The following is a 115343-nucleotide window of genomic DNA, read 5'->3' as shown; positions in this document are numbered from 1 at the left end:
GCCACCGGCCAGGAGATCCAGGCGAAGTTCGAAGGAATGGCGGGTGACCTGGTGAAGCTGCGCCGCAGCGACGGAAAAGTGTTCGAGCTGCCGAAGGACAAGTTGAGCGCGGCGGACCAAGCGTTCGTCACGGAAGCGGCCGCCACCGCCGGCAATGCGGCCGGATCACTCAACACCGCCGCCGGGCATGAGATCGTCACCTCGGAGTCTTTCGCCGCGCGCAAGGCGGAGGACATGGCGAATGGTTTGAAGCTCAAGCCGGAATCCCAGTCGAAATACGGCCGGAGCTGGCGGCTCTACTCCGCCTTCGTGAAGGACTACCAGTTGTTCGGCACGATGCCTTACTCCGTCGCGCTGTATTCCAACGAAGAGGGGAACGTCACCAGCGTTTCCGTCGTCTATGCGAACAAAGGCGACTTCGGCAGCACCGCCGGATTCGGCAAGGATCACTTCAAGGGAGGCACGTCCGCCACCGCTTCCAGCCTCGGGGAAGCGATGAAGATGGATGAGGAGAGCGTCTCGAAGGCGCTCACCTCCGTTCTCGGCGCACCGAAGGAACAGCGCTTCGGCGAAGGAAAGACCCGCCGCACCATCCGCCGCTGGGACTGGAACGGCCACTCGTTCCTGCTTTCCAACGAAGAGGGCGAGTATGTCGGGCTTTCCATCGTCTCCACGGAAACGGCGGACGCGGGCGGAAAGTCCCTCCGCATGAAGGATGAGGATCTCAAGAAACGGCTGGTGGACAGCGTGAAGAAGGACCCGAACGGGGATGTCTATATCACCGAGATCCCGATGGTGGACCAAGGACCGAAAGGCTACTGCGTGCCCGCCACCTTTGAACGGGCGATGCGCACCATGGGCATGGACGCGGACATGTATCTGCTGGCCATGGTGGGCCAGAGCAATGCGGGGGGAGGCACGGTGGTGCAGTACCTCCTGGATGGCATCCGCTCCCAGGTCTATACGAAGGGCCGCCGCCCGAAGGATGAGGATGTGAAATCCATCAAGATCCGCGATGTGAAGCGCTACATCGACCTGGGGATCCCGGTGATGTGGACAATGCACTCGATGGACGCCTACAACGAAGTGGCGGACAAGAACACCGCGAAACGCGGCTCCGTCACGGACTGGACCGCATACACCACGGAGATCACAACCGATGCCGCCCCGTTCACGGGCAAGGGCAAGCCGGAAGATAACCGCCACATCTGCATGATCATCGGCTACAACGAGAAGACCAACGAGCTGGCGGTGAGCGACTCGTGGGGGCAGCGGTTCGAGCTGCGCTGGGTGCCGCTGCAGGTGGCGGACTGGGCGAACGCCGGCCACTTTTTCATGATCCTGCCCTGATTCAGGCAAGGATGCCCTTCACCACGGAGGCGGGTTTCACGCCTGTCAGCTTGTAGTCCAGCCCCTGGAACTTCGTGCTGAACCGGGCGTGGTCGATGCCGAACTGGTGGAGCATGGTGGCATGGAGGTCCCGCACCTGGACGATGTCCTTTTCCGAGTTGTAGCCCAACTCGTCCGTCGCGCCGTGGACGATGCCCGGCTTGATGCCCGCCCCGGCCATCCAGATGCTGAAGGCGCGGATGTGGTGGTCCCGCCCGCTCCCCTGCCCCATCGGCGTGCGGCCGAACTCGCCGCCCCAGATGACCAGGGTGTCCTCCAGCATCCCTCGTTGTTTCAGGTCCTTCACCAACGCCGCGGAAGCCTGGTCGGTCAGCAGGGCGGTGGCGGGCATCTTTTTCTCAATGCCGCCGTGGTGGTCCCAGCCGCGATGGTAGAGCTGCACGAAGCGCACGCCCCGCTCCAGCATGCGCCGGGCGAGCAGGCAGTTGCTGGCGAATGATCCGTCGCCCGGTTCCGTCACGCCATACATGTCCAGAACGTGCTTCGGCTCGTTCTTCATGTCGGTCAGCTCCGGCACGGAGGCCTGCATCCGGAAGGCCATCTCGTATTGCGAGATCCGCGTGTCGATCTCCGGATCAATGCGCTGCTCCCCCAGCAGGCCGTTCATCCTCCGCACCTCATCGATGACCTGGCGCTGGGTTGACTGGCAGATGCCGTCCGGATTCCCCACGTAGTGGACGGCGCTGCCCTTGCTCTGGAACTGCACGCCCTGGAACTTGCTGGGCAGGAAACCCGCGCTCCATTGCCTCGCGGAGATCGGCTGGTCCGCCTCCGCCCCGCGTGAGACCATGACGACGTAGCCCGGCAGGTCCTGCGACTCCGCCCCCAGTCCGTAGAGCAGCCATGAACCCATGCTCGGCCGTCCTTTGAGGATGGAGCCGCTGTTCATGAAGGCGTGGGCGGGATCATGGTTGATCTGCTCCGTCACCATCGAACGCACCACGCAGATGTCATCCGCGATGGAACCGATATGCGGGAACAACTCCGAAATTTCCGTGCCGCAGGCACCCCATTTCCTGAACTTCGTGAAGGAGCCGCGGGCGATCAGCTTCGCGCCCTGGAGCTGGGCGAGCTGCTGGCCCGCCGTGAAAGACTCCGGAAATGGCTGGCCGTTCAGCTTGTCCAGCATGGGCTTCGGGTCGAACGACTCCAGATGCGACGGACCACCGGCCATGCAGAGGTGCACCACGCGCTTCGCCTTGGCAGGCAGATGCAGGCCACCCTGCGACTGCATGAAAGGCAGCGACTCCGCTCCCATGAGCTTCGACATCGCGAGGCTACCCAGCCCGGCGAAGCTCTGCTTCAGGAAGGTCCTCCTGCTCCAGTCCTGCTGGTATCGTTCGAACGGGTGCATGGCTCAGTAACGGGTCAGGGTTTCATGGAGGTTCAGCAACACGCGGCAGGTCTGCGTCCATGCGGCCAGTTCCAGCGGATCCAGTTTCGGATCGGCCTGCCACTGGCCGACTTTCAGGAACTCCTCCGGGTTGTCGTCACCGGTTTTCAGCTTGGCGCGCTGGCCATTGAGAAATTTCTCCAGCCCCTCCACCTCCCCCGCGCGTGGCTCGCGGCCGAGTGTGCGGAGGATGGCGGACTTGATCCGGTCAGTGTCAGTGGCGGTCGGACCCTCCTCCAGGAGGCTGGCCGCGAAGGCACGGGCCGCTTCCACGAAGGAAGGGTCATTCAGAAGGATCAACGCCTGCTGGGGACTGTTCGACTGCAGGCGGTCCGCGGAGCATTCTTCACGACTGGGCGCGTCGAATCCGGCCATCATCGGGTGCATGAACGTCCGCTGCCAGTGGGTGTAGAGGCCGCGGCGGTATTGGTCGCTGCTGGAGCTGGCCGCGTAATCCCGCTGGGGGAAGTTGAGGTTCGCGTAGTAGCCTGCGGGTTGGTAGGGCTTCACACTCGGCCCACCGACGAAATCACCCGGAAGCAGCCCGGAAATGGAGAGGATGTTGTCACGGACAAATTCAGCATCCAGCCGCCGCGGGGATTGTGCCGCCAGCAACCGGTTCGCGGGATCCAGTTCCGCGAGATCCGCCCGCTTTCCTGACTCCTGCCGGTAGGTGCCACTCATGACCATGAGTTTCACGAGGTGCTTCACGTCCCAGCCGGATTCGCGGAACTCCACGGCCAGCCAATCGAGCAACGCCGGGTTCGCGGGCCACTCGCCCTGGTTGCCGATGTCATCCAGCACGTTGGAAAGGCCCTTGCCGAAAAACTGCTTCCACAGCCGGTTCACGAAGTGGCGGGCTGGCAGCGGGTTTTCGTCGGCGACCATCCACTTCGCCAGGTCCAGCCGGTTCAGGCGGCCACCGTCTTTCCGCACGGAGGCATGGGGAAGGAACTCAGGCACTGCCGGCTGCACCTCCTCACCCTGGGTCATCCAGTCACCCCGTGGCAGGAGGTGGACCGCCGGGGTCTTGTCCGCAGGCAAAGTCTGCGCGACAACGGAGTGCGCGTAGCCCGCGCGGCAGGCGATGATCTCGTCGCGCAACTTCCGGAAATCCTCCGGCAATGCGGCGTCCTTCGCCGTTGCCCGCGCCCATGCGGCGACCAGAAGCTTTTGATCCTCCGATCCGGGAGCGGCGGCCTTCAACGCCTTGCCAAGTTCCGGCGACATGGCCTGCGCCTCACCGGGAATGGGATCGCCGAAGGGCGTGATGCTGATCCTGAATCTCCCGAGATCCGCGGTCGCCAGGGTGACGGTCAGGAAATCATCCGCTCCCGCGGTGAGTGGTTCCGCGAGCTGGTAGATCGCCGTCTGCGGATGGGACGCGGCATCCTGCGGCTCCTCCCACAGTGCGGGGGCGGAGCGCCACTCCGGCTCCAGCTTCGGGTCATGGCTGCCGTTGGAATACTTGTGCGGCGTTCTGCGGTCCGCCTGGGCATAGGCGACTTTCAGGGATTTCTCCCCGATGGCGAAAGTGGGAGTGACGGAGAATTTTCCATCCGCTCCGCGCCCGACCTTTCCGGAGTTCTTTTCATCGGGTAGTGCTTCAAGGCGGATGGCGGAAAATGCCTGCCCTCCCAGCGGGAAGCGCACCATGACCACTTCATCCTTCTTCGCCTCACCAGTCAGCAGGACCGAATGATCCGGCAGCACCTCCACCGGAGTCGCCAGCTTCGATGAAACCGTGGCACCCGCCAGCGACTTCCAGCCATCGGGAAATTCACCGATGAACGTCTCCGCTCCGGCAAGCCACGGTCCGAAAGATTCATTCTTCGGAGTCGCCGCGAGCGTCATCGCCCCCTGTGTTCTCAGCGATCCCATCCGCTTCACCAGCGCCGTATTCCGCGCCTGGATTTCCGGAGGGAAAGGCCAGTCGTTGTTCACCTTCGGCAGATCCGGGTTCGGCGTGTAGCCGTAGTCCGCATATACGCCCCACTGCCGCACATCCGCGAAGAAAGCACCCAGCGAATAGAAGTCCTTCGCGGTGACGGGATCGAACTTGTGGTCATGGCACTCCGCGCAGCCGGTCGTCAGCCCCAGCCACGCGGCACCCACCGCCCGCACCCGGTCGCCCAGGGACTTGGCCATGTATTCCTTCGGCTGCGCGCCGCCCTCGCGGGTCATCAGGTTCAGCCGCAGGAAACCGGTGGCGATCCTCTGTTCATCCGTCGCATCCGGCAGCAGGTCGCCCGCCAGTTGCTCGATGGTGAACGCATCGAACCGCTTGTTCGTGTTGAACGCGTCGATCACATAGTCGCGGTAGGGAAAGACGCGCGCGTTCTGGTCGCCGTGGTATCCCACCGTGTCCGCGAACCGCACGACATCCAGCCACGGCACCGCCATCCGCTCACCATAGTGCGGGGACGCCAGCAGTCGGTCCACCTGGGTGGCGTAGGCTTCCGGCCGGGCGTCCGCCAGAAAGGCGGCGACCTCCTCCGGCGACGGAGGCAGGCCGGTCAGGTCCAGTGACAGCCGCCGCAGCAGCGTGGCCTTGTCAGCCTCCGGTGACGGCTCGACTTTCAGGCTGTCCAGATTCGCCAGCACGAATGAATCGACCGGGTTGGCGACCTTGTCCGCATGCCGGGTTGCAGGGACCTGGGGTTTCACCAGTGGCGCGAATGACCAATGCTCCTGGTACTTCGCCCCCTGTTCGATCCAGCGAGTGATCAGCCCGATTTCATCCTGCGAGAGCGGCTTGTGGAAATCCGTCGGCGGCATCACGTCGTCCTCATCCTTGGTGGTGATCCGCCGCCAGACTTCGCTCGCCTTCGGGTCACCCGGCACGATCGCGCGCAGCGAAGAATCATCCTCCAGCGGCGCATAGCCCCCCTCCGCGGTATCCAGCCGCAGTCCGGCCTCACGCGTCGTTTTGTCAAATCCGTGGCAGGAAAAGCACTTGTCGGAAAGGATCGGCCGGATGTGGGAATTGAAGGTCACCTCCCCCGCCGGAGGTCCGCCCGGCTTCGGCTCCGCCGCATCCGCAAGGCCACAGGCCGCGAGTACAAGCGCCCAGACGACGGGCGGCAGCACGCGGGCAAGCTGGGTTTCCGATGCCCCGGGGTTTGCGGGATCTCTCATTGGGTTCGCTACTTCTCCTAAAACGTGGGACGCCCTGTCGAGTTTTCGCTTCCCGCCCTTTTCACTCCTGGCGGCGGCCGATTTCCCGGCTCCCGCGGTGTTCCGTTGCGGAAGGCATCGTATGACTCCGGGGAGGCGATCGTATGACGATCCGAGCCATCTCCGGAGCCGGTGGCATGCCCAATGCTTAATCGGGCCGGTATCGCTCCCCCTTCCGGGAGTCCGCGAACTCCACGCCCCATACTCCATGAAACTGAGCAAAACGATCCTCGCCACGGCGCTCGCCGCGCTGACTTCCCTCGCCAACCTCGCCGCGGAACCCCTGAAAATCGGCTACTCGGACTGGCCGGGCTGGGTCGCCTGGGAGATCGGCATCAAGAAAGGCTGGTTCAAGGAAGAAGGCGTGGAGGTGGACTTTGTCTGGATGGACTACGTGAAATCCATGGAAGCCTATGCCGCCGGGAAACTGGATGCGGTGTGCGTGACCAATGGTGACGCGCTCGTCACGGGAGCCACCGGCAAGCCTTCCGTCTGCGTCCTCATCAACGACTACTCCAACGGCAACGACATGATCGTCGCCAAGAAGGAATACAAGAGCCTGAAGGACCTGAAGGGCAAGACCATCGCGCTTGAGGAAGGCTTCGTGGAGCACCTGCTGCTGCTGAAAGGCCTGGAGCTGAACGGCATGGCGGAGGGTGACATCACCATCAAGAACACACCCACCAACAACACCCCGCAGGTCTTCGCCTCCGGCGAGGTGGACGCCATCGCCGCGTGGCAGCCGAACTCCGGCCAGGCCCTCAAGCTGGTCCCCGGATCGAAACCGGTCTTCACCTCGAAGGACGTTCCCGGTCTCATCTACGACGGACTTTTCTGCGACCGTGACAGCGTGAAGTCCCGCCGCGCCGACTGGCTCAAGGTGGTGAAGGTCTGGGGCCGCATCACCGAATACCTCTCCAAGGAGGACAACCTGGACGACGCGCTCGCCATCCTCGCGGAGCGGGTGGGCGTCAAACCGGCCGAATACGAGCCGCTGCTGGACGGAACGAAGATCCTCAGCCCGGCGGAAGTCCTCAAGGTCTGGGAAAAGGCGGACGGACTCGGGTCCATCTACGGTTCCTCGAAGATCGTGGACGACTTCAATGTGACCTTCAAAGTCTACGAGAAGCCGAGCGACATCGACTCCTACTTCGACCCATCGCTTTCAAAGGAAGTCTTCGGGAAGTGATTCCCCATCCCGGCCCCACATGAAATTCCCTTCTTCCGGAAACTGGTGGGCGGTGAGGAAAGATCTGGGGCACACCCGGGCCACGGTCCTGATGGTGTGCTCCTTCATCCTGCCGCTGCTCATCTGGTGCGTTGCCGCCTACGGTCCGTGGTGGAAGGTCGCCTACCAGATCACCATTCCGGCGGAGACCACCCGGCTGCAGAGCGTCTATACCACGGGCAACCGCCTCACCCCGGAGACGTGGAAGGAGTTCCAGGACGCCGTGTCAAAGGACAACCAGGAGATCCTCGCGGCGCGGGAGTCCGGCGGGACCGCCACGGCCACTGCCAGACAGGGTAAGAAGATCGTCCGCCAGATCCATCCCGTCGCGGTCACCAACGGCTGGCTCACCCGCGAACAGGACATGGATGACGAGGCGCTGCGGAAAACCTGGATCGACCTCGCCGCCGGAAAGCTGGAGGCGGAGAAGGAACCCATCACGGATGGGAACCTGGCCATCGTGAAGGCGAACGCAGAGATGCTCGCCGCTGCCGGAACCGGCTGGCCGACGGAGCCGATGCTGAAGCTGCTGCCACAGGCGGCGGAGGAAGTTTCGCGACCTGTCTTCCTCGTCCCTCCGGATGTCGTCGCCCGCTCTTTCTGGAAAGGCATCACGGCGAAGAAGGCCGATGGCGCCGAGGCCGGAGCCGAACGGAAGACGCTGCTGCAGCGCTACGGTGAATCATGGCGGACCATCATCTGCGGCTTCCTGCTCGCCATCGCCGTCGCCATTCCCATCGGCATCCTCGCCGGAACATTTGATTTCATCTCGAAGCTCACGGAGCCGTTCGTGAACTTCTTCAGCTACATGCCGGCCCCCGCGTTCGGCGTGGTGCTGATGGCCATCTTCGGCCTCGATATGGGACCGAAGGTGATGCTTGTGTTTCTCGGCACCCTGCCCTGCGCGATCCTGACCATCGCCAAGACCACCCGCGGACTGGACCCGTCCCTGCTGGAGGCCGCGCAGACCCTCGGTGCCAGCCGCGCCCAGCTCATCCGCACGGTGATCGTCCCGGGCATCCTGCCGAACCTCTACAAGGATCTGCGCCTGTTGCTAAGCACCGCCTGGACCTGGCTGGTCATCGCGGAACTCCTCGGCTTCAAGAGCGGACTGGCGGAGATCATCGACACCCACGGCCGCCGCTTCCAGTTCGACATCGTCTATCCCGCCATCCTGATGATCGGGCTGTCCGGCTTCCTCATGGACCAGATCCTCGCCCACCTCGCCCGTTACTTCTTTCCGTGGGCGGAACAGCCGAAGAAAGGCATCGTGGACAGGATCCTTTCCGGCATCCCGGCGATGATCCGGATGATCAAGCCTTCCAAGCCCACGCCGGTCGCCGGTGAACCCGCTCCCGGAAACCTGCCCCAATGAGCACGATGGAAACCCTGTCCCATCTCGACCAGTCCCCTGCGGTGAAAGCCCGGTTCGGGAAAATCTACCAGCGTCCGCCCATCCTGGAGATCAACGGACTTTACAAGAAGTTCGACTCGAAGGCCGGTGAAGTGACCGCGCTGCAGGACATCAACCTGACGGTCCACCGGCGGGAACTCATGTGCGTGCTCGGCCAGTCGGGCTGCGGGAAATCCACGCTCATCCGCATCCTCGCGGGACTCGAAACACCGACTTCCGGAGAGGTGCTTGTCGATGGCAGCCCCATCACCGGCCCCGGCCGTGACCGTGGCATGGTCTTCCAGAGCTACACCCTCTTCCCCTGGCTGACGGTGAAGCAGAACGTGATGTACGGCCCCCGCATGGCGGGAAAGAGTGACTTCACCAACGAGGCGGAGGCCCGCCAGTGGCTGGCCCTCGTCGGCCTCGACAAGTTCGAGAACTCCTACCCGCACCAGCTCAGCGGCGGCATGAAGCAGCGCGCCGCGATCGCCCGCGCGCTTGCGAACGAGCCGCGCATCCTGCTGATGGACGAGCCGTTCGGCGCGCTGGACCCGCAGACCCGCCAGCAGATGCAGGCCTACCTCCTGCAGATCTGGAAGAACGTGGACATCACCATCTTCTTCATCACGCATGATCTGGATGAGGCCATCTTCCTTTCCGACCGCATCCTCGTCCTCGATCCCCGCCCGGGCCGTGTCCGGGAGGTGCTGGAGGTTCCCGTGCCCCGTCCGCGGGACCACTCGCAGCTCCGCTCGCCGGAATTCCTCGCCACCAAGAGCCATCTCGAAACCATCATCCACCCGGAGGATGACCATGCGGAGCCGGTGTTCGACAAGCTGCCCTTCGGCCGGATGACCAACGTGGACGACAACGTGGAATGAGGCCCCCGCAATCGTATGATGATCATTTCACATTCATCATACGATTTCTCCGGAAATCCTGAATCCGGCAGGGTTCGTGCTTTGCGGAGATGCGCATGCCGATCACCCGCCGACCAAAGGAAAAACTCGCCCACAGGGTCACCATCTCGATCTCGGACGAGCTGCACACCCAGTTCGGGGACCTGATGGAGGAACGCGGTTTCGTCAACCGCTCCCATGCCATCGCGGAGGTCCTCAACCAGCACATCTCCGACTACTACAGCCTGAAGGGCAACTCGCTGATGGCCGGAACCATCACCCTTTTCTACGACCACAAGCGGGCCGGCATCAAACAGCAGATCACCGACATCCAGCACGAGCACATCCGCGAGGTCATCAGCTCGCTCCAGGTGTTCCTGGACCGGCCAAGCGGCTGCGGATGATCGCGAACAAGCTGCTCGGCAAAGGGCATGATCGCCGGCCGCCTCAATCTCACCCGCACCCTGCTGCCGCCCATCCAGACGGAGCCTGACGAAAAGGACACGTGAAACCCTATCCCATCCCATGACATCCACCATGACTCCCATCCTCACGCGCACGCTCACCGGCGCCGGCATGTGGTCCGGCATCATCTCGCGCGGCAAGCGCCTCCGCCTGACCGACCTCTCCGGCGGCGCGAACGTAGGCATGCTCCTCTACCACGCCACCGAGCGGCAGGAGCGCTACCACATGTCCGACACGCTGAAGGGGCAGCACATCTTCTACCTCCGCGCGCCCTACTGCATCCACTCGGATATGGGCCGCCTGTTGGCCTCCATCACCTCGGACAGCGTGGGCTGGCATGACACCGTTTGCGGGCATTCCAACTCCGCACTGGTGCTGGAGAAGTATGGGGAGAACAACTACCAGCAGGCCCGCAACGACTGGAACCGCAACGCACACGACGGCTTTCTCATCGAGCTTTGCAAGTGGGGACTCGGCAAGAAGGACCTCGTCCCGAACCTGAACCTGTTCAGCAAGGTGGTGGCGGATGAGGAAGGAAAACTCGATTTCGTGCCCGGCAACTCGAAGCCCGGCGACCATGTCGAGCTGCGCTTCGAGCTGGACACCCTCGTTGTCCTCAACACCTGCCAGCACCCGTTCGATCCGCATCCGGCCTACCGGCCCACGGAGGTGAAGCTGGAGGTATTCGCCGGGTCGCCACCATCCGTGGATGATCCATCGCTCACCATCCGCCCGGAGAATCTCCGCGCCCACGAAAACAACGAAACCTTCCTCACCCTTTCCCAACCATGAGCCACAAGCACGTCATTCCCGCCGGCGACTGGTGGGTCCACGAAATCAAGAAAGGCCAGACGCTCCGCATCACAGATCTGGAGGGCAACCAGGCCGCAGACACCCTGTTCTTCAGCGCGGCGGATCCCACGGAGCGCTACAGCGCTGACCAGACCATCCAGACCCAGAAGTCCCTCTACCTCACCACCGGCACCCGGATCATGAGCACGGAGGGCAACGTCCTGCTGGAGATCACCGGGGATACCTGCGGCCGCCACGATACCCTCGGCGGGGCATGCTCCCGCGAAGCGAACACGATGCGCTACGCCCATGACAAGGAGTGCATGCATGCCTGCCGGGACAGCTTCATCCGCGGCGCGCAGGAGTGGAAGGTGGAGCTCACCAAGCGGGACATCACCAGCAACATCAACTTCTTCATGAACGTCCCCGTCACCCGGGACGGGCAGCTCACCTTTGCCGACGGCATCTCCGCCCCCGGCTGCTACGTCGAAATGGTCGCCCGCATGGACGTGGTCTGCCTGATCTCGAACTGCCCACAGCTCAACAACCCTTGCAACGGTTGGAACCCCACTCCGGTCGAAGTTTCCATTTCCTGACATGACCCCGAAAATCCTCATCGCCAACCGGGGGGAGATCGCCGCGCGCGCGATCCGCACCTTCAAAAAACTCGGCTACCAGAGCATCGCCGTCTATTCGGACCCCGACGCCGCCTCCCCGCATGTCGATCTGGCGGACGAGGCCCACCGGCTCGGACCCGGCCCGGTTTCGGAAAGCTACCTGCTGAAGGACAGGCTGCTGGAAATAGCCAAGGAGGCAGGGGCCTCCGCGGTCTTTCCCGGCTACGGCCTGCTCAGTGAGAACACGGACTTCGCGAAGCTCTGTGAGGACAACGGCATCCGCTGGCTGGGACCGACGCCGGAGCAGATCATCGCCTTCGGCCTGAAACATGAGGCGCGCCGTCTCGCCGGAGACGCGGGCGTGCCGCTCGTCCCGGGCACCGACCTGCTGGAGGACGTGGATGCGGCCATCGCCGCCGCGGAGAAGCTGGGCTTCCCGCTGATGCTGAAATCCACCGCTGGCGGTGGCGGCATCGGCATGAAGATCTGCCATTCGGAGGAGGAACTCCGCCGTGAGTTCGAGTCCGTGGTCCGCCTCAGCCAGCGCAGCTTCGGCTCCGGAGCTGTATTCCTGGAACGCTACGTCCAGCGCGGACGCCATGTGGAGGTCCAGATCTTCGGCGATGGGAACGGCCATGTGCTGGCCCTGGGAGAGCGCGACTGCTCCGTCCAGCGGCGCAACCAGAAGGTCTTCGAGGAAACGCCCGCCCCGCTCCTTTCGGAGGAAACACGGGCCGCGCTGCACCATGCCGCCGTGGAGCTGGGGAAAAGCCTGAGCTACCGCTCCGCCGGAACGGTGGAATTCATCTACGATGCGGACCGTACCGAATTCTATTTCCTGGAGGTGAACACCCGCCTCCAGGTGGAGCACGGCGTCACCGAGCTGGTCACCGGCATCGACCTGGTGGAATGGATGGCGCGGCTCGCGCTCGATCCGTCCTTCACCCTGCCATCCACGGCACCGGAGCCGAAGGGCCACGCCATCCAGGCCCGCCTCTACGCGGAAGACCCCAACCAGAACTTCCGCCCCAGCGCCGGGCTGCTCACGGAGGTGGAGTTTCCCGTCAACACCCGCACCGACCACTGGATCTCCGCCGGAACGGAGGTCAGCCCGTTCTACGACCCGCTGCTCGGAAAGATCATGGTCCATTCCGCGGACCGCGCCACGGCCATCCGCGACCTCGCGACCGCCCTCGATGATTCCCGCGTTTCGGGCATCGAGACGAACCTGCGCTACCTCCGCCAGGTGGCACGCTGGCAGCCGTTCACCGATGGCGGCGTCGCCATGCGGGACATGGCCTCCTTCGGCTACCATCCCACCACCTTCGACGTCCTTTCCGGTGGCACCATGACCACGATCCAGGACTGGCCGGGCCGGACCGGACTGTGGGAGGTGGGCGTGCCGCCATCCGGGCCGATGGATTCCCTCACCTTCCGCCGCGCGAACCGCATGGTCGGAAATGCGGTCGGCACCGCCGCCCTGGAGATCACCATGGCGGGGCCGTCGCTCCGCTTCAACACCGCCGCTACCATCGCCATCGCGGGACCACCCGTCCTGATCCTGAAGAACGGCGAATCCGTCGCTCCGAATACGGCATTCACCGTAGCTCCGGGCGACACCCTCAAGATCGGCAAGATCGAGGAAAGCGGCCTGCGCGCCTACCTGGCCATCGCCGGAGGCATCGAGGCACCGGATTATCTCGGGAGCAAATCCACCTTCACACTGGGGAGGTTCGGAGGACATGGCGGAAGGGCGTTGCTGCCCGGGGATGTGATCGGGATCGGATCCGCCGATCCCGAGATGGAAGGACAGGAGTGCCCTTCCCGCTTACCCTATACCCGCGAATGGAAAATCGGCGTGCTCTACGGGCCGCACGGCGCACCGGAGTTCTTCCTTCCGGAAGACATCTCCACCTTCTTCGCCACCCCATGGGAGGTCCACTACAACTCCGCCCGGACCGGGGTCCGGCTCATCGGACCGAAGCCGAAGTGGGCGCGCACGGATGGCGGCGAGGCGGGGCTTCATCCGTCCAACCTCCACGACAATGCCTACGCCATCGGCGCGGTGGACTTCACCGGGGACATGCCGGTGATCCTCGGTCCGGACGGTCCCAGCCTCGGCGGCTTCGTCTGTCCGGTGGTGGTGGTGGACGCGGAGCTGTGGAAGCTCGGCCAGATCCGGCCGGGTGACAAGATCACCTTCATCCCGGTGGACGAGGCGTGGGCGGACCGCCAGGCGGAGGCTCTTTCCGGCTTTCTCGACGGAGACATCGACACCCTGCCTGACCCGGAACCCGCGCCGTTGGATCTTCACTCCGCGATCCTGGACTCCTTCGGCGAAGGGGATGACAAGGTGGTGATCCGCCGCGCCGGGGACCGCTACCTGCTCATCGAGTTCGGTCCGCACCTGCTCGACCTGAAGCTCCGCTTCAAGGCCCACGTCGTCTACCAATGGCTGCAGAAGCAGAAGCTGAAGGGCATCATTGACCTCACGCCCGGCATCCGCTCGCTGCAGATCCATTTCGACGGCACGGTGATCTCCCGCGACACGCTCCGGGAAACCATCCGCCACGGCATCGCCGCACTGCCACCGCTGGAACAGATCGAGGTGCCCGCCCGCATCGTCCACCTGCCGATCAGTTGGGATGACCCCAGCACGAAGGAGGCGATCCGCCGCTACATGGTGGGCGTGAACCCGAAGGCCCCGTGGTGCCCCAGCAACCTGGAGTTCATCCGCCGCATCAACGGTCTGGATTCCATCGACGATGTGAAGCGGATCTTCTTCGATGCCAGCTATCTGGTCATGGGTCTGGGCGATGTCTATCTCGGCGCGCCCGTCGCCACCCCGCTGGATCCCCGGCACCGTCTGGTCACGACGAAATACAACCCCGCCCGGACGTGGACGCCGGAGAACGCCGTCGGCATCGGTGGTGCCTACCTCTGCGTCTATGGCATGGAGGGGCCGGGAGGCTACCAGTTCACCGGCCGCACCATCCAGATGTGGAACCGTTGGCGGCAGACCCCGGATTTCGAAAAGCCGTGGCTGCTCCGGTTCTTCGATCAGCTCCGGTTTTACGAGGTTTCACCGGAAGAGTTGCTCCAGCTCCGTGAGGAAGTCCCGCTCGGCCGCCACCGCATCCGCATCGAGCCGACGGTCTTCCGCTACGCCGACTACGAGACGTTCCTGGAGATCCACTCCGGGGAGATCGATGCCTTCCGCGCCACCCAGCGCCAGGCCTTCGCCGACGAACGCCAACGATGGGAGGACGCCGGACTGCACCTTGACTCTCCTGCGGAAACGGAGACATCCGCCGAGCAGGAAATCACGATCCCGGAAGGTGCCATCGTCCTCGAAAGCCCGGTGACGGGAAATGTCTGGAAGATCGAGGTGAAGCCCGGGGACAAACTGGCCGCGGGCGATCCGGCGATTGTCCTGGAGGCGATGAAAATGGAGATTCCGGTGGAGTCCGACGAGACGCTGGAGATCATCGAAATCCTCACCGCCGAAGGTAATCCCGTGAAAGCGGGCCAGCCGCTCCTCATCGCCAAAATCCTCTGACCGCCCATGCTGACCATTCCTTCCCTGAAACAGAGCTATGCCGACGGGACCCTGACACCCACCGGCATGGTCTCCCTGCTGCGGAAGCGGATCGAGGCCCACAATGACCCGGCCATCTTCATCCACCTGCCACCGGAGGAGGAATGGCTCGATCTGGCGGCGGCGGTGGAGTCGATGCCGGCCGATCTCCCGCTGTGGGGCGTCCCTTTCGTGGTGAAGGACAACATCGACGTCGCCGGTTGGCCGACCACCGCCGGTTGCGCGGAGTTTTCCTACACCCCGGCGGAGGATGCCGAGGTGGTGAGGCTGCTGCGCGCCGCGGGTGCGATCCCGCTGGGAAAGGCGAACCTCGACCAGTTCGCCACCGGCCTTGTAGGGGTCCGCTCACCCTACGGCATTCCGCGCAATGTCTTCGACGCGGCCTATTTGCCGGGAGGCTCCAGCTCCGGCAGTGCCGCGGCGCTCGCCGCCGGACTCTGCGCCTTCTCACTCGGTACGGACACCGCCGGATCCGGCCGGGTACCCGCCGCATTCCAGAACCTCATCGGCTGGAAGCCGACACGCGGCCTTGTCAGCAACCGCGGCATGGTTCCCGCCTGCCGCTCGCTCGACTGCGTCTCCGTCTTTGCGAACACACCGGAGGATGCGGCGATCATTTCAGAAATCATCGGCGTGTTCGATCCGGCCGATCCGTTCTCACGGGACGTCGAGCCGGTCTCCCTGGAGACGGAGGGCTTTCTTTTCGGTGTTCCCGCGTCGCTCGATTTCGCGGGTGATCCGGACACCCCCGCGCTCTATGCGGAGGCCGTCGCCAAGCTGGAGGAAATGGGCGGCACCGCCGTGGAGGTTGATCTCACCCCATTCGTGGACGCCGCGAAGCTGCTCTACGAAGGCCCGTGGGTGGCGGAACGCTGGGCAGCAGTCGGTGATTTCGTGGAAGCCCATCCGGATGCCATCCATCCGGTGACGAAGCAGATCCTGGAGAACTCCCGCGGCTGGGATGCCGCCGCCACCTTCAAGGCACAATACCAGCTCCGCGAATTCGCCCGCGATGCGGAGGGCATCTGGCAGGGCGTGGATTTCCTGCTGCTGCCCACCACCCCCTGCCTCTACACGGTGGAGGAAGTGCTGGCCGATCCCATCCGGACGAACTCCGTGCTCGGTCGTTACACGAATTTCATGAACCTGCTGGATCTGGCCGCAGTCGCGGTCCCCACCGGGTTCGCCCGGGATGGCAGGCTGCCTTGGGGCGTGACCCTCGCCGCACCGGCCGGGACGGACGAGGACCTACTGCGTCTCGCCGGAAAGTTCACCAACCAGCCGCTTCCGGAAACTCTCACGGAAGAGGAAATCCGGATCCCCGTCGTGGTCTGCGGCGCGCATCTGGAAGGACTGGCCCTCCATCACCAACTGGCGGACCGTGGTGCGGTTTTCGTCCAACGGACCGAGACATCCCCACACTACCGGTTGTTCGCCATGCCTGCCGGAGGAAGCATCCCGGCACGACCCGCGATGGTCCATGACGCCGAAAATGGGGCGGCCATCAAAGTGGAGGTCTGGTCGCTGGATCCCGCCGCATTCGGTGATTTCGTCTCGAAAATCCCCGCCCCGCTGGGCATCGGAAAAGTGACGCTGGCATCAGGCGAGTCGCTGCCCGGATTCATCGCGGAACCCCGGGCACTGGATGGGGCGGAGGAAATCACCCACCTCCGTGGTTGGCGCGCATATCTCGCCCGCTGACCCATCCGCTCACTCGACCTTCAGATCGTCGATCCACAGTTTTCCTTCTCCACGGTTGCTTTCGAGCATCAGGGAAGTGACGCCCCCTTCCGGACGTGGGATGGTCTTCGTCACGATGATCCATCCGCCGCTCTCCGTGATCTTTCCCCCCGCCATGATCCCGGAGTTACCCTCAGCATCGTAAAGCCGCAGCCTCCACTGGACCGGAGAATCCTTCGAAGCGGTGCTGGCTTTCACCCGGAAGGAAAGTGCAAGCGACTTTTTTCCGGCCGGCCATTTGAAGTCCTGGGTGAGTCCAAAGACTCCACCATCCAGTTCCACCTCCAACAACGAGTTACCCTTTTCATCGGGATCGGCGACGATCTTTCCTTCATCGCATTCCCAGGCCCCCAGCTCCTTGTCGAAGCCACTGTTTTTGACAAGCGGCTCCGCGCTTGCAGGAGACGACAGGATGACGGCCAAACCGGTCGCCTGAAAAAGGCGGATGAAACGGACTGAGTGCATGATGCGGACCATTGGAGCCAAAACGTCCCGATCCTGCGATTTCTTTGTGTCAGTTCCCTCACCCGCAGGTGGGAGCCCGCCGGAGGAAATTCCTGGTTTCATGAAAGCAACCCGCCGCGATCCATTTATTATAGTAAATCCCAAAATGCGGTCCCGTAAAACCCAACCTGCCTTACGAGCCCTCGCCGCGTTCGCCGTCGCTGCCTCCGCCCATGCTGCGGAAAAGCCCGACTTCGCGCGTGACGTCCGGCCGATCCTGTCCAACCGCTGCTTCAAGTGCCACGGTCCGGACGAGGGCACCCGCAAGGGGAAACTGCGGCTGGACGAGCGGAACGCCGCGCTGGGCGAAGGGAAGTCCGGTGAAATCGCCATCGTTCCCGGCAAGCCTGCGGAAAGTGAATTCATCAAACGGCTGCACGCCGCGGACCCGGATGACCGCATGCCGCCCGCCAGCGCGAAGATGGAACTGACGGACGCGGAAAAGAAAATCCTGGAGCAATGGATCGCTTCCGGGGCGGAGTACCGGCCCCATTGGTCTTTCGTCGCCCCCGAGTCGGACGGCAAGCCGCACGGCATCGACGAATTCATCCGCAGGAAACTCGCGGCGATGAACCTGAAGCCCTCTGCGGAGGCCGGGAAATACCAGTTGATCCGGCGGGTGACGCTTGATCTCACCGGCCTGCCGCCCTCCCCGGAGGAAGCGGAGGCATTCGCCAAGGACGCCTCTCCGGACGCCTATGAAAAGGTGGTGGACCGCCTGTTGGCATCCCCCGCCTACGGTGAACGCTGGGCGCGCCGCTGGCTCGACCTCGCCCGGTACGCCGACACCAATGGTTACGAGAAGGACCGCGAACGCCAGATCTGGCCCTACCGGGACTGGGTGATCCGCGCGCTCAACGGCGACATGCCCTTCGACCAGTTCACCGTGAAGCAGCTCGCCGGTGACATGCTGCCGGGAGCCACGACAGAGGACGTCACCGCCACCGGCTTCCACCGCAACAGCATGCTCAACGAAGAGGGCGGAAACGATCCGCTGGAGTTCCGCTACCATGCGATGGCGGACCGTGTGGCCACCACCGGCACCACCTGGCTGGGCCTCACCCTGGGTTGCGCCCAGTGCCACACGCACAAATACGATCCCATCCTGCACACGGAATACTTCGGCATCATGGCATTCCTGAACAATGCCGATGACATCAACCATGATCTGCCGGACGCCACACTGCCGGAGCGCGAGGCGAAGCGGGCGAAACGGGCGGAGGAAATGATCACCGCGCTGCCGTCCAAGTGGCCGCTGGAAAAACCGGCGGATGCGGACTGGTCCACTCCCCGCCTCTCTTCCGTCACCTCCGCGTCCGGAGAACTGCCAAAGATCCAGGCCGACCACTCCGCGCTGTTCACCGCCCAAGGTCCGGAAAAGGAAACCTACGAGCTGCTCCTCACGGCGGATCCGGCAAATGCGGACCGCCTGCGGATCGAAACACTGGCGGACAAGAAGATCGTGTCCGGCGGCCCCGGCCGGACCGGCCATGGGAACTTCGTACTGAGTGAGCTGGAGCTTTTCACCCGCCCGAAAGGCGCCACCGGAGAATGGGAACGGATCACCTTCTCCAAAGCGTCCGCCGATGCGGAGCAGTCCGGTTACCCGGTGGCCGCCGCCATCGATGGCAAGGAGGACACCGGTTGGGCGGTGCAGGTGGAGGGCGGCTCGCACAAGAAGGACCGCGCCGCCGTGTTCCACCTGGAGAAGCCGTCCGGCACCGGCGAGCGGGAGTTCAAGGTGCGCCTCGTCCAGAACTTCGGAGGCCATCACACCATCGGCCGTGTCCGTGTCTCGTTCGGCAAGGAACTCATCGCGCCACCGCAGCAGCTCACGGACGACGAGCGCCGCAAGCAGGCGATCGATCACGCGTTCAACCAATGGCTGGAGAAAGGCCGCGCCGAAACCGTGCCGTGGGCCACCCTCACTGCCACGACGCTCGATTCCAACGAACCCATCCTCAGCAACGAGCCGGACGGCTCTGTGTTCGTTTCCGGCGACACCTCAAAGGATGACCGCTTCACCCTCACCTATAAAAACGCTCCGGCGGGAATCACCGCCCTGCGGTTGGAAACGCTGACAGACAAGCGCCTGCCCGGCTTCGGCCCTGGAAAGGTGTACTACGAGGGCACCCCGGGGGATTTCTTCCTCTACAGTTTCACCGTGAAAGCGGACGGCAAGGACATCAAGCTGGCCGATGCCAGCTCGACCACCGGGGATGCCAGGCTCGCGATCAATGGCAACGACCTCACCGGTTGGACGATCAAGGAAAGGGTGGGTGAAAACCAAACCGCCGTCATCCTGCTCGCGGAACCACTGCCTGCTGCGGGCGATCTCGTCATCGAGCTGAAGATGGGCCGCTACTACGCCTCCACCCTCGGCAAGTTCCGCATCTCCGCCACCAGCGCATCACAAAAAACGACCGCCCGCGTCCTGTCTCCGGAACTGGAGGAGGCACTCGCGAAACCCGAACTGACCGCGGACGACCGGGCGAAGCTTTTCCGCCAGTTCCTGCTGGATGCCCCGCAGCTCGCGGAAGCGGGCAAGCCGATCCGCGATCTGTTCAAGCCAATCACCCCGCAGCGCACGCTTGTCATGCGCGAACGAACCGAACATTTCCGCAAGACACGCCTGCACAACCGCGGCGAATTCACCCAGCCGGCCCAGGAAATCCAGCCTCACGTGCCCGCCTTCCTCCCTCCGCTGGCACCGGGCCAACCGGCGAACCGGCTGGGATTCGCGAAGTGGCTGGTATCACCCGAGAATCCGCTCACCGCACGGGTGACCGTCAACCGCCAGTGGCAGGCGTTCTTCGGCACCGGACTGGTGAAGACGCTGGATGACTTCGGCTTCCAGGGTGAAGTTCCCAGCCATCCCGAATTGCTCGACTGGCTGGCCGTGAACTTCGTGGAGAACGGCTGGTCGATGAAAAAGCTGCACCGTCTCATCGTCACCAGTTCCACCTACCGGCAGGACTCCCGCATCACGCCGGAGCTGCTGGAGAAGGATCCGCAGAACCGCCTGCTCGCCCGTGGCCCGCGCCTCAGGATCGAGGCGGAGATGATCCGGGATCTGGCCCTCAGCGCGTCCGGCCTCCTCTCCGGAAAACTTTACGGCCCGTCCGTGCGCCCCCCCCAACCGTCGAGCGTCACGGAGGGTGCCTACGGCGGCATGAGCTGGAAGGTCAGCGAGGGAGAGGACCGCTACCGCCGCGGCCTCTACACCTTCGCCAAGCGCTCCGCACCCTTCGCCTCGTTCATGACCTTCGACGCACCGACCGGAGAAGCCTGTGTCGCCCGCCGCGAAGTCTCGAACACGCCCCTCCAATCGCTCGTCCTCCTCAATGACGAGGTCTTTGTCGAGACCGCGCGTGCACTTGGGAAGAAGGTCGCCGCACATCCGGGGACACCGGAGGAGAAGTCCGCCTACGCCTTCCAACGCTGCCTCACCCGCCCGCCGACAGCGGATGAGACCAGGAAACTCGCAACCTTTTACTCGGACCAGCTCGACCGCATCCGGAAGGGCGAACTGATGCCCGGCGAACTGATGCCGGACAAGGCCACGCCGGAAGAGACCGCCTGGATGACCGTCGCACGCGTGCTCCTCAATCTGGACGAAACCATCACCAAGAACTGACCCCATGAACTGCCAGAGCCGATATTTCGATCCGCACGGGTCCGTCAGCCGCCGCTGGTTTCTCCGCGAGTGCGGGATGGGACTTGGCAAGATCGGACTCGCCTCCCTGATGGCGAATCCGCTGGTCCGCGCCGCCTCCGCCATGGCCCCGCAGCCGCTCCAACCCCACTTCCAGGGAAAGGCAAAGTCGGTGATCCACCTGTTCATGGCGGGCGCCCCTTCGCAGCTCGACCTCTTCGACCCGAAGCCGGAGCTGGAGAAGCTCGACGGCAAGCCCCTGCCACCATCTGTCATCGGCGGCCAGCGGCTGGCCTTCATCCGCCCGGACGCGGGGGTGATGGCGTCGAAATTCAAATTCTCCCAACATGGCCAATCCGGCGCGGTGGTGAGCGAGCTGTTGCCGCACACCGCGAAGATCGCGGACGACCTCTGTTTCATCCGCTCCGTCAAAACGGACCAGTTCAACCACGCACCCGCGCAGATTTTCTTCAACACGGGCTTCCTCCAGCCCGGCCGCCCCAGCATCGGCTCATGGGTGACCTACGGCCTCGGCTCGATGAACAAGGATCTGCCGTCCTTCGTCGTGCTCAGCACCGGCGCGGGCATCAGCGGCGGCGCAGCGAACTGGTCCAGCGGCTTCCTCCCCACCGTCCACTCCGGCGTCCGCTTCCGGAACTCCGGCGATCCCATCCTCAACACCGCCAGCCCGAAGGGGGTGGACCGCCAGCTCCAGCGCGCCACCCTGGACCTCATCGGCGACTTCAACCGCGCCCAGCTCGACGCGGTCGGGGATCCGGAGATCGCCACCCGCATCGCCTCCCATGAAATGGCGTTCCGCCTCCAGCAGAGCGCGCCGGAACTCACCGACTTGTCCGGAGAGCCGAAGCATATCCTCGAGCTCTATGGCATCGAGGACATCAACAAGCCGACCTACGCCCGCGCCTGCCTGCTGGCGCGCCGCATGATCGAGCGCGGCGTGCGCTTCATCAACATCTACCACGAGGGCTGGGACGCACATTCCGACCTCGCCGGAAACCACGGCAAGCTCTGCAAGGAGACCGACCAGGCGAGCTCCGCGCTGGTCACCGACCTGAAGCAACGCGGTCTTCTCGATGAAACGCTGGTCGTCTGGGGCGGCGAGTTCGGTCGCACGCCGATGGTCGAGAGCAACCCCTCCCTTGGCCGCTCGCTCGGCCGGGACCACCATCCGTCCGCCTTCACCATCTGGATGGCGGGCGGCGGCATCAAGGGCGGACAGACCTACGGCCAGACCGACGAACTCGGCTACCACATCGTGGAAAACCCCGTCCACGTCCACGATGTCCAGGCCACCATCCTCCACTGCCTGGGTCTGGACCACGAACGCCTCACCTATCTCTACTCCGGCCGCCACTTCCGCCTGACGGACGTGCATGGCCATGTGGTGAAGGACCTGCTGGCGTGAAGGGACTGCCGGACGCTTCCCCGGAGATTCGCGTTGAAATCGCAACCTTTCCCGCAACCATGGAAGTCCGATGACGTGGCCGGATTTCACTTTGAAAAACCTGTCTCGGGTGCTAGCCTTTCCGCATGGCACCGAAGAATCAGCCGTGGGTTTCGGCGGAGGGAATGCTGGAGCAAACCCGCCGCAACCGCCAGCGCTCGGCGACGCTCGAATCACGGAGTGGGCCCGTGCTGCCGGAAGATGCATTGACCAAAGCGCCTTCGCCGAAAAGCTTGCGGGTCGCCAGGTCGAAGACGAACTGAGCGCCATTTTCCGCGAGACGCCGGAGTTCGGCAGATCCCTGGCGATGCGGCTGGCGGACTTCCACGAGCTGGAGTCAGACGGGCCGCTCTCATTGATCGGTGGTGGTGGCGAAGCGGTCGTGTTTGGCGACCCGGAAAACCAGCGGGTGATCAAGCTGCTCAGCTCTGCGGGGAAAGCCGGATTCGGCTGGAAAATTGATCGCGATGCCGACCGTCGCTGGATGCTGCGGCCCGGCAGACTGGCCGAATCTCTGTTCCGCTTCTGGCTGGCGGAGCGTCATTTCCCGACCGGCCTCGAATTGGAATTCATCGGTGGGAACGGCGACTTCCTGGTGCTTTCGCAGCCCTTCTTCCTTGGTGAAAACCCGGACAACGGAGCCTTGTCCGAATGGATGGCCGCTGAAGGCTGGGAGCGCTTTTCCCCACCATCGCAACTGGTGATGCTACAGACCCAAACCTGGAGGAAAGACTCCGCCATCGCCACGGATGTCCGGCCCGAAAATGCCATACTGGCTTCGTCCGATGGCCGGACCTACCCGTTCGATTTCATTCTCCACGACGGGGATTTTTCCTGAACGCGGTCTCACCGGGCGGCCTGGCCGCTGTATCAGCCTTTCCGCGGATCCCGATTCCTCCTCATACGGGATTCATTCGAACCACAGCATCAGGAAGTCGTTGTTTCCGAGGGGCATCTTCACCTCCACCCTTTCACCCTGGTGGAAGGACAGCTTGCCGTGGACGGCGGATTCCACCGCCTTGACCTTCTCCGGGGAAACAATGCCCAGGGTGAGTTCCGGGATGGGTTCCAGCGTGTAGTTTGACAGCGGGACCACCACACCCCGCTCCCCCGGCATGAAGACGGCATCGACCAGCGCATGCGAACACTCGACGGGGCACCGCACCGATGCCGCCGGACGCACGATCAGCTCACGCAGGGCGGGCGGAAATTCCCACGGGTTGTAGCTGCGCTCCGTGAGCGGATGCCCGGCTTTCTCCGCTTCCTTGCGGCAATCCAGTGCGGTCTTGATGTAGCTGAGCGCGGGCAGGAATCCGCAGACGGTGACACGGCCTCCGCTGACCATCGCCGGAGTGCCGTCCTGGAACGTGGCGGAAATTTCCGCTCCCGCCTTCGCCGAAAGCGATTGCTTCACGCAAAGCACTTCAGCCTGCCCGCCGCCCCAGCGGACGGTATCGGTCGGGCGGAGAGTATCAAGATAGCGGCCCGAGCTCCGGAACACCTGCGTCTCTGACGGTTCACCGCGTACTGCGGGCAGCACTTCCTCCAGAATGTCCATGGGCCGGTTGAATTCGTCCCGGGAGGCCGCTCCCGCGGAAAGGAAAAGGGCGCCGCCCGCGCGGACCCATTCTTTCAACCGGATGGCGGCGGCACGGGTGAGATTCGGCCCGGCCAGATAGCACACCTTGTAGCCATCCAACATCCCGCGTTCGATCTGGCGTTCCTCCAGGACATCGACGGGCACCTGCGCGTGGGTCAGGGCCATCCAGGTGTGCATCCGCTCGAAACCATGCGCGGAGCTTTCCCCGGCGGACCATACATCGCTGGAACTGCCGTAAAGCAGGGCCACCTCGGCGGGGGCGGGCATCGCCGGCAGCAGCAGATCCTCCACCGCCCCGATCTCCCGCGAAAGGGCCGCGTAGGCAGTCCAGGTATCCGGCTGGGCTTGCCACAGATGGCTCCGGAACCACGGCCCGCCTTCGTGGGATCCCCACAGCGGACCATAACAGAAGTTATTGAGGATCTTCACCCCTCTCGCGACACCGCCCGTGCCCTTCAACTTCACATCCCATGGCTTCCGGCGCGAGTGCGCGATGAGGTGATGCGCTATCTTCTGCCCCCGCTCGCGCGCCGCCGCCCGCATGAGATCCACGTTGAACATCGCGCATTGGTAGGATGACGCGCCGTTCGCCCAGTCCTCGCCCCAGATGGCGTTCTGGTCGTCGGAGTCCAGCATTTCAAAATAGTTCACTCCTTGCAGGCAGAAGTTCGCGCCATAGATCGCGCCGTCGCTGAGATTCGCCAGAACGGGAAAATCCGCACCATACGCCTCCTTCGCGATCTTTCCCTGGACGGCCATGAAGTCCGCCAGCGCCCGGGTGCGGAAGAGCTGCGAATAATAATAGAGCGCGGGAAATTCATCCCGCCGCTCCGGGAGTATGATGTTCACCTTCTCCCAGTCCGTGACGAGCAGATCCGCCGGTGACAGGCCTTTCCCCCGCAGCCATGCGCGGAAGGCCTCCGTGTAGGACGGCAGGGTGGCGGCGAGTTCCAGAGGCTGCCCGGTGGGTTCATCCATCAGTTCGCAGAACAGGATGTCCGCGGCATTCTTTCCTTTCTCCTTGAACGTGGCGGCGGCCTTCCGGAACTCGGTCCGTATTTTGTCGAGATCCGGAGAGCAATAGGAGCGGTCCTTGTAGAACCAAGCCCCCCGGATGTGGGTGTGCGGGCCGTTGAAGCCGAAGTAGTCCAGAGTCTTCAACTCCCGCTCCCGCACCCGCCGGTCCGGCCCGCCGATGCCATACGGCTCCATGGGAGCGGTGACCAAGAGGGGGAATTTCACAGCCTTCCGCCCGTGTTGCGGCCAAGGATGGCGGTCGGCTTTTTCTCCGATCCCGATCGCCAGGTCGATGTCCCGTTTCAGCAGAGTGCGATTTTCCTCCGTCTCCAGGTTGGGCGGCACGTAGATGCCCATGGAGCCGGGAGCGTTGTCGATCTCGTAGCGGCGGACCACCGCCGATTCCTCCGGGGAGGTCGCGAACTCAATGGTGGCCTTCAAGTGGGGCGCCGTGTCCGTGTAGCCGTGCCGGGAGGTGAAATACAGCATCGCACCGCTGTCCTGGTAGATGGTTGGGGTGATGTTGCACCATGGAGTGGCCTGCCCGGAGACCAGCATGCTCTCCTTTTTCACGCTGGTGGCGGCTACCGCGCCGTCCTTTCCCAACGACCAATGGGCATACCAGGGGGCGCGATAGTGGTCCGCGAAGATGTGGATATAGGCGGGCTTGTCATATCCCTCCCCCAGGGTCACACGGACGTAGGTCTGCGCACCGTAGTGAAGATGGTTCGGCTTCGCGGCGGGGTCCATCGTCAGCAGCACGCAGTCGATGAGCCGCATCGACGGGGCACCATCCTTGGACGGATGCCTGACCAGCTTCAGCGTCACGTCGCCTTCGGGCAGATCCACGGCGAAGGATTTCCACCCCAGTTCGTCCTTGGGCGTGGAGGAATCATGGCTTTCGTCAAACACCTCGCCGCCAATCACCCTGCCAGCCGCCGACAGGTCCAGCCGGAACGGTGCCCGGCGGTCCGCCCGGGAAAGGTAGCGGACCCACACATGGTAGCGACCGGCATCTTTGACCGGCACCGTGGCCACCGCTTCCGGCGCGCCGGGGTTTCCTCCCAGCATCTTCAGACCGGACGCGGACTTCGCCAGCGGTCCCTCCACGATCCGCCAGCCTTTGAATGTCTCCGCCTCGATGAAGTACTCCCCCGCCCTTGCGGGGACCACGAGAAACAGGAGCAGGAAAAAGAGGACTCCTTTCATTACCATCGCTACGGGCCCCGCCTCCCCGCGCTTTTTCCCTATTCGCCCAAAAACCAACGTTTTCGCGTCAAGGCGCGGAGCCGGGGGTGTTCGCGTACCTGCCCTTCCGCGGTCCCGTCATCCATGCCCAGGCGGGACGGAGCATGTCGCGGACGTCCTTGTGGGCTGCGGTCCATCCCAGGACTCCGGCGGCCAGCGATGGGTCCGCCACCAAGCGGGGCGGGTCGCCCTCACGGCGGGGCCCATATTTCACCGGGACCTCGAGGCCCGTCACTTCCTGCGCCGCATCGATGATTTCCTTCACGGACACACCGACCCCCGTTCCCAGATTGCACTGCAGGGAGGCCCCTCCGGACAGGAGATGGTCCACCGCCCGTCCGTGCGCGTCCGCCAGATCCTCCACATGGATGTAGTCCCGGATGCAGGTGCCGTCCGGTGTCTCATAGTCCGTGCCGAACACCTCCAGATGCGTGATCTCTCCGGTCAGGGCCATCAGCACGCGCGGAATGAGATGGGTTTCCGGATTGTGGTCCTCACCGATCAGGCCGTCGGCGGATGAGCCACTGGCGTTGAAGTAGCGCAGGCAGACGCTTTTCAGCCCCCATGCCGTGTCGCAGTCCTTCAGGATCCACTCCATCATCAGCTTGCTGCGGCCGTAGGGGTTGATCGGCTGCTGGCGGTTGCTTTCGGTGATGGGGATGGCATCCGGCACGCCGTAGGTGGCGCAGGTGGAGGAGAAAACGAAGGCCTTGCAGCCGCTGTCCCGCATCACTTCCAGAAGGGTCAGGGGCTCCGCTGTGTTGTTGCGGTAGTATTTCAGCGGATCCGTTACCGATTCCCCCACGTAGGTGAAGGCCGCGAAATGGATGACGGCACCAAACCGGTGCTTCTCGAAAAGAGCCTGAAGGAGAGCGCGGTCGCCCACCTCCCCTTCGACGAAGTCGACGGAAGGATCCACGATCGCATCGCGGTGGCCGTAAACCAAGCTGTCCAGAACAACGACCTTGCGGCCCAGCCGCGCGAGTTGCCTCACCGTATGGGATCCAATGTATCCCGCCCCGCCTGTTACAAGAATCGCTTCCGACATAAATCTTTTCGTTGGACCAACAAGGCCTCATCGCGCGCGGACCTGTCAAGCACCAGCCGGAAACCCGCTCCGTCCCTGTTTCGCCGGACCCCACAATTTCGGTGGACCCGGGTAGCGTGATCCCACAAATTCCGGGCATGGCAGAACGCAAGGATCTCGATGACCTTTCCCTGTTGGGGAAATCCGTGAGGCTACCCCAGTCCCCCGATGAGGCGGTGCTGGAGGTGTTCCCGAACCATCGTCCGGGGCGGAACTACTGGATCACGCTGAACTGTCCGGAGTTTTCCTCCCTCTGCCCCGTCACCGGTCAGCCGGACAGCGCGAAGATCCTGATCCGCTACGTCCCGGCCCAGACCTGCGTGGAGACGAAGAGCCTGAAATTCTACCTGGCTTCCTTCCGCAACCAGCCGTCCTTCAACGAGGAGATCGTCAACCGGATCCTGGATGACCTGGTGAAGGTGATGAACCCGGCGCAACTGATCGTGCGGGGGGAATTCGCGCCGCGGGGCGGTATCCAGCTCACGGCGGAAGCGACCTACCCTGACACGGCGGAACGATGAAGGTGTGCGTGCTGCTGAGCGGGGGCATGGACTCGGTGACGGCGTTTTACCACGCGCTGGCGCACCATGAGGTCATCGGCTGCCTTTCGTTCGACTACGGCTCGAAGCACAACCACCGGGAGATCCCCTTCGCGAAGCTCCATGCGGACCGGAACGGCGTGGCCCACCATGTGGTGCCACTGGGTTTCATGGATGATCTTTTCACGTCCGACCTGCTGCAGTCCGGCGGCGAGATCCCGGAAGGGCACTACGCGGAGGAAAACATGAAGAAGACCGTGGTCCCGTTCCGCAACGGGATCATGCTGGCCATCGCGGCGGGGTATGCGGAGAGCGTGGAGGCGGACGGCCTCGTCATCGCGGCGCATTCCGGGGACCACGCCATCTACCCGGACTGCCGGGAAAGTTTCATGCAGGGGATGGCCACCGCGATCCAGGAGGGCACTTACGCCCGGACGGAGCTGCTGCGCCCGTTCATCGACACGGACAAGACGGGCATCGCCCGGATCGGGCGGGACCTGGGGATCGACTTCGCGGAAACGTGGTCGTGCTACAAGGGACGGGAGATCCACTGCGGCGTATGCGGGACCTGCGTGGAGCGCCGCGAGGCGTTCCTGCTGGCGGGGATCGCCGATCCGACGATCTACGAAAGCACGCCGCCGCTTCCGGCTGGGCCGCAGACTTAGTCAGTCACGGCGCAAATTATACTAATATACTCAATTTAGTATGATTTGATTTGACCGATCGTGGTCCGGAAACCAAACTCTGCCCGGAAGGCGCAAGACCGCGATGGTCGCGTGCGTCCCGGTCAACGGAACACTCCGGACCCCATTACCGGCGGGAACTTTTCCCCCGCCTTGCGACACTCGGTGGAAGACCAGACTTCTGGATGAACCGGCACCCGACCGATTCCCCATGAAATCATCCCTGATTCCGAAATCCGCCCTTGTGACGGCAGATGTCACGAAACTTCCGCCCGCCGGCGAGGTTTCATCGGCCATCTTTTCCCGCCTTCCAACGATGACCCATCCACTGATCCGCCGTGTTTCCCTGCTGCCCGCTCTTTTCGCCCTGCTGGGCAACGGGGCGTTCGCCGAAGGGAAGAAGCCCAACATCGTGTTCATCCTCGCCGACGACCTCGGCTACACGGATGTATCCGCCTACGGCAGCAAGTACTATGAAACCCCGAACATCGACCGGCTGGCAAAGGAGGGGGTGAAGTTCACCAGCGGCTACACCGCCGGACCGAACTGCCAGCCCACCCGGGCGGCCCTGCTTTCCGGACAATATGGCCCGCGCACCGGTGTTTATACCGTGGGCAACATCGACCGCTTCAACTGGCAGAGCCGCCCGCTGCGGCCGGTGGACAATCTGGCCTCGCTGCCGCTGGAGAAGACGACCATCGCCCAGTCTCTCAAGAAAGCGGGCTATGCCACCGCCCTGTTCGGCAAATGGCACCTCGGCGAATCCGGAGAGGCCCATCCGTCGAAGCGCGGGTTTGACGAGGCTATCGTCGCGTCCGGAAAGCATTTCAATTTCAAGACCTCCCCGGAGACGGCCTACCCGAAGGGCACCTACCTCGCGGATTTCCTGACGGACAAGGCGGTGGATTTCATCGAGCGGCACAAGGACGGGCCGTTCTTCCTCTACCTGCCGCACTACGGCGTCCATAGTCCTCTCCAGGCCAAGCCGGAGCTGGTGGCGAAGTTCAAGGACAAGGCGGCGAGCGGCGGGCACAAGGATCCGGTCTATGCGGCGATGATCGCCAGCGTGGACGAAAGCGTGGGCCGCATCGCCGCGAAGCTGGACGAGCTGGGGCTTTCAGAGAACACCCTCATCGTCTTCACCAGTGACAACGGCGGCGTGGGCGGCTACCAGCGCGAAGGCATCCAGGCAAAGGACACCACGGACAACGCCCCGTTGCGCGGCGGGAAAGGCACCCTCCATGAAGGGGGCATCCGCGTTCCCTACGTCTTCCGCTGGAAGGGTGTGATCCCTGCGGGCTCAGTTTCGGAAACGCCCATCATCTCGGTCGATCTACATCCGTCGCTGCTGGAGCTTTCCGGCGCTCCGGCTCCGGAGAACCAGCCGCTCGACGGGGTGAGCTACGTCGCTTCCCTGAAAGACCCCTCTTCCACCCTGAAGCGCGACGCCCTTTTCTGGCACTTCCCCGGCTATCTCGGCTCCGGGAACGACACTTGGCGGACGAAGCCGGTGAGCGTCGTCCGGGAGGGGAACCTGAAGCTCGTCGAGAATCTGGAGGACCGCTCGCTTGAGCTTTATGACCTCTCCTCCGACCTCAGCGAGAAGAACAACCTGGCCACCGCGCAACCGGAGAAGGCCGCGTCCCTGCTGGCGAAGCTCAACGACTGGCGGAAAGACGTCGGCGCAAAGTTCCCGACCAAGAACGATCCGTCCGAACCCGCGAAGGCCGGCAAGAAGGGCAAAAAGAAAAAGAAGTCTGCGGCGGATGATGAATGAGCCGCTGCCACCGCCGTGACTTCAGCCCCGCCCGCCGGGTCGGTGACATGTTGAACCGCCACGATACCACCAAGATGAAAATACCCACCTCACTGCTGCTGCTGTTTTCCTCCGTACTCCCGCTTGCCGCGCAGGCGAAGAAGAACGTCCTTCTCATCGCCGTCGATGACCTGAAACCCCTCATCGGCGCGTATGGGGATCCCCACGCGAAGACGCCGAACATCGACCGTCTCGCCGCGCGTGGCATCCTCTTCGAGCACGCCTACACGAACCAAGCGGTCTGCGCCCCGTCCCGGAACTCGCTGCTCACCGGCATCACTCCGGGGACACTGGGCATCTATGATCTGGCGACGAATTTCCGCAAGGCGGCTCCGGATGCGATCACCCTGCCACAGCAGTTCATCAGGAACGGATACCGCGCGGAAGCGGTGGGGAAACTCTACCACTCCGGCCACGGCAATGGGGATGATGCGGCATCCTGGAGCGTCCCGCACGTAAAGCCGTCCGGAAAAACCTACGCGCTGGACACCAGCGGGCCACCGGAAGGCACACCCCGGCGGAAGAACGGCAAGGCCCCGCGTGGGGCGGCGGTGGAGTCCGCCGATGTGCCGGATGACACGTATGCCGACGGCCTCACCGCGAATGAAGTCATCAAGCGTCTGGAAGCCGCGAAGGAACGCCCGGACACCCCGTTCTTCATCGGCGCCGGCTTCATCCGTCCGCACCTGCCATTCGTCGCGCCCAAAAAATACTGGGATCTCTACACCCGCTCCGACCTGAAGGTGGCGGAATACCAGAAAGCTCCAGAGGGAGCGCCGGATGCCGCCATGCGGCCGAATGGCGAACTCTCCCAATACCGTGGCGCGGAGAACTCCGGGAACCTCTCGGAGGCCCAGCAACTGGAGCTCATCCATGGCTACTACGCCGCCACCAGCTACACCGACGCCCAGGTGGGCAAGCTGCTGGACGCGCTCGACCGTCTCGGGCTTTCGGAGAACACCATCGTTGTGCTCTGGGGCGACCACGGCTGGCACCTGGGCGACCATGGACTGTGGGCGAAGCACAGCAACTTCGAGCAGGCGACACGCATCCCCTTCATCATCTCGGCACCGGGTGTCACCGCACCGGGCGGCAAGACCAAGTCGCTCGTCCAGTCGATTGACCTGTATCCCACGCTGCTGGAGCTGACCGGATTGCCGCATCCAGGATCAAAGCCCGCGCTGGAAGGCAAAAGCCTGGTCCCCGTGCTGAAGGACCCCGCCGCTACGGTGAACGAGGTGGTCTATCAGGTCTATCCGCGCGGCCCGCTCATCGGACGCTCCCTGCGCACCGCGACCCACCGCCTGGTGGAGTGGAAAGCTCCCGGAGCCGCTCCGGAGACCGCGGAATGGGAACTCTACGACTACGGCACGGATCCGGCGGAGACCCGCAACCTCGTGAAGGATCAGCCGGAGACGGTGGCCGCACTGAAGCCGAAGCTGGCCGCACTGCCCGAGGCGAAGAAGCAGATCAAGGTCACCGAACTGGAGAAAGAGACCGCAACGAAGAAACCAGCCGCCGGCCGGGACCGGGCGAAACTTTTCGCCAACCGGGACAAGAACCATGACGGCATCCTGAGCCGCGAGGAGTTCCTGGCCAACCAGGAGGACCAGACGGAACGCTTCACCCGCTTTGACAAGAACAAGGATGGTTCGCTCTCCAGAGAGGAATTCATCTCCGCCGGAAAGTGAAAACCCGGCCCCGCACACACCATCCATCATGAGACCCACACGCCTTTTCCTGATCCTTTCCGCGCTCGCCCTGCCGCTTCATGCGGCGGAACCAACGAAGCCCAACATCGTCGTCTTCCTGGTGGATGACATGGGTTGGTCGGACCTCGGTTCGTATGGCAGCGAGCTGAAGACGCCGAACCTGGATGCGCTCGCGAAGAACGGCCTGCGTTTCACCCAGTTCTACAACGGCGCCCGCTGCTGCCCGACGCGCGCCTCCCTGCTGACCGGCCTCTACGCGCACCAGGCGGGGGTCGGCCACATGACGGAAGAGCGCAGGGATGAGAATGGCAACATCCGGCCCGGCTACTCCGGACGCCTGAACAACACCTGCGTCACCATCCCGGAAGTGCTGGGCCAGGCAGGCTACTTCACCGCCATGACCGGGAAATGGCACGTGGGCCAGAACCACGGTGTGAAGCCGGAGGAGCGCGGCTTCCACCGCACGCTCACCGCCGCGGCGGGCGGGTTCTTTTTCCCCGACTCAAAGAACACGAAAATCTTCTACAACGGGAAGGACGTCGGCCGTGACGGCGACCCACTGCCAAAGGATTGGTACGCCAGCGACCTGTGGCCGACCTTCGGCCTGAAGTTCATCGACGAGGCGCTCGCGGAGAAGAAGCCGTTCTTCCTCTACAATGCGTTCAACGCGCCGCACTTCCCGCTGCAGGCACCGGCGGAGGACATCGCCCGCTGGCGCGGCAAGTTCAAGGTGGGCTGGGACAAACTCCGCGAGGAACGCTACAAGCGGCAGATCGCCGAAGGGCTGATTGATCCCAAATGGCCGCTCTCCCCCCGCCCGGAGGAGGTGCCCGCCTGGGACAGTCTCTCCGCGGAGGACCAGGACCACTATGACCACCTGATGGCCATCTACGCCGCCGTGATGGAGCGCATGGACAAGGGCGTGGGCATCCTGGTGGATGGCCTGCGCGAGCGCGGCCAGCTCGACAACACGCTGATCCTCTTCCTCAGTGACAACGGCGGCAACGCGGAGGCGGGCATCCGCGGACGAGCCAATGGCAGGAACCTCGGTGATGCGGAGTCGGACGTTTTCATCGGCCAGACATGGGCCACGCTGAACAACACCCCGTTCGTCCGCTACAAGCACTACACGGATGAAGGCGGCATCTCCACCCCGCTCATCGCCCACTGGCCCGCCGTCATCAAGGACGCGCGGAAAGGCGCGCTGGAAAGCCAGCCCGGTCACCTGATCGACATCCTGGCCACCGCCGTCGACATCGCCGGCGCGGAGTATCCGGCGGAGTTCAAGGGCAACAAGATCACGCCGAAGGAAGGCGTCAGCCTGCTGCCCGCCTTCAAGGGCGAAAAGCTGGGCCGCACCCAGCCGATCTTCTGGGAACATGAAGGCAACCGCGCCATCCGCGAGGGCGACCTGAAGCTCGTCGCCCTGGAGAACCAGCCATGGCGGCTCTATGACCTGGCCGCGGACCGCAGCGAGCAGAACGACCTCGCTTCCTCGAAGCCGGACAGGGTGAAGGATCTGTCCGCCAAGTGGGATGCCTGGGCCGCCCGGGCGGATGTCCTGCCTCTTGGTGCTTGGCGCGGCCCCGGCGGAAAAGGCGGGAAAGGAAGCAACAAGCGGAACTTCGAACTGAAGGCGGGCGACCAGCTGGAGGGCAACCAGGCTCCGGACCTGGCGAAGCGCGCGATCACCCTGACCGCCACCATCGATGCGGAGGACGGGCAGGAAGGCATCATCCTCGCGCAGGGCGGGACGCTGCACGGCATCTCCCTTTCCATCCAGGAAGGGAAGCTGGTTTTCTTCATCCGCAGCGCCGGCCAGACCGCCACCGCGGAGATCCCCGGTCCGTTCGGGAAAGGCGTCGAGGTGAAAGCCGCGCTCGCCGCCGATGGCAAGGTCACTCTTTCCGCAGCCGGCAAGGAAGCGACCGCGGAGTTCAGCGGACTATTCCGCAGCAACCCGCGTGACGGACTGAGCGTGGGCACCGACAGCGGCGCACCGGTCGGACCTTACGAAACCGTCACCCCGTTCAAGGGAAACATCCGCGGAGTGCGCGTCAATCTCGGCAAGCAATAGCCTCACCGATGAAACTCCCGCTCCTTCTTCTCATCGCCTCATCCCTGTCCGCATTCGCGGAAGCGAAGAAGCCGAACTTCCTTTTCGTCCTCACCGATGACCAGCGGTGGGACGCCATCGCCGCCGTGCAGAAGGAGCAGGGAGAGAAGGCCCGTTTCCCTTGGCTGGAGACACCGGCGCTCGACCGTCTGAAATCACAGGGAGCCATCTTCCGGAACTCATTCGTCACGACCTCCCTCTGCTCCCCCGGCCGCGCCAGCCTGCTGACCGGACAGTATGCCCACACCCACGGCGTCTCCAACAACCACACGCCGCTGCCGGCTGACAGCGTCACCTACGCCTCCGTCCTCAAGGCGAACGGCTACCACACCGGCTATATCGGCAAGTGGCACATGGGCACGCAGCCGGAACGGCCGGGCTTTGACTTCTCCGCCAGCTTCCAGGGCCAGGGGAAATTCTTCGATTGCCCCGTCACCATCCGCAAGGACGGCGAAGTGAGGCAGGTCATCGAGCCTAAATGGGTCGATGACGCCTCCGCGGACCACGCCATCGGCTTCCTCCGGGAGAACAAGGACCGGCCTTTCCTGCTGACCGTAGGGTTCAAGTCCGTACACGGCCCGCGCGAACCTCATGCCGACCTCAAGGACAAGTATGCCGGGGAAAAAGCAAACCCCGTCCCCAACCTGAAGTCACCAGCCCCCTTCCGCCCGGAGGGCGTCAACGACACGCGCAACTCCGCCCCGGGGAATCCGAAGATGCTGGACTACTTCCGCACCCTCACCAGCGCGGACCGCAGCTTCGGCCGCATCCTCGATGAACTGGACGCGCTCGGCCTCGACAAGAACACCATCGTCATCTTCACCAGCGATAACGGCTACTACCTCGGCGAACACGGACTGGGCGACAAACGCTCCGCCTATGACGAGTCCCTGCGGGTACCCCTTCTGATCCGCTCCCCGTTCCACAAGATCACGGGCAGGGACATCACCCCGCATGTCCTCAACATCGATCTCGCGCCCACCATCGTGGATCTCGCGGGCATCGACCTGCCGGCGTCCTTCCAGGGCCGCAGCCTGCGCCCGCTGCTGGAGGACCAGCCGCCCACCGGCTGGCGCGAGTCCTTCCTCTACGAATACTTCTACGAACGGAACTTCCGCAACCCCACCGTCCTCGGCCTGCGCTCCACCAAGGGGAAGATCATCACCTACCCGGGGAACCCGCGGTGGAACCAACTCTTCGAGAACGAAAAGGATCCCTACGAGCTCACCAACCACTACGACAATCCGGAGAAGGCGGAACTCCGCCTGGAGCTGGAAGGCGAGCTGGAGAAACTGAAGCGGGAAACCGGCTTCAAGGTGCCGTCCACCGCGGATCCGGATGAGTTCGGCAAGGAAAAACCCACGCGCAAGCGCAAGCGCGATCCGGAACCCTGAGAACCCCGGAACGGCAGCGCCGGGAGATCGCCCGGCCACCGGCCTAAAAGTTTGCGGATTCCCCCGCCCCGGGTCACTTTCACAAAAACTCCGTGAACGATTCCCGTCCCGTCACCATCCTCATCGCCGATGATCACTTCGTCGTAAGGGAGGGCCTCAAAAGCCTGATCTCCCGCACGCCCGAACTGCGGGTCTGCGCGGAGGCATCAAACGGTGAGGAAGCCATCCGTGCCTTCCGTGAATCGCGCCCTGACGTCGCTTTGGTCGATCTGCGCATGCCGGCCAGCGACGGACTGGAAGCGATCCGCGGCATCCGCGCGGAATTTCCCGAAGCCCGCATCCTCGTCCTCAGCAGCCACGACGGGGATGAGGAGATCCACACCGCCCTCAACTCCGGTGCGATGGGCTATCTCCTCAAGCACAGCTCCGGCGACCAGATCCTGCCCGCCATCGCGGCGTTGATGGATGGCCGCCAATGGCTGAGCCCCGAGGCCGAGAAAAAACTCCAGGAACGCAACCGCACGGAAACCCTGACACCGCGGGAAAAGGAGCTGGTCCTGCTGCTGGCACAGGGGGAGGCGAACAAACAGATCGCCGGCATCCTCGGTGTGTCCGAGGAAACGGTGAAAACCCATGTCCGCAACATCCTCGGAAAACTCCAGGTGCGGGACCGCACGGAGGCCGTCACCGTTGCCCTGCGCCGCGGGATCATCCGACTGAAGTGACGCACCCGATCAGGGAAGAGGAACCTTCACGCGCACCAGCATCCCTTTTTCCCGGCCCGGAAGGATCTCCAGCGTCCCCTGGATCCGCCCGATCCTTTCCCTCATCCCGCGCAGGCCGAACCCTTCAACCAGTTCGCCTGGAGTTCCAACGCCATCGTCCTCGATCTCCAGCAGCAGCTCCGCTCCGACTGTTTCGATCCGGATCGTGATCTCCTCCGGCTTTCCATGCTTCACCGCGTTGGTCAGCGCTTCCTGGCCGATGCGGAGCAGATTGTCCTCCACCGATGAGGGTATCTTTGCAAGGAGAGCGGGACGGATCACGGAGACGCGTGTGGGCGTGCCCAGGACAAGGGACTTCGCCATCCTTTCGAGTGCGCGCGGGAGATCGTAGTGCTCCAGCGCCGCGGGCCGCAGGTCCCACACGAAGTTGCGGATCTCCACATGGCACTGCCTGACCAGGTCACGGATGGACGATACGCCCTCATGCGCCGCCGCAGGCATGTTCTTTTCCATCCCCAGCGAATGGACCTGCAGGTGGATGGCCGTCAACATCTGCTCCAGGGTGTCATGGAGGTCCCCTGCAAGTCGCCCGCGCTCCGCGGTGATGGCCTTTCTCTCCCTCACCTCCGCCAGCAGTTCCGCGTTCTTCCGCGCCGCGCCGTACGCCCACAAAGCCGTCACGGCGAGAATGAGGAGCGTCACGCAGAGGAGTATCAGCAGCCGCCGTTCATTGAATAAGCCCGGTCCCTGCACCACCTCCACTCCCTTCGGAGGAAACACCAGCACGGCGAAGCTTCCCGGCCGCCCTCCTTGGTCCGGTGAGATCTGGCACACCCCGGTCACCCGGAGAAGCGCACCGACTTCCGGGGAGAAACCCTCCGGAGCCGACGGGACCATCGCTTCGAAGACCGTTCCTCCGGCGTTCAGCACCAGGACCAGCGGCGCCCCGCCCTCGCCACCAGCCCCCGCCGGCCACGAGTTCATGAAGTCCACCAGCTTTCCGGTCACGGAGACGTAACGGTGGTTCGCCGCCGGATCCAACAGCTCCGACGCCTTCACTTCAGCAGGCATCACTTTCCCGAAAGGATCGGCTTCCGTGAGCACCGCATCGGAGAAAACCCGCACCCCGCCGTCGAACTCGGGGAATCCCACCGCGGAGATCCAGTCCCCGACGGCGAACCGCCCCGGATCATCCCCACGGACCACGATGCCTCCCGTGCCGTCGTTGATGTGCACCTCCCCTCCAAGCACGCCGATGACGCGCCCACGGACCATCACCCGGTCACCCCAGTTGTATCCTTTCCGGTAGCGGAACAGGTCGGAGATGGGGATGGGCTTCCCTCCGCTTCCCGCTTCACGTTTGCGGAAATACATGTGATCGAACGAGGGGACGAGGACCTCGAACGATCCAGGCATCGCCCCTGGACTGACCACTCCATTGGCGTAGGCATACCTGCCGATGAAATCCTCGGCATTCACCTGATCGGCATCCGCGACCACCACGGAAATGCGGACACCGTCGGAATCAAGGGTGAGCCGCAGGCGGCCATCCGCCATTTGCGCATGGCGGAGGTAGCCGCGCACATTCACCCGCAAACCGTTCTCCGCACCGGTCGCCATGCTGGCGGAGGACGCACGCCGCGTCTTCGGCAGACCCGGATGCCCGAGGATCTCGACGCCCGCCTGATGGATTTCCACCCCGTTGTCCGTCCACGCCAACCGGCCCCTGATCCGGACCGAATCCCCCACCGATGGCAGCTCCGTCCCAGGTGGCGGCTCCACCCGGATCCCCGCGCTCCGGTCCTGGATGTAGAAAAACCTCACCGGGGACGCATCCACCCAAACCACAACGCCCTCCGTCGCCACCGAAACGTCCGCCCGGTCCTCCGAGTACGGGATGGCCCTCACGTTGGGGATGTTGGTGACCTTCACCGCCTTCTGCGCACCGCAGAAGCCCGTGAGCGAAAGCATCACCACCACGAGTCGAAGGAGCATTACCGGTCTCATGAAAAGCAAGCGGCCCACCCCGCAAAGGATGGACCACCGTGAAACGGATGACGAGGATGATCTCCACATCCCGCCAGGGGAATCTCCCCGCAACAACTTACTTCAGCGCTTTCTCAGCCTTCGGTTTCTTTTCCTTCTTCGGCTTGTCGGCGTTGCCTGCCTTCTTCTTCGCCTCTTCCTTCTTCTTGTTCTCCTTCTTCGGCGGCCCTTCGGTCTCACGGGCGGGATCATACTGCGGGTTTTCCTTCATCATCTGCGCTCCGACTTCCCCGCGCCATTTCTTCAGATCCGCCAGAAGCTCCGCCGCCTTTTCCGGATTCTCCGCCGCCAGATCCTTTTCTTCCTTCGGGTCTGCCGCGATGTTGTAGAGTTCGGTTTTCCCCGTCTCGAACCACTCGATGAGCTTCCAATCACCGCTCAGGATCGAGCCGGAAGGCCTCGTCGCATGATAGTGCGGGTAGTGCCAGTAAAGGTTTCCGCGGTCGAGGGTCTCGCCCTTGGAAAAGGCTGCGGAGAGATCCTTGCCATCCAGTCCGGCGGGAACGGGCGCTCCGGCCAGCGTGGCGAAGGTGGGCAGGAAGTCGATGCTGCTCACCCGGGTTTCATTGGTCGTCCCCGGTTTCAGATGGCCAGGCCAGCGGGCGATGACCGGAACGCGGACCCCACCTTCATAAAGGCTGCCCTTGCCCATGCGGAGGGGCGCGTTGTTGGTGAAGTTCAGCTCGCCGCCGTTGTCCGAGGTGAAGACGACGATGGTGTTCTTCGCCAGGTCTTTCTTGTCGAGGAAATCGAGCATCTGGCCGATGCTGGTGTCCAGCGCCTCGATCATCGCCGCATAGCCGGCGTTCTTCTGTTTGAGATCCGGTTTCGCATCGACGATCTTCTGGTATTCATCACGCACCGCCGGGTCGAAGCGTACCGGACCATGCGGGGAATAGTGCGACATGCCGATGAAGAACGGCTTGCCGGGATTCTTCTCGATGAACTCCATCGCTTCCTTGTTGAGCGTGTAGACACCTTTCGGGTCGGTAGGCTCGTCCTTGGTGTTTTCCTTCCAGCTCTGGTTGCCCGCGTCGTAGCCGTGTTGCTGCGCGCCTTCACCGGCATGCCATTTGCCGAACCAGGCGGCCACGTAGCCCTGGGGCTTCACCACCTTGGCAAAGCTGCTCTCCGTGGTGGGCAGCCCCATCGTCCAGTCCGGCACCGACAGCTTCGCATACGGCTTCACATGACCGCGGAGGAAATCCGTCATGTGCAGGCGGGCGGGCGTCTTCCCGCTCTGCAACGCCGCCCTGGTGGGGGAGCAGACGTGCGCGGACGCGTAGCCCCGGGTGAAGGTCACGCCCTGTGCGGCGAGCTTGTCGAGGTTCGGCGTCCGGTAGAGGTCGGATCCGGTGCAGGCCAGATCGGCTGCACCGAGGTCATCGGTGAAGATGAACAGGATGTTGGGTTTCTCCGCGGCACAGAGGACCTGCGCGGCGAGAAAGATCGGGGCGAGGATCTTCAATAATCTCATGGTTTCGGTGAAGGGTTGCGGACGCGCCGGCGGACCGGCCACGAGCCCGCAGTTTATCCCACATCCAGGGGAAAGGAAACATCCCTCGTTGTAGGTAGAGGGTCCCAGCATGAAGGGGCCCTCCGGACATCCTCACTCCACTGCCAGCAACCGGACGGCATCCGCGACGACATGGCCGTCCGCGCCTTCATTGCTGACCACGACCGTGACGTCACCCGCCTTCTCGAGGGAAATCTCCGTCACGGGAGACCAGACATCGTCCACGGAAGGATTCGCGCGCTGGTTCACCCGGAACTCCGTTCCATCCACCTTCACCAGGGTGTTCTTCGACCGGTTTTTCTCAGGAACCGCGGAGATCTGGACGTGATATTTCCCCGGCTTGTCGGCCTTCAGGACGAAAGTCGCCTTCGATGCGCCGTCCTTCGCGCCACGGTCGTGGCGGTAGCCGGCATCGACACCACCGTCCGTTCCGCCTTTGGTCCAGGATCCTTCCAATTTCGCATCCTCGTCATCCATGATGATGCCCTTCATGTTCCTGGACGGTACGGACCCTCCGCTCGAGGCATGCTCGAGCACCTGCCCGTCAGCCAGCAGACGGGCGCGCAGCTTCGCGTAGTCCACCTTCTGCAGGGCGACGCCTTGCTCCAGCGCATGCATCACCGCCGTCGCCCCGCTCTGCCCGAGGATCATGAACACGGGCTCCATCCGGATGCTGCCGAACGCGATATGGGATGAACTCAGGGCGATGGGCACCACCAGGTTCGCGCACTCCCCTTCCTTCGGGACGATCGACCGGTAGCTGATGGGATACGGCTTCACCCGCGTCTGGACGTCCCCTTCGTTCTTCACGAAACCTTCCTTCGTCACGTAGCGCTGGGTGTTGTGGGAATCCATGTTGTAGGCCCCCATGCCCACCGAGTCCCTGGCCTCGACGACCTGCTGGCAGTGATCCTGTGTCATCACCACATCGGAAATCATCCGCCTGCCCTCACGGATGTAGAGTTGTTGCTGCCACCCTCCGCCATCGGTGAACTCATCCCGGGTCATCCCCCAGTTGGAAATCGCCTGCCGCGTCTCCTCCGGCACCCGCGGATGGTTCGCCAGCGCCCACATCAACCCCTGCTGGTAGAGCAGGTGCTTCGCGCGGATCTCCTTCCGGTCTTCGTAGGATCCCTGCGGCCAGCCATAGTTCTGGCCGATGAAGTCGGTGGAAACGCCGTTGCGGTTGTTGGTGTCCGTCTTCTTGTTCGGCATCGTGGAGTTGATCCACGGCAGCCCCTTGTAGCCGGCCTCGTAGTTGCGGAACAGCAGCTCATACCATTCCTCCTTGTAGCCTTCGGGCTTCGCGAACGGAATCCGGTTCGGCTCGTGGTTGGTCAGGCACATGCGGAAGCAGAACGCCTGGCTGCGGTGGTCGCTGGCGAACTCCTCCCCGGGACCTTCCGGGTCGATGCCGAAGAGCAAACCGCTCGTTGCATCCCCCGGCTTCACATAGGGGTCCACCTTGTCCACCATCTGGTGCCACCGTGAACGCACCGTCTGCACGCCGTTGAGCGTCTCGCCATGGATCGCCTTTCCTTCGCGGCCGATGGTGAAGGAAACACCGGCAGCCGCCATGAGGTCACCCTCATAGGTCGCGTCCATGAATGCCCTGCCCGCGAACTTCCTTCCGGACTCCATCATGATCGCCGTGATCCTGTTGCCCTCCTTGAGCACACCTTTGCCGACGGTGCCCGGCTTTGCGATCCAGTATCCGTCCCCACGGTTCACGGCCCTGCCTTCCCCGGTCCGGTCGAGGCGCTCATTGTGGACGATCTCCAGGCCGTGTTCCTTCACCCAGTTCCGGTAGATGCCCAGCGCCGCGCCCGGCTCGAAGCTCCATTGCGAATCCTCGTTCGCGTCGGTGATGGTCTGTCCGTCACCCTTGAAATTTCCCTTTGGTTGCGGCATCGCCGTCCACGCCTCCGGGCGGGATTACCACTTCTTCACATCCTTGTAGAAGTCCCGGGAAATACCGCCGATGACCTGCTTGTTGCCGATGTCCGTCTGGCCAAGTCCCCCGGTGGTCAAACCGCCGATCCGGTCGGTCGGCTCGATGATGACCACGGATCCACCCATCTTTTTGACCTGCACCGCCGCCGCGATCGCCGCGGAGGAGCCACCGTAGATCACCAGATCGTGCACCTTTTCCGCCACAAGCGCCGGCGCGCAGGCAAGCATCGTCATTTGAATTCCGAATAGAGCCTTCATTTGCTTCTGAGTTTCCGACCGCTCCCGCATCCCGAAGTACGACCGGATGACAAACTAACGTCCCCCCCACCCCGGCCTCATCCCCTTTTCGGGGGAGATCCCCGCTGCTGGAGGACCGCAACGGGCATCCCCCGAAATAGGTATGAATGACGCTCAAGGGGCCCGCTACACTTCCACGGGCTGTATTCTGGCAATGCAAGCCCCCATCGGAGCCCCCCGTCCGAAGAAATCCAACACCCATCCGCATATGATCATCCCATCCCGCCTTTATCCGCTCTCTCTTCTTGCAGGTGTCGCAACCATGATTCCCGCCAACGCGGCGACCCTTGTTTTCTCCGAGAGCTTCGATGGTGTGACCGCGCCCGCCGCTCCCACCACGGCCAACACCGGCTTCAGCGGGGTTCTCCCCGGCGATGGTTCGATCGGCTCCATCGTCTCCACCGTGGGAGACGGAAGTTCGGCGATATTCAACGGATCTTCCTCCAGCGGATCCGGCGCCTATGTGGTCAAGGGCGGGCTTGCAGCCATGAACGTCATGTCCATGGGCTTCACCGTGCGGATGGAAAGCACCGTCTCCGGCACCCTCGGGATCTTCGCGGGGAATGGAAATACCGTCGGCAACAATCCCACCAACACCGGACGCAACACCTCCCACATGCTCTGGGACATCAAGATCCACACGGACGGCAGCATCCGCTACCTGCCGACCGGATCCAACACCTGGACGACATTTTCGGATTTCACCGTCCAGGATGGCGTCAGCTACGAATTCCTCATCCAGGTCAACAACTCCGCCGCCGCCGTGGACGGCGTCGCCGCGAACTCCATGAGCATCTATGCGAACGGGAGCCTCATCGGCAGCGGCCTCTCCCTCCGTTCCGGCGTCTCCACCGTCAACGGCTTCCGCATCGGCGCGAGGGAGGCTGAGAATCCGGACGATCTCATCGCTGAGATCGACGACATCCGCGTCTGGGATGGCATCCAGCAGATCCCTGAGCCATCCACCACCGCGCTGCTTCTCGGTGGCACCGGCCTCCTCGCACGCCGCAGGCGCGGCTGAACCATTACCCTTGGAAGGGATGGTGGAGCATAGGAGATTCGAACTCCTGACCTCTTCATTGCGAACGAAGCGCTCTACCAACTGAGCTAATGCCCCGGAAATCCGGACGCGTTATGGCTGGCATGAGTGGAGCCCCGGCGCAAGGATTTTCCCCAAGGAGGCAGGAGGTTTCCCGGGGGATGGCGTGGGGCCGGCGGACGCAGGCGGACCATGCGACGGCAACTTTTTGTTTGCCCTGAAATCAACGCACCCCTAGGTTCCGGACGACTTTTATGATCAAAACCCATCGTCGCGGCTTCACGCTCATCGAACTTCTCGTGGTCATTTCCATCGTCGCCGTGCTGTCCACGCTGGCGGCGGTGATGGCCCCGAAAATCCTGAAAAAAAGTGCCCAGACAAAGACGGTCCAGTCCATGCAGCGGATGGCGTCTTCCCTGCGGCTCTACGCGAACGACCACGCGAACCGGATCCCGCCGCCAATGACCCCTGCCTCCGAAAACGAGGAGAAGGACGACATCTACTGGTTCACGTATCTCGAAGAGCAAACGTCCGGCAAGACCCTCGACGAGCTGTTGAAGGATGGCTACTGGAAGCAGACGAAAAGCAGCGACTTCGTGAACCCGACGATCCCGAAAAAGGATCTGAAGCATGACTCCGTGGGCTATGCCATGAACGGCGCGCTCGCCACCAACATCGCGCTGAACCGCGGTGAGGATCTCGACCCCGAACTGGCGCTGACCACCCCGGTCAACCTCCTGACCGTCCGCAATCCGGAGAGAACCCCGATCATCCGCCCGCACTGGACCTGGTCCTATAAGGGCGACAAGGCGGAAGCATCCGACAAGAAGCTCCTGCCCTACCTTGCCGGTGGAACCCTTCCGGTCCTGTACCTCGACGGCCACGTTGAAACGATGACGCCGGTGGCCTACACCACCAAGGGCCTGCACGAGGTCCCGAAGGTGGAGAAGGACAACTGATTCCCTCCCGCTCCATGTTCGGAAAGGCGAATTCCCCTGCCGGGATGGAACAGCTCGGCAGGGCAGCCGCCGGGGGCGCGGCCGCGGGAAAGGTCTTCGCCCTTACCGGCGGGCTGGGTGCCGGAAAGACCCATTGGACGAAGGGCTTCGCCGCCGCCCTGGAGGCAGGTGGCGAGGTCACCAGCCCCACCTTCTCACTGGTGCATGAGTATCCGGCGCGCCTCCCCATCTTCCACTTCGACTTCTACCGCCTGGACTCGGAGGACGAACTCATCGCACTGGGATGGGATGAGTATCTGGAAGCCGGTGGGGTGATCGTGGCCGAATGGGCGGACAAGTTCCCGGACCTGATCCCACCGGACGCGGTCTGGCTGGCATTTTCCGTCGATCCCGACGGCGGCAGGACGGTCGCCCCCGTCAACGGGTGACGGCACCACCCAGGTTGCTGACGCTGCGGGTGAGCGTGTTCCCCGTGCGGCTGACCGTCTTCGCCAACCCGTCCGCCATGCTGCATGACGGCAGCACGGCAACGCCTCCCAGGAGGGCGGCGAAAAGCAGGATGCGTTTCATGGCAGCACAATGCGGGACGCCCGCGTCGAGTCAAGCCGCGTCCTGAATGCGTTTGCCTCGGCCGCGAACCGGCGTCACCCTCCCGGACAACCGATGGACTCCGCAGCCGAATCCTTCATCCGCTTTCTGGCGATCGAGCGCGGCCTTTCGGAAGCCTACCAGCTTTCCGTCCGCCAGACGCTGGATGCGCTGGCGGAATGGATGCGGCGGTCCGGAAAGCCGCTGGCCGAGATCGGCACGGATGAGCTGGCCGCCTTTCTCGTTCAGCGGAAAAGCGACGGCCTCACCGCTGCCTCGCTGCGCGTCTCCACGGTACACCTGAAGATTTTCTTCCGCTGGCTGGCTGCCCGGAACCATCTGCCGATGGACCCGGCGGAACCTTTGGTCGCCCCGCGGGGGGAAAGCCACCTGCCGGAGACCCTGCACGCGGACCAGATCACCCTATTGCTGGACTCCATTCCCCAGGACCAACCGCTGGGCCGCCGGGACAAGGCGATGCTGGAACTTTTCTACTCCTCCGGACTCCGGCTCTCGGAGCTCTGCAAGCTGCGGCTGGAGCTGATCGATTTCGACGAGGGCTTCATCCGCATCACCGGCAAGGGCAACAAGACACGGATCGTCAGGACCGGCCGCAAGGCGCTCGCCGCCCTGCTGGACTACCTGCGGAATGAGCGACCGTCCCTGGTGACGAAGCGCACCTCCTCCCATGTGTTTCTGAGCGTGCGGGGCGGACCGTTGTCACCGGACCGGGTGCGCCAGATCGTCAAGGAGCGCTGCGCCGCCGCCGGGATCGAGCAGAATGTCTATCCCCACCTGCTGCGCCACTCGTTCGCCACCCATCTGCTTGAGGGCGGTGCGGACCTGCGGGTGATCCAGGAACTGCTGGGCCACGCCGACATTTCCACGACACAGATCTACACCCATGTGGACGGGGCGCGCCTGAAATCAATTCACCGGAAGTTCCACCCGCGCGGGTGAAAGGAAGATCCTTCAGGGTTTGACCGGGATTTCCGGCGGCTTCGGGGAATCACCGTAGGGCTTCACCTCCAGCTTCGGGCCAGTGGGCTTCGGCTCGGCGGCGACCGCCGCGGGGGCAGGTGCGGCGGCAGGTGCGGCGGCGTCAGTTCCCGCCACCGCCGCGATTTCCTCCGTCCGGATCGACTGGAACAGGAGATTGTAGTTGTGCCGCAGGACCGAGGGGAAGGAAACCCGCCCGGCCTCGACGATCTTCTCCCGCAGCAGTTTCGCGGAAAGGTCCGCCACCATGTCCGTGCCGATCTGCACCGCACGGTCCACCCCGGCGGCCTTCGCGGTATCCGTGCCGCCCTTGATCACGTCGCTGGTGATGGCCCGGCCCTGAATGGCGATGTTCGACTGCGCGGAGACGATGGTTCCCTTGTCGTTGATCGTGATCTCCAGGATGGCATGGTCGTCGGACGCCAGCATCCCCCGCATGTGGTCGATGCGGACGGAGACGAAGATGCCGCCATCCGGCGTCGGGGACACCTCAGGCTTGAACGTACGGTAGCTGGAGCCGGACAGCGGGTACTCCGCCGCGTGGTTGGAACGCTTCGTCCAGCCCCCGAGTTTTTCCCCGAAGGCCTTCTCGTCAATCCGCACCTCGGCGGATGCCGTGGCCAGAATGGCGCCGGCCATGGCCAGGAAAGTCAACTTACACTTCATAATCTCCAGGCCGTTCGGCCGGGGCGACAATACGTTGTTTTTAAGGAATTTCCTCCAAAATTTTTCCGCATGGGATTTCCCGGCAGGCAGCGGTTGCACCTTCCACGCGGTCCCGCTATGCCTCTGGCGTGTCCCGTCCCGTCGATCTTCTCATCGAGTTCCTCCGTTCCGAGCAGGAGCGGGGCGTGTCGCACATCCACCTCGACGAGGAGGCCCGCGATGGCCTGCGGGGGTTGTTCGAGCGTTCCCGCTCCGGAAAAAGTGCGGCCGCTCCCGCGCCTCCGGTTTCCGCCCCGGCGGAGATGGAAAATTTCAACCTGGAGCCGGAAACCCCGGCTTCATACCCCACTGCGGCAGCCGGCACCGTCCAGGCCGAAGGAATTTCCCGTGAGGAACGGCTGGCGTCCCTCCGCAGCCAGGCGGAGTCCTGGCCCGCGGCACGGTCGCTGGGCACGCTGCGGGACACCATGGTGTTCGCCGTGGGCAATCCCGCCGCGCGGCTGATGTTGGTGGGTGAGGCCCCGGGCTATCAGGAGGAAAAGGAGCGGGAACCGTTCGTCGGACCCGCAGGCCAGAAACTCAACGATATCCTCAAGGCCATGGGCCTGCGGCGTGAGGAGGTCTATATCTCGAACATCGTCAAATTCCGCCCGGCCCTGCCGAAGCAGACGACGAACAACCGGAAACCGACCCCGGAGGAAATGGCGTCCTGCATGCCCTTCGTCCGTGCGGAGATCGGGATCATCAAGCCGGAGTGCATCATCGCCCTCGGCGGCACCGCCGCGGAAGGACTGCTCGGCCTCCAGGGGGCCGTCACCGGGATGCGCGGGAAGTGGCACGATCTGGAAGGCATCCCCGCCCGCGTCACCTACCACCCCAGCTACCTGCTGCAGAGCGGCGCCACCGGCAACGCGAAGCGGTTGCTGTGGGAGGACATGCTGGCGGTGATGGAGAAGCTGGGCCTGCCCATCTCCGACAAGCAGCGGGGCTATTTCCTGCCGAAAGCCTGAAACGGGACGCTCATTCCCTCCGACTCGGCGAGCGCCTTCTGGTTGGCGTCAAAAGTCAGGAACTCCTCCACACCGAGGTGCAACGCAGTCGCCACATGGAGGATATCCACAAGCCGGTTCCCGCTCCCGCGGGTGTGGACGCTGCTGAGGGTCTCGGCAATCCGGTGTACCACCGCCCAATCCACCCCCTCGATTTTCAGAACGCCATCGGTAAGGTCGGATTGGAGGTCCCGCAACATCCGCGCTCCTTCGCTCTCCGGGAACCCTTTCCGGCGGTCCAGGGAAAACAGCCTCGTCTGCAACCGGACGGACTGCCGGAACTCCAGCAACAGCAATCCTGAAACCGGAAGCGCGGCGGCATGCCGTTCCATGAATGTGATCGCTTCAGGACTGTTCACCTGCCTGCGGTAGAGGGCGCAGAGCAGGGAGGTATCGGGAAAGACTTTCATCCTTCCTCCCCCTCCAACTCATCGGCACGCATGTCGTCGATCTCCTGGCGGGTGAAAACACGCTCCCCCCAGATCGCCTTCTGCCTAGCCCTGAAGTCGGGCATCCGGAACGGCACCGGGGAGTCCGGCCCGACAGGCTTGAGAACCGCGATGACTTCACCGCGTTTCTCGATCCGGATTTCCTCGCCTTCACCGAGCCAAGCCTCGAGTTTGGCGAACTCGTTCCTCAACTCACGGACCGTGGCTGTCTTCACGTGGACATATTATGTCCACACCCAGGAAAGTCAACCCTCCACGGCCCTTTCACCGAGGATCTTGATGGCCCTCGGCACCGCCTTCCGGCGCAGGCCGAACTGCCGGACGGCATGGCGCTGGAGGTGGGCGGCGGCGTCCTCGACATCGTCGGTGACAAAGATCAGATCCGGGTCCCCGGGGCTGATGGTCCCCTCCTCCGCCATATGGTAGACCAGCTCCATCAGCGGTTTCCAGTAGTCCTTGCCCATCAGGATGAGCGGGAAGTTCCGCAACTTGCCGGTCTGGATGAGAGTCAGCGTCTCGAACATTTCATCCAGTGAACCGAAACCACCCGGCAGCACCACGAAGGCGTAGGAATACTTCACCAGGATGGTCTTCCGTGTGAAGAAGTAGCGCATGGTGACGGACCGGTGGACGTAGGGGTTCAGGTGCTGCTCGAACGGCAGCTCGATGTTCACGCCAATGGAGCACCCCCCGGCCTCGAAGGCCCCCTTGTTCCCGGCCTCCATGATGCCCGGCCCGCCGCCGGTCATGGTCGTGAAGCCGAGGCGGGCGCAGGCCGCGCCCATTTCCTCCCCCATCCGGTAGAAGTCCGACCCCGGCATGGTCCGCGCCGAGCCGAAGATGGTCACACACGGCCCCGCGAAATGAAGCGTGCGGAACGCGCGGATGAAATCCCTGCAAACATGGAAAAGGGTCATCGCATCCCGCCAGCGTGACCGCGGTCCGGAAAGCCAGGTGCGGTCCGGTGACTCCAGCTCGAAGACCTCCTGCTGGCGGATCTCCTCCTCACTGACATCCGCTGGCGGTGTGGGAGATTGGGGTGTCTTTGCTTTCATAACAGGATCTAACATGATGCTTGGACGTCTTGTAACCCCTTTTCCTTCAAAAGCTCCATCGGGCGGTTGATGGAGTCCCTCCCTGACGTCCACGCGCTGGCCTCCGGGACTACGGTGAATCCGGGCTTCCCCCACATCGGGCGGGCACGAGACGGCGTTTCGACACGTACCTTGCCGATATCGCGAAAACAAACATCAGCGGCATGCCATGAAAGCGGCATGAAGATCCCGTTTCGTCTGAATTTCGGTTTCCGCCCCCACCGGAGCCCTGTCGGGGAAAAACAAACGGACGCGGCCCACAAAGGCAGCGTCCGCTCGCATGAAGGATTGAGGTCCGGGAAATTACGCGCCGAAGTTCTTAGCGGCGACGTCCCAGTTCACGACGTTCCAGAACGCGGCGATGTAGTCCGGGCGCTTGTTCTGGTAGTTGAGGTAGTAGGCGTGCTCCCAGACATCCAGGCCGATGACCGGGGTGCCTTCGATGCCGGCGACGGCCTTGCCCATGATCGGGCTGTCCTGGTTGGCGGTGGAGCCGACGGAAAGCTTGCCGTCCGCGCCCTTGACCAGCCATGCCCAGCCGGAGCCGAAGCGGGTGGCGCCTGCCTTTGCGAAGGCTTCCTTGAACGCGTCAAAGGAACCGAACGCGGCGTCGATGGCAGCGGCGAGGTCGCCGGAGGGTGCCTTGGCACCGCCCGGGGCGATGACTTTCCAGAAAAATGCGTGGTTCACATCGCCACCGGCGTTGTTGCGGACGGCGGTGCGGATGTCTTCCGGGACGGAAGCGAGGTCCTTCACCAGCTCCTCGGAGCTTTTCGCGTCGAGGTCGCCCTTGCCCGCGGTGGCGTTGTTCAGGTTGGTGATGTACGCCTGATGATGCTTGGAGTGGTGGATTTCCATGGTCTTCGCGTCGATATGGGGTTCGAGCGCGTCGTAGGCGTATCCGAGTTCCGGGAGAGTTCTGGCCATAATAATGAGAGGTAGGATTGGGTCTTGTGCTTCCGCCCGAATGGGCGGACAAGCAACGCGACACCCATTACGAAAGCCAGCATTCACTTTCCCGCAAGGACAAATCCATGCCTCCCGAAATCCAGCCCCACCTACCCCAGATCATCGCCGCCGCCGCGGGATTTCTGATCGCATGGATCATCACTTCCCTGATCGGCAAGGCGAAGGTTTCCGCCGCCCAGGAACGGGTGAAGGCGGAGGAAAGGCGCTCGACGGAGATCGAGGCGCGGCTCGCCCGGACCACGGAGGAATCCCAGCGGAATGAAAACGAAGCACAGAACTTCCGCACCCAACTGGCGGAGGCCCGCTCCCGTCATGAGGCGGAAATGAAGGCCGCCGCCGAAAAGCAGGCGCTGATCGAGCGGGCGGAGGTCAAGCTGTCCGACACCTTCAAGGCCCTCTCCGCGGATGCCCTCCGCTCCTCCACGGAACAGTTCCTCCAGCTCGCGAAGTCCTCCCTTTCCACCCAGACGGAGGAAGCGAAAGGCGAGATCGAAAAGCGCAAGACCGCCATCGAAACGCTCATCCGCCCGGTGGCGGAGTCGCTGGGGAAATTCGAGCTGCGCATCGGCGAGATCGAGAAAGCCCGCGAGGGCGCCTACGCGGAGCTGAAGGAACAGGTCCGCGCCCTTGGCGAAGGCCAGCTCGGCCTGCAACGGGAAACCGCCTCGCTGGTGAAGGCGCTGCGCCAGCCCACCGGCCGCGGCCAGTGGGGGGAACTCCAGCTCCGCCGGGTGGTCGAGCTGGCAGGGATGCAGGAGCACTGCGATTTCGAAACCCAGCACCAGACCGCAAATGACGAGGGCAGGCGCCTCCGCCCGGACCTGATCGTGCGGCTGCCGGCCGGCAAGACCATCGTGGTCGACTCCAAGACGCCGATGGACGCTTACCTCGACGCGCTGGAAGCAGGCGACGAAACCCTGCGGGATCTGGCGCTCCAGAAGCACGCCCAGCAGGTGCGCAACCACATCCAGCAGCTCGCCTCGAAAAACTACAGCGCGCAGTTCGCGGAAGCACCGGAGTTCACCGTGCTGTTCCTGCCCAGCGAGTCCTTCTTCTCCGCCGCCCTCCAGCACGACGCCACCCTGATCGAGCGTGGCGTGAAGGAAGGCGTGATCCTGGCCACCCCCACCACACTCATCGCGCTGCTCCGCGCGGTGGCCTACGGCTGGCGGCAGGAATCCATCGCGGAAAACGCCCGCGAGATCTCCCAGCTCGGCAAGACGCTGCATGAGCGGCTGGGCAAGCTGGCGGAGCACTTCGCCAAGGTGGGGCGTTCGCTCGGCAATGCGGTGGACAGCTATAACAGCGCCGTCGGTTCCCTGGAAACGCGGGTGCTGCCCGCCGCCCGCAAGTTCGAGGAACTGAAGGCCGCTCCGGACTCCGCCTCGATCCAGAATCTCGAACCGATCGACAAGACGCCGCGCCTCGTCGCTCCGGATGAACCGGCTCCCGACTCCGCCCCGCCGGTCCGTCCGCAGATCCCGGCCAACGCGCTGGCCGCACTGGCAAAGGCGCGTGACATCGCCGCCACCCACCAATCCAACGAGCCGATCCCCGTTCCGGATGCGGCCAGCCTGGACCCGGGCGACGAGGATTTCACCTTCGTCCCGGATGCGCCGGCGAGCGCCCGCAGCGCGGCGAATGACTTGCGCTCCGCTTTGGGTTAATATCCTTCCAGCCATGCTCCCCGCCCTGACCGGTCAATCCCAGGAACAGATCTCTTCCTTTCTCAAGGAGGCCGGAGAGCCTGCGTTCCGCGCCGGGCAGATCATGGAATGGATCTGGAAGAAAAAGGTCACCTCCATCGACGCGATGACGAACCTGCCCGCCGCCCTGCGGGCAAAGCTGTCGGAGCATTTCCGCCTCGGCGCGCTGGAGCACACCCACACCCAGGGATCGCACGACACGACGCGGAAGTTCCTCTTCCGCCTGCATGACCACCGCTACGTGGAAAGCGTCCTCATCCCGGCGAACCCCGCGCTTTACGGCGAAAAATCGGACCGTCGGACGCTCTGTGTTTCCTCACAGGTGGGGTGCGCCTACGGCTGCAGGTTCTGTGCCTCCGGCCTCGCGGGATTCACCCGGAACCTCGATCCATCGGAAATCGCCGGGCAGGTGTTATCCGCGGAGCAGCTTTCCGGCGAGCGGGTGGACAACCTCGTTTTCATGGGCATGGGTGAGCCGCTGGCCAACCTGGACAACCTGCTGGCCGCCATCGGCCTGATCACCGGGGAAAAGTCGCTTCATCTTGGCGCGCGCCACCTCACCATCTCCACCTCCGGCCTGGTGCCGAAGATCCGCCAACTGGCGGAGCATCCGCAGCAGATCCGCCTGGCCATCTCCCTCCACGGCGCGACCGACGACGTGCGCAACCAGATCATGCCGGTGAACAAGAAGTGGCCGGTGGCGGAGCTGTTCGACGCGCTCGACTATTGGAATTCCCGCAAGAACCAGAAACTCACGCTGGAATACATCCTCATCCAGGGCGTGAACGACTCGCTGGAACAGGCGGCGATCCTCGCGCGGCACGCCCGCAAGCTGCACGCGAAGGTGAACCTGATCCCCTACAACACGGTCGAGGGACTGGACTGGAAACGCCCCGCCGTGAGCCACTGCCGCGCCTTCCAGGATGTCCTGAAAAACGCCGGCGTCTCCGCCACGCTCCGCCTTGAAAAGGGCCACGACATCGACGCCGCCTGCGGCCAGCTCCGGCTGAAGCAGGAGACGCAGGAAGGCATCATCGAGGCCCCGGTGAAGCAACGATGAGCGAAAATCCCTACGCCCCTCCCGGCAGGCCGGACGATGGGGACGAAGTGCCGGATGCCCCCCTCTCCACCGGCTGGATGCTTGACGGAGGCAGGTTGATGGTGAGGCAGGACGCGCAGTTGCCCATGGTCGATCCTTTCAGCGGTGTTTCGGAAGAAAGGATGACCCTCAGAAGCCTCCCGATCCGCTATTCGCCCTCATGGCACCGGATGACGTTTGCCGGGGCTGTCCTGGGCCTCGCGGGTGGAGGTTTTTTCCGGTTTCCCCACGGGCTTTCCCCTTTCCTCCTGATCTCCGGAGCGGCGGCCATTACCCTCTATCTGATCTCCGGAGTTTTTCTCAGCAGCGTCCGGATCCGGGTTTTCACGACCCGTGCTTCGAACCTGAAGGCCCGGATGGGCAATCTGATCAACGCCATGATGGCGGTCACGCTGGCCTCGCTCATCTTTGCGGCAAATTCCGGACGGATTCACCCTGCGGTCTCCACCGGGATCGCGATGCTTTTCGGTCTTTCGCTCATCGCGTCCATTTCTTTCCGGATGCTCACCTGGAGATTGACATGCCGGAAGAAGACCGGGGATCGCTATGAAGTCCGGGGACTCCATCCCGATGCGTTCCGCTTTCTCGGAGAACGGTTCTCCCCGCCCTGAAGTCCGCGCTCCTTCTCACCTCGAATTCTGGATCGCCTCGCTGACCGCAGGAAAGATCTGCTTCTTCCGGCTGACGACGCCCGGAGCATCGAACAGATGCGTGTCCGTCCGCTTGAACGGGAACTGGTTGAGGATCGGCTCATCACCCACCGCGAGGATGACGCTGTGGTGGCGGGCCACATCGGTGATGGCCAGGACGCCGAACGCGTAGTTCTTCGACCGCACGAGCTCCTTGAGGACGCACTCCAGCTCCTCACGCCGCGGACCGAAGCCATGGAGATCCCGTTCCTCCACCTGGGAGATGCTGACGGTCATGCCGTCCTCCGTGAACTCCTTGCGGTCAGCATTCAGGATCTCCTCCGGGGTGCCGGTGGCCATCAAGGAACCGACCGCGAAGAATTCCTCGGTGAATTCCTCCGCGTCGATCTCCGCGATCCTGCACAGCCAGTTGAGCATCTCCCGGTCCAGCAGGGTGGTCGTCGGAGAGGTGAGGCACAGCGTGTCCGAAACGATGCCCGCGCAGAGGCACATGGCCACCCCCGCATCCGGGGTGAGGTCACGGTGGAGGAACTTCCGCGCCACCAGCGTGGAAGTGGAGCCGACCGGCTCGTTGAGGTAACGGATCGGCTCGCGCGAGACGAGGTTTCCCGCCAGCCGGTGGTGGTCGATGACTTCCGTGATCTCCGCCTCCTCGACCCCTGCGACGGCCTGCGCGTATTCGTTGTGGTCCACCAGCGCCAGACGGATGCGCGGCGGATCAACGAGGTCGGACTTGGAAAGAACGCCGATCATTTTCCCGCTGCCCTGCTCCATCACGGGGAACAGGTCCTGGTCGAGGGCGGTGAGCCGCTTGCGGAGGCGGGAGACCGGCTCGTTGGAGCCAATGGTGACGATGTTGGACGTCATGACGTGCTTCACCGTGCGGGAGCACCGCAGGAGGGTGGAGGCGCTGGCGGTGTCCTGGTGGCAGAGCAGCACCACAACCCCCTTTTTCTTCGCATACGCGGCGATGTCCGGGGTGACGGTGTTTCCACCGGTGACGAGCAAACCGCGCGCGCCGTGGTCGATGGCGTATCGCTGGACGATCGGGCGGTCGCCGCAGATCACCAGGAAGCGCTCCACCAGACCTTCCTGCTTCGCGGTCTTCAGACGCTTGTCCACCGTGTTCTGGGAGGAAGCACCCACCAGCAGGATGAGTTCCTCCTCCAACTCCGCAGGAGGGAGATCCGCCCCCACGCTGGTGGCCTGGAGGGTGTCCACCACCTTTGAGAAGGAAACATGGACGGTCCGCACCTTCATCCCATCCGTCTCCGGCGGCAGCAGAAGGCCGAGCAGGTCCAGGTAGCGCAGCATCCCGCGTAGTCCACCAACCGCATCCACGACCGGGGCGCTGCGCACCCCGAAGGAAAGCAGGCGCCGGTAGGCGGTCAGGAAAGTATCACTTTCCTCCACCTGGACGATGTCCCGGCGGCAGAGCATGCCTGCGGAAACCCGCACATCGTTCAACAAGACCGGCGGCTCGATCTCCGCCTTGTCGAGCACCCATCTGGTCCGCTGCGGCAGATCCCCGCAGCGGGCGGCGATCGCATTCGGGACTTCGCCGGAGGCCCTCAGGAGGGCGGCATGGCCGATGGCGGAACAAATCGCATCCGTATCCGGATTGCGGTGGCCGATGACGTAGAATGGAAGCATGAACAGGCGGAAGATTTAACGGTTGTCCTCCCGGATTTCGACCAATTAATTTTCAGTTGATGCGGTGGCGGCGAGGACCTCCCACCCGACAGGATGTCAGTCGGTTCCTCCTCCCGCGCCGCGGGTGAAACGCCGCATCAGTTCCGCATGGGACTGCACGTTGAAGTTGCTGTAAATGTCCTTCACATAGTCGGACACGGTGTGAATCGAAAGGTTCAACTGGTCGGCGATCATCTTGCGGCTGCGCCCTTCCAACAGCAGGTTGAGGACCAATCTCCGCGGGCGAGACAACTCCGGGGTTTTCGCACCGAAATCCTCCGGCCAACCCTCCGCATGCAGCCAGAATGCTTCGGTCAGGAGGATGTGCGCGATTTTCCGTTCGCGCTCGCTGAACATGGGTTGGTCCGCCCGTCGGTAGAGGGCGATGATGCTCACACACCCTTCATTCAGCGGTCGTGCGGAGAGGATGATGGGGGCGATGTCCGCCGCCAGCCAGAACTCATTAGCCACCGCCGCGGAAGCGGAAGCCCCCGGACGGTCAATCTGCTGCCGTGTCCGTGTGATGTGGGACTTCCTCTCCATGAGTTCCCGGGTGAACGGCTCCATCAGGACTTTCATGCCCGGATGCTCCACCGCCTGGAGGTAGCGGGCAAACCGCGCCTCATCGAAGCCCTCGTGGAGATAAGCGGCGTAGACCGGGGGCCGGGAAGGATCCAGGTAGCCCAGCGCCCACACCCAACTGTCCGCACCGACCATCCTCCGCAGTCCATCCATGAGATAGCGCTTGGAGGTGGTGTGGTCGCCCCTCAGCGCCGCCACCTCCGCCACCAGCCGCACCATCGCACGCGCGTCCTTCTCTTCCACGGAATCTTCCATTTCCCTGTCCATCCCCACCCTACCGCCCGAGGCCGCGGCGGACAACCGGAAAGGAGCCGCCCGAGCAGCCAGTCCTCCCGGGACCGACCGCCCCCTCCACATCCGGCTGATCTCCGCCCCACCAGCCTGACACGGCCAGCCGGACAGCCTCCGCCCCCAGGCAACGATGGGGTTGCCAGATTCCGGGGAAACGCTACTGTCCCGCCCCCGGCCTGAGTCTGCCGGTCCCTGAAAATGAGCCTGCCACATGTAGCGATCGTTGGTGCCACGGGTGCCGTCGGCATTGAAATGCTTCTTTGTCTCGAACAGCGGAACTTCCCCATCGGGAAGCTCACGCTGCTCGCTTCCGCCCGTTCGGCGGGCAAACGGCTCGTTTTCAAGGGCGAGGAGATCGAGGTGAAGGAACTCACCCACGATTCCTTTGCGGGCATCGACATCGCGCTTTTCAGCGCCGGTGGCGGCATCTCGCTCGAGTACGGGCCGTCCGCCGCCAAGGCCGGGGCCATCGTGATCGACAACTCATCCGCCTTCCGCATGGATCCGGATGTCCCCCTCGTCGTGCCGGAAATCAACCCGGCGGCCGCGAAGAATCCGCCGAAGGGCATCATCGCGAACCCGAACTGCACCACCATCATCTCGCTGATGGCGCTCGCGCCGCTGCACGAGAAGTTCGGCCTGGAGTCGATCATCGCCTCCAGCTACCAGGCGGTTTCCGGGTCCGGCGCGCAGGGCATCATCGAGCTTGAGGAACAGGTGAAAGCCATCGCCAACGGTCTGGAGGTGACCACCAAGGTCTATCCGCGCCAGATCGCCTTCAACGTCATCCCGCAGGTGGATGTCTTCACGGACAACGGCTACACGAAGGAGGAGATGAAGATGCAGAACGAGGGCCGGAAGATCCTCGGCTTCCCGGAGCTGAAGGTTTCCTGCACCTGCGTCCGCGTGCCGGTCTACCGCTCGCACTCCGTCTCCATCACCGCGAAGTTCAGCCGCCCGGTCGATCCGGAGTCCGCGCGCGCCGCCTATGCGGGCAAGCCGGGCGTCCAGGTGGTGGACAATCCTGCCGAAAAGCTCTTCCCCGTGCCTCTCGACACCACCGGCAAGGACGACTGTCTGGTCGGCCGCATCCGGAAGAACCTCGTCCTGGACAACGCCCTCGACCTCTGGGTCGTCGGTGACCAGGTGCGCAAGGGCGCGGCCCTCAATGCCGTGCAGATCGCGGAGATCCTCTGATCCGATTTTTTCCCGGCCATGGACCTGAAGACCTATCTCAAAGCCATGGCCGCGGAAACGGACGCGGCCCTCGACCGCTTCCTTCCCAAGGAAGAGCAGTCTCCCTCCACGATTCACTCTGCGATGCGCTACAGCGTCTTCGCCGGGGGAAAACGTCTCCGTCCCATCCTATGTATCGCCGCCGCCGAAGCCTGTGGCGGCGACCCCGGGGACGCGCTCCCTCCCGCCTGCGCGGTGGAGTTGATGCATACCTACTCCCTCGTCCACGATGATCTTCCCGCCATGGACGACGACGACCTGCGCCGTGGCCGCCCGACCTGCCACAAGGTGTATGGCGAGGGCATGGCCGTCCTCTGCGGCGACGCGCTGCTCACGGAGGCCTTCATCGTCATTTCACAAACCAAGGCCACCAAGCGCTACGGCGCCCGCGAGTATGTGGCAGAACTTGCCGCGACCGGCGGCAGCCTGAAACTCATCGGTGGCCAGGTCCTCGACCTTGAGGGCGAAGGAAAGAAGCTGGAGAAAGAGGATCTTGTCCGCATCCATGAGGCGAAAACCGCCGCCCTCCTCACCACCTCGCTCCGCCTGGGAGGCATGACCGCCAACGCGAAGCCGGAAAAGCTCCAGGCGCTCACGGATTTCGGCTACGCCCTCGGCCTCGCGTTCCAGGTCATCGACGACATCCTCGATGTCACCCAAAGCACCGAAGTGCTGGGCAAAACCGCCGGCAAGGACGCGGCGGTGGAGAAGTCCACCTACCCTTCCGTGCTGGGCCTGGAAAACTCCCGCAAGGAAGCCGCGAAGCTCACGAAGCAGGCGCTCGACTCACTGGAACCGCTGGGCAAAAAGGCCGGGCGCCTGCGTGAGATCGCAGCCAGCCTGCTGGAGCGGGAATATTGAGGAAAGGCCCCTCAGCCCTTCACCAACTTCCGGAAGTATTCGATGGTCGGCTCGAGACCTTGCTCGAGAGTCACCTGTGGCTGCCACCCGAGCTCCTTGCTCGCCAGCGTGATGTCCGGGCGCCGCTGTTTCGGGTCATCCCCCGGCAGCGGGTGGAAGGTGATCTTCGACGGGCCGCCGACCTTTTTGAGGACCATCTCGGCTAGCTGCAGCATGGTGAACTCACCGGGATTTCCGATGTTCACCGGCCCTTGCAGCGTGGGATGGTTCATCAGACGGACAAAGCCTTCGATGAGGTCGTCCACGTAGCAGAACGACCGTGTCTGCGTGCCATCCCCGTAGATCGTGAGATCTTTCCCCTGGAGCGCCTGAACGATGAAGTTGGAAACCACACGACCGTCGTCCGGCAGCATGTTCGGCCCGTAGGTGTTGAAAATACGCACCACCCGGATCTCGGTTCCGTGCTGGCGGTGGTAGTCGAAGAACAGCGTCTCAGCCACCCGCTTTCCCTCGTCATAGCAGGAACGGATGCCGATGGGGTTCACGCAGCCCTTGTAGGTCTCCGGCTGCGGGTGCACTTCCGGGTCGCCATAGACTTCCGAAGTCGAAGCCTGGAAAACGCGCGCACCGACCCGCTTCGCAAGCCCCAGCGAGTGCATCGCCCCGAGGAACGAAGTCTTCGTCGTCTTGATCGGGTTGTGCTGGTAATGCGGAGGTGAAGCGGGACAAGCCAGGTTGTAGATCTGGTCCACTTCGAAGTGGAACGGATTGGTCACATCGTGCCGGACCAATTCGAAGTCCGGATTTTTGAGCAGATGGACGACATTCTTCTTACGGCCGGTGAAGAAGTTATCGAGACAGATCACCTCGTGCCCTTCTTTGAGTAGCCGCTCGCACAAATGCGATCCGAGAAAGCCCGCTCCGCCCGTGATGAGTATCCGCATGGACGGAAAACCAGCGGGAAACCGGCACGGTGACAAGCCAGTAACCCTGTTTGTTCAAAAAAGTTTGAACAAACAGGGTTTTCCGTCCAATGCTTCCCCATGGCTGACGCCGGTAGCCAGGACCACCGTTCATCTCCAGACCGCCTGCTCGATCCGATCGAACGGCAGGTGGTGGACATTTTTGTCGATGGCGTGCGGGTGCTGGGCCTCCCCCGTTCCATCGGGGAGATCTACGGCCTGTTGTTCATCACCCCCTCCCCGCTGTCGCTCGATGACCTGGTGGTGAAGCTGGGAATCAGCAAAGGATCCGCCAGCCAGGGACTGCGGATGCTGAGAAGCCTGGGTGCCATCCGGGAAGCGGAAGGGATAACCGACCGCCGCACCCACTTCGAACCAGCCGTGGAGCTGAAACGGCTGGTCGGCGGCTTCATCCGGGAACAGGTCCGCCCCCATATCGAAAGCGGCAAATCCAAGGTGAAACGCCTTGAGGAAGCAATCCCGTCGGTCGGACAAGAGAAACAGGAATTCGTCAGGGAAAGGGTGGAACGTCTGGACCAATGGATGAGAAGGAGCCGCCAGGTGCTGCCCTTGCTTCAGAAAATTCTCGGACAATGAGCCACGATTCCGACCAACCGGCGTGGTACTGCGCACGTACGCAGACGAAGCGGGAGCACATAGCGGCGGAGCACTTGCGGGGCTTGGAGGGCGTGGAGGTTTTCTGCCCGCGGCTGCGCTACCGGAAAGCGACCCGGCGGGGGAAGATCTGGTGGGTGGAGCCTCTGTTCCCCGGCTATCTGCTCGTCCGTTTCCGCATTTCCCAGATGGAGCGGGCGGTGACCTTCAGCCAAGGCATCCGCGGACTGGTGAAATTCGGCCGTGAAATCCCCACCGTGCCGGGCGCATTGGTGGAATCCTTGAGACAGGAAGTTCGCCTCCGCTCACAGAACCCCGACCAAGCCTCCGAAATCCTCGATGTTTCTCCAATCGTGGAAATCGGCGATGAAGTCGAAATCGCCTCCGGACCCTTCCAAGGAATGCGCGGCCCGGTGGTGGAAGTCCTCTCCGCCACGGAACGGGTGAAGATCCTTCTGGAGTTCCTCGGCCAGAAACATGCCGTGGATCTGGATTTTTTCTCCATCGTCCTGCCCCGGCGCCCCCTACCCTGAACCTGACCGACTCCTTGCAAAGCGACTTCTCCACCGACTTCCTGATCATCGGCGCGGGCTTCTCCGGGCTGGTCGTCGCGGAACGTCTTGCCGCAGCCGGGTGGAAATGCGTGGTGGTGGACCGGCGCCCCCACCTCGCCGGAAACGCCTTCGACAGCCAGGATGAGGCGGGCGTCCTCACCCACCGCTACGGCCCCCATTATTTCCGCACGAACTCCCGGAGAATCCTCGACTACCTCTCCAGATTCACCGGATGGCATGAGGTTGCCTACACCATCAAGAGCTTCACCCGTGGACGGTATTGGAGCTTTCCGGTGAACCTGAACACGTTCGAGGAACTGACCGGGAAATCGTCGACATCAGAGGAGTTCGCGGAATGGCTGGCAGCCAACCGGGTGCCGATCAGCAGCCCCGCCAACTCAGAGGAAGTCATCCTTTCCCAGGCAGGCCCCGATTTTTACAAGCTGTTCTTCGAGGGCTACACCCTGAAGCAATGGAAGCGTCATCCAAGGGACCTCGACGCATCAGTCTGCGGCCGGATCCCCATCCGGACCAACCGTGACGACCGCTACCTGACCGAAAGCTTCCAAGCCCTGCCGGACAAAGGTTACACCGCCATGTTCGGGAGCCTTCTCGCAGCCTCCCCGCGGGTGGAGGTCCATCTGGGGGTCGACTCCGAGGAAGCACGCCGCCGGTGGAAACACCGCCACCTGATCTACACTGGAGCGATCGACGAATACTTCGGCTATCAATTCGGCCCCCTGCCCTACCGTTCCCTGCGCTTCGAGCATGAGGCATTTTCCGCCGGGAAGCTCCGTGAGCGCGAGGAGATCTCCGGGAAACCGGGGTTCTGGCAGCCAGCCATGCAGGTGAACTATCCGGATGCGGATGTTCCGTTCACCCGCATCATCGAAATCAAGCACGCCACCGGCCAGAAGACCCCGGCCAGCAGCATCATCCGGGAGTATCCGAAAGACTGGACTCCGGGTACCGATCCGTATTATCCCGTTCCCGCGCCTGACAGCCGGGCAGCTTACCTTCGCTACGCGGAACTGGCATCCACGGAGAAGAACACCAGCTTCATCGGACGCCTCGCCACCTACCGGTACTACAACATGGACCAGGTCACGGGCATGGCGCTCGCCGAAGCCGACCGCTTGTTGACCCGATACGGAACCCCCTGACTTTCCATGAAAAAACTCTTCATCACAGGCCACCGGGGCATGGTCGGCTCCGCCCTCGTCCGCAAGGCCGGGTTGCTCGGCAGTTACGAAACCATCACCGCCGGACGCGATGCCGTGGACCTGACCGACCAGGCGGCGGTATTCAGCTTCCTTGAACGGGAACGCCCGGACGTGGTCATCATCGCGGCGGCGAAAGTCGGCGGCATCCATGCCAACGCCACCTACCCGGCGGACTTCATCTACGAAAACCTCGTGATCGCCTCGAATCTGGTGGAGGGCAGCAGGCGGGCCGGAGTCGGGCGCGTGCTTTTCCTCGGGTCATCCTGCATTTACCCCAAGCTCGCGCCCCAGCCGATGCCGGAAAGCTGCCTGCTGACCAGCCCGCTGGAAGTCACCAATGAAGCCTACGCGGTGGCGAAGATCGCGGGACTGAAACTCTGCCAGCACTACCGCGCCCAGCACGGCCTGCTCTATCACAGCGCCATGCCGACCAATCTCTACGGACCGGGCGACAACTATCACCCGGAGAATTCCCACGTCATCCCGGCCCTGATCCGCCGGTTCCACGAAGCGCAGGCCAATGGCGCTCCATCGGTCACGATCTGGGGAACGGGCACGCCTCTCCGGGAGTTCCTCCACGTGGATGATCTGGCGGACGCGTGTTTCCACCTTCTCCGCCTGGAGAATCCACCGGACTGGGTCAATGTCGGCGTCGGGGAGGATATCAGCATCCTCGATCTCGCTAAACTCGTCGCCGAAGTCACCGGCTTCCAGGGACAGATCCTCACAGACCCGACCAAGCCGGACGGCACGCCGAGGAAGCTCATGGACATTTCCCTCCTTCGTGGGACAGGCTGGGCACCTTCCGTCGCATTCCGCGACGGACTCGCCGCCGCCTATCAGGATTTCCTCGCCTCCACCCTCTCCGGAGACGCACGCCTCTGAACCACCCTCTCCCAACTCCCCTATGAAACGCGCTCTCATCACCGGTGTCACCGGTCAAGACGGATCCTATCTCGCCGAGTTCCTCCTTGCGAAGGGATATGAGGTTCACGGCATCAAGCGCCGGGCCTCCCTTTTCAACACCGAGCGCGTGGATCACATCTACGAAGACCCCCATGTGGAAAACTCACGTTTCCGCCTGCACTACGGGGATCTGACGGACACCTCCAACCTCACCCGGCTCCTTGCTGAGATCCAGCCCGACGAGGTGTATAACCTGGGTGCGCAATCGCACGTCGCGGTTTCATTCGAAGCTCCCGAATACACGGCGGATGTGGACGCCATCGGCACGCTGCGCCTGCTGGAGGCCATCCGCTTCCTCGGGCTGGAGAAAAAGACCCGCTTCTATCAGGCCTCCACGTCCGAGCTCTACGGTCTGGTCCAGGAGATCCCGCAGAAGGAGACCACCCCGTTCCACCCCCGCTCGCCCTACGGTGTCGCGAAGCTCTATGCCTACTGGATTGCGGTGAACTACCGTGAGGCCTACGGCATCTATGCCTGCAACGGCATCCTCTTCAACCATGAGTCCCCGCGCCGGGGGGAGACCTTCGTCACGCGCAAGATCACCCGCGGCATTGCCAACATCTCCCAAGGGCTGGAAAGCTGCCTCTATCTCGGCAATCTCGACGCCCTCCGTGACTGGGGTCACGCAAAGGACTACGTCCGCATGCAGTGGATGATGCTCCAGCAGGATGCCCCGGAGGACTTCGTCATCGCCACTGGCAAGCAGATCGCCGTCCGCGAGTTCATCCGCATGTCCGCGAAAGAAGCCGGGATCACGCTGGAATTCAGCGGAGAGGGCGTGGATGAGATCGCCACCGTCGCCGCCGTTGACACCACCATCTCCCCCTGTGTGGCGGTGGGTGATGTGCTGGTCCGTGTGGATCCACGCTACTTCCGGCCGGCCGAAGTGGAAACCCTGCTGGGAGACCCCACCAAGGCGAAGGAAAAGCTCGGATGGGTGCCGGAGATCACCGTGGAGGAAATGTGTGCCGAAATGGTGGCCTCCGATCTCGAGAAGGCCCGCCGCCACGCACTCCTCAAGAAGCACGGCCACCACATCTCCGTCGCCAAAGAATAACCCGCGGACCCGCCCGTCTTCATGACAACTGTTTCGGTCATCGGCCTGCCCGTCGCCGCCATCGACTACGCCATGGCGGTCGCATGGATCCTCGGGCATGCCGCCAAGGCTGACCGGGCCTATGCCGTGGAAGCGGCGAACACCCACGTCGCCGCACTTGCCCGGAATGACGCGTCATTCGGACAGGCCATGTCCCGCTTCGACCTGATCTGCCCGGACGGCATGCCACTGGTATGGAGCGTGAACGCCCGACTCCCTCCGGATAAAAAGCTCACGGACCGCGTCTACGGCCCCACCCTCATGCTGGAGACCCTGCGGGCGACCAACACTCCCGCCGCCGGGTTCCGCCATTTTCTGCTGGGGGGCAAAACCTCAACGCTGGAAACGCTCCGCGCGAACTTCGGCGAAAAGTTCCCGGATGCGGTGATCGCGGATACCTACTCCCCGCCCTTCGGCCAATGGCCGGAAGATGAACTCGAAACCATCTGCCGCAGGATCAGGGATTCGGGGGCGAACCTCATCTGGGTGGGCCTTGGCTGCCCCAAACAGGAGTGCTGGATCGCGGAGAACAAGGATCTCCTCCCGCCGGGTGTCTACTTCGGCATCGGGGCGGCATTCGCATTCCATGCCGGGGAGGTCAGACAGGCACCAGGCCATTTCCAGAAGTTCGGACTTGAATGGGCCTACCGCCTCCTGATGGAACCGCGCAGGCTTTTCCGCCGCTACTTCACCTACAACTCCCTCTTCGTCTACTACTTCCTCCGCGACCGGATGATCGACTAGCCGTTACCAACCTGCTGACAACATGACCATCAAACACATCTGCTGCCTTGGCGCCGGCTACGTCGGTGGCCCGACCATGGCAATGATCGCCGCCAAATGCCCTGACATCCAGGTGACCGTGGCGGATTTCAACGAAAAGCGCGTTGATGCCTGGAACTCCGACGAACTCCCTGTCTATGAGCCGGGACTTGATGAGGTGGTCGTTTCGGCCAGGGGTAGAAATCTTCATTTCACCACGGATATCCGGGCAGCCATCGCAGCGGCCGATCTCATTTTCGTATCCGTCGGGACCCCGACGAAGTCCTACGGCATCGGTGCTGGCCGCGCGGCGGATCTCCGCTACATCGAGTCCGCGGCACGCCTGATCGCGGAGGTTTCGGACCGGGACAAAATCATCGTCGAGAAGTCCACCATCCCGGTGAAGACCGCCAGCGCGATCAAGACCATCCTGGCCGCGAACTCACCCAACGGGGCGAAATTCCAGGTTCTCTCCAACCCGGAGTTCCTCGCCGAAGGAACCGCCATCAGCGACCTCAACAACCCGGACCGCATCCTCATCGGCGGGGAAACCACCCCTGAAGGCAATGCCGCGGTGGAGGCCCTGGTCTCCGTCTATGCGAACTGGGTGCCGCGTGAGCGCATCATCACCACCAACCTCTGGTCTTCGGAGCTTTCCAAACTGGTGGCGAACGCCTTCCTCGCCCAACGGATTTCCTCGATCAATTCCATTTCCGCCCTCTGCGAAGCCACCGGGGCGGATGTGGATGAAGTGGCCAAGGCCATCGGGATGGACTCCCGCATCGGCCCGAAGTTCCTCAAGGCGTCCGTCGGCTTCGGTGGCTCCTGCTTCCAGAAGGACATCCTCAATCTGGTCTATCTCTGCGAATCCTTCGGCCTCCCCGAAGTCGCCGCTTACTGGAACCAGGTGATCCAGATCAATGACTGGCAGAAAAGCCGGTTCGTCGAAAAGATCGTCCGTACGCTTTTCAACACGGTCTCTGGCAAGCGCATCGCCATCCTCGGCTTCGCGTTCAAGAAGGACACCAATGACACCCGCGAGTCCGCCGCCATCCACGTCTGCCGGGATCTCCTCCATGAACGTGCCCATCTGGCGATCTACGATCCGCAGGTGGATGCCGCCGCCATCCACCGGGACCTCGTGGAGGCGGGCATCGATCCCTCACTCGTCCTTTCCAACGTGGAGATCTGCTCCGATCCGTATGAGGCGGCTGACGGCTCACATGCGCTCGCCACGTTGACCGAATGGGATGAGTTCAAGGACATCGACCTGGACAAGCTGCACAACCTGATGCTGAAGCCGGCCTTCATCTTCGACGGGCGGGCCGTATTCTCCAGCGCCGCGCTGAAAGCGCACGGCCTGGACGCATTCATCATCGGCAAAGGCATCTAACCGCCGAACCGGTAACCGATCCCGCGCGCTGTCCCGATGATGGATGGATGCGCCGGATCGGCTTCGATCTTCTTCCTCAGCGTGAACACATGCTGGTCCAGCGTGCGGGAGTCCGGGAAGTAGTCCGAACCCCAGCACTCATCCAGGAAGGCATCCCTGCTGACCGGCCTGCCCGCCTGACCCACGGGAAGTATCATCATCAGGAGCGGTTTCATCTTCATGGCCCCTATCATGCATGTCCGCCGGCACCGCCGTGTCAAAAGGATGTCAAAACATCGGACTATTTTCCCTTCTCTTTGCCCCGGCAGGGCTTACGCTGTCACCAAATCGCCATGTCCAACATCCACCCAGAGTTCCACCGTTTCCTCCAGCGCAGTGACAAACAGAGCCTGCTCAAGCAGCAGGGACTGGTCATCTGGATGTGCGGTCTGTCCGGGTCCGGAAAATCAACCATCGCGAATGCCGCCGAACGGGTGCTCCACCAACAGGGCCGCTTCACGGTCATTCTGGATGGAGACAACCTCCGCACCGGCCTCAACGCGAACCTGGGCTTCAGCGACACGGACCGGCTGGAAAATATCCGGCGGATCGCCGAGGTGGCGAAGATCCTGGTTTCTCAAGGGATCATCGTCTTCGTCTCCGCAATTACCCCACGGGGAGAACTGCGCGACCTGGCCCGCGGTCTGATCGGGGACGATCTCTTCGAAGTCTATATCAAGGCCAGTTATGAAGCCTGTGAGAAGCGTGATGTGAAGGGGCTCTATGCCAAGGCGGCCCGTGGCGAGATCCAGCACTTCACCGGCAAGGATGGCTCCTTCGAGCCCCCGGCGAATGCGGATTTGGTCATCGATACGGAATCCACCTCCGTGGAGGACTCCGCATTCGAGCTTCTGGAGGCCATCCGCGATCGGATTGCCCTCGCTTAATATTACCAAACAACTCAGGTTGGTAATTATATTCCTTGACCTTTTTCCGGGCGGGACCTACCCACTCGCGCGCACCACCGATCCACGGCGTGCCTTCTCTCTCTCCAAATGCCTAACTATCAACTGAGCCATCTCGACCAGCTCGAAGCGGAGGCCATATTCATCCTCCGTGAAACGGCTGCCCAATTCCAAAATCCCGCACTTCTTTTCTCCGGAGGCAAGGACTCGATCGTGATGGCATGGCTCGCCCGCAAGGCATTCTGGCCGGCCCGCATGCCCTTCCCGCTGGTGCACATCGACACCGGCCACAACTTCCCGGAGACCATGACGTACCGCGATGAATTCGTGGAACTGATACGCGCGAATCTGGTTGTCGGCTCCGTCCAGGAATCCATCGACACCGGTCGGGTTGTGGAGGAAAAGGGCCCGAACGCGTCCCGCAACAAGCTCCAGACCGTCACCCTGCTCGATACGATCGAAAAGCACGACTACGACGCCGCCCTCGGCGGCGGCCGCCGCGACGAGGAGAAAGCCCGCGCCAAGGAACGCTTCTTCTCCCACCGTGACGACTTCGGCCAGTGGGACCCGAAGAACCAACGCCCGGAACTCTGGAACCTTTTCAACGGCCGCAAGAATCCCGGCGAACACTTCCGCGTCTTCCCCCTGTCCAACTTCACCGAAATGGACATCTGGATGTACATCAAGCGCGAGAAGATCCCTCTGCCGAACATCTACTTCACCCATCAACGGGAGGTGTTCGAGCGCAACGGCCAGCTCCTCGCCGTCACCGAGTTCCTGAAACCCCAGGAGCACGAAAAGGTCGAGATCCGCACCGTCCGGTTCCGCACCATCGGTGATGCCACCTGCACCGGCGCCGTGGAATCCCCGGCTGCCGATCTTGACGAAGTCATCGCCGAAGTCGCCGCCGCCCGCCAGACCGAACGTGGCACCCGCGCCGACGACAAACGGTCCGAGACCGCCATGGAAGACCGGAAGAAGGAGGGATACTTCTGACAAAGTTGGCCGGTTTTCAGTGTTCAGTTTTCAGGAAAAGACCTGGAAAAAGCACCGGAAACTGGCGACGCCGCCAGCCCAGCGCCTGCGGATGACGGCATTCTTCCTGAACACTGAAAACTGAACTCTAGCAAACTTTCCTCTCCATGGACCTTCTCCGTTTCACCACCGCCGGTTCCGTCGATGACGGCAAATCCACCCTGATCGGCCGCCTTCTTTACGATTCCAAATCCATCTTCGAGGACCAGCTTGAGGCCGTCGAGGAATCCTCCCGCCGCCGCGGGGATGAGCACGTCAACCTCGCGCTGCTGACAGACGGCCTCAAGGCCGAGCGGGAGCAGGGCATCACCATCGACGTCGCCTACCGCTATTTCGCCACCCCGAAGCGGAAGTTCATCATCGCCGACACGCCCGGCCACATCCAGTACACCCGCAACATGGTGACCGGTGCCTCCACCGCGAACCTGGCCATCATCCTCATCGACGCCCGCAAAGGCGTGATCGAGCAGACCAAACGCCACTCCTTCATCGCCAACCTGCTCCGCATCCAGCACCTCGTCGTCGCGGTGAACAAGATGGACCTGGTGGACCACTCCGAGGAGACCTACAACCAGATCATCAAGGACTACCACGAGTTCGCCTCGCGTCTCGATAACATCGTGGAGATCACCACCATCCCCATCTCCGCCCTCAACGGAGACAACGTCGTGGACAAATCCACGAACATGTCGTGGTACCAGGGCCCCTCCCTCCTTTACCACCTGGAACACGTCTACGTCGGCGGAGAGGAAAACCACATCGATGCCCGCTTCCCCGTCCAGTGGGTCATCCGCCCCATGTCCAACGACTGGCACGACTTCCGCGGCTTCGCCGGCCGCGTCGCTGGCGGGGTGTTCAAACCTGGAGACGAAGTCACCGTCCTCCCCTCCGGCTTCACCAGCCGGATCAAGGCCATCCACAGCCCGGAAGGCGAACGCGAAGAAGCCTTCGCGCCGCAATCCGTCTGCCTCACCCTCACGGATGAGATCGACATTTCCCGCGGCGACACTTTGGTCAAAGCCAACAATCCCCCGATTGTCTCCCAGGACATCGAGGCCATGATCTGCTGGTTCTCCTCCAAGCCGATGCCGCCACGCGCCAAGCTCGTCATCCGCCACACCACCCAGGAGACCAAAGCCATCATCCAAAGCGTGAAGTACCACGTGAACGTCGATACGCTGCACAAACTGGAAGGCATCGATACCTTCAGCATGAACGACATCGGCCGCATCACCCTGCGCACCGCCGTGCCACTCATCCACGACAGCTACCGCCGCAACCGCGCCACCGGCTCCTTCATCCTGATCGACCCCGGCACGAACGAAACCGTCGCGGCAGGGATGATTATTTGATAAGGTTGTCCAGGTCATCTGGCATTCCCTGTTTGTTCATTTTTTCTTGAACAAACACCTCCTGCAGCTAGGTTCGCGGTCGTTCCCTCCCACGGGGAGCGACCAGTCCTTTTCCACACCCTGCCGCAGGTTTTTCCCAACGCTGATTGAGGAATCAACCATGGGCGGCAGCGTGCCCGCCGCCGCCGATGTCCTCCAGCATCCATGATGCCACCGTAATGATGGTGGGGGTGGTCCCTCCTCCGGTGCACGGCCAGTCCATCGCAACGCAGGCGCTGTTCGATGCGGACCTGTCTCCTGTCAAAAAGATCCTGATTCCCATCCGCTCGAGCAAAACACTCGAGTCGGTGGGAAAATTTACTTTCTCCAAAGTATCCGGGCTGATCCTCCTCGTCCTCAAAGCTTGGGCCGCGTGGCTGCGCCACCGGCCATCGGTCCTATATTACACGGCTGGCAGCGGGGCATGGATTCCCTTCATCAGAGACTTCGTTTTCCTCACACTCTGCCGTCCGCTTTTCCGCAGGACCCTGATACACTACCACTCTGGAAACTTGGTGGAGTTTCTGGAAGCCTCCCGGTTCCGCTCGATCATGGGACGCTTCATCTACGGACGGGATGCCTGGACGATAAGGCTCGGCGAGCATTGTCCTGCCCCCATCTACCCCGGGGGCCGGGTCCTCGATGTACCCAACGGCATCGACGCACCAACCGATCTTCTCCACGAGCCCTCAGCGTCTTTCCGCATCCTTTTCCTCGGAAATCTGTTCAAGGACAAAGGGGTCATCGACCTGATCGATGCCGTAAGCGTGCTGGCCGAAAAGCATCCCTTACCGATCACTCTCTCACTCATCGGGGGCTGGCCCGACGGGGAAATCCGAAAGGAGATCGAAAGCCGCATCGCCGCCCTCCCCGCGAATGTCACATGCCCGCCACCTGCCCCCGCCTATGGACCGGCAAAATGGCATGCCACTTCCAGCCACGATGTCTTCGCATTTCCCTCCTACTATCGTTCGGAAAACTTCCCGCTCGTTATCATCGAGGCAATGGCAGCCGGACTTCCCGTCATCGCCAGTGACTGGCGCGGCATCCCATCCTTGGTGAAAGATCGAGAAACCGGCCTGCTGGTCCCGCCAAGGGATATCCACCGTCTGGCCAGCGCGCTGGAGAACCTCCTGCTCGATCCCGCACTCCGCACTAGGCTGGCTGAACAGGCCACCGCATTTTATCAGGAGCATCTCACCGCCGCCGCCTTCACCGGAAGGGTGCGTGCCATCATGATCCGAGCTTCCAGTCCCGATTGCAAATGACACCCAATCATGAATCATGATCAATCACCTCAGAATCTTGTCCTGATCGACGTCATGCGGGGACTGGCCGCCTTTGCGGTCCTTGTTTACCATGCAAGCATTGTCTCTTTCTTTCCAAAGGACAATCATCCATTTTTCAGCGGCAATGCCCTTACATACGTGGAAAGCCTTGGATGGGTAAATGCCCCGATCTTCTTCCTGACCGGCTTCGGTTATCTGGGAGTTTCCTTATTTTTCATCATCAGCGGCTTCTGCATCCATCTTCCCTACACTTCACCGGGGAAGTATGAGGCAAGAGGCGGCTTGAGGAATTTCCTCAACCGGCGATTCTGGAGAATATACCCGCCGTATATTTTCATCACCTGCATCTCATTCATATTGGCCGGCGCCGTCCTCCAGAGACACGAGCAGTATAATATCACCGCCTCCTATTTGATAGATCATCTCTGGTTCTGGCACTACGCGCCTGAAGCCCCCTCGTCGATGGGCATCGTGACTGTTTCATGGACGGTTGCCCTGGAGGTTTTCTTCTACCTCATTTATGTAATTGCAGCCAGGCGGCTGATTCTGCGGTTCGGGATGAAGAAGATCGCCATCGTGTGGTTCTCAATCCATATCCTGTACACACTTTCTTTCCATCTCTCCCCTGCTTGGCCCGGAAGCCTCCATCACGAGTTTTTCAATCCGGTGCGATTTCCGGTGACACGCTTCGGGGAATGGATTCTTGGAGCATGGATCGCGGAATGGTGGGCCACCCGCATCCGCCGCAGCAACGCCGCCCCGTCCAGCGCTCCCTACCTCTGGACCGCCAGCGGCGTGGCGTTGCTTCTTTCAATCCCATTAACCGGCCTCGTCACCAATATCCCACGGGATGCTGCGAGTGATATCACCGCCGCCATCGGGTTCTCCTGCCTTTTGAAAGGGCTTTTGGAACTGGGGACCGCCACCCAATATCGCAGCGTCTTCCTGAAACAGGCCGTTTTGATCGGCACCATTTCCTATAGCTTGTATCTGGTCCATATCCCGGTCCTGGCCGCAATCAAGATCGCCTTCCCCCCCCTTCCAGGAGGGCCATTCCTACATAATGCCGTTTGGGTCGTCCTCGCCTGCACCGCATCGATCGCAGCGGCGGCCATCACTTACGTCTTCATCGAAAAACCGGCCCATGACCTTGGCAAGCACGGCAACCACCGTATGACATTCTTGGGTCGGACAATGGGAATAGGAAGGTCCACCGCTCTTATCGCGAGTGTTTTGTGGGTTGGGTTCTCAGCTTGGTCATCGACCATGGTGAGCCGGAAAATAGCCGCCTTTTCGGTACCCACCAATCACGCCTTCTTTCAAAAAGCAGAAAAAGGCACTACACCGGTCCAAATCACCGGATATGCGGGTGCCTTGGCGCGCGAAATCGAATGGAGTTCCCGGCGGGCGGATCAAGCGGATGACTCCAACCCGCCCTGGAAAAAGTTGGCGGTCCCAACCCCGATCACAGGCCGATTCAGCGGGACCATCGAATTGGATCCCGGGCATCACGTTATATGGGTCCGAAGCCACTCCAACGGAAAAAAGTGGGTATCCGAGCCCAAGGAAATCTATATTGGCGATCTGTTCCTCGTGTGGGGCCAATCGAATGCCGTCGGCAGCTCGGAACTGCTCACTTCCTCCGCGACATCAGGAGTCCGGCTTCTCGGCCATCCCCACGGTTCAAGCAGAGCCGCCCACGATCCGCAGAATCACGAAGGAGGCGGATCCTATTGGCCAAAGTGCGGTGAAGCGCTTGAGAAAGCGCTTGGCTATCCTGTAGGCTTCATCAATGTTGCCCAAGGGGGAGTTCCCGTTGGCAGGTTCTCCGATCCCTACTGGCTCACGAAAAACCTGAATCCCGCACGATGGGGCGGACAGAAAGTCCGGGCAGTGCTGTGGTGCCAAGGTGAAGCGGATGCCACCACTTCCACCCAGGATTACTCCGATTCTCTCGGCGGCCTCATCAGATATTCGATAGATTCAGGCCTGTTCGCCGGAGACCCGGCATGGATCGTTTCTCTCACCAGTTGGAATGGCACCAGCGTTTCCGACAACGTAAGGAATGCCCAGCGCCAGCTCCCAACCAACAGCTCATTGGTATTCCCGGGCCCGGATACGGACTTGATCGGAATCCGGCACAGAGAGGCGGATGGCGTCCATTTCTCCCAAAGCGCCACCACGGAACTCGCTGGAAGCTGGGCCAATTCGATCCTACAGGCATTGGCTCCGAGATAGCCGCTTTAGCCGGAATGAAAGCATCACGCCGATTGATTCACATCGCGCAAAGACCGCAACCCCATACCCATGTCATCACTTGCCAAAATTTATCAGGACGGCACCTACGCCACCAAAAACAGCGCCTTTGGTGACGATAACGCCGCCGCAAAGATTTCCTGGGCTCTCAAGGCATGCAAGGAATTCAAGCTCGGCCATCAGACCATCGCCGAGGTGGGATGTGGAGGCGGGGCCATTCTGCTGGGTGTCGCCGAAGCGCTTAAACCGGAATCCGCAGTGGGATTTGAGCCCATGGCCGAAGCTTTCGAAGTAGCGGAAAAGCGGACGACCCCGACCGTCAGCTTCAAAAACGAGACAGTCAGCCATTCCAGCAATGACTTTTTCGACCTAGTGATCTGTTTCGATGTCTTTGAACACATCGAGGATTACTTCACGTTCCTCCGGAACCTCCGTATGCTCGGTAAAAATTTTCTGTTCCATATCCCCCTCGACATGAACGCCCAAATGGTCGCAAGGGGGACACCTATTCAGATGGTGAGGGAGGAGGTGGGCCACATCCATTATTTCTCAAAGGACTCCGCGATCGCCGCCCTCAAGGAATGCGGCTTTTCCGTCAGAGGTCATTTCTACACTTGCGGAGCAGATGGCGCATACAGCGGCCGGCTTTTCCGAATGATGAAATATCCAAGGAAAATCGCGTTCGCCTTGGCCCCCGATCTCGCAGTCCGCGTGCTTGGCGGATATTCGTTGATGGTATGGGCGTCACAGGAGCCCGTATAATTCCCATTTCTCCACTCTCCCAATTCAATTTTGAACGATGACTTGGAAACAAAAGGTCGCAGGGATTCTCAATAAATTCGGATATGACCTGCGCCGCTACCGTCCGGACACCCACTCCGGCGCACGCCGGATGAAACAGATGGAATCTTTTGGAAACGATCTTGTCCTCGATGTCGGCGCGAATGCCGGACAATTCGGCCAAGAGCTGCGCGAGGCGGGATACCGGGGCGATATCCATTCGTTCGAGCCGCTCGATGATGCCTTCGCCATCCTCGCACAGACCGCCGCACGCGATGCCCGTTGGAATGTGAAGAACTGTGCTCTGGGAGCGGAGAGAGGCGAAAGCGTCATCCACGTGTCCAACAACTCCTTCAGCAGTTCATTGCTGGGTATGCTCCCAACCCATGAAGAGGCTGCCCCGGAATCGAAGTACGTGCGGGATCAAAAGATCTCGGTGGAAACTTTGGACCACCTTTTCCCCGATATCGTATCCCGGAAGCGGTCCATCTGGCTGAAGATCGACACCCAGGGATTCGAGAACCAGGTGATCGCAGGTGCCAAAAGAAGCTTGGCCCAGATTGACACCGTGCAGATGGAAGTCTCCCTCACTCCACTCTATGACGGGGCACTGAGCATCGAACAGATGATCTCGATGATGTCTTCCCACGGCTACTGCATCGTCGATGTGGAGCCCGAATTCTGTGATCAGGCAACAGGACGATTGTTCCAGGTCAATCTGACCTTCCACCGCTATTGATCTCCAGCGGCCGTTCTTCCGCAAGTCCGGCCGCCTTGCCTGAATCCCCGATGTTTTCCCTTCAAAGCCTGAGACAAAGCAAGGCGGCCCGGAATGCGGCGGCCTCCTATGTGGCATTTGCCTCCACAGCCATCGGCGGCCTGGCTTCCATCCCTATCGCCGTCCACTACCTGAGCAAGGCGGAGATGGGGCTTTGGAGCATCATCTTCACGATCGTGACCTATCTGCTATGGCTGGACCTCGGCATCGGCAATGCCACCGGGCGAAAAATCGCCGATGCCATCGCCACAGGCAACAAACCGGAAATCAACCGCTGGTGGACGCTGTCCATGGGTGTACTACTCCTGCTCGGCGGGCTGATGTTTTTGGTGGCGCTGGCGCTCACCCCTTTCCTCGGCCTGTTTCTGGAAATTCCCCCGCAGATGGCCAATGACGCCAAGTGGCTGTTTCTGGGCACCGCCGCCGTCAGCATGATCGGAATGCCTTTCCGGGCTTATCCCGGGCTGCTGATCGCCCAGGAGCAGTTCCATTGGGTGCCGATCGTGCAGGCACTGCTGCCCTGGCTGCAGTTGGGGCCTTTCTGGTATCTCCTCCACGCTGGCTTCGGAGTCAGGTCCTATCTGCCCGCCATCGCCCTCGCACAGATGTGCGGATGGGCGATCTGGGGCTGGAAGGTCCACTCCGACAATTTCTCCGTCCGGGTCGATCTCAGAGGATGGACACGAGCCCGCTTCCGCGAGTTGTTCGCCTACAGCAGCAGCCTGGCCGTCAGCGGCATTGTCGAGTCGGTGATGCAGAGCCTGCCGTCACTGCTTCTCGCCCGTCTGGGCGGGCTGTCTTTCGTGGCGGTGTATAACCTCAGCAGCCGCGGACCAAGCTTGGTCAGTTCGTTGGCGCTACGCACCACCCATTCCTTCTACCCAAACCTGCAGAAGCTTTTCGTCTCCAAGGCATACCAGCGGTTCATGAACAAGTTCCGCCATGTGAACCAGCTCGGCATCTGGATCGGCCTAGCAGGTGCTGGCGCCATCATCGCTGGCAACCGCCCGCTGGTTTCCTGGCTGGCGAAGGCGGATTTCTACGCCGGAGCCTGGACCAACCTCTGGCTTGCCTGCTGGATCATCAATACGACTTTCGTGAACGGAACGCTGGAACTGTTCCAGATCTCCGGGCGCATGGGAAAGACCGCGTTCTACTCTCTTCTGGAGCTTCCCGTCGGGATCGCACTCTGTGCCACCGGCTACCACTACGGCGGCCTTCCGTGGCTCGTCGCATCATTCGCCTTTCTTCCCCTGCTGGTGCGCGGACCCTACGCCATTTTCGCCGGCCCGCGGTTCTGCGGTTTTTCCACCCGCCTGCTTTGTGGCAGATCCCTCGTGTCATTGGCCGGAGTTCTCGCTCTGGCCATTTCAGGTGGAGCATGGTGCGCGTCCGGCCATGAAACCGGCAAGCCCTTCGAAATATTCGGCCGCACCACCTATCTGCCTTCACCCAGGGAGTGGATTTTCGGCGCGGTCGCAGCCGGCATCGGTGTCTTCCAAGCCATGCGGCATCTCCGTGCGATCCGGCGCCATTGAACCGCACAACGAAGCAGTTCAGGCCCCAGCCTCCTTATTTCCAAATGCGCATATTCACAGGCTCACCCTACCCTCACCCTGACGGGAGCCAAGCGTTTTTCGACCGGGATTCCGGCTTGTTGTCGCGGGGATTCCAGAAATTGGGAATCGAGTCCCAGCCCATCATCCTTGGTCCTCCGGGTCCGAAAGATCTATCGCCCCTTGTCCGCGCCAACTGGAGCCAGATGGAGGACACCGGCTGGTGGCGGTCACTGGAATTGGACGGACTCGTATTCATCACATGGGGAAACCATCCCTTCAGGAAAATGGTGGAGGCCGCTGTCAGGGCAGGCATCACCGTGGCACAAGTCACCGATACCCAAGGCATCCACTCCCCCCTCGCCGACTGGTCCGCCCACATCCGCGCGGAGAAGGCCCACTATTGGTATGAACCGCGATGGAAGCAGATAGCCCGGACCATCGTCAAGATCCCGGTTACCACCACGGTAAGGGTCGGGATCCGCGATCTGCCGGATGCGCGGGCCATCACCGCCGGAGACTATTTTCTGGCTCCCACGCCACTGGCTTCGGAGCGCTACCGGCGCTTGGTCAGGCGGCTCCGGGGTGCGGGGCAGGCAAGCAAGGTTCATTTCGCTCCTTTTCCCGTGAATTTCATCTTCCGCTATGATCCTGCCATTCCCAAGCAGGATGAAGTCGTGGCCGTCGGTCGCTGGGAGAGCACCCAGAAGCGAACTCCATTCCTCATGGAGGCGATATCCCGGACCCTCTTCCGGCGACCAACCACAAGGTTCAGGATTTTCGGGCAAAAGAGTACGGAACTGGAACGCTGGCATGAGCACCTCTCTCCGGAATTGCGCTCCCAAGTCATCCTTGAAGGGCTCCTCCCCAATACAAAAATCGCCGAAGCCTACCAACGTGCCAAAGTGATTCTCGTCAGCGCCGCCTACGAGGGATGCCACAACGCATCAGCGGAAGCCGTGTGCAGCGGAGCAACCGTCGTCGGTTGCCGCTCGCCATTTCTCGGCGTGATCGAATGGCATGCCTCCCGGAATTCCGGAAGCCTCGCCGCCGAGGAAAACCCCTCCTCCCTGTCCGAAGCACTTTTGGAGGAACTTGGGCGTTGGGACCGCGGTGAGCGAGATCCCGCTGCGATCAGCGAAGCCTGGACCAAGGACCTCCACGCGGACAAAGTGGCCGCCCGCATTCTCAGCCTTTTCAAGGCACGGGCCAAATCCATCCCACAGGAACAATGATACGGGTGATCCTACAAGGCCGTACGGGAAACAACCTGTTCCAATATGCGGCTGGCCGCGCCCTCTCCGAGCGGCACCAAGTCCCTCTCGTGCTCGATGGTTCATGGGTCAATCCGAGCCAGGAATCCACATTCCGGCATCTGCTGCGGCTCCCCATCAAGGCATGCTATGAGAACAGCCTCAGCCCCATTAAACGGTTGTCCCGCCGCCTCTTTGATACAGGACCCTTGAACTTTTACAAAGGGGAGATGATTGTGGATCCCGATAACGGGGTAGTGCCTGATCTCAGCCAGGCGGGCGCCCAAACCGTCCTCATCGGCTTCTTCCAGAGTCCGCTGCATTTCAAAGGCCTGGAGAAAGCTTTGAAAGAGGAACTCGATCTCAATACTCTCGAACTGCCTGCGGATTCGCGGCGTTTCGAAGAGGCTCTGCGCAGCAAGCCGACAGTTTCCATCCATGTGCGCCGGGGAGACTACCTCGCCATCAGTAACACCCAATGCCTTAGTGAAAACTATCATGAAGAGGCGATCCGGCGATTCCGCGAACGTCATGAGGAGATCCGATTCTGCGTCTTTTCCGACGATATCGGGTGGTGCCGGAAACAGTTTGTGGGAAACGAATTTCTGTTCTGTGACTTCCCAATCGGCCATCAGGACCCCCTTCATGACATGCGGTTGATGTCAACGTGCCATCACCATATCATCGTAAACAGCAGTTACTCATGGTGGGGAGCCTGGCTCAATACGCACACCGGACAGAAGGTCATCGCACCGAAAACCTGGATGCGCGGCACACCCTCCGAATTCATCATACCAGAATCCTGGGTTACCTTGTGATATAAAACGAACATACCCATGTCACAACAAAACCACGAAGAATCATATTATTGCCCCGCGAAAGGAAGACCACTTCCCGCCCTCACCCCCTTCACCCGGCATCTTCTGAGGTTCTACGGATTGATTCCGATCACCCTACTAAAAAAATGGATTTCAATCCGCCTTAAAATTCCACCCGATGTTGATTTCCAGCCAGGATTCCGCTGCACATCCGGAAAGCTTTTTTTCACGGGACCAGCCAGCCTCAGCGACACCCTGTTTGTGGACTACGGATCAGTCCATCTAGGCCATAATGTCGGCTTCTCCTTCAGAAACATCGTGATCACCAGTACTCATGAAGTGGATGACTTCTCCAGAATCATCACAAAACCTGTCACCATCGGAGACAACGTCTGGATCACATCAAATGTCACGATTCTTCCCGGCATCACGATCGGAGACAATTCCATCATCGGCGCCGGAAGCGTCGTCACAAAGGACATCCCCCCGAACTGTTTTGCCGCCGGAAATCCCTGCAAAGTCATACGCCACCTGAAATAAACAGAATCTAAATCCGATCAAGGCCGACAGCCTCCGGATTCAGATCCGAACCATCATCCTAACCTTGAGCATCTTCAGAAAACTAGAAAAAGCAGCGGCATTATTTGGCATGTCGCCGCGTACAGGCGTCAAAGCCATCGTCAACCTCAACTGGTATCTATCCGACCTCAGGGAAATCAAAAAGCAGGCACGGCTGAGTCATTTCAAATTTCCACTCGGAACCCTTTTCCCAATTCTAACAGAACGCGGTGATCAAAGCGGTGCGACCTTGGATCATTATTTCCAGCAAGATCTCCGCGTAGCGCGCCGGATCTTCGAGCTGAATCCGGAAAGGCACGTAGATGTCGGCTCCAGGATCGATGGATTCGTGACCCATGTCGCTTCATTCCGGCCAGTTGAAGTTTTCGATATCCGCCCGATGGATTCCACGATCCACAATGTCCGGTTCCAACAGGCGGATCTCATGAAAATGGACGAGCGCTTCACCGACTATACGGACTCACTTTCATGCCTGCACGCAATCGAACATTTCGGGCTGGGCCGGTACGGTGATCCCATTGATTTCGATGGATTCGACAAAGGCCTTCAAAATCTCTCCAAAATGCTTAAATCCGGCGGACGCTTCCACTTTGCCACGCCGATGGGGCCCCAGCGGATTGAGTTCAATGCGCACCGTGTATTCTCGGCTGAATTCCTGATCAATTATTTCTCTTCCATGTATCGAATTGATCGTTTTTCCTATATAACCGATAAGGGTGAACTCATAGAGGATGTACCTCTGGATCACTCCGGATTTCCTGAAAATTTCGGATGCCGCTACGGTTGCGCCATCATTGAGCTGATAAAGCTGCGATAAATACGCCGCCATCCCCAAGCAACGTCCAACCCGGATTCCCAACACCCTGGATCGCCATAAGATGCTCATAACCGCCTTGGTAACCTGCTACAACCGGCGCGTCCTCACGTTGGCGTGCCTGGAACGGCTGTCCCATCAGTCTTTGCCAGAGGGTGCGACGTTGGACGTGGTACTTGTGGATGATGGTTCTTCTGATGGAACCGCACAGGCCGTCCGCCAAGCTTTCCCCGGGGTGGAGATCATCCCTGGATCGGGCAACCTGTTCTGGTGCGGCGGAATGCGAGTGGCATGGAAACATGCCGCAGTTTCGGATCCTGACTACTATCTGCTTTTCAACGACGATACGGCGCTGGAGGGCAACGCCCTCCGGCATCTGCTGGAACTGGCGGGGCCGCCAACGGAGAGGGTGATCGCCGTGGCATCCATTGCGGATGAGGGTACCGGCGAGATCAACTATGGCGGAGTCAGCCTGAAACGGGGGATGCTTGCGCCCGATGATGAAACGGAGTGCGATACCTTCACGGCCAACTGCGCGCTGGTTCCCCGTGCCGTCTTCCAGGAACTGGGGATGCTCCATGATGCCTATACCCATGCGATGGGTGATACTGACTATGGCATTCAGGCCCGGAAGCGTGGGATCCTGATTAGGAAATCCGGAGAGTTCCTCGGGACCTGCGGCACTAACGCGGTCGAAGGAACCTGGCGCGACAGGTCCCTGCCGCGCCTGAAGCGTCTGGAACTGCTGCAGCGGCCAAAGGGCCTTCCCTTTCCCGAATGGTTGGTGTTCACCCGTCGAAACTTTGGATGGAAGTGGCCCTACTACGCACTTTCACCGATGATTCGGATCTTAGCTGGGCGCTGAAAAGCACCGCCCTTATTTAATTCACTAATTATAAGACTTTTATGGATATTTTTAACCTCGAAACCGGATCCGAAAGTCATAATTCGCTCTAACACCGGATAAGTTTCCTTTCAGCGGAGAAAAATCAGGAGAAAATGAATCCGCCAGCCTGAGACTGGTCCGCCGACAAAAATCCATCCTTCTTCTCATGCAAACGAGCGCGTTGCCACGCATCATCATGGGAGCAGCCTTCACGCTGCTCGCCCTCATCGCGACGCTCCAGATCTTCACCTCACAGGGAAACGTACTCGGAAACTCTTTCCGGTATCTCACGCCGCTCGCGCTTGCTCTAGCGATGGTGGCACCGAGAATGTCGTTCTATCTACTGTTGATGGCTGGCGCTTATCTGGACTGCATCAAGCGGTTCATGATCATGGACAGTCGCTTCTCTGACGTCGATCTGGCTTTCATGCTCTCCTTCGCCCCTGCTCTAGTGGCAGGAATGGTGCTGAAATTCCTGTTCTCCGCCGTCATGGGCTCCGGCCAGGTAAGCAAGCGGGAGGTTGTGCTGTTCTTCGTCATCACCTTCGTTTGTTGTGTCATGGGCGGTACCCAGTTGATGATGGAGGGAGGCCTGCGGAACGCCGGCAACGCCGTCAATACGGTTGCATACCTCTACATGCCGCTCCTCCTCCCGAGGATTTTCAATGGGATCGCCGATCTGAAGAAGCTCATGCTGTCGGTGGTCCTCATCTATCTGCCTGCGGCACTCTGGGCGATCCACCAAGCCTATTTCGGAATCGCCGACTTCGAGATGCAGTATCTGCTTTCTGGGATGACCATCGAGGTCCGGCAGTTGGATGAGGAAGTGTTCCGCAACATGGGAACGATGGTCAGTGCGCACGCTCTCTCGATGGTTGCTTCAATTCTGTTTGCCTCCCTGCTGCTGCCGGTAATTTGGAAGAAGGGGAAGATCAGTCTGCGGGCTTGGCTCAATCCAGTACGTTGGCTGGTCCTGGTGCTCTTCATGGCGAGCGCTTACTTCACATTCAGCCGCACAGGCTGGGCCTGTGCGATAATCGCCTTGCTCGCATTCTGTTGCCTGCAGAGCAAACTCCTCACCTACACGGCTTTTTTCAGCGCATTGGCGGGAATTTCCATCCTCTATCTCTCCGCCGACCATCTGCTGACGTCCCGGGTCATGGTCAACGCGCAGGAGCAGTTGTTTGAGAAATTCGGGGCCTCCCCCGAAATACGTCAGACACTGGTTCTAGGCACCTTGGATGCACGCTTGGAGAGCATGGCTAGTTTCGTCAATGACGCGGATCTATGGACCCCCTTCGGCATGAAGATCGCCGGAACGGAGCCGAATGTGAACTGGATCCACGACATTCTGACCGAGACCCTGATCAAGATCGGCTATATCCCACTCTCCATCGCGGTTCTCGGATTGATCGTGGGGACGCTGTATGTATTCCGCTTGGTGTTCCGGATGCCCAAAGGCCCCCACCGGACGTTGATCACCTACTTCTTCGCGTTGGGGATCGGCATGGTGAGCGGTGGATTCAGCCAAGGAATCATGATCCTTTATTTCCCGATCAACTTGTTCTGGTGCATGTTCTTCGGCATCGCCTTCTCGATCTATCAATGGTGGCTGGCCGACGCTTCTTCCCTCAAAATCTACGAGCCACTGGGTGGCGCCGCTACGGGAAGGGCTGCGGGACAGGGTTCCGGCTTGTTCCCGGCACCAGCCGGCCGAACCGCCTGACGATCCTTGCCGGGCAACCGCTTGAGCGCGTCCCGACGTTCATTCATGAAATCACTGGTTATTGTCTCCAAGGGGCTGGCGCCTTACAGGACACGATTCTATTCCGAAGTGGCCCGATGCCTGGGCGCCCGCGGGTGGCGCGTCGCGCTGCTCACCGCCAGATTGGAAGCACGTGATCATCCTTGGAAAGATGCAGGAGAGGGGGGCCAAGGGCTGGAAATCATCCATGTCGGGCCTGATTCCGACAATTCGACGTTGCAACGGTTGGTGAACAAGTATGGCCGCCTGCTGACAAAGTCGGACCCCGAAATACCCAGCACGGCGCTGCTGAAGGAACTGGTCCGCCTGAAGCCTGATTGCATCTGGACACATGAATATTCCCCATTCTGTCTCGCCGCCGCGATCTGGGCCGGGATCAGGGATATTGTTTGCATCCTGTCGACCGACTTGGGAGCCAACCCCCCTCCGCATTCCTGCACCCCCCTGCAACTGCGGATGCACAGGAAGCTCGCCTTCCTATACAATGGGGTGATCGCCCAAACTAGGGAAGCGACCCGGAGATGGCCCGAGACCATGATGCCGGTGAATTTCGCTCCGCATGCGATCGACGCCGACGGGTATTCCCGCTCACCACGCTCTCCGGGGGACACCATCCGCTTTCTTTTCGTCGCGGGGATAAAGCAGGAGAAAGGCATCGAACAGACCATCGAAGCCGCGCGCATTCTCGCGAAGGAAGGCCACCATTTCGAACTCCGGGTCATCGGCACCGGCCCTTTGTCCCAATGGCTGGGAGAACAGAAAGACCCATGGCTTTCCATCGGGGGTTTCATCGAAGGGGAGGCGCTGCGCAAGGAGTACGGGAATGCGGACATCTACGTCCTTCCGACCGAAGGGGACACCTACGGGGTGACCGTCCATGAGGCCGCGGCCAGCAGCTTGCCGCTGATCGTGGGGAGAAACGCCGGAGCCGCGGAAACATTGGTGGCGAAAGGCTCCAGCGGATTCCAGATCGACCACACCGATGTTCCCCGGCTTGCGGACCGGATGCGGACGTTGCTCCAGGACAAGGACCAGAGGGATGCCATGGGCGCCGCGGCACGGATCCTGGCGGAACAACTGGATGTGAAGCTGTTGGGAGCCCGGACGGCTTCTTTCATCGAAGCGCTGACGGGCTTCGGTCAAACCGATGCGGGAGAAGGCGCCGGCGATCCCGAACATCCTTGTGAGGTTTCCGGAGAACGCCTCCCGCTTCGCGGGGAAAATCCAAGGGTTGCCGCGGTATTTGCGACCATGAACCGCAGCGCCGTCGCTGCGGAGTGCTTCCAGAGGCTGACGGATCAAACATTGCCACCGTCGAAACTTTTCGTAACGGACAACGCCTCGACGGACGACACGTGCGAGATGCTGAAATCGGTGGCGTCCAACTCCACCTTGCCCTTCGAACTGATCCGCTCTGAGGAAAATTTGGGAAACTCCGGCGGGGTCAAACTCGCCGTCGAAAAAGCTTTCAGCCAAGGCTATGACGCCGTGTGGATCCTCGATGACGATTCGTGGCCGCAGCCGGCTGCCTTCGAGCGTCTGATTGACCCCGACGGCCCGTCCGAAGGCATCCGGACTTCTGTCGTGCTGGCACCGGATTCCACAGAATTAAGCTGGCCTTCCGAAGTCATCACCATTGACGGGTTCTGGAGGAATCCGGTGAGATTCGAATCCCTCCCCATGGCTCCGTGGGTCCGGACGCGCAGATCCTGGCTCGGATCATTGATTCCGAAGGATGTCTACTGGGACGTGGGTCCCCTGAACCATGATTTTTTCCTCCGTGGAGAGGATGAAGACTATCCGAGAGCCTTGGAATCCGCGGGTTATCCATTCTGGATGGCCACCGGATCCATCCTCCATCATCCTGTGGCAGGGCCTTTAGTCAGTCTGGCGCTGGGGGAAAACAAGCTGTGCCTGGAAAAAAACCTGAGCGGGGACAAACTTTACTACCGGATTCGCAACATGTTGTGGATCAAACGGAAGGAATCGGGTTCCGTGATTTCGTCCTTATTGGCGATTGGTTATCTACTACTGATTATGAGATGGTTACGGCCATTGATTCCATCCTTGGGAGTCTTTATTGAGGCTGTCGTTCATGCTTACCAGAACCGACTGGGAAAACGGCCCCTGCGCGGCAATCGATAACAATGACATCTTCAGTTGCCCCCCGCCCGTATTCGCTCATGCTGGTGCTTTCCGAGGCCGCCGCGCGCTGTAACCATCATGTTTCTCAGTCGTAAAGACAGTTTCACCATCCAGACCCTCCAGCTGGCAGATGCATTCCTGGTGTGGCTGGCATTCTGGACCGCGGGTGAACTCCGCCCTCTGCTTCTGGAGCTGTCTCACCGCTCCATCAGCGGGAACAACGAAATTTCGACGATGAGCTGGGTGCTCTACATCGCGGTTCCTTTCACTCCGCTGGTTCTCGAGCGCTTCGGCTTTTATCACCGCATTCGCCAGAAGATGCCACGGCAGGCGATCTCTCAGTTGCTAAAAGGTCTGCTGGTCATCGGGCTGCTGATAGGAATGTTTTCCCTTCTGGCCAAACTGGTTGACGCACGCCGCCTCATACTCGGGTTCGGCTTGCTATTCGTTTTCCTTCTGCTGTTTGTGCGAGACCGCCTGACCAGAATCTGGATGAAAAACCGAATGAGTTCCGAGCAAGGGCGCGAGCAGGTCATTATTGCCGGCACACCGGAGGAGGTGGAGGCGCTCATCGCCGATGTCGGCCCAGACATTACATCGGATTGGAATGTGGTGGAACGGTTCGACCTCGCAAACCGCCCGGTGAAAGATCTCTATGAACTGCTGAAGGCCAAATCCGTGGGTCGCGTGCTCTTCGCGACCAAAAACAGTGAGTTTGAGAAGGTGGCCCGTGCCGTGGAAGCCTGTGAGCTGCAAGGTGTCGAGGCGTGGATTGCCGCCTCTTTCATCCGCAGCCAGATCGCCCGGCCTGCTTTCGACGCCGTGGGCTCCAAGCCGATGTTGGTGCTGAGATCGACTCCCGAACTATCTTGGGAACTGATGTGCAAGGGACTGATGGATCTCGTCGGCTCCGCCCTCTTCATCATCGCCACATCCCCTCTTTGGGTGGTCGCCGCCATCGGCATCAAAATCAGCAGCCCGGAAGGCCCAATCTTCTTTTCCCAAATGCGTGCCGGTCGTTACGGCAAGCCTTTCAAGATGTGGAAATTCCGCACGATGGTACCCAATGCCGAGCAACTTCTCCAGAAAACCAAGGATGATCATGGGAACCAGATGGAAGGTCCGGTATTTAAACTTGACCGGGATCCGCGAATCTTTCCATTTGGAGCATTTCTCCGGAAGTTCAGCATTGATGAGTTCCCGCAGTTCATCAACGTGTTCGCCGGAGACATGAGCTTGGTCGGGCCACGGCCCCTGCCGCTCTATGAGGTAGAGGCGTTCGGAGAAATGTCGCATCGCCGTCGCTTGAGTGTGAAACCCGGGATCACCTGCGAATGGCAGGCCGGTGGCCGCAACAAGATCACCAGCTTCGATGAGTGGGTGAAAATGGACCTCCGCTACATCGACAACTGGTCCCTCGGCCTCGACATCCGGATTCTCCTCAAGACGATCCCAGCGGTGCTGTTCGGCCACGGGGCGAAATGAGCCGCTGACTGAAACGGTTTTCAAACGGAGCAGAAACATGCCGGTTCTAACATCCATTTTCTTCACGATCGGGCTGATCCTCGCGGTTACGCTCGGAGCCCAGACAAGACCATGGTCGTGGGGACCCGCCCTCATCTTTCTGGGCCTTGCGGCCGCGGCTTCGATACCCGCCCTGATCCGCTGGAGAAAATTCCCCGACGGTGGGGTGATACTTCTGGGCGCGCTCCTGGTGATCTGGGTGGCGGTGCGGGCTTGGCTTTCTCCAGTGGCGGAGCTGGCAACGGCGGACATCCTCCTTCTGTCCTCCGCGGTCGCCTCATTTGTCGCGGCACGGGTGATCGCCGGCTCGGAGCGGGCCACCGGAATCGTCTTGTGGGGCATCTGGTTTCTTCTCGCCTCAAGTGTCTATCTGATCATCCGGCAGATCCCGGATCCCTCCTACAATATCATCTACCCCCTGCGCCCGGGAGCCTACCCCTCTGGATTTTTCGGCCACTACAACGACTGTGCGAATTTTCTCGCGGGATCTTCCTTCATCCTCGCCGGAGCGGCCGTATTCGGAAGCCCCAACCGTCCCACGCGGTGGCTGTGGATCCTGACATCGTTGGCGGCCCTGTCGTGCATCTACTTCACCCACTCACGAAGCGGTATTCTTGCCGCAGCGCTGGGGACCGGGATCTTCCTCTTCTTCGGCATTCTGCAGGTGAAGAGGCATCACCCGAAATGGTTCGGCCTGCTTCTCCTGAGCCTGCCGCTGCTCGTGTGCGGGATCATCGCCCTTCTCCTCCAGGGCTGGAGTTCCGCCCAGAGCATCCGATCTGAATCTGCGGACGTTGGAATCATCCTCACCAATACGATCCGGCTACATCTTTGGGGCATCGCATTCTCCTGCGCCGACCTTCATCCATGGGCCGGAGGAGGTAGTCGTAGCTACAGTTGGGAATGCTATGAATTCTGGGACTTCAACGCGCATGGCTGGCAACAGTTGCAGCCGGAATACGTTCACAACGAAATCCTCCAGACTTTCACGGACTACGGTTTGCTGGGAGGATTGCTGGTGATCCTGCTGATCTCAACCATCGTCGTATCGTTGCTGATCCGAATTCTGCAACCGAAGTCCGGAAGTGCGGATTCCCTCCCCGCACTCGGTTATGGGGGCATTGCCGCGCTTGCGGCGGTTCTGCTCCAATCGAGTTTCAACTTCGTTTTTCATTTGCTGCCAGGAGCGATTCTCCTCGGACTCATTCTCGGACGGATCTCTTGTCCTCTGCCATCCCGGAAACCAGTTTCTGCATGGTTGCACCGGGGGGCATGCACTCTTGTTACCTTGATTGTGGTGATCGCTGCGTTGATCATGCTGTTGTTCGGAGGCAAGGGCACTCGGGTAATGCATCATCTTGCACCCGTCATCTTCCGCTCAGCGCAGGAGGTGACATTGGCGCAACGGATATACTCGACGGAGGATGCGTTGGAAGTTTGGCCCCAAGCAGCACTCTACAGCGATCTGGCTAATGCCCTGCACACGAGCATCCAGAAGGATCTGCCAATGCGCCTTCTAACTCCGCAGATCGAGAGAGCCATCGCTGCTTACCGGTCGGGGCTTGAGCTCCATCCCTTCGATCTTTCTCTGTCACTCAACCTAGCCAATCTCTTCGATTCCATGGATCTGGATGAACAGGCCTCCGCCGAGTATGAACGGACGATCCGGCTACAAGGGGGAATGGAAATGGGATTCGGAGGGCACCAGAGGCTTGCATCCCATCTTGCAAAGATCGCCGGCAAACAACTGGCGGAAGGGGACTCCAACAAGGCCTTTAATACGTTCGTGAAGGCTCAAATCCAATTCGACGCGACCGTTTCTGCCAATCCACCCTTCCCCACCTCTCCAGAAGGAAAGCGGCTCAATTCGCTCATCCTAGACGGTCTGGGCCGCGCCGCCGAACAATCTGGGGATCTAGAGGGAGCGCTGGACTTCTACCAGCAGCTTGCCGATGCCGATCCGGGGCTTGGAAACTACAGGACCGGGATGCTGCTTGGAAAGCTTGCCCGGACTGAATATTCGGAGCGACGGCCCGCCAGAGCGCATTTTCTCTTCCTGCGCGCCAAAGAAAGCCTCGGCAAGACGCTTGGAATCGCCAATGCTGTCACGAAGGCCAATGTGGAGGAAGAATTGGGCTATCTAAACGCGATGATCGACTTTTTTACCGTGACCAAGATCCCCGTCGAGGATTCCTCCAAGTAAGCGGGAAGCACGGCCCGGACGGTCGCGCTCCGGTGCTCAACCGCGGGGTTGGATTTGCTTCCATTCGATCTGCTGCTCCGCGAATGCGGAAACGAAATCGGCCAGTTTGCGGTCCACTTCCTGTTCGGTGATCTCGGCGTCCGGATACCAAGGCATCCTGCCGTAGCACATGGAGAAGGACGCGTAGGCCCAGCGTTGGTCCATTCCACGCACCAAACGGTCCTGCATGTCCATGAAAGTCCGCTGGAGGTGGTCATGAGCCAGCCGGTCGTGACCGACGAAAAAGTAGTAGGTCACGCACTTCAGTTCCTGAACCTCTCCTTGGGAGGCACCCGAGCTCCGGCGGGTGGAACGAAGCCGGCGGACGGTGAGATCGCGACCGTTGGAAAGCTTGATCGTGACGTCGCTGCCGACCAGATTGACATGCCCCTGCGCGGGCATGCAGCGCTCGGGCCGGTGAATGGAGTTATTCAGGTCATAGCCTGACAAAACGATGGAAAGATCGATGATGTCCGCGTTCCTGTAGCCGTCTTCGGTGAATTCCCCAGGGCGGGCGCGGAAACAGGTCGCTTTGGAGAACTGCGTGTCTTTGGCCAACGCTTCGAGTTCCTCTTTACTCGGAAGGTTCTTGCGGAACATCCACTCGCCATCCTCCTGGGGCAGTTCCATCCGGATGGCACTGTTCGCCACCCGGCCCGCGCTGGGGAGCAGGTAGATGCCTCCCAAGCCGAAGGCGAGAAGGGCGGGAAGGGATAACAGCTTCCAGTTCATCTTTCGTGCAGAGGGTGGTTGGGTTCCGCGGCGATTCCCACGGTCCGGCGAACGGCGACTTTTTTCTGCCTCTTCCAAGGAAGCCCACCTTCAAGGAGGGTGTGGATGCCGAGGAGCAGTGCCAGGGAAATCGGGTAGAAAAGGAGCAATCCTGACCAGTCATGCCAGGTCCCGCTGGCCCACTCCGCATTGCCGTACTCCGCGATCACGAAGATGGAGATGACCCGGAGTGCGTTCCCAAGGATCGCCAGAGGAAACGCGGCGGCGAAAAGCGCGATCTTCTTCCACATCGAAATGTTCGCCACATAGGCCCATGCAGCGGAAATCATCAACAGGGCCATCAGTGAGCGGATGCCACTGCATCCCGCCGCGATATCCAGAGGCTGCCAGTTGCCCTTGATTGGCAGAACCTTGGTTCCGTCCACGAAGGTCTCCACACCGAACAGCGCGGATCCGTGGTGGGCCATTTTGGTGGCGATCAATTGCAGATGGGTGGTCGCCTGCTGGAAGCTGGGCAGGGGAACCGCGAGCCAGAAGAAGAAGAGTGGAAAAAGCAGGATCCGTGCGACACGCCAGCCCCAAAGGTAAAGGGCGGATCCCCAGAGGAGAAAAGGCAGGGCGCCCGCTGTCACCCGCGGTTGCAGCGTCCGGTAACCGGCAGCAAAAAACACAACCCCCACAAACACGGCCGCCAACCCCCAGAGGCTCCCGTCCCGTGCCGCCGCCTTGAGATCACGCCATTTATAGATGATCAGGCCTGCGATCACGAAGGGGAATAGAATCCCGTGCTCGTAGTCAGTCTCACCATTCCAGGCACTCTTCAGCCATCCGAAGGTGGACTGGTCCCGGGCCGGGCCGAACCGCTCCACCGCCGCGTAGAACCACAGGATCGCCGCGGCGCTGAGGATCACGGCCGCCCACATGAACACACCCGGCTTCCTTTTCCCGGAGGATCCGGACGCACCGACGTGTGGATGGGAGGACTGGACGGGGGGCTGGGACAAGGAATAGCGGGGTTTGGGTCGAGAAATCCGCGCAAAGTATTGCCCACGGCAAAACCGCTGTCAACAATCCCCCCGCCCCGCCGTCCGACCCATGAAACTGATCAGTGGAACCGCCCACCGCACCCTTTCCGAAAACATCGCCAAAAATCTCGGGCAGCCGCTCGCGGATGTCCACGTGACCGCTTTTCCGGATGGTGAAACCTTCGTCAAAATCAACGAGAACATCCGCGGTGCGGACGTTTTCATCATCCAGCCGTCCTGCCCGCCGACGAACCACAACATCATGGAGTTGCTGATCATGGTGGACGCCGCCCGCCGTGCCAGCGCGGAGCGGATCACCGCCGTGATGCCCTTCTTCGGCTACGCCCGCCAGGACCGGAAAGACCAACCCCGCGTTCCGATCACGGCGAAGCTCATTGCCAACCTGCTAACGGCGGCTGGGGTCAACCGGGTTCTCACCATGGATCTACACGCCCCGCAAATCCAGGGGTTCTTCGACATTCCCGTGGATCATCTCTACGCGAAGTCCGCACTTTTCAGCTATCTCCAGGAGCGCCATCCGGACACGACCAACCTCACCGTCGTTTCTCCGGACGTGGGTGGCGTGAAAATGGCCCGTGCCTATGCGGACGCCCTCGGGGCGGAACTCGCCATCGTGGCGAAGCACCGCGTCAGCGCTACCCGGGTGGAGGCGATGAACGTCATCGGCGAAGTCGAAGGCCGGGATGTGCTGCTGGTCGATGACATGACCGAAACCGCGGGCACCCTCACCGCCGCTGCGGAGATTCTCCAGAAGCACGGAGCGAAGCGCATTTTCGCCGGCGTTTCCCACGCGATTCTCGGAGAAATGGGTCACGAGAGGCTGAAGAACTCCGCCATCGAGGAAATGATCACCACCGACTCCGTGCCACAGGCTGCCGGTGACAAGGTGAGCATCGTCAGCATCGCTCCGCTGATGGCGGAGGCGATCCGCCGAATCAACGGCGGCCAGTCGATCACCTCACTTTTCATGTGACGGATCGATTTTCGCTTCTAAAAACAAATTTTTGACAACGGGCCGCCCGCCCGCTACATCCCTCGCCCCGCCCGCGGCCTGCCGCTGGCATTTCCCAGAACACGAACGCCTCCTGTCATGGCCACGAAAGCATCACTCAAAGCAGCACCGCGCGCCCGCAGCGGATCCGGACGCCTCAAACAAATGCGCCGCGAAGGCTGGCTGCCATCCGTCATCTACGGGCGCACCGTCGAGGCCCACAACCTCAAGGTTGACGCGAAGACCTTCAGCGACCTGCTCGCACACAGCAGCTCCGAGAACATCCTCATCAACCTCGACGTCGAAGGCGAAGGCACCCGCCTCGCGTTCCTCCAGTCCGTCCAGCACGACCCGCTCACCGGCGCCGCGCTGCACGCCGACTTCCTCGCCATCGACGAGAAGACCGAAATCACCGCCCACATCCCGACCCACCTCAACGGTGAGCCTGTCGGCGTGAAGGCCGGTGGCATCCTGGAGCAGTACATCCACGCGCTGGAAATCACCTGCCTCCCGAACGATCTGCCGGACACCCTCGAGTTCGATGTCACCCACCTCCAGGAAGGTGACTCCCTTCACATCAGCGATGTGAAGCTCCCTGCCGGTGTCCGTGCCACCCACGCGGGTGAGGTCGTCATCGCCCACATCGGCAAGTCCGGTGCCGCGATCTCCGAGGCAGCCGCCTCCGCTTGATCACCAGACATCAGTATTTGACAAAAGAGCCGGCACATTCCGTGTCGGCTCTTTCTTTTATAGCGTTGGAGTTTTCCCCCAAACTCTCTCCAGCCTACCTCTGTCACGCCGCTCTCTTTCCTGCGGCAGGACGGACAGGGCGGCGTGCAGCCAACTGAAGTTCCGCGAGCGAGCGGCTGAGCCGGATCAGGTCATCCTCGGAGATGTCCACGAACGAATCCAGCTCCCGCAGAGCCGCTATCACCTGGTCGTGGGTGGCGGTGTCCGGTTGCTCCACGGACTTCCAGGCCAGTGCCGCAGGATACCTCCTCCAGTTGAAGAAGCCGTTGAAGAGCACCGCGATGGCGACCATCACGAGCCCGTTCACCAACACCGGGCAAAGCACGAAATGGAATCCCAGGGCGTGGACGGCGGAACCGCCCAGAACCGCCGTGAGCGCGGTGGCTCCTCCGGGAGGATGGATGCATTTGAAGAGATGCATCACTCCGATGGACAGACCGACGGCGGTTGCGGCGGCCAGCGTTTGATCCGGGATCCACCTCGCGCAGGCCACGCCGATGAGGGCGGAGAAACCGTGCCCCGCCAGCACCGGCCATGGCTGGGACAACTGGCCGTGCGGCACGGCAAACAACAAAACGGCGCTGGCGCCCATCGACGCGACGAGGCCGGTCGCATGGGGGAGGTGCATGCAGCGACCGGTGAAGAAGATGAGGAAAAGAATCGAAAGGATGCCGCCCAGCAGGGAAATCCCCTTCTCCTTCCAACTGACGGCACTCAATTCGACGCCCAGCAAATCCGTCCATTTTCTCATATGAGGGCACTTCCTGAAGGGCGGCCGCCAGCCGCCGGATGAACAAAATTCATGTGAATCATGAGCGAGGGCGGTTGCCTTATATCGTAATGCGATATAGATCAAGCGCGGATGAAACGACTTTCTGATGCGGACTACACCGCGCTGGCGGACTTCCGGCACGCCTTGAGATGCTTCCTGGAGTTCAGTGAAAACGCCGCGGCGGCGGAGGGGCTCACCCCCCAGCAACATCAGGCGCTGCTGGTGATCCGCGGCACTCCCGGTTCCGTGGCGAACGTGGGGAGGCTGGCGGAACGCCTGCGGGTGAAGCACAACACTGCCGTGGAACTGGCCCAGCGTCTGGTGGCGGCGGGCCTCGTATCCCGCCAACCGGGCGACGAGGACAAACGGACGGTCCTGCTGGGCTTGACGGATCTCGGTTCGTCGAAACTGGAGACCCTCACCTACATCCACCGCCGGGAACTCGGGCAGCTCAGTCCGGAGATCCTGCGCCTCCTCCACAGCCTCGACTCATGAAGGGAAAGGCCGGACTGAAGCTCGCGCTGACCGCCATTCCCCTGGGGGTGGTGGTTGCGTTCGCAGGGATCGGACTGCTGAAGCTGATCCACCTCATCACCCAATTGGCTTTCCACGGGCGGTTTTCCTTCCATGAAAGCGATCCCGATTTCGCCACCCTCGGATGGTTGGCCATCTTCGTTCCCGCGCTGGGCGGACTGGCCATCGGGTTGATCGCACGCTTCGGAAGCCCTGCGATCCGCGGCCACGGCATCCCGGAGGCGATGCAGGGGGTGATGACGGGGGGCAGTCGGATCCCGTTGAAAGTCGCGATCCTGAAACCCCTCTCCACCGCTCTTTCCATCGGAACCGGAGGCCCGTTCGGCGCGGAAGGCCCGATCATCGCAACGGGCGGAGCGATCGGCTCCCTGGCCGGCCAGTGGCTGCCGCACAGTGCGGCGGAGCGGAAGATCCTGCTGTCCGCGGGCGCGGCGGCGGGCATGACCGCGGTGTTCGGGACTCCCCTGGCGGGCGTCCTGCTCGCGATCGAGCTGCTGTTGTTCGAGTTCCGCGGCCGCAGCCTGCTTCCGGTCGCGATGGCCGCGGGTGCGGCGATGGCAGTCCGCGGCGTGGTGGGCGAGCCGTTTCCGATGCTGCCGCTGCCCGCTCCGGATGCACCCGGCCCCATGCTCGCGGTCGGCTCGGTGGTCATCGGTGCGGTGTGCGGGCTGGCGGCGGTCATCCTCACCCACACGCTGCACGCCATCGAGCATGCCTTTGAAAAGCTGCCCTTCCACTGGATGTGGTGGCCAGCCATCGGAGGCCTGGTAGTGGGGTTGATCGGCTGGGTGGATCCCCGTACCATGGGCCCGGGCTATGGCAATCTCCGGACTCTCCTGGACGGCGGCATGCTTCTTCCCGCACTCGCTGCCCTGTTGGTGCTGAAATTCCTTTCCTGGTCGATCTGCCTGGGTAGCGGCACGGCCGGGGGGACATTGGCGCCTGTCATGACCATCGGCGGGGCGGTGGGAGCTCTCACCGCCCATGCCCTGGCCGGCTTGCCGGGCTTCGAAGGATTTCCTTTGGGCATCGCCGCATTGATCGGCATGGCCGCCATCTTCGCCGGGGCCTCCCGCGCTTTCCTGACATCGGTCGCGTTCGCGTTCGAGGCGACCCATTCGACGGCCACATTCGGCCCGCTGCTGCTGGGCTGTGCGTTCGCCATCCTGGTCTCCAAGTGGCTCATGAAGGAGTCCATCATGACGGAAAAACTGGCCCGCAGCGGCGTGCGGGTGCCGGAGGACTACGAGCCGGATCCCCTCCACGGCGGCACGGTGGCGGACCTCATGATCCGGGATCCTCTGGTGGTCGGCCGGAACACGACCGTGCGCGAGCTGGGGGATCTCATCTCCACCAGTTCCACCCGCTGGAGCCGGGCACGGCTGTTCCCCATCATCGGGGATGACCGGGAGCTGCTGGGCGTCGTTTCACGGGCGGACATCTTCGCCGCGGTCCAGGAAAATCCGGAACCACCGGTTCTGGAGGTGGCCATCACCCATCCCATCACGATCCATCCGGACGATTCCCTGGCGGAGGCCGCGGACCGTATGATCCTGCACGAAATCGGGCGGCTGCCGGTGGTGGACCGTTCGGCTCCCCCGCAGCTATGCGGGATCATCAGCCGCCGCGAGATCCTCGAGGCCCGCCGGAAGCGCCTGGAGGACGAGAAGGTGCGGGGTTGAAGGGAAGAAGCGGAATTTGCAGGGGGGGAATCCGCCACCAATCCCTCTTCGGGTTGGACGGGCCGGTGGCAGGCATCCATCCTGCATCATGTTCCAGTTGATCGTGGGGCTCGGGAATCCCGGCCGCCAATATGAGGATACCCGCCACAATGTCGGATTCATGGTGCTGGACCGGCTGGCGGCGGATACCGGGACGGCATTCCAGAGCGTGCCGAAGTGGCAGAGCCACCTGGCGAAAATCCCCGGCGACGGGACGCTGCTCCTCAAACCGCAGACGTTCATGAACCTGAGCGGGCGGGCGCTCCAGCAGATCCTCTCCTTCCACAAATGGTCCCCGGAGAACATCCTGGTGGTTTATGACGATGTCTCCCTGCCACTCGGCACCCTCAGGTTCCGGGAGAAAGGATCAGCGGGAGGGCACAACGGCATCAAATCCATCATCCAGCACCTGCATACGGATGCCTTCCCCCGGCTGAAGGTGGGAATCGGCGGCAGCCAGCCCGGCGAAATGGTCGGCCATGTCCTGGGAAAATTCGCCCCGGACGAGCGCCCGGTGCTGGAAAACACGCTTGCCACCGCCCTCGCAGCGGTGCAGCTTGCGCGTTCCCAAGGTCTCGCCGCCGCGGCGAACCGTTTCCATACCCTCACCAAACCAACTCCTGCAGATGAGCCGCAAGTACCAAGGTCTGATCATCCTCAACCCGAAGAACATCGACGGAACGATCGATGACACCATCAAAGCCGTCGCCAAGGAGATCGAAGGCGAAGGCGCGAAGATCGAGAAAGTGAACCAGATCGGCCGCAAGCAGTTCGCCTACACCTCCCGCCACGTGGACGCCGGCCACTATGTCGACTACACCCTCAGCGCCCCTGCCGAAGCGATCAAGAAGATCGAGGCCCGCCTGAAGCTGAACGACAACGTCCACCTCCAACACTACCAGCGTCTGGCCTGATTTCCGGACTGTTCCCCAGAACAGTCCTTGCGCAGGAACCCGATCATCCCTAGTCTCCACCGCCATGGCCAACCTGAACAAAGTCATGCTCATCGGGAACCTCACCCGTGACCCGGAGCTGAGATACACCCCGAAGGGAACCGCTGTCGCGGACATCGCGCTGGCCATCAACCGCGTCTGGAACAACGAGCAGAACCAGCGCCAGGAGGAAACCACCTTCGTGGACATCACGTTGTGGGGCCGCCAGGCGGAGCTCGCCCAGCAGTACCTGACCAAGGGACGCGGCGCCTACATCGAGGGCCGCCTCCAGATGGACACCTGGGACGACAAGCAGACCGGCCAGAAGCGCAGCAAGCTGAAGGTGGTCGCGGAAAGCCTCCAGTTCCTTCCCGACGGCAAAGGCGGCTCCGGCGGCCAGATCCCGCAGGGGGGAGGCCAGCAAAGCTCGCGCCCGCCCCAACAGGGCGGCCGTCCGCAGGGAGCCTCCGCCGCTCCTCCGGAAGACTACGGCGACGAGGACGACATCCCGTTCTGATCCACGGAACGGAAATCCATCCTGCATTCCATTTGGAAAAGCGGAGCCTGCACAAGGCTCCGCTTTTTTGATGCCCGGCAGTCTCCCCCAGCACGGGTGATTTCCATCGATTTCATGACCGTTCCATGACACTCCTTTCCGGAATTCCGGATTGAATGCCCTCATGAAGCCCAACCTGATCCTGACGGTCACCTTCCTTTCCCTCATCTCAATCCGCGGCTCCGCCGAAACCCCGGTGAATGAACTGATGCGCGACGCGCTCTACGCCGAGGAGGTGACCCGCGACGCTGACACCGCCGCCAGGCAGTACTCCGAGATCCTCTCCCGCTATGAGGCCCAGCGGAACTTCGCCGCGACCGCCCTCTTCCGCCTCGCGGAGCTGAAGAGGAAGCAGGGCCGCAAGGATGAGGCGGTCTCCCTCTTCCAGAAGCTCCTGAAGGAGTTTCCGGAGGGAGACCAGACCGTCCCGGCACGGAACTCGCTCGCCGCTCTCGGAGGAAAACTGCCGGAGATCGGAAATATGCCCGATGATGAGGAATCAAGGGAACTTGCCCGGATCAAAGTCCTTGAGAAGACCAGCCCGGACATCGCCAACGGCAGCTCTCTGCTGACAGCCGCCGCAAGGGCCAACCAACTCCGCGTGGTGACGTATCTCCTCGAACGCGGGGCGAATCCGAACGTGACGGGCGAAGGAGAAACCGGCCCCACCACCCCGCTGGGGATGGCCGCCTCCAACGGCAACCTGGCCATGGCGGAGGCGCTGGTCAAAGCCGGGGCCAGCGTGGAAGGAAGCGGCCACCTGACGCCGATGTTCCTAGCCATCGACACCTGTCGGCCGAAGATCATCGAACTGTTGCTCAAGAGCGGCCTGGACGTGAACAAGCCGCTGCCAAGGGGCGGCCCACCGTTGCTGATGGCCATCCGCCGGGGCTACCAACCAACGGTTGATCTGCTGTTGGATTCCGGAGCGGATGTGAACACGGTCATCCCCGAAGAAAGTGTGAATGCTCTCCACATGGCCGTGTTTTTCGAGAACGCGAAGCTTGCGGAGCGGCTGCTCACGATGGGGGCCAACCCGTCAGTGCTTGCCAAGGTGAAGTGGAAAAGCTCCAGCGCACCTTATTCCCAGGCAGCCTTCCAGGTTGAACCAGGCGATACCCCGCTGATGGTGGCCGCAGGCCGGGGCAACACGGATCTGCTGGAGATGATGCTTCCGAAAGTCACGGAGCCGGATCCCACTCCGTTGCTCATCAAGGCAGTGAACTGGGAAGCCACCAAGGCGGTGGGCTGGCTCACCGGCAAGGGAGCGGATCCCAATGCGACCACCCCCGAAGGGTTGCCCCTGATCATCCTCGCCACGAAGAAATGGAACCCTGCCCTGATCAAGGCGCTGCTGGACCATGGAGCGGATCCCAACGTGATGTTCACCGGGCGGATGGTCCCGCCGAATGTACCCGCGGATCACGCCGGCTCCTACCGGGTGGGAGCCTACTCCGCGCTGCGGATCGCCGCAGGCGCGGATATCTCCGAAAGTTCATCGTCGTGGCCGAGGATGGAGGTGTTCCGCACACTGCTGGATGGCGGGGCAAAGCCGGATGAGGAGTGGCTGAAGGGACTTGCGGGCGAACCTTCCGCCTCGGAAACGCCGCGGGGTTCCACTCCGGAAATGCGCCTGGCCATCACGCGCCGGTTCATCATACCGATGCTGGCGGACAAGCCTGCGGTGATCCTGTTGGCACCCTTTACGCCCAGAGGTCACACCATTCTCCAAACGAAAGGAGATTCCCCGCCGATGGACCTGGCACGGCTGCTTCTGGATCCCGAGTCGCCCCTTGAACTGCTGATGCTGCAGCAGGGCTTGGGCATCTCCATCGCACCCTCTTCGTTCACGATCTGGAGAAAGAACGCGGAGGGCACCGTGGAGCAGGTCGCGAAGGGCACGCTGGATCAGGAGGCCCCGTTTCCGGCACTCCAGTGGGGCGATGTGGTCGAACTCTCCCACACCACGTCTCCGGAAGCATCGCGTGGCACCTCCTTCAACAGCGGATTTCCCGACGACCTCCAGTGGCATTTGCGGCGCAGGATTTCCTTTCCCGTCAGCATCGGGATCGGCGATGCCATGGAGACCTATCAGATCAGAGGGGATCTGCTGGCTTTCGATCCGACCAAGAAGGAACTCCCATGGGGCGAACTACGGGACATCTCGTTGTTCCTGAAAGATGGGCCCGTAACCTGGGGCATCTGGAACAATGCGATCATCAGCCGCAAGGGCTGGCCCGACATCGATCTCGACCTCAGCGGGATGCGGATCCGGATCTCGACCGGACCGGCGAAGCCACCGGAACCGGTGAAGCCTTTCTTCCTCCAGCCTGGAGATGTCGTGAAGCTCATCCCGCGGGAGAAGAGCGCGGAGGAAACGAAGGCTGCGGGGGATGTGGTGAAGCAGCGGCGTTCCATGATCCGCATCGAGGCCCCGGGCCTCCCGGCCAGGAAATTCCACCATCTGGAGACGAACGGAACGACCCTCCCCGCACCCACCTTGGTCGAGGTGCTGGCGGACGTGCTGTCTTCGCGGGAGGCGGTGACCCAAGGCACCACACCCGGAAAAATACTGACCGCTCTGGACAAACACAGGGTGTTCAGGGAACTGGTCGTCATCTGGAACCATCCGGACTTCGCCAACCTGAGAATCCGCAGGTTGAACCAGGATGGCGGCGAGGAGATCCTCAAGGTGGATCTCGCCTCGATCATCGCCGCATCGCCCGCATCCGATTCCCCGGAACAGGCGAGGGCCAAGGATATCCCCCTGCAGGGAGGTGACATCCTCGAAGTGCCGCTCAAAGGAGATGTGGACGGTAGATGGACCGGCCTGTCTGAGGAGGAAGCCTCGTTCTTCGCCAAAGTACTCGATTGCCGCGTCCAGTTCCGGAGTGCCAGCGAAGAGGTGAGGTTGAAGGAAATCCGCTACCGCCCCCTTGCATTCGAAGCGGTGGGCGGAGGAAAATTCCCCTTCCTGAGGACCGATGACACAGAGGCCGTGTCCACCACCCGCGTCCATGACATGCTGTGGGCGGACCGCAAGGCGGCGGACCAACTGGTCCGGGGCCAGACCAGCTACCGGAGCACCGAAGCGGGCCGGCAGTTCGTGCGCGACGGCGACCAGATCAATTGGGTGCCCCTGGATCTCACACCACCCAATGATGGCACCGAAGCCCCGAAAGTGCCACGTCCCCGCGTCGTCGCCCCCTCCGGTAGCAATCTCCGCCGATGAAGAGGACAGCTTCATTTCCGCTGCTTGCGGGGGTTGTGGTAGCTCCCCTTCTGGCGCTGGCGGTGGTTGCCTGGCTGGGCAACCGTGCTCAGGTCCAGGGCGCATGGGCGGCGGCGAAAGAGGACGCGGATCGCTTTGCCACAGATGCGGCGGCGAACACCTCGCGCGCCCTGGAACAGTCAGTCACCGTTGCCGCCATCTACCCCGATCCTCCATTGCCCGGAGACGGCGGTCCATTTCCCGACACGGATGACCTTGAGGAGTTGCGTCGGCTGAGAGATGCCGCCGGACCGGCACTGACGGACAGTGGACTGCCGGTGAAGGTCATCGCCGCCCTGCGCCTGTTCGGCAAAACGGAATCTCTGGAGGACGGTCGCATCGCAGCGGCCAGGGCACTTGGAGAACCATCCGTCATCACCGGACGAGCCCTTTCCGAAATCAGTAAAATCCAACCGGATGCGGTCGATTCAGCCGCTATGAACCAATGGACGAAGGATGAAGCGGCACGCTTCGCGGCCAGGTCCATTGAGCCGGAATCCGTCGGCCACTACCTGGATTTCACTCCGGATGAGGCTCCTATTGTATGGATAAGGGTGGTGGGAGATGAAATCCACTATGTCCACCGCCAGAATCTTGAGACTGCCGCGAAATCGAGAGGAAATCCGGGAGCCTACCGGTCGATCCCATGGGCGGTAGTGGAGTTGATCGTCAATGACCGGCAGGTGATCAATTTCCTCAATCCCGTCGAGTCCAGCGGCGGAAAAGCGCAGGAAGTGATGGCTGAAAAGCCGGTCCCGTTCGACGGACGACTGCGCATCCGTGTCAGCGCGGCGAAGCCCGAATTGATCCTGTCGGCGGCACGGAGGCAGTCACAGTGGATCACAGCCTTGTTGCTGTGCGCGGTGGCCTCGTCGGCCGGCGGGCTGTTCCTCATCTCCCGGGCGTTCAGCCGCGAGCGGAGGCTCAACGCGCTGAAGAGTGATTTCGTCGCCAGTGTTTCGCACGAACTGCGCGCACCCATCGCGTCGATCCGCCTGATGGCGGACGCACTGGAACAGGGAAAAATCAACGGCGAGACGGCGAAGGAGTTCCACCGGCTGATCTCGAAGGAAGGCGCGCGGCTTTCCACCCTCATCGAGAACGTCCTCGACTTCGCCCGCATCGAGCAGAACCGGAAGGAATGGCGGTTCGGGGAATCCGATCTCACCGGACTGGTGCGGGAGACGGTCTCCCTGATGCAGCCGCTCGCGGCGGAAAAGGACATCACCCTGCGGACCAACGTCCCTGCAGAGGAGCTCTCGATGCGGGCGGATGCCGGGGCGCTCCAACAGGCGCTGGTGAACCTGATCGACAACGCGATCAAGTTCTCCCCTGCGGCCTCGACCATCACGGTGACGCTTTCGGCGGGTGAGGCAGGTTGCCGGATCTGCATTTCCGACAACGGCCCGGGCATCCCGAAAAGCGAGCATCTGCGCATCTTTGAAAAATTCCATCGTCTGGGTGGTGAGTTGCGGCGCGAGACCCAGGGCACCGGCATCGGCCTCAGCCTGGTGAAAGCCATCGCGGAGGCGCACCAGGGCCGGGTGACGCTGGAAAGCGCACCGGGCAACGGCAGCACCTTCATCCTCCACCTTCCCTCCACCCATCCATGAGACTGCTGGTCATCGAAGACGAACTGCCCATGCGCACCGCGCTGGTGGAAACACTGGCCGCGGAGGGCTACCGCGTGAAGGCGGCTGGTGACGGCATCTCCGGATTGGAAACCGCCTGTATGGAGACGTTCGATCTGGTGCTGCTGGACGTGATGATGCCGGGCCTGGACGGCTATGCGGTCTGCCGTGAGCTGAGGAAACGCGGACGCGGGATGCCGGTGCTGATGCTGACCGCGAAAGGCCAGATCGACGACCGGGTGGATGGCCTGGACAGCGGCGCTGACGATTATCTGGTGAAGCCGTTCAGCCTGCGGGAGCTGCTCGCGCGGGTGCGTGCCCTGCTGCGCCGCCGGGAGCGGGACCAGGCGGTGCCGGAGGTGCTGGAACTCGGGACCACCGTGATCGACTTCCGGAAATCATCCATTTCACAGGGAGATCGGGTCCACCCGCTGTCCGAAAAGGAAGCCGGCATGCTGAGGTTGCTGGCCGCATACGCGGGGGAAACCGTCAGCCGGGAGAAGTTCCTGGATGTGGTGTGGGGCTACAACGCGTTTCCGAGCACCCGCACGGTGGACAACTTCATTTCCGCCCTGCGGGCGAAACTGGAGCAGGATCCCGCCAACCCGGTGCACCTGGTCACGGTGCGGGGAACCGGCTACCGGCTGGAGCAAGACTCCCCCGCCGGCGAGCGTAGTCATCAGGAATGATGCGCCGTCTGTTCCTGCTGCTTTTCCTCCTCGCCGGGTGTGCGATGGGAGGTATTTCCCTCGACAAGCTGCCACCTCATCCGCGCTTGTTCGCGAACGCAGCCCGCTTCGATGAGATCAAGAGACAGGTGGCGGACGAAGGACCGGCGCGCGATTTCTTCCTGCTCCTGAAAGCCCGCGCGGATGCCCTGCTGAAACAGGAGCCGGTGGAGCGGGTGCTGACAGGGAGGCGGTTGCTTCCCGTCTCCCGCCAGGCGCTGGAGTGCATCACCATCTCCGCGATGGTGGGGAGGCTGGAGGGAAATGCGGAATACAAGCGGCGGGCGATCACGGAGATGCGGGCGCTGGCGGGGTTCACGGACTGGAACCAGCCGCATTTCCTCGATGTGGCGGAGGCGACCTTCGCCATGGGGATCGGCTACGACTGGCTGTATGACGACCTCACGCCGGAGGACCGGGATCTGATCTCGGGCGCGATCATCGGGAAGGGCCTGGAGGCCTCGCTGGCATCCCGCAGCGGCAAGCCACCCTTCTGGGTGGCCGGCACGAACAACTGGAACCAGGTGTGCCACTCCGGCATGACCATCGGCGCGCTGGCGGTGGCGGAGCGCAACCCGGAGCTGGCCGCGCGGATGGTGGACCGGGCGATCGAGAACCTGAAGCATTCGGCGAAGGCCTACGCGCCGGACGGGATCTACCCTGAAGGTCCCGGCTACTGGGCGTACGGCACCGGATTCCACGTCGCGCTGGTGGATGCGCTGAAAACCGCCCTTGGGGATACCTTCGGACTGGAGAAGTTCCCCGGGTTCCTGAAGACCGCGGACTTCATCGTCCAGATGCACTCCCCCGCGGGGAGGTATTACAATTTTTCCGACAACGTGCAGACGCGTGGATTCGAGACACCGCTGTTCTGGTTCGCCAGGGAGCTGAAACGCCCCGGACTGCTGGAAGCGGACCTGGCGCTGGTGCAGGATCTAAAGGCGAAACCGCGGAAGCTGGACCGGCTGATGGCGCTGGCTCTGGTCTGGTGGGATGGCAAGGAGGCGGGAACGGAAGAAAACCCGCCCACCTCCTGGACGGGTGACGGAAAGGTGCCGCTCGCGGTTTTCCGTGAACGCTGGGGCGACCGCAACGCCGCCTTTGTGGCGTTCAAGGGAGGCAGGCCCGACATCTCCCACGGCCATATGGACGTGGGATCCTTCGTTTTTGAAAGGGACGGCATCCGCTGGGCGGAGGACCCCGGGCTGCAGTCCTACAACACGCTGGAGTCCCGCGGGATCGACCTGTGGAACCAGAAGCAGGACAGCCCGCGCTGGAAAGTGTTCCGCCTGGGTTCCGAAGCCCACAACATCCCCCGCTTCGACGGCGCGGACCAACGGGTGGAAGGCTCCGCCGTGGTGGTGAAGTCCAGCGCGGAGAAACGTCTGATGGTGCTGGATCTGACCGCCCTCCATGGCGGAGCGGTGAAATCCTCCCAACGCGGGCTGCGGATGCTGGCGGACGGCGGCGTGGTCATCCGGGATGAATGGCAGACAGAGGAAAAACCCGTTTCGATGGCATTCCAGTGGCTGACGAGGGCGAAGGTCGCCGCAGACCAGTCGGGCGCCGTGCTGGAGTCCGGCGGCAAGTCGCTCCGCCTGGAAGTGGAGGCTAGCAGCCCGTTCACCATCGGGGTGCAGGATCTTTCCAAACCGGTGAATGACTACGACGAGGCGAACCCCGGCCTCAAACGAATCGTCATCACGACGAAAACCGATGCGGGATCGACCGGAACGATGACGGTGACCGCAGGCGTGAAGGAAAAGTCCACCGCATCCAGAAATCTGGACTCATGGTGAGGAAACGCGGCCGCGATTCTTGCTGCTGACGGCCGGCCGGGGATCCTGTATATGGCCCCATGATCAAAACCCGCGACGTGTTCGTATTCGTGGCCGCCTTTGGCACCGCCTCCGCCTTGTTCGCCGCCACCCAGGGCGATCCTGCCCCGGCGGTGATGAGATCGGTGGCGCTCGAATGGAATGACCTGCCGGTGAAAGCCAGCGCAAAGGGTGAGACGAGGAAGGTCTTCCAAGCCCCCACGGCCACCCTGGACGAACTGGAGTGCCATGTGACCACGCTCAAACCCGGAGTGACCTCCCATCCTCCGCACCAGCATCCGGACGAGGAGATCCTGATCGTGAAAGAGGGCACCGTCGAAGCCCTGGTCGCGGGGGAATGGAAGAAGCTAGGACCGGGATCGGTCATCTTCCAGGCCGCGAACGAAATGCACACCATCCGGAATGCGGGTGAAACACCCGCGACCTACCATGTCTTCAAATGGAACTCCCCCGGGATGCTGAAAAAGAAAACGGAATGACGACGGGGCTGACGATGGTCAGTTCCGCATGAAGCTCTCCTCGTAAGGCTCCTCCGCGGCGAGCGACTGCTCCACCTCCAGCACCGGTTGGACGCCCGCTTTGCCCTTCGGGAAGGTGATGGTTCCGGAGACCCGGACCCAGCCGCCATCCGGGAACTCCGGCGGTTCCTTGCCAAACTCCAGCACGATGGGGATGGCCCGGCTGTCCGCCGCGCAGCAGGTGATGAACATGCGGTAGAGGCGCTTGCGCGTTCCTGCGTCGTTGTCCGCCTTTTCCTCCGCCCAGCGGCCTTCCGTCTGGACCTTCATCCCGCCGAGGGCTTTCTGCAGTTCCGCATCCCCGCTGGAGAAGAACAGTTCCATCAGGGACATCTCGTAGTAGCCGTCCTGTGTCTTGCGGTGGTTCTTTTCCAGATCCTCACGGGTGATGGGACCTAGCATGGAGGCCATGAACGGGGATTTCACCTCATCGACGGTCATGGTCTTCCGGGAGATGGCGGCTTCGGAGTACTTGTCTTTCGTCCAGGCCACGGAAAGCAGGACCGGCACCACCATCAGGGCGAATGCGGTGAGGGGGTGCATGTCCCCGGACTCATGGTCGTGGGCGTCCCCGTCGCCGTGGTCATGGCCGCAGTCCGCGTGCTGGCCCGCGGTGAGGAGGTTGAACAAGCCCAACACGGCCAGACCCAGTCCGCCGCAGAGCGCGATGGGCCGGAAGTCCGGGGCAAGGTACTTCGTGATCCGGCCGGAAGCGTAGAAGTAGAGGATCACCCCGCTCCAGATCAGCAGCGCGAGCGAAAACAGGATGCGTCGGTTGCGTGGGCTCATGGGGTTTTCAGGACGATTTCCTGCCAGAAGATGGCGGCGGCGCCGATGGCGACGAAAAGGCCGACGGCGAGGGCGGCGATGAAGCGCTTGTTCAGCACCGTCTGGTAGAGGAACAGCAGCTTCACATCCATCATCGGCCCGAAGGTGAGGAAGGCGAGCTTCGCACCCCAGGTGAACTTGTGGAGAGTGGCGGCGATGAACGCGTCAGAGGTGCTGCAGAGGCTGAGCACGAAGGCCAGCACCATGAGCGCGGCAGGGGCCCCCACCGGGTTCCCGGCGACGCTGTCCAGCCACTCCGCACCGGGGGCGATGCCGGTGTTGAACAGGGCGGTGATGGCAACGCCGATGGTGAAATAGACGCCCACATCCACGAAGTCCTTCATCGCGGACCGGAACGCAGCGACCATCCGGTTGTCGTCTTTCGCGTGGTGGTGGTGTCCGTGGCCATGGTCATGCCCGCAGCAGCCATCGGCATGATCGTGGTCGTGATGATGATGGTCATGATCACAGCAGGCGGCATCCTTGGCCGGGGCCGGACTGGAGGCGGACAGGCTTTCCACCAGCTTCGGCTTCAGGACGGAGGAGAGCCGCATGCGGGAGACGATGAGTCCGACGAGAACGGCGATCAGGAAGCCGAGGATGAGGCGGCCGCTGGTCATCATGCCCGCCCCCTGGCCCTGGAAGGCCTTCCAGGTGCTCAGCGCGGTGATGGGGTTCACGATCGGCGCGGCGAGCATGTAGGTGAGCGCGCAGGAAACCGGCAGGCCCTTCTTCACCAGACGGCGGATGACGGGCACCACGGCGCATTCGCAGACCGGAAAGACGGCCCCCAGAAGGCCGGCGGTGAGCACGGCGAGGATCTTGTTCTTCGGCAGGAAGCGATCCATCGTGCCCGCAGGCAGGTAGATGTCGATGAAGCCGCTGATGAGCGTCCCTAGCAGGATGAACGGAGCGCCCTCAAAGAGAATGCTCAGAAACGCGAGCGCAAAGTCCTGTTGCGAATCAGCAGACATCGCCGCGAAGCAAACGCGCTGGAGGCCAACGTGTCAACCGGCGGGCTGGGCGAGCTTCCTCTCAAAGTCCTGTCCCAACGCTTCGGAACCCGGTCCGGAACGGCCCGCCGCCTGATGGTAGAGCTGGATGAAGCGTTTCACGCCAAACGCCTCCAGAGGTTCCTGGTCCTCCTTGTATTTCGTGAGGTGGCCGAAGTTTCTCAGGCGCTCGTTCGGTGTCAGCGGCCGGCCCTTGAAGGTGAGATCCGCCATGTCGATGAGCGCCAGACGACCGTCGGGCATTTCCAGGATGTTCCCGAAGTGGATCGACCGGAAAAAGACACCTTTTTCATGAAGACCGGAGACAAACGCAGCCAGTTTTCCGAACAACTCCGGGGTTTTTCCAAGATCCCGCAGGGATTCACCCTCCAGGCGCTTGTAGGCGACGGCGTCCTTTTTGAGTGATGGGATGCGCCACAGCCCGGTCACCTCCACGGTGGGGATGCCCATCTGCGTGAGCCGGGCGGCGTTTTTCGCGAAACGCTTGGCGTAGGGATTCCACAGGGCGGAGGAAAGCAGGCGCTTGCGGCGGAACAACTTCATGATCCCGCCGTCCGGAGTGGCGATGACCTTCGGGCCGTAGCGGTCCCTCATGAGCACCGTCGAACTCTCCAGCAAAGCATCGAAATCCCTCAGCTCCGGCAACATGGTGTGACAAGAATGCCACAACCACGCGGATTTCAAGCCTCTTCTCCCCCTCGTGGCATCCGTTTCCGGAGATCTCCGGCGTGGGAATCAGCCCTCCTGTGGAGGATGGATGACGAAAACACGGTCAACGCCGCGCTTGGAGAACTCCTCCCAATAACGCTTTTCCCGGTCCGCGGTGCGGGCCCGGCGCTGCTCCTCCGTGAGGGCTTCCCAGTTCTTGAAGCCGATGGCCTTGGCCAGATCCCGGTCGGACAGGCGCACCGCCAGTTCGTCCCAGAAGCTCTCGTTGCGGAACTCCTCGTAGCATTCGTGGTAGAACAGTTTCTCCTCCCGCTCCTGCTTCACCCGAAACCGCTGGGTCTCCTCGTCGAACTCGATCCAGTCGCCGAGTCCGGAGTGTCCGGCTTTCTCGAGGATCTTGCTCTCCAGGTTCTCAAAGGCGGTCACCTGGTCGTTGGCCCCCTCCTTCTGGTTCCACGACGCGACATTCGCGGCGAGGCTGACCATTTCCACAAGGGTGGCGAGTTCATGATCCGATAACCTGAGGTGCATCCGGGCGGGAAGAAACCACCCCGCGCCCCTTCCCGCAAGCCCTCATCAATTCGACGCTTGATCCCCGAAACAGATTCCGCGCAGACTCCGGCGTCGTTGCACGAGTAGCTCAGCGGTAGAGCAACCCGCTTACACCGGGTTGGTCGGCGGTTCGATCCCGTCCTCGTGTACCATTTTTCCCCCGCAATCAGGAGTTTCTGCGGCGGCGCAGCGCGAAAAGACCCGCGGAAGCCACCAGCATCAACGCGTGGGAGGGCTCCGGAACCAAGGCGAACGTGAAATTGTCACCCGTGGATGTTCCACTGCCTCCGCTCGCTCCGGTCCCAAGCGCGATGTAATTGAGCGCTGGGTTGGAGTTGGTGGCATAAGTGTAGGTGTTTCCAGCCGAACCACCATTGACGTCCTGGGGGACACCATTCACATAGAGGTCGTAGGTCCACTGGGTCGCGATCGTGTTCAGGACAAATTTGAAGGTGACGGGAGCTCCAGCCGTGTAGGTGGTGGAAAGGAGCACATTTCCGGTGGTGCCGCCGCCCGGTCTCACGTTGACATCTCCGTTCGCCCGATAGAACAACCAAGGACCGGCCGCGGTACCCGAATCGGTCAGATTCTGTTCCGTGGTCAGGCCGGCGGTGAAACCGAAACCCACCCAGGAATTTCCGTAGTTCGACGGGTGGGTGATCGTGTAGGACAGTTCGTAAATCCCGGGATTCGTGGTGAAGTAATTGCTCCCAAGGGAGATCCCTGCCGTCCGGTTGAGATTCGTGCCCAACATCAGCTGTCCGGATCCGTCCAACTTCATGGAATCCGCGGTTACGGTGGCGGTCCAGTTGTTGGAATTCACCAGGTTGGTGCTGGGAGCCCGCCCGTTGATATGGGCTGCCGTCGCGTCGTTGAAGTTGTCCTGGATGAGGATCGCCGCGTGGGCGGATCCGGCGAAGGCAAGAAAGGGCAGGATGGTGCGGGTCATAGGATCGGAAATCGGGTGATCTGCGCCTTTACGGAGCGCAGCGCAGAAATCTTATTCACGCATCCGGCAGACCACCAATCAGAAATTCCCCGGCTGGGGTGTGCCGCTGCGCCACCGGCCATCCGGAAGACCCATGTGGCAGCTTTCCTGGGTTTCCTCGATCCGGCCTTGGCTGATCCAGCCATCCGCGACCTCCACCCAGTACGCCCGCCCCGGATTGAGGAAGGACCCGGTGTTGATCACGCGCAGGTTTCCCCTCTTCCATGTCCCGGCCCAGTGGAAATGCCCGATGACGAGGAACTCCGCCTCCGGGAAATAACGGTCGCGGAATGCCAGGCCCATGTCCGGCTGGGTCCACCACGCCTTCATCATTTCCAAGGCGCGCTGCGGGGGGTGGATGGCCTCCAGGACCCGTTGGAAAAAGCCGCGGCCTTCCGGATGCCTCACCACGGGATAGGAAATGGAAATTTCCCGGGCGAGCTGGTGCCGTTCCCGCGCGTCATGGGCTGCCGCGGGATGTGCGGCCCAGAGCTCCTCGACGCGCCGTGGATCCAGCAGGATCTCCCGCTTCCACGGCGCACCGGATCTCAGCAGCGCGTCGCCATGGGTGATGACGACTTTCCCACCCTCAAGTTCCAGATAGCCGTCCCCCGGCCATCCCGGATCATGATTCCCCGGAAGGAAAATGGGTTCACAACCCTCCTCCCGGCAGAGCGCCATCAGTTCATCCAGCTTTCCCCGGGAGCCGGCTTTCAGCTCCCTGGCCAGCTCCTGCCAGGTATCACCGTTGAAAACGACAGTCCCTGCTCCGGCGAGCAACGGGCGGAGAGCCTCCACCCGCGCGATCCGTGAGACACGGTGCCCGAGGTGCAGATCGGAAAGGATCCGCACCGGCTCTTTCACGGACCGACCCGGCGCTGCCGCACCGCCTCGAAGAGGCACACCCCGGTCGCCACGGAGACGTTGAGGCACTCGACCTTTCCGGCCATGGGGATGGAAACGAGGAAGTCGCAGTTCTCTTCCGTGAGGCGGCGCATGCCCTTTTCCTCAGCCCCCAGCACCAGCGCCAGCGGGCCTTTCAGGTCTTGCTCGAAGATCGACTTCGTCGCGCGGTCCGAGGTACCGACGAACCATAAGCCGGCCTCCTTGAGCCGTTCCATGGTTCGGGCAAGGTTGGTCACCTGGGCGAAGGGTACATGGTCCGCCGCGCCCACGGAAATGCGGCGCACGGTTTCCGTGATGCCGACGGCCTTGTCCTTCGGCGCGACGACGGCATGCACACCCGCTCCGTCCGCCGTGCGGAGGATGGCCCCGAGGTTGTGGGGGTCCTGCACGCAGTCCAGGATCAGGACGAAGGGCACGGCCTGCTCGCGGACGATGGCCATGAGGTCGTCTTCATCCAGGGACGGAACGCTCTGTTCCGGCTCCTGCGGCTTCACGTGGCGGTTCTCACGGGCCTGTTTGTTGAAGTTTCCGTGTTGCGGGCGGGGCTTCATGGTTGGAGCGGTGGTGGTGAGGGTTGTGGGTGCGGCTCAGCGGCCCAGCACCCAGGAGATGTGCGGGGTGTAAAGGTCCGGCTCCAGCAGGAAGGAGTCATGCCCTTTCTCGGAATGGACGGTGATGTGCATGACATCCACCTTCGCCGTTTCCAGATGCTTCACCAGCTCCGCCTGCTCCTCCGGATAGAAGCAGAAGTCGGAGTCGATGGAGAAAACGAGCCAGCGTTGCCCGGCGAGCTTCGAGCGTCCGAAGAGGTCCGCAGGCGTTTCCGCGTCGCCTTCGTGGGCCGCGTCATAACGTGACCACATGTCGATGATGCGGAGGTAGGTGTTCGCGTCGAAGCGCTTCACGAACTTCTTCCCCTGGTGGAGCATGTAGCTCTGGAACTGGTCCCGCACACGGTACCAGGCGAGGATGTCATCCGGCTGCACCACGTCCTGCCGCGCGCGCTTCTCGATGGAGTCGAGGTGGACGAAGGTCTTGTGGGAGATCATGCGGGCGAGCGCCAGGCCATAGAGCGGCGGCTGGTCCGCGTAGTAGTCGCCGCCGTTGAAGTGCGGGTCGTTCTCGATGGCGAGGATCTGCTCGAACAGGATGAGCTTGTTCAGGACGGTGGTCTTGAACCCGGAGGCGATGGCGATGACATTCCGCACCCGCTCCGGGAAGCGGGTGGCGAAGGTGGTGGCCACCAGGCCGCCGACGGACGGCCCGATCACCGCGACCAACGTCCCGACGCCGAGGCTGTCGATGAGCGCGTGGACCATCTCCGCCTGGTCCGCCGCGGAGACGGAGGGGAACTTCGAGCCGTAGGGGGCGCCGGTCTCCGGGTCGATGGAGCCCGGGCCGGTGCTGCCGTAACAGCCGCCGAGGTAGTTCGCGCAGACGATGAAATACTTCGAGGTGTCAATCGCCTTGCCCTCGCCGATCATGGTTTCCCACCAGCCATCATGGAGTTCCGGCTGCCAAAGGCCGTCCAGCCCCTCGATCGAAGGGGTGATGCCCGCCGCGTGGTGGGAGCCTGACAGGGCGTGGAACAGGAGGATGGCGTTGGAGCCGTCGGCATTCAGTTCGCCGTGGGTCTCGTAGGCGATGGTCACGCCGCCCAACATCGAGCCATCCCGGAGCCTCACGGGCTCATCGGAACCGCCGATGTGGAAAAACTTCGTGACCGTTTCTGCTGACATGATGGGCGGACCCTAAGCAGACCCCGCCCGGAGATGCAAGGGCAGCGATATTCCCGCCACCCGGGGGACCGCCCGGCGGGTCACCCGCGCCTTCGCTCGAGGAGAACGAGCATCAGGAAGGAAAGGAACAGGTTCAGCTCCTCCCGCGGGGTGAGGTCCGTGAGTTTCTCGACCTTGAACTTGCCCTCGAAGAAAGCCGGTTGCTTGGTCAGGCGCATCGCCGGTGCGCCCCCGGCCCTTCCGGCCAGATAGCTGGGGTGGAAGAAATAGCCGGTGAACATGCCGATAACCGGGAGTTCCCCCAGAAGCGAATCCATCACCTTCGCCCAGGCGTTTTCCTCATGGATGGAAAAATCCACCCTGTCGTCGCCCGGGTTGAAGACCTCGTAGTGGGCCTTCCAGATGGAGCGCCAGCCACGGCGGCCGACGCTGCCGATCTCCCTGCCGTCGGCGTCCGTGGAGACGTAACGGGCGGACCAGTCGATGATCTTTTTGGTTCGGATCTCCGCCAGCAGCGTGGACTGCGACTTGTCGGTGAAAATCTGCACGTGCTCGCGGAACTTGAAGAGCTTCTGCTTCGTGTAGAGCACCACCTGGCCGTTCGCATCCGTGACGGTGGCCTGGCTCGCCAGGGCCAGGATCTTGAAGGAAAGGGTCAGCGGATACTGGATGCCACCGAGCTGGCGCGCGATGTCATCCTTCGGGAGCGCGGGCGGGGTGGCGGGGGCGGCGTAGGGGTTCTCAGCTTCCATGATCCGGACTCTAGCAGATGTTCCGACGCGGGACCACCATCTTCATCCGTGGGGAGGGGACGCCCCGCTCAACTCTCCGGATCGGCCAGCAAGTCCAGCGCGGCAAGCACTTCCTTCGTGGGATCCTTCCGGTTGTACACCGCGTGGATTTCGAAGGTCCCCTCGACGCGGCCCATGGCGGTGATCTTGTGGCGGTCCACCGTTTCCCTGAGGATGCTGGACGGCACGACACCGAAGCCGATGCCCTCCAGCACCGCATCCCGGATCAGATAGACATCATCCGCTTCCGCGACGACGTCCGGCTCGATGCGGTGCTTGCGGAAGTACTGGTCGATCTCGAAGCGGGCGGCACTATGGGAACTGTAGTGGACGAACGGCTGCCCGTGCAGGGACTCCGGCATGCCTGCGGCCAGCTTCCTCGCCGCCCTGACCGGAGCGATGATCGCGAAATCCGGGGAGCTGAGGCGACGGTGGATGGTCCCGCGCGTAACCCTCTTGTCCGGGGGCGTGTCGGTGATGAAAAGGTCCAGTCCGGAGGTGAGCAACTCATGGTGGAGATACTCGTGGTCGCCTTGGCGGACGCGGGTCAGCACGTCCTTGTTGCGGAACAGGCCGATGAAACGCTCCACCGCGAACGAACGCACGACCGAGGTCGCGATGCCGATCTCAAGCCGGGTGACCGGGCTGCGCCGCTCTCCGGGGAACAAGCTCTCCAGCCTCTCCCCCAGACGGAACATCTCATGGGTGACCTCGATCGCCTTCCGGCCGTTCGCGTTCAGCCGGAGGGATCCGCTGGAACGGTCGAACAACTTGCGCCCGAAATATTCCTCCAGGTTCCGGAGCTGGGCGCTCAGGGTCGGCTGGCTGAGACCGAGCCTCTTGGCAGCGCGGGAGAGGGTGCCCTCTGTCGCGATGACATGGAAATAGTGCAGATGATTGAAGTTCATGGCCCTCAAAACTGTTTTCCGGTCTATAGCCGACCGAAGGGTCGGCAATATTAAATCTTGCACGCCGCACGGTTGACGCAAGTCCGTTAGGAAAAAGCTAAGGCTTCCATCGGAAACCTTACGTTGCCGATTGTGCGCGGCCCGGTGCACACTGATGACCGGGCGACGGATGATGTTGCCCTAACAGCAATTTGGATGAACAACCTCCTTCCGGAACTCCGCAGCGCAACCTCCGCCCTCCATCGCGAGCTCGATGGCCTTGTTCCTGATCCGGCGGCCGACCCGGCCGCCTACGGTGCCTACCTCTCCCATTTCCACGACGGCGTCGCCGCCTCCTGGAAGATGCTCGACTGGGGGACACTTGGAGCTCTGGCCCTGCCAGAGCTCTCAAGGAGAAAACAGCGCTACCATGCCCTGGAAAGCGATCTGGAACGTCTGGCCATCCTCCATGCGAAACTCCGCGACCACACGGGTGCGGGGGCTGCGGCTTCCACCGGCTGCCTGTATGTCCTGGAGGGCAGCATCCATGGCGGGCGGATCCTGCTGGGAAAATTGTCCGGTCATCCGGACCTCCCGGATGACAGCCTCTCGTTTTTGACAGGATTTGGGGATGAAAACGGCCGGATGTGGGCTTCATTCATGGAATGGATCAACCACATCGACACCACACCCGGGTTCATCGCGGAGGCCCGTGAGGCGGCCATGCGGACCTTCCAACATTTCATCAATTCATTCCGCCAGAACTAATGGACGCCCCGGAACACGACCCACTCCAAGCCGCCATCGACCGGTGCGCCGCCGAACCGATCCACATCCCCGGCTCCGTCCAGCCGCATGGGATGCTCTTCACGCTGGATGATGAGCTGCGGATCCTGCAGGTCAGCGCGAATGCGCCGGAACTGCTGGAGAAGGATGCGGCCTCCCTGCTGGGAACACCGGTGCTGGACCTGGTGGTGCCGGAGACGCGCACCTCCTTCGAGCGGCTGGTCCGTGAGGCGGCCTTCACCTATGTGAACCCTTTCCGCGTCACCGTCCCGGTTCGGAACGGAGTGCGCTATTTCGACGGCATCGCCCACATGATCGAAGGATTGGGCACCGTTCTTGAACTGGAGTTGGACCCCTCCGAGGAAGCGGGCGCAAGGGCATCGACCGAGGGAATCGACAACTATCTCCAGATCGTCCAGCGCTCGCTGGAGATGATCGCAGGGGTGGCCGATGTGGTGCGCATCGCGGAGGTGATGGCTGCGGAAATCAAGTCCTTCACGGGCTTTGACCGGGTGATGGTGTACCGCTTTGCCCCTGACTTCCACGGGGAGGTCATCGCGGAAAGCGTGGAGGAGGACATGGAACCGTTCCTGGGGCTCCACTATCCCGCGTCCGACATTCCGGAACAGGCCCGCGCGCTCTACCTGAAAAACCATGTCCGGCTGCTGCAGGATGTGGACGCGGCGCCGGTGCCGCTTGTTCCTGAAATGCATCCCCTCACCGGCGGACCACTCGACATGAGCCGCTCCGTCCTGCGCGCGATGTCACCCATTCACGTCCAGTATCTGAAGAACATGGACGTGGGGGCATCCCTCAGCATCTCGCTGGTGGTTGAGGACAAGCTGTGGGGCCTCATCGCCTGCCACCACCGCACCGCCCGGTTCGTCTCCTACGCCATCCGCGCGACGTCATGCCTGTACGCCATCGTCCTGTCCGCGCAGTTGAAGGTGAAGCAGCGGAACCTGGAGAACCACCGCATCGCCTCCGCCCGGCGGATGGCGCTCTCCATCCTGACAGGGCTGCGCGACTACTCCGAACCGATGGGAAGCCTCCCCTCCATGCTTCCGCGCTTCATGGAACTCTTCGCCGCAGGGGGCGCCGCCTTCATCAGCGGGACGGACTCCTTCCACCATGGCCGCACGCCGGACGAGAAAGTGCTGGCGGATTTCCACCGCGAGCTGGGCGACGGCTCCGGAGATGGCGTGCGGATCTCATCACGGGCGTGCAGGGAGTTTTCGTCGCTGGAGAACGCGGGGGACAGCGCGGCGGGCATCGTCGCCATCCACCTGGGGGCCACCGACTGGCTGGTGCTGTTCCGCGGGGAAATGGCCAGACAGGTGACATGGGCAGGCGACCCCAGGAAGCCCGGAATCGCTTCGGTGGACGGCCCGCTCCGCCCGCGCAACAGCTTCTCCGCCTGGCTGGAGGAAGTCCGCGGAGAATCCGAGCCATGGCCGGAGGAAACCGCCGCCCTCACCTCCGAGGTGAGGACCGGCATCCTGGAGATCCTGCGGAAGCGGAATATCATCCTTTCACGCTCCAACCAGGACCTGCGGCGGTTCGCCGGACTGGTGGCCCATGAGGTGAAGAACCATCTCCAGACGGGCATCTTCGCCCTGTCCCTGCTGGAGGAACGGCTGGCCCAACTGGACCCCGCCGTGCAGCAACTGGCGACACTGGGTCGTGAGCGCCTGGACGGGCTCTCAAAGTTCACCAACGACATGCTGGCGTTCTCCAAGACGGAGACCAACACCCCGGATGAGGCGTTCGACCTGGGTGAGATGGTGCACGACATCGCGGAGGAACTGAAGCTTTCCGGCCTGGCGGAAGGAGCCGTCATCCGGATCTCCGAGCTGCCGGAAATCCTGGCACCCCGCACCCAGGTGAGGCACCTGGTCAGCAACCTCATCCGCAATGCGCTGATACACGCCCGCAGCGGCGGGCGGCCGCTGACCATCGATGTCGGCTTCGCCGAAACGGCGGAAGGCACCGTCATCCACGTGCGGGATGACGGAAAAGGCATCCCGGCGGAGCAGCGGCGGCGGATTTTCGAGTATTTCAACCGCGGGGATTCTTCGGAGTCCTCCGGCACGGGCATCGGCCTGGCTTTCTGCGCCCAGGTCGCCGAGCGCATGGGGCACAAGCTGTGGGTGGAAACCGCGGAGCCGAACGGCGCGGCCTTCCGCTTCACGGTGACGCGGGCCGACCGCGACTGAGTCATGCCGGCTCAGTTGCCGGTCTTGTTCTTCAGCGCGGTGAAGAGATCCTTGATCCACGGGGTCTCCGCATGCGTTTCGAGCATCTTGTCGCACTTCTTCTGGATTTCCGGGGTGGTGTGGCCCTTCTCACTGTAGATGCTGATCTTGGCCAGTACATCATCCGCGAATGCCTCGATGTCCGCGATGCCCTTGATGTAGGCCTCGTTGGATGGAGTCTGGGAGAGTTCCGCGTCCAATGAGGCGATCTTCGCCTGATGCGGGGCGCTGACGCCCTGGGTCTTGAAGAACCTCGCCCACCATGC

The 115343-nt window shown here is 62.2% G+C and carries 98 protein-coding genes, 2 tRNA genes and 1 pseudogene (2 of these 101 only partly in view); 68 read left to right on the top strand and 33 right to left on the bottom strand.

Features of this window, described 5'->3' with window-relative positions:
- Nucleotides 1-1350 carry the 3' portion of a C39 family peptidase gene (locus OVA24_RS03835; RefSeq protein ID WP_267673670.1) on the top strand. 93 nt of this gene lie to the left of the window's left edge, so 1350 of the gene's 1443 nt are visible here — the last part of the coding sequence; its start codon lies off the left edge, out of view; it ends in the stop codon at nucleotides 1348-1350.
- 1 nt (nucleotide 1351) lies between these two features.
- Here OVA24_RS03835 and OVA24_RS03830 read toward each other — a convergent pair whose 3' ends face one another.
- Both OVA24_RS03830 and OVA24_RS03825 read right to left on the bottom strand, forming a co-directional pair.
- Nucleotides 1352-2764, bottom strand: a complete 1413-nt coding sequence (locus tag OVA24_RS03830; protein WP_267673668.1) for a DUF1501 domain-containing protein — start codon at nucleotides 2762-2764, stop codon at nucleotides 1352-1354.
- 3 nt (nucleotides 2765-2767) lie between these two features.
- Nucleotides 2768-5941: a DUF1553 domain-containing protein gene (locus OVA24_RS03825; RefSeq protein WP_267673666.1), complete on the bottom strand. Its 3174-nt coding sequence runs from the start codon at nucleotides 5939-5941 to the stop codon at nucleotides 2768-2770.
- A 247-nt stretch (nucleotides 5942-6188) separates the two neighbouring features.
- Here OVA24_RS03825 and OVA24_RS03820 point away from each other — a divergent pair, with 247 nt between their 5' ends.
- From OVA24_RS03820 to atzF, 8 genes are all read left to right on the top strand, one after another.
- Nucleotides 6189-7169 carry an ABC transporter substrate-binding protein gene (locus tag OVA24_RS03820; RefSeq protein WP_267673664.1) on the top strand — a complete coding sequence of 327 codons (981 nt, stop codon included), beginning with the start codon at nucleotides 6189-6191 and terminating at the stop codon, nucleotides 7167-7169.
- A 19-nt stretch (nucleotides 7170-7188) separates the two neighbouring features.
- On the top strand, nucleotides 7189-8583 hold the full coding sequence (locus OVA24_RS03815) for an ABC transporter permease (protein WP_267673662.1): 1395 nt from the start codon (nucleotides 7189-7191) through the stop codon (nucleotides 8581-8583).
- Nucleotides 8580-9485, top strand: coding sequence for an ABC transporter ATP-binding protein (locus OVA24_RS03810; protein ID WP_267673661.1), 906 nt, complete (start codon nucleotides 8580-8582; stop codon nucleotides 9483-9485). The genes OVA24_RS03815 and OVA24_RS03810 overlap by 4 nt, the downstream gene beginning before the upstream one ends.
- A 95-nt stretch (nucleotides 9486-9580) precedes the next feature.
- A complete protein-coding gene (locus tag OVA24_RS03805; RefSeq protein ID WP_267673659.1) occupies nucleotides 9581-9907 on the top strand; it encodes a CopG family ribbon-helix-helix protein in 327 nt (108 codons plus the stop codon).
- 133 nt (nucleotides 9908-10040) lie between these two features.
- Nucleotides 10041-10760: an urea amidolyase associated protein UAAP1 gene (locus OVA24_RS03800; protein WP_267673658.1), complete on the top strand. Its 720-nt coding sequence runs from the start codon at nucleotides 10041-10043 to the stop codon at nucleotides 10758-10760.
- Entirely contained in the window at nucleotides 10757-11356 is a 600-nt protein-coding gene (locus tag OVA24_RS03795) for an urea amidolyase associated protein UAAP2 (RefSeq protein WP_267673655.1), read from the top strand. Before OVA24_RS03800 ends, OVA24_RS03795 begins: the two co-directional genes overlap by 4 nt.
- A 1-nt stretch (nucleotide 11357) precedes the next feature.
- A complete protein-coding gene (gene uca, locus OVA24_RS03790; RefSeq protein ID WP_267673653.1) occupies nucleotides 11358-14936 on the top strand; it encodes an urea carboxylase in 3579 nt (1192 codons plus the stop codon).
- A gap of 6 nt (nucleotides 14937-14942) precedes the next feature.
- On the top strand, nucleotides 14943-16676 hold the full coding sequence (gene atzF, locus OVA24_RS03785; RefSeq protein WP_267673651.1) for an allophanate hydrolase: 1734 nt from the start codon (nucleotides 14943-14945) through the stop codon (nucleotides 16674-16676).
- Between the two features lie 9 nt (nucleotides 16677-16685).
- Here atzF and OVA24_RS03780 read toward each other — a convergent pair whose 3' ends face one another.
- Nucleotides 16686-17180, bottom strand: coding sequence for a hypothetical protein (locus tag OVA24_RS03780; protein ID WP_267673649.1), 495 nt, complete (start codon nucleotides 17178-17180; stop codon nucleotides 16686-16688).
- Nucleotides 17181-17325: 145 nt separating this feature from the next.
- Here OVA24_RS03780 and OVA24_RS03775 point away from each other — a divergent pair, with 145 nt between their 5' ends.
- The 3 genes from OVA24_RS03775 to OVA24_RS03765 all read left to right on the top strand — a co-directional run bounded on the left by OVA24_RS03775 (nucleotide 17326) and on the right by OVA24_RS03765 (nucleotide 23177).
- Nucleotides 17326-20856 (top strand): PSD1 and planctomycete cytochrome C domain-containing protein, encoded by a 3531-nt coding sequence (locus OVA24_RS03775; RefSeq protein ID WP_267673647.1) that lies wholly within the window; start codon nucleotides 17326-17328, stop codon nucleotides 20854-20856.
- 4 nt (nucleotides 20857-20860) lie between these two features.
- On the top strand, nucleotides 20861-22300 hold the full coding sequence (locus OVA24_RS03770) for a DUF1501 domain-containing protein (RefSeq protein WP_267673645.1): 1440 nt from the start codon (nucleotides 20861-20863) through the stop codon (nucleotides 22298-22300).
- A gap of 70 nt (nucleotides 22301-22370) precedes the next feature.
- Complete coding sequence (locus OVA24_RS03765; protein ID WP_267673644.1) at nucleotides 22371-23177, top strand: hypothetical protein; 807 nt, start codon at nucleotides 22371-22373, stop codon at nucleotides 23175-23177.
- Nucleotides 23178-23249: 72 nt separating this feature from the next.
- On the opposite strand, the gene OVA24_RS03760 is transcribed toward OVA24_RS03765, so the two are convergent.
- Nucleotides 23250-26165: a type 1 glutamine amidotransferase family protein gene (locus tag OVA24_RS03760; RefSeq protein WP_267673643.1), complete on the bottom strand. Its 2916-nt coding sequence runs from the start codon at nucleotides 26163-26165 to the stop codon at nucleotides 23250-23252.
- 67 nt (nucleotides 26166-26232) lie between these two features.
- Complete coding sequence (galE, locus tag OVA24_RS03755; protein ID WP_267673641.1) at nucleotides 26233-27252, bottom strand: UDP-glucose 4-epimerase GalE; 1020 nt, start codon at nucleotides 27250-27252, stop codon at nucleotides 26233-26235.
- Between the two features lie 137 nt (nucleotides 27253-27389).
- Here galE and queF point away from each other — a divergent pair, with 137 nt between their 5' ends.
- From queF to OVA24_RS03720, 7 genes are all read left to right on the top strand, one after another.
- The gene (gene queF, locus OVA24_RS03750; RefSeq protein ID WP_267673639.1) at nucleotides 27390-27812 is read left to right on the top strand and encodes a preQ(1) synthase; all 423 of its coding nucleotides are present in this window, start codon (nucleotides 27390-27392) and stop codon (nucleotides 27810-27812) included.
- Entirely contained in the window at nucleotides 27809-28495 is a 687-nt protein-coding gene (gene queC / locus OVA24_RS03745) for a 7-cyano-7-deazaguanine synthase QueC (protein ID WP_267673637.1), read from the top strand. The genes queF and queC overlap by 4 nt, the downstream gene beginning before the upstream one ends.
- A gap of 334 nt (nucleotides 28496-28829) precedes the next feature.
- Nucleotides 28830-30290 carry a sulfatase gene (locus OVA24_RS03740; protein WP_267673635.1) on the top strand — a complete coding sequence of 487 codons (1461 nt, stop codon included), beginning with the start codon at nucleotides 28830-28832 and terminating at the stop codon, nucleotides 30288-30290.
- Nucleotides 30287-32020, top strand: coding sequence for a sulfatase-like hydrolase/transferase (locus OVA24_RS03735; RefSeq protein ID WP_267673633.1), 1734 nt, complete (start codon nucleotides 30287-30289; stop codon nucleotides 32018-32020). Before OVA24_RS03740 ends, OVA24_RS03735 begins: the two co-directional genes overlap by 4 nt.
- Before the next feature lie 28 nt (nucleotides 32021-32048).
- The gene (locus OVA24_RS03730) at nucleotides 32049-34118 is read left to right on the top strand and encodes an arylsulfatase (RefSeq protein WP_267673631.1); all 2070 of its coding nucleotides are present in this window, start codon (nucleotides 32049-32051) and stop codon (nucleotides 34116-34118) included.
- Nucleotides 34119-34126: 8 nt separating this feature from the next.
- Nucleotides 34127-35551: a sulfatase family protein gene (locus OVA24_RS03725; RefSeq protein WP_267673629.1), complete on the top strand. Its 1425-nt coding sequence runs from the start codon at nucleotides 34127-34129 to the stop codon at nucleotides 35549-35551.
- Nucleotides 35552-35643: 92 nt separating this feature from the next.
- A complete protein-coding gene (locus OVA24_RS03720; RefSeq protein WP_267673628.1) occupies nucleotides 35644-36276 on the top strand; it encodes a response regulator in 633 nt (210 codons plus the stop codon).
- A 9-nt stretch (nucleotides 36277-36285) separates the two neighbouring features.
- Here OVA24_RS03720 and OVA24_RS03715 read toward each other — a convergent pair whose 3' ends face one another.
- The 3 genes and pseudogenes from OVA24_RS03715 to OVA24_RS03705 all read right to left on the bottom strand — a co-directional run bounded on the left by OVA24_RS03715 (nucleotide 36286) and on the right by OVA24_RS03705 (nucleotide 42019).
- On the bottom strand, nucleotides 36286-38271 hold the full coding sequence (locus OVA24_RS03715) for a sensor histidine kinase (protein ID WP_267673626.1): 1986 nt from the start codon (nucleotides 38269-38271) through the stop codon (nucleotides 36286-36288).
- Between the two features lie 109 nt (nucleotides 38272-38380).
- Complete coding sequence (locus OVA24_RS03710) at nucleotides 38381-39799, bottom strand: sulfatase (protein ID WP_267673624.1); 1419 nt, start codon at nucleotides 39797-39799, stop codon at nucleotides 38381-38383.
- Nucleotides 39800-39931: 132 nt separating this feature from the next.
- Nucleotides 39932-42019: pseudogene (locus tag OVA24_RS03705) on the bottom strand (FAD-dependent oxidoreductase).
- A gap of 277 nt (nucleotides 42020-42296) precedes the next feature.
- Here OVA24_RS03705 and OVA24_RS03700 point away from each other — a divergent pair.
- A complete protein-coding gene (locus tag OVA24_RS03700; protein ID WP_267673621.1) occupies nucleotides 42297-43109 on the top strand; it encodes a PEP-CTERM sorting domain-containing protein in 813 nt (270 codons plus the stop codon).
- 20 nt (nucleotides 43110-43129) lie between these two features.
- Here the strand turns inward: OVA24_RS03700 and OVA24_RS03695 are convergent.
- Nucleotides 43130-43205: transfer RNA gene (locus tag OVA24_RS03695), tRNA-Ala, on the bottom strand.
- Nucleotides 43206-43381: 176 nt separating this feature from the next.
- Here OVA24_RS03695 and OVA24_RS03690 point away from each other — a divergent pair.
- Together OVA24_RS03690 and tsaE are read left to right on the top strand one after the other, a co-directional pair.
- Nucleotides 43382-44086 (top strand): type II secretion system protein, encoded by a 705-nt coding sequence (locus OVA24_RS03690; RefSeq protein ID WP_267673619.1) that lies wholly within the window; start codon nucleotides 43382-43384, stop codon nucleotides 44084-44086.
- Between the two features lie 14 nt (nucleotides 44087-44100).
- Complete coding sequence (tsaE, locus tag OVA24_RS03685; RefSeq protein ID WP_267673616.1) at nucleotides 44101-44514, top strand: tRNA (adenosine(37)-N6)-threonylcarbamoyltransferase complex ATPase subunit type 1 TsaE; 414 nt, start codon at nucleotides 44101-44103, stop codon at nucleotides 44512-44514.
- On the opposite strand, the gene OVA24_RS03680 is transcribed toward tsaE, so the two are convergent.
- The gene (locus tag OVA24_RS03680; protein ID WP_267673615.1) at nucleotides 44504-44656 is read right to left on the bottom strand and encodes a hypothetical protein; all 153 of its coding nucleotides are present in this window, start codon (nucleotides 44654-44656) and stop codon (nucleotides 44504-44506) included. The genes tsaE and OVA24_RS03680 overlap by 11 nt on opposite strands.
- Nucleotides 44657-44749: 93 nt before the next feature.
- Here OVA24_RS03680 and OVA24_RS03675 point away from each other — a divergent pair, with 93 nt between their 5' ends.
- Nucleotides 44750-45634, top strand: a complete 885-nt coding sequence (locus tag OVA24_RS03675) for a tyrosine recombinase (RefSeq protein ID WP_267673612.1) — start codon at nucleotides 44750-44752, stop codon at nucleotides 45632-45634.
- A 12-nt stretch (nucleotides 45635-45646) separates the two neighbouring features.
- On the opposite strand, the gene OVA24_RS03670 is transcribed toward OVA24_RS03675, so the two are convergent.
- Entirely contained in the window at nucleotides 45647-46312 is a 666-nt protein-coding gene (locus OVA24_RS03670) for a hypothetical protein (RefSeq protein WP_267673610.1), read from the bottom strand.
- Between the two features lie 155 nt (nucleotides 46313-46467).
- Here OVA24_RS03670 and OVA24_RS03665 point away from each other — a divergent pair, with 155 nt between their 5' ends.
- Nucleotides 46468-47349, top strand: coding sequence for a uracil-DNA glycosylase (locus OVA24_RS03665; protein ID WP_267673608.1), 882 nt, complete (start codon nucleotides 46468-46470; stop codon nucleotides 47347-47349).
- On the opposite strand, the gene OVA24_RS03660 is transcribed toward OVA24_RS03665, so the two are convergent.
- The 4 genes from OVA24_RS03660 to OVA24_RS03645 all read right to left on the bottom strand — a co-directional run bounded on the left by OVA24_RS03660 (nucleotide 47328) and on the right by OVA24_RS03645 (nucleotide 49858).
- The gene (locus OVA24_RS03660; protein ID WP_267673606.1) at nucleotides 47328-47798 is read right to left on the bottom strand and encodes a PIN domain-containing protein; all 471 of its coding nucleotides are present in this window, start codon (nucleotides 47796-47798) and stop codon (nucleotides 47328-47330) included. The two genes, OVA24_RS03665 and OVA24_RS03660, sit on opposite strands and share 22 nt — an antisense overlap.
- Nucleotides 47795-48052: a type II toxin-antitoxin system Phd/YefM family antitoxin gene (locus OVA24_RS03655; protein WP_267673604.1), complete on the bottom strand. Its 258-nt coding sequence runs from the start codon at nucleotides 48050-48052 to the stop codon at nucleotides 47795-47797. The genes OVA24_RS03660 and OVA24_RS03655 overlap by 4 nt, the downstream gene beginning before the upstream one ends.
- Before the next feature lie 30 nt (nucleotides 48053-48082).
- On the bottom strand, nucleotides 48083-48892 hold the full coding sequence (locus OVA24_RS03650; protein ID WP_267673602.1) for an LOG family protein: 810 nt from the start codon (nucleotides 48890-48892) through the stop codon (nucleotides 48083-48085).
- A gap of 342 nt (nucleotides 48893-49234) precedes the next feature.
- Complete coding sequence (locus OVA24_RS03645; RefSeq protein WP_267673600.1) at nucleotides 49235-49858, bottom strand: superoxide dismutase; 624 nt, start codon at nucleotides 49856-49858, stop codon at nucleotides 49235-49237.
- Nucleotides 49859-49965: 107 nt separating this feature from the next.
- Here OVA24_RS03645 and rmuC point away from each other — a divergent pair, with 107 nt between their 5' ends.
- The 3 genes from rmuC to OVA24_RS03630 are packed head-to-tail and all read left to right on the top strand — an operon-like array spanning nucleotide 49966 to nucleotide 53316.
- A complete protein-coding gene (gene rmuC / locus OVA24_RS03640; RefSeq protein ID WP_267673598.1) occupies nucleotides 49966-51567 on the top strand; it encodes a DNA recombination protein RmuC in 1602 nt (533 codons plus the stop codon).
- Nucleotides 51568-51580: 13 nt separating this feature from the next.
- Nucleotides 51581-52666 (top strand): dual-specificity RNA methyltransferase RlmN, encoded by a 1086-nt coding sequence (gene rlmN, locus OVA24_RS03635; RefSeq protein ID WP_267673596.1) that lies wholly within the window; start codon nucleotides 51581-51583, stop codon nucleotides 52664-52666.
- Nucleotides 52663-53316 carry a hypothetical protein gene (locus OVA24_RS03630; protein ID WP_267673594.1) on the top strand — a complete coding sequence of 218 codons (654 nt, stop codon included), beginning with the start codon at nucleotides 52663-52665 and terminating at the stop codon, nucleotides 53314-53316. The genes rlmN and OVA24_RS03630 overlap by 4 nt, the downstream gene beginning before the upstream one ends.
- Nucleotides 53317-53331: 15 nt before the next feature.
- On the opposite strand, the gene OVA24_RS03625 is transcribed toward OVA24_RS03630, so the two are convergent.
- Nucleotides 53332-55008 carry a putative manganese-dependent inorganic diphosphatase gene (locus OVA24_RS03625; protein WP_267673592.1) on the bottom strand — a complete coding sequence of 559 codons (1677 nt, stop codon included), beginning with the start codon at nucleotides 55006-55008 and terminating at the stop codon, nucleotides 53332-53334.
- Nucleotides 55009-55104: 96 nt separating this feature from the next.
- The gene (locus tag OVA24_RS03620; protein WP_267673590.1) at nucleotides 55105-55884 is read right to left on the bottom strand and encodes a helix-turn-helix transcriptional regulator; all 780 of its coding nucleotides are present in this window, start codon (nucleotides 55882-55884) and stop codon (nucleotides 55105-55107) included.
- Nucleotides 55885-56118: 234 nt separating this feature from the next.
- On the opposite strand from OVA24_RS03620, the gene OVA24_RS03615 reads away from it, so the two are divergent.
- Both OVA24_RS03615 and OVA24_RS03610 read left to right on the top strand, forming a co-directional pair.
- Nucleotides 56119-57117 (top strand): aspartate-semialdehyde dehydrogenase, encoded by a 999-nt coding sequence (locus OVA24_RS03615; RefSeq protein ID WP_267673588.1) that lies wholly within the window; start codon nucleotides 56119-56121, stop codon nucleotides 57115-57117.
- Between the two features lie 18 nt (nucleotides 57118-57135).
- The gene (locus OVA24_RS03610) at nucleotides 57136-58017 is read left to right on the top strand and encodes a polyprenyl synthetase family protein (RefSeq protein ID WP_267673586.1); all 882 of its coding nucleotides are present in this window, start codon (nucleotides 57136-57138) and stop codon (nucleotides 58015-58017) included.
- An 11-nt stretch (nucleotides 58018-58028) separates the two neighbouring features.
- Here OVA24_RS03610 and OVA24_RS03605 read toward each other — a convergent pair whose 3' ends face one another.
- Entirely contained in the window at nucleotides 58029-58961 is a 933-nt protein-coding gene (locus OVA24_RS03605; protein ID WP_267673584.1) for a UDP-glucuronic acid decarboxylase family protein, read from the bottom strand.
- A 99-nt stretch (nucleotides 58962-59060) separates the two neighbouring features.
- On the opposite strand from OVA24_RS03605, the gene OVA24_RS03600 reads away from it, so the two are divergent.
- From OVA24_RS03600 to OVA24_RS03570, 7 genes are read left to right on the top strand one after another with little or no spacing between them, the layout of a single operon-like run.
- Entirely contained in the window at nucleotides 59061-59576 is a 516-nt protein-coding gene (locus tag OVA24_RS03600) for a GbsR/MarR family transcriptional regulator (protein ID WP_267673582.1), read from the top strand.
- Nucleotides 59573-60127, top strand: a complete 555-nt coding sequence (locus OVA24_RS03595) for a transcription termination/antitermination protein NusG (protein WP_267673580.1) — start codon at nucleotides 59573-59575, stop codon at nucleotides 60125-60127. Before OVA24_RS03600 ends, OVA24_RS03595 begins: the two co-directional genes overlap by 4 nt.
- A 14-nt stretch (nucleotides 60128-60141) precedes the next feature.
- Nucleotides 60142-61311, top strand: coding sequence for a UDP-galactopyranose/dTDP-fucopyranose mutase family protein (locus tag OVA24_RS03590; protein WP_267673578.1), 1170 nt, complete (start codon nucleotides 60142-60144; stop codon nucleotides 61309-61311).
- 6 nt (nucleotides 61312-61317) lie between these two features.
- A complete protein-coding gene (locus OVA24_RS03585) occupies nucleotides 61318-62256 on the top strand; it encodes a GDP-L-fucose synthase family protein (RefSeq protein WP_267673577.1) in 939 nt (312 codons plus the stop codon).
- 22 nt (nucleotides 62257-62278) lie between these two features.
- Nucleotides 62279-63394, top strand: coding sequence for a GDP-mannose 4,6-dehydratase (gene gmd, locus OVA24_RS03580; RefSeq protein WP_267673576.1), 1116 nt, complete (start codon nucleotides 62279-62281; stop codon nucleotides 63392-63394).
- 21 nt (nucleotides 63395-63415) lie between these two features.
- A complete protein-coding gene (locus OVA24_RS03575; protein WP_267673575.1) occupies nucleotides 63416-64177 on the top strand; it encodes a WecB/TagA/CpsF family glycosyltransferase in 762 nt (253 codons plus the stop codon).
- Nucleotides 64178-64199: 22 nt separating this feature from the next.
- The gene (locus OVA24_RS03570) at nucleotides 64200-65588 is read left to right on the top strand and encodes a UDP-glucose 6-dehydrogenase (protein ID WP_267673573.1); all 1389 of its coding nucleotides are present in this window, start codon (nucleotides 64200-64202) and stop codon (nucleotides 65586-65588) included.
- Here the strand turns inward: OVA24_RS03570 and OVA24_RS03565 are convergent.
- Nucleotides 65585-65803, bottom strand: coding sequence for a winged helix-turn-helix domain-containing protein (locus tag OVA24_RS03565; RefSeq protein WP_267673571.1), 219 nt, complete (start codon nucleotides 65801-65803; stop codon nucleotides 65585-65587). The genes OVA24_RS03570 and OVA24_RS03565 overlap by 4 nt on opposite strands.
- A gap of 117 nt (nucleotides 65804-65920) precedes the next feature.
- On the opposite strand from OVA24_RS03565, the gene cysC reads away from it, so the two are divergent.
- The 17 genes from cysC (at nucleotide 65921) to OVA24_RS03480 (ending at nucleotide 87604) form a co-directional block, all read left to right on the top strand.
- Nucleotides 65921-66514 carry an adenylyl-sulfate kinase gene (gene cysC, locus OVA24_RS03560; RefSeq protein WP_267673570.1) on the top strand — a complete coding sequence of 198 codons (594 nt, stop codon included), beginning with the start codon at nucleotides 65921-65923 and terminating at the stop codon, nucleotides 66512-66514.
- A gap of 108 nt (nucleotides 66515-66622) precedes the next feature.
- Entirely contained in the window at nucleotides 66623-67528 is a 906-nt protein-coding gene (gene cysD, locus OVA24_RS03555; RefSeq protein ID WP_267673568.1) for a sulfate adenylyltransferase subunit CysD, read from the top strand.
- A 146-nt stretch (nucleotides 67529-67674) separates the two neighbouring features.
- Nucleotides 67675-68919, top strand: coding sequence for a sulfate adenylyltransferase subunit CysN (cysN, locus tag OVA24_RS03550; RefSeq protein WP_267673566.1), 1245 nt, complete (start codon nucleotides 67675-67677; stop codon nucleotides 68917-68919).
- Between the two features lie 188 nt (nucleotides 68920-69107).
- Nucleotides 69108-70226, top strand: a complete 1119-nt coding sequence (locus tag OVA24_RS03545; RefSeq protein WP_267673563.1) for a glycosyltransferase family 4 protein — start codon at nucleotides 69108-69110, stop codon at nucleotides 70224-70226.
- Nucleotides 70227-70235: 9 nt separating this feature from the next.
- The gene (locus OVA24_RS03540; RefSeq protein ID WP_267673561.1) at nucleotides 70236-72485 is read left to right on the top strand and encodes an acyltransferase family protein; all 2250 of its coding nucleotides are present in this window, start codon (nucleotides 70236-70238) and stop codon (nucleotides 72483-72485) included.
- A 69-nt stretch (nucleotides 72486-72554) separates the two neighbouring features.
- Nucleotides 72555-73265 (top strand): class I SAM-dependent methyltransferase, encoded by a 711-nt coding sequence (locus OVA24_RS03535; protein WP_267673559.1) that lies wholly within the window; start codon nucleotides 72555-72557, stop codon nucleotides 73263-73265.
- A 130-nt stretch (nucleotides 73266-73395) separates the two neighbouring features.
- Nucleotides 73396-74022, top strand: coding sequence for an FkbM family methyltransferase (locus OVA24_RS03530; protein WP_267673557.1), 627 nt, complete (start codon nucleotides 73396-73398; stop codon nucleotides 74020-74022).
- Nucleotides 74023-74072: 50 nt separating this feature from the next.
- Nucleotides 74073-75599 (top strand): lipopolysaccharide biosynthesis protein, encoded by a 1527-nt coding sequence (locus tag OVA24_RS03525; RefSeq protein ID WP_267673556.1) that lies wholly within the window; start codon nucleotides 74073-74075, stop codon nucleotides 75597-75599.
- 44 nt (nucleotides 75600-75643) lie between these two features.
- Nucleotides 75644-76852, top strand: coding sequence for a glycosyltransferase (locus OVA24_RS03520; protein ID WP_267673554.1), 1209 nt, complete (start codon nucleotides 75644-75646; stop codon nucleotides 76850-76852).
- Nucleotides 76849-77688 (top strand): alpha-1,2-fucosyltransferase, encoded by an 840-nt coding sequence (locus OVA24_RS03515; protein WP_267673552.1) that lies wholly within the window; start codon nucleotides 76849-76851, stop codon nucleotides 77686-77688. The genes OVA24_RS03520 and OVA24_RS03515 overlap by 4 nt, the downstream gene beginning before the upstream one ends.
- Nucleotides 77689-77706: 18 nt before the next feature.
- Nucleotides 77707-78228 (top strand): DapH/DapD/GlmU-related protein, encoded by a 522-nt coding sequence (locus OVA24_RS03510; RefSeq protein ID WP_267673550.1) that lies wholly within the window; start codon nucleotides 77707-77709, stop codon nucleotides 78226-78228.
- 64 nt (nucleotides 78229-78292) lie between these two features.
- Entirely contained in the window at nucleotides 78293-79084 is a 792-nt protein-coding gene (locus tag OVA24_RS03505) for a DUF268 domain-containing protein (protein ID WP_267673548.1), read from the top strand.
- 61 nt (nucleotides 79085-79145) lie between these two features.
- Nucleotides 79146-79946, top strand: coding sequence for a glycosyltransferase family 2 protein (locus OVA24_RS03500; RefSeq protein ID WP_267673547.1), 801 nt, complete (start codon nucleotides 79146-79148; stop codon nucleotides 79944-79946).
- Between the two features lie 187 nt (nucleotides 79947-80133).
- Nucleotides 80134-81693, top strand: a complete 1560-nt coding sequence (locus tag OVA24_RS03495) for a hypothetical protein (RefSeq protein WP_267673546.1) — start codon at nucleotides 80134-80136, stop codon at nucleotides 81691-81693.
- 45 nt (nucleotides 81694-81738) lie between these two features.
- Nucleotides 81739-83877 carry a glycosyltransferase gene (locus OVA24_RS03490; protein WP_267673545.1) on the top strand — a complete coding sequence of 713 codons (2139 nt, stop codon included), beginning with the start codon at nucleotides 81739-81741 and terminating at the stop codon, nucleotides 83875-83877.
- A gap of 78 nt (nucleotides 83878-83955) precedes the next feature.
- On the top strand, nucleotides 83956-85362 hold the full coding sequence (locus OVA24_RS03485; RefSeq protein ID WP_267673544.1) for a sugar transferase: 1407 nt from the start codon (nucleotides 83956-83958) through the stop codon (nucleotides 85360-85362).
- 37 nt (nucleotides 85363-85399) lie between these two features.
- Nucleotides 85400-87604 (top strand): O-antigen ligase family protein, encoded by a 2205-nt coding sequence (locus OVA24_RS03480; RefSeq protein WP_267673542.1) that lies wholly within the window; start codon nucleotides 85400-85402, stop codon nucleotides 87602-87604.
- A gap of 36 nt (nucleotides 87605-87640) precedes the next feature.
- Here OVA24_RS03480 and OVA24_RS03475 read toward each other — a convergent pair whose 3' ends face one another.
- Complete coding sequence (locus tag OVA24_RS03475) at nucleotides 87641-88375, bottom strand: exosortase-associated EpsI family protein (RefSeq protein ID WP_267673540.1); 735 nt, start codon at nucleotides 88373-88375, stop codon at nucleotides 87641-87643.
- The gene (locus OVA24_RS03470; RefSeq protein ID WP_267673538.1) at nucleotides 88372-89379 is read right to left on the bottom strand and encodes an exosortase/archaeosortase family protein; all 1008 of its coding nucleotides are present in this window, start codon (nucleotides 89377-89379) and stop codon (nucleotides 88372-88374) included. The genes OVA24_RS03475 and OVA24_RS03470 overlap by 4 nt, the downstream gene beginning before the upstream one ends.
- A gap of 91 nt (nucleotides 89380-89470) precedes the next feature.
- Between OVA24_RS03470 and OVA24_RS03465 the strand changes: the two genes are divergently transcribed.
- Together OVA24_RS03465 and OVA24_RS03460 are read left to right on the top strand one after the other, a co-directional pair.
- Complete coding sequence (locus OVA24_RS03465) at nucleotides 89471-90394, top strand: ribose-phosphate diphosphokinase (protein ID WP_267673536.1); 924 nt, start codon at nucleotides 89471-89473, stop codon at nucleotides 90392-90394.
- Nucleotides 90395-90511: 117 nt separating this feature from the next.
- The gene (locus OVA24_RS03460) at nucleotides 90512-91102 is read left to right on the top strand and encodes a 50S ribosomal protein L25 (protein WP_267673534.1); all 591 of its coding nucleotides are present in this window, start codon (nucleotides 90512-90514) and stop codon (nucleotides 91100-91102) included.
- 103 nt (nucleotides 91103-91205) lie between these two features.
- Here the strand turns inward: OVA24_RS03460 and OVA24_RS03455 are convergent, their stop codons facing one another.
- A complete protein-coding gene (locus OVA24_RS03455) occupies nucleotides 91206-91913 on the bottom strand; it encodes an HPP family protein (RefSeq protein WP_267673532.1) in 708 nt (235 codons plus the stop codon).
- A 111-nt stretch (nucleotides 91914-92024) separates the two neighbouring features.
- Between OVA24_RS03455 and OVA24_RS03450 the strand changes: the two genes are divergently transcribed.
- The 10 genes from OVA24_RS03450 (at nucleotide 92025) to OVA24_RS03405 (ending at nucleotide 103624) form a co-directional block, all read left to right on the top strand.
- A complete protein-coding gene (locus OVA24_RS03450; RefSeq protein ID WP_267673530.1) occupies nucleotides 92025-92429 on the top strand; it encodes a MarR family winged helix-turn-helix transcriptional regulator in 405 nt (134 codons plus the stop codon).
- Complete coding sequence (locus OVA24_RS03445; RefSeq protein WP_267673527.1) at nucleotides 92426-94150, top strand: chloride channel protein; 1725 nt, start codon at nucleotides 92426-92428, stop codon at nucleotides 94148-94150. Before OVA24_RS03450 ends, OVA24_RS03445 begins: the two co-directional genes overlap by 4 nt.
- Before the next feature lie 88 nt (nucleotides 94151-94238).
- Nucleotides 94239-94880, top strand: a complete 642-nt coding sequence (gene pth / locus OVA24_RS03440; protein WP_267673525.1) for an aminoacyl-tRNA hydrolase — start codon at nucleotides 94239-94241, stop codon at nucleotides 94878-94880.
- Entirely contained in the window at nucleotides 94816-95103 is a 288-nt protein-coding gene (gene rpsF, locus OVA24_RS03435) for a 30S ribosomal protein S6 (protein ID WP_267673523.1), read from the top strand. The genes pth and rpsF overlap by 65 nt, the downstream gene beginning before the upstream one ends.
- A gap of 64 nt (nucleotides 95104-95167) precedes the next feature.
- Nucleotides 95168-95638 carry a single-stranded DNA-binding protein gene (locus OVA24_RS03430; RefSeq protein WP_267673521.1) on the top strand — a complete coding sequence of 157 codons (471 nt, stop codon included), beginning with the start codon at nucleotides 95168-95170 and terminating at the stop codon, nucleotides 95636-95638.
- A gap of 163 nt (nucleotides 95639-95801) precedes the next feature.
- Nucleotides 95802-98909, top strand: coding sequence for an ankyrin repeat domain-containing protein (locus tag OVA24_RS03425; protein ID WP_267673519.1), 3108 nt, complete (start codon nucleotides 95802-95804; stop codon nucleotides 98907-98909).
- A complete protein-coding gene (locus OVA24_RS03420) occupies nucleotides 98906-100561 on the top strand; it encodes a sensor histidine kinase (RefSeq protein ID WP_267673517.1) in 1656 nt (551 codons plus the stop codon). Before OVA24_RS03425 ends, OVA24_RS03420 begins: the two co-directional genes overlap by 4 nt.
- The gene (locus OVA24_RS03415) at nucleotides 100558-101268 is read left to right on the top strand and encodes a response regulator transcription factor (RefSeq protein ID WP_267673515.1); all 711 of its coding nucleotides are present in this window, start codon (nucleotides 100558-100560) and stop codon (nucleotides 101266-101268) included. Before OVA24_RS03420 ends, OVA24_RS03415 begins: the two co-directional genes overlap by 4 nt.
- On the top strand, nucleotides 101265-103106 hold the full coding sequence (locus OVA24_RS03410) for a heparinase II/III domain-containing protein (RefSeq protein WP_267673514.1): 1842 nt from the start codon (nucleotides 101265-101267) through the stop codon (nucleotides 103104-103106). The genes OVA24_RS03415 and OVA24_RS03410 overlap by 4 nt, the downstream gene beginning before the upstream one ends.
- 59 nt (nucleotides 103107-103165) lie before the next feature.
- A complete protein-coding gene (locus OVA24_RS03405; RefSeq protein ID WP_267673513.1) occupies nucleotides 103166-103624 on the top strand; it encodes a cupin domain-containing protein in 459 nt (152 codons plus the stop codon).
- A gap of 18 nt (nucleotides 103625-103642) precedes the next feature.
- On the opposite strand, the gene OVA24_RS03400 is transcribed toward OVA24_RS03405, so the two are convergent.
- The 4 genes from OVA24_RS03400 to OVA24_RS03385 all read right to left on the bottom strand — a co-directional run bounded on the left by OVA24_RS03400 (nucleotide 103643) and on the right by OVA24_RS03385 (nucleotide 106704).
- The gene (locus OVA24_RS03400; protein ID WP_267673512.1) at nucleotides 103643-104452 is read right to left on the bottom strand and encodes a DUF1980 domain-containing protein; all 810 of its coding nucleotides are present in this window, start codon (nucleotides 104450-104452) and stop codon (nucleotides 103643-103645) included.
- Nucleotides 104449-105465 carry a permease gene (locus tag OVA24_RS03395; RefSeq protein WP_267673511.1) on the bottom strand — a complete coding sequence of 339 codons (1017 nt, stop codon included), beginning with the start codon at nucleotides 105463-105465 and terminating at the stop codon, nucleotides 104449-104451. The genes OVA24_RS03400 and OVA24_RS03395 overlap by 4 nt, the downstream gene beginning before the upstream one ends.
- Nucleotides 105466-105498: 33 nt before the next feature.
- Nucleotides 105499-106152 (bottom strand): BUD32 family EKC/KEOPS complex subunit, encoded by a 654-nt coding sequence (locus tag OVA24_RS03390; RefSeq protein ID WP_267673509.1) that lies wholly within the window; start codon nucleotides 106150-106152, stop codon nucleotides 105499-105501.
- An 87-nt stretch (nucleotides 106153-106239) separates the two neighbouring features.
- Complete coding sequence (locus OVA24_RS03385) at nucleotides 106240-106704, bottom strand: hypothetical protein (RefSeq protein ID WP_267673507.1); 465 nt, start codon at nucleotides 106702-106704, stop codon at nucleotides 106240-106242.
- 98 nt (nucleotides 106705-106802) lie between these two features.
- Here OVA24_RS03385 and OVA24_RS03380 point away from each other — a divergent pair.
- Nucleotides 106803-106877: transfer RNA gene (locus tag OVA24_RS03380), tRNA-Val, on the top strand.
- A gap of 14 nt (nucleotides 106878-106891) precedes the next feature.
- On the opposite strand, the gene OVA24_RS03375 is transcribed toward OVA24_RS03380, so the two are convergent.
- The 6 genes from OVA24_RS03375 to OVA24_RS03350 form a co-directional block, all read right to left on the bottom strand.
- Complete coding sequence (locus tag OVA24_RS03375) at nucleotides 106892-107674, bottom strand: PEP-CTERM sorting domain-containing protein (protein WP_267673506.1); 783 nt, start codon at nucleotides 107672-107674, stop codon at nucleotides 106892-106894.
- 78 nt (nucleotides 107675-107752) lie between these two features.
- Nucleotides 107753-108577, bottom strand: coding sequence for a metallophosphoesterase family protein (locus tag OVA24_RS03370; RefSeq protein ID WP_267673504.1), 825 nt, complete (start codon nucleotides 108575-108577; stop codon nucleotides 107753-107755).
- Nucleotides 108574-109170: a 23S rRNA (guanosine(2251)-2'-O)-methyltransferase RlmB gene (rlmB, locus tag OVA24_RS03365; protein WP_267673503.1), complete on the bottom strand. Its 597-nt coding sequence runs from the start codon at nucleotides 109168-109170 to the stop codon at nucleotides 108574-108576. Before rlmB ends, OVA24_RS03370 begins: the two co-directional genes overlap by 4 nt.
- Before the next feature lie 36 nt (nucleotides 109171-109206).
- Complete coding sequence (locus OVA24_RS03360) at nucleotides 109207-110358, bottom strand: homoserine O-acetyltransferase MetX (RefSeq protein ID WP_267673501.1); 1152 nt, start codon at nucleotides 110356-110358, stop codon at nucleotides 109207-109209.
- An 80-nt stretch (nucleotides 110359-110438) separates the two neighbouring features.
- Nucleotides 110439-111110, bottom strand: a complete 672-nt coding sequence (locus OVA24_RS03355) for an LURP-one-related family protein (RefSeq protein WP_267673499.1) — start codon at nucleotides 111108-111110, stop codon at nucleotides 110439-110441.
- A gap of 68 nt (nucleotides 111111-111178) precedes the next feature.
- Nucleotides 111179-112057 (bottom strand): LysR family transcriptional regulator, encoded by an 879-nt coding sequence (locus tag OVA24_RS03350; protein WP_267673497.1) that lies wholly within the window; start codon nucleotides 112055-112057, stop codon nucleotides 111179-111181.
- Between the two features lie 195 nt (nucleotides 112058-112252).
- Between OVA24_RS03350 and OVA24_RS03345 the strand changes: the two genes are divergently transcribed.
- Both OVA24_RS03345 and OVA24_RS03340 read left to right on the top strand, forming a co-directional pair.
- Nucleotides 112253-112804, top strand: coding sequence for a biliverdin-producing heme oxygenase (locus tag OVA24_RS03345; protein ID WP_267673495.1), 552 nt, complete (start codon nucleotides 112253-112255; stop codon nucleotides 112802-112804).
- Nucleotides 112804-115038 carry an ATP-binding protein gene (locus tag OVA24_RS03340; protein WP_267673493.1) on the top strand — a complete coding sequence of 745 codons (2235 nt, stop codon included), beginning with the start codon at nucleotides 112804-112806 and terminating at the stop codon, nucleotides 115036-115038. The genes OVA24_RS03345 and OVA24_RS03340 overlap by 1 nt, the downstream gene beginning before the upstream one ends.
- An 11-nt stretch (nucleotides 115039-115049) precedes the next feature.
- On the opposite strand, the gene OVA24_RS03335 is transcribed toward OVA24_RS03340, so the two are convergent.
- Nucleotides 115050-115343 carry the 3' portion of an SHD1 domain-containing protein gene (locus OVA24_RS03335; protein WP_267673491.1) on the bottom strand. 957 nt of this gene lie beyond the right edge of the window, so 294 of the gene's 1251 nt are visible here — the last part of the coding sequence; its start codon lies off the right edge, out of view; the stop codon is at nucleotides 115050-115052.

This window comes from Luteolibacter sp. SL250, from assembly GCF_026625605.1.
Taxonomy (GTDB): Bacteria; Verrucomicrobiota; Verrucomicrobiia; order Verrucomicrobiales; family Akkermansiaceae; genus Luteolibacter.
This window is presented reverse-complemented; position numbering and strand designations above follow the sequence as displayed.

Excerpts from the sequence above, each read along its gene's own strand:
- OVA24_RS03525 (WP_267673556.1), top strand. The coding sequence starts at position 74,073 with ATGTTTTCCCTTCAAAGCCTGAGACAAAGCAAGGCGGCCCGGAATGCG.
- OVA24_RS03715 (WP_267673626.1), bottom strand. The coding sequence starts at position 38,271 with ATGCTCCTTCGACTCGTGGTGGTGATGCTTTCGCTCACGGGCTTCTGC.
- rmuC (WP_267673598.1), top strand. The coding sequence starts at position 49,966 with ATGCCTCCCGAAATCCAGCCCCACCTACCCCAGATCATCGCCGCCGCC.
- OVA24_RS03450 (WP_267673530.1), top strand. The coding sequence starts at position 92,025 with ATGAAACGACTTTCTGATGCGGACTACACCGCGCTGGCGGACTTCCGG.
- OVA24_RS03670 (WP_267673610.1), bottom strand. The coding sequence starts at position 46,312 with ATGGCCGGCGCCATTCTGGCCACGGCATCCGCCGAGGTGCGGATTGAC.
- OVA24_RS03405 (WP_267673513.1), top strand. The coding sequence starts at position 103,166 with ATGATCAAAACCCGCGACGTGTTCGTATTCGTGGCCGCCTTTGGCACC.
- OVA24_RS03575 (WP_267673575.1), top strand. The coding sequence starts at position 63,416 with ATGACAACTGTTTCGGTCATCGGCCTGCCCGTCGCCGCCATCGACTAC.
- OVA24_RS03460 (WP_267673534.1), top strand. The coding sequence starts at position 90,512 with ATGGCCACGAAAGCATCACTCAAAGCAGCACCGCGCGCCCGCAGCGGA.
- OVA24_RS03495 (WP_267673546.1), top strand. The coding sequence starts at position 80,134 with ATGCAAACGAGCGCGTTGCCACGCATCATCATGGGAGCAGCCTTCACG.
- OVA24_RS03780 (WP_267673649.1), bottom strand. The coding sequence starts at position 17,180 with ATGCACTCAGTCCGTTTCATCCGCCTTTTTCAGGCGACCGGTTTGGCC.
- uca (WP_267673653.1), top strand. The coding sequence starts at position 11,358 with ATGACCCCGAAAATCCTCATCGCCAACCGGGGGGAGATCGCCGCGCGC.
- OVA24_RS03415 (WP_267673515.1), top strand. The coding sequence starts at position 100,558 with ATGAGACTGCTGGTCATCGAAGACGAACTGCCCATGCGCACCGCGCTG.
- rpsF (WP_267673523.1), top strand. The coding sequence starts at position 94,816 with ATGAGCCGCAAGTACCAAGGTCTGATCATCCTCAACCCGAAGAACATC.
- OVA24_RS03800 (WP_267673658.1), top strand. The coding sequence starts at position 10,041 with ATGACTCCCATCCTCACGCGCACGCTCACCGGCGCCGGCATGTGGTCC.
- OVA24_RS03400 (WP_267673512.1), bottom strand. The coding sequence starts at position 104,452 with ATGAGCCCACGCAACCGACGCATCCTGTTTTCGCTCGCGCTGCTGATC.
- OVA24_RS03595 (WP_267673580.1), top strand. The coding sequence starts at position 59,573 with ATGAGCCACGATTCCGACCAACCGGCGTGGTACTGCGCACGTACGCAG.
- OVA24_RS03630 (WP_267673594.1), top strand. The coding sequence starts at position 52,663 with ATGAGCGAAAATCCCTACGCCCCTCCCGGCAGGCCGGACGATGGGGAC.
- tsaE (WP_267673616.1), top strand. The coding sequence starts at position 44,101 with ATGTTCGGAAAGGCGAATTCCCCTGCCGGGATGGAACAGCTCGGCAGG.
- OVA24_RS03540 (WP_267673561.1), top strand. The coding sequence starts at position 70,236 with ATGAATCATGATCAATCACCTCAGAATCTTGTCCTGATCGACGTCATG.
- OVA24_RS03445 (WP_267673527.1), top strand. The coding sequence starts at position 92,426 with ATGAAGGGAAAGGCCGGACTGAAGCTCGCGCTGACCGCCATTCCCCTG.
- OVA24_RS03355 (WP_267673499.1), bottom strand. The coding sequence starts at position 111,110 with ATGGAAGCTGAGAACCCCTACGCCGCCCCCGCCACCCCGCCCGCGCTC.
- OVA24_RS03395 (WP_267673511.1), bottom strand. The coding sequence starts at position 105,465 with ATGTCTGCTGATTCGCAACAGGACTTTGCGCTCGCGTTTCTGAGCATT.
- OVA24_RS03420 (WP_267673517.1), top strand. The coding sequence starts at position 98,906 with ATGAAGAGGACAGCTTCATTTCCGCTGCTTGCGGGGGTTGTGGTAGCT.
- OVA24_RS03490 (WP_267673545.1), top strand. The coding sequence starts at position 81,739 with ATGAAATCACTGGTTATTGTCTCCAAGGGGCTGGCGCCTTACAGGACA.
- galE (WP_267673641.1), bottom strand. The coding sequence starts at position 27,252 with ATGTCGGAAGCGATTCTTGTAACAGGCGGGGCGGGATACATTGGATCC.
- rlmN (WP_267673596.1), top strand. The coding sequence starts at position 51,581 with ATGCTCCCCGCCCTGACCGGTCAATCCCAGGAACAGATCTCTTCCTTT.
- queF (WP_267673639.1), top strand. The coding sequence starts at position 27,390 with ATGGCAGAACGCAAGGATCTCGATGACCTTTCCCTGTTGGGGAAATCC.
- atzF (WP_267673651.1), top strand. The coding sequence starts at position 14,943 with ATGCTGACCATTCCTTCCCTGAAACAGAGCTATGCCGACGGGACCCTG.
- OVA24_RS03805 (WP_267673659.1), top strand. The coding sequence starts at position 9,581 with ATGCCGATCACCCGCCGACCAAAGGAAAAACTCGCCCACAGGGTCACC.
- OVA24_RS03425 (WP_267673519.1), top strand. The coding sequence starts at position 95,802 with ATGAAGCCCAACCTGATCCTGACGGTCACCTTCCTTTCCCTCATCTCA.
- OVA24_RS03660 (WP_267673606.1), bottom strand. The coding sequence starts at position 47,798 with ATGAAAGTCTTTCCCGATACCTCCCTGCTCTGCGCCCTCTACCGCAGG.
- OVA24_RS03775 (WP_267673647.1), top strand. The coding sequence starts at position 17,326 with ATGCGGTCCCGTAAAACCCAACCTGCCTTACGAGCCCTCGCCGCGTTC.
- OVA24_RS03570 (WP_267673573.1), top strand. The coding sequence starts at position 64,200 with ATGACCATCAAACACATCTGCTGCCTTGGCGCCGGCTACGTCGGTGGC.
- OVA24_RS03735 (WP_267673633.1), top strand. The coding sequence starts at position 30,287 with ATGAGCCGCTGCCACCGCCGTGACTTCAGCCCCGCCCGCCGGGTCGGT.
- OVA24_RS03605 (WP_267673584.1), bottom strand. The coding sequence starts at position 58,961 with ATGCGGATACTCATCACGGGCGGAGCGGGCTTTCTCGGATCGCATTTG.
- cysC (WP_267673570.1), top strand. The coding sequence starts at position 65,921 with ATGTCCAACATCCACCCAGAGTTCCACCGTTTCCTCCAGCGCAGTGAC.
- OVA24_RS03510 (WP_267673550.1), top strand. The coding sequence starts at position 77,707 with ATGTCACAACAAAACCACGAAGAATCATATTATTGCCCCGCGAAAGGA.
- OVA24_RS03455 (WP_267673532.1), bottom strand. The coding sequence starts at position 91,913 with ATGAGAAAATGGACGGATTTGCTGGGCGTCGAATTGAGTGCCGTCAGT.
- cysN (WP_267673566.1), top strand. The coding sequence starts at position 67,675 with ATGGACCTTCTCCGTTTCACCACCGCCGGTTCCGTCGATGACGGCAAA.
- queC (WP_267673637.1), top strand. The coding sequence starts at position 27,809 with ATGAAGGTGTGCGTGCTGCTGAGCGGGGGCATGGACTCGGTGACGGCG.
- OVA24_RS03535 (WP_267673559.1), top strand. The coding sequence starts at position 72,555 with ATGTCATCACTTGCCAAAATTTATCAGGACGGCACCTACGCCACCAAA.
- OVA24_RS03600 (WP_267673582.1), top strand. The coding sequence starts at position 59,061 with ATGGCTGACGCCGGTAGCCAGGACCACCGTTCATCTCCAGACCGCCTG.
- OVA24_RS03385 (WP_267673507.1), bottom strand. The coding sequence starts at position 106,704 with ATGCACCTCAGGTTATCGGATCATGAACTCGCCACCCTTGTGGAAATG.
- OVA24_RS03830 (WP_267673668.1), bottom strand. The coding sequence starts at position 2,764 with ATGCACCCGTTCGAACGATACCAGCAGGACTGGAGCAGGAGGACCTTC.
- OVA24_RS03690 (WP_267673619.1), top strand. The coding sequence starts at position 43,382 with ATGATCAAAACCCATCGTCGCGGCTTCACGCTCATCGAACTTCTCGTG.
- OVA24_RS03615 (WP_267673588.1), top strand. The coding sequence starts at position 56,119 with ATGAGCCTGCCACATGTAGCGATCGTTGGTGCCACGGGTGCCGTCGGC.
- OVA24_RS03610 (WP_267673586.1), top strand. The coding sequence starts at position 57,136 with ATGGACCTGAAGACCTATCTCAAAGCCATGGCCGCGGAAACGGACGCG.
- OVA24_RS03585 (WP_267673577.1), top strand. The coding sequence starts at position 61,318 with ATGAAAAAACTCTTCATCACAGGCCACCGGGGCATGGTCGGCTCCGCC.
- OVA24_RS03430 (WP_267673521.1), top strand. The coding sequence starts at position 95,168 with ATGGCCAACCTGAACAAAGTCATGCTCATCGGGAACCTCACCCGTGAC.
- OVA24_RS03480 (WP_267673542.1), top strand. The coding sequence starts at position 85,400 with ATGCCGGTTCTAACATCCATTTTCTTCACGATCGGGCTGATCCTCGCG.
- OVA24_RS03515 (WP_267673552.1), top strand. The coding sequence starts at position 76,849 with ATGATACGGGTGATCCTACAAGGCCGTACGGGAAACAACCTGTTCCAA.
- OVA24_RS03760 (WP_267673643.1), bottom strand. The coding sequence starts at position 26,165 with ATGAAAGGAGTCCTCTTTTTCCTGCTCCTGTTTCTCGTGGTCCCCGCA.
- OVA24_RS03795 (WP_267673655.1), top strand. The coding sequence starts at position 10,757 with ATGAGCCACAAGCACGTCATTCCCGCCGGCGACTGGTGGGTCCACGAA.
- OVA24_RS03675 (WP_267673612.1), top strand. The coding sequence starts at position 44,750 with ATGGACTCCGCAGCCGAATCCTTCATCCGCTTTCTGGCGATCGAGCGC.
- OVA24_RS03820 (WP_267673664.1), top strand. The coding sequence starts at position 6,189 with ATGAAACTGAGCAAAACGATCCTCGCCACGGCGCTCGCCGCGCTGACT.
- OVA24_RS03410 (WP_267673514.1), top strand. The coding sequence starts at position 101,265 with ATGATGCGCCGTCTGTTCCTGCTGCTTTTCCTCCTCGCCGGGTGTGCG.
- OVA24_RS03825 (WP_267673666.1), bottom strand. The coding sequence starts at position 5,941 with ATGAGAGATCCCGCAAACCCCGGGGCATCGGAAACCCAGCTTGCCCGC.
- OVA24_RS03625 (WP_267673592.1), bottom strand. The coding sequence starts at position 55,008 with ATGCTTCCATTCTACGTCATCGGCCACCGCAATCCGGATACGGATGCG.
- OVA24_RS03765 (WP_267673644.1), top strand. The coding sequence starts at position 22,371 with ATGACGTGGCCGGATTTCACTTTGAAAAACCTGTCTCGGGTGCTAGCC.
- cysD (WP_267673568.1), top strand. The coding sequence starts at position 66,623 with ATGCCTAACTATCAACTGAGCCATCTCGACCAGCTCGAAGCGGAGGCC.
- OVA24_RS03650 (WP_267673602.1), bottom strand. The coding sequence starts at position 48,892 with ATGAAAGCAAAGACACCCCAATCTCCCACACCGCCAGCGGATGTCAGT.
- OVA24_RS03565 (WP_267673571.1), bottom strand. The coding sequence starts at position 65,803 with ATGAAACCGCTCCTGATGATGATACTTCCCGTGGGTCAGGCGGGCAGG.
- OVA24_RS03815 (WP_267673662.1), top strand. The coding sequence starts at position 7,189 with ATGAAATTCCCTTCTTCCGGAAACTGGTGGGCGGTGAGGAAAGATCTG.
- OVA24_RS03700 (WP_267673621.1), top strand. The coding sequence starts at position 42,297 with ATGATCATCCCATCCCGCCTTTATCCGCTCTCTCTTCTTGCAGGTGTC.
- OVA24_RS03465 (WP_267673536.1), top strand. The coding sequence starts at position 89,471 with ATGAAACTGATCAGTGGAACCGCCCACCGCACCCTTTCCGAAAACATC.
- OVA24_RS03545 (WP_267673563.1), top strand. The coding sequence starts at position 69,108 with ATGTCCTCCAGCATCCATGATGCCACCGTAATGATGGTGGGGGTGGTC.
- OVA24_RS03500 (WP_267673547.1), top strand. The coding sequence starts at position 79,146 with ATGCTCATAACCGCCTTGGTAACCTGCTACAACCGGCGCGTCCTCACG.
- OVA24_RS03620 (WP_267673590.1), bottom strand. The coding sequence starts at position 55,884 with ATGGAAGATTCCGTGGAAGAGAAGGACGCGCGTGCGATGGTGCGGCTG.
- OVA24_RS03390 (WP_267673509.1), bottom strand. The coding sequence starts at position 106,152 with ATGTTGCCGGAGCTGAGGGATTTCGATGCTTTGCTGGAGAGTTCGACG.
- OVA24_RS03375 (WP_267673506.1), bottom strand. The coding sequence starts at position 107,674 with ATGACCCGCACCATCCTGCCCTTTCTTGCCTTCGCCGGATCCGCCCAC.
- OVA24_RS03725 (WP_267673629.1), top strand. The coding sequence starts at position 34,127 with ATGAAACTCCCGCTCCTTCTTCTCATCGCCTCATCCCTGTCCGCATTC.
- OVA24_RS03360 (WP_267673501.1), bottom strand. The coding sequence starts at position 110,358 with ATGTCAGCAGAAACGGTCACGAAGTTTTTCCACATCGGCGGTTCCGAT.
- OVA24_RS03680 (WP_267673615.1), bottom strand. The coding sequence starts at position 44,656 with ATGAAACGCATCCTGCTTTTCGCCGCCCTCCTGGGAGGCGTTGCCGTG.
- OVA24_RS03485 (WP_267673544.1), top strand. The coding sequence starts at position 83,956 with ATGTTTCTCAGTCGTAAAGACAGTTTCACCATCCAGACCCTCCAGCTG.
- OVA24_RS03710 (WP_267673624.1), bottom strand. The coding sequence starts at position 39,799 with ATGAGATTATTGAAGATCCTCGCCCCGATCTTTCTCGCCGCGCAGGTC.
- OVA24_RS03645 (WP_267673600.1), bottom strand. The coding sequence starts at position 49,858 with ATGGCCAGAACTCTCCCGGAACTCGGATACGCCTACGACGCGCTCGAA.
- OVA24_RS03475 (WP_267673540.1), bottom strand. The coding sequence starts at position 88,375 with ATGAACTGGAAGCTGTTATCCCTTCCCGCCCTTCTCGCCTTCGGCTTG.
- OVA24_RS03530 (WP_267673557.1), top strand. The coding sequence starts at position 73,396 with ATGAAACAGATGGAATCTTTTGGAAACGATCTTGTCCTCGATGTCGGC.
- OVA24_RS03520 (WP_267673554.1), top strand. The coding sequence starts at position 75,644 with ATGCGCATATTCACAGGCTCACCCTACCCTCACCCTGACGGGAGCCAA.
- gmd (WP_267673576.1), top strand. The coding sequence starts at position 62,279 with ATGAAACGCGCTCTCATCACCGGTGTCACCGGTCAAGACGGATCCTAT.
- OVA24_RS03340 (WP_267673493.1), top strand. The coding sequence starts at position 112,804 with ATGGACGCCCCGGAACACGACCCACTCCAAGCCGCCATCGACCGGTGC.
- rlmB (WP_267673503.1), bottom strand. The coding sequence starts at position 109,170 with ATGAAGCCCCGCCCGCAACACGGAAACTTCAACAAACAGGCCCGTGAG.
- OVA24_RS03810 (WP_267673661.1), top strand. The coding sequence starts at position 8,580 with ATGAGCACGATGGAAACCCTGTCCCATCTCGACCAGTCCCCTGCGGTG.
- OVA24_RS03740 (WP_267673635.1), top strand. The coding sequence starts at position 28,830 with ATGACCCATCCACTGATCCGCCGTGTTTCCCTGCTGCCCGCTCTTTTC.
- OVA24_RS03770 (WP_267673645.1), top strand. The coding sequence starts at position 20,861 with ATGAACTGCCAGAGCCGATATTTCGATCCGCACGGGTCCGTCAGCCGC.
- OVA24_RS03350 (WP_267673497.1), bottom strand. The coding sequence starts at position 112,057 with ATGAACTTCAATCATCTGCACTATTTCCATGTCATCGCGACAGAGGGC.
- OVA24_RS03345 (WP_267673495.1), top strand. The coding sequence starts at position 112,253 with ATGAACAACCTCCTTCCGGAACTCCGCAGCGCAACCTCCGCCCTCCAT.
- OVA24_RS03730 (WP_267673631.1), top strand. The coding sequence starts at position 32,049 with ATGAGACCCACACGCCTTTTCCTGATCCTTTCCGCGCTCGCCCTGCCG.
- pth (WP_267673525.1), top strand. The coding sequence starts at position 94,239 with ATGTTCCAGTTGATCGTGGGGCTCGGGAATCCCGGCCGCCAATATGAG.